We start from the raw sequence: 114,065 nt of genomic DNA on the forward strand, positions 1-114,065 counted from the left end.
ATCGACGAGTCCAGCCCGATGGTCGATGCGCGGCTGCCCGACGGTTCACGGGTCAACGCCGTCATCGCGCCGGTAGCGCTCGACGGGCCGATGATGTCGATCCGTCGCTTCGCAAAGATCCCGCTGCGCATGGCCAACCTGGTGGGCGATCTCAAGTCGCTCACGCCGCCGATGGCGCAGATGCTCGAGGGCCTGGCCCAGGCCAAGGTCAACATGCTGATTTCGGGCGGCACCGGGGCAGGGAAGACCACGCTGCTGAACATTCTCTCGGGCTTCATTCCGGAGACCGAACGCATCATCACCATCGAAGATGCGGCCGAACTCCAGCTGCAGCAGCCGCACGTCGCGCGCATGGAGACGCGGCCGATGAACATCGAAGGCAAGGGAGAGATCACGCAACGCGCGCTGGTGCGCAACGCGCTGCGCATGCGGCCCGACCGCATCGTGATCGGCGAGGTGCGCGGCGCCGAGGCGGTCGACATGCTGCAGGCCATGAACACGGGCCACGAAGGCTCGCTGACCACCATCCACGCCAATTCGCCGCGCGATGCGCTGGCGCGGTTGGAAAACATGATCGGCATGGCGAACCTGAACCTGCCGCACCGCACCGTGCGCCAGCAGATCGCCTCGGCGATCACGGTGGTGGTCCAGGTGTTGCGGCTGGTCGACGGGCGGCGCAAGGTCACGAGCATCCAGGAGATCACCGGCATGGAGGGCGAGATCGTCACCATGCAGGAGATCTTCACCTTCCACCAGACGGGCATGGGTCCCGACGGCCAGGTGCGCGGCCATTTCCACGCGACCGGCGTGCGGCCGAAGTTCATGGAGCGGCTGCATGCGTACGGCGTGGACCTGCCCGACAGCATCTTCGATCCTGAAAAGCACTACGAATAGGAGCTCGCCATGTTCGACAACCTGGGTGGTGACACGCTGATCACGGTCACGGTGCTGGTCTTCGTGACCGCGCTGCTCATGATCGAGGGGCTCTACCTGCTGTGGCGGTCCTACAAGGGGCCCGACGCGCGCAAGATCGAGAAGCGGCTGCAGGCGATGTCCGCCGCGGTCGACCGCACGCCGCAGGCCCATCTCGCCAAGGAACGCATGCTCAGCGACGTGCCCTGGATGCAGCGCCAGTTGCTGGCGCTGCCGCGGGCGCACCGGCTGGACCGCTTCATCCTGCAGGCAGGGCTGGACTGGACGGTGTCCAGCTTTTTGCTGGCCTGCGGTGCGCTCGGCGTGTTCGCGTTCTTCGCCGTGTGGCTCGCACACCAGCCCGTGTGGCTGGCGCTGCTGGCCGGGGCCGTGGCGGCGGTGCTTCCCGCCATGTACCTGCAGCATCAGCGCAGCCGCCGGCTGGAGCGCCTCGAGAAGCAGCTGCCGGACGCGCTGGATCTCGTGACGCGCGCGCTGCGCGCGGGCCATTCCTTTGCCAGCGGCGTGCAGATGATCGGCGAGGAAATGCCCGAGCCGATCGCCAGCGAGTTCCGCCTGGTGGCCGACGAGGTGAATTTCGGCGTCTCGCTGCAGCAGGCGCTGACCAACCTCAGCGAGCGCGTGCCGCTCACCGACCTGCGCTACTTCGTGGTGTCGGTGCTGATCCAGCGCGATTCGGGCGGCAACCTGACGGAGGTGCTGGGCAACCTGAGCCGGCTCATCCGCGCGCGCTTCAAGCTGCTCGCGCGGGTGCGGGTGCTGTCGTCCGAGGGGCGGCTGTCGGCCTGGATCCTGGGCCTCATGCCGTTCGCCCTGGCGGGGCTCATGAACATCTTCAATCCCGAATTCATGGCGCCGCTGTGGACCGACCCGATCGGCCAGACGGTGCTGCGCTACATGCTGGTGCTGATGCTGGTGGGCATCGTGCTGCTGCGCAAGATCGTGAAGATCCACGTCTGAAGGAGAAGCGCCATGGCCATGCTGTTTCCCATCCTGGTTTTTCTGTCCGTGTCGCTGGCGGTCATCGGCCTGGCGGCGTGGCTGTCCCCGACGCGCACCGCGCAGCGGCTGCAGGCGGTGGCGCCGTCGTCCGGCAAGTCGGCCTGGACCGAGACGGCCGTCAAGCTCGTAGGCCCGTTCGCGCAGTTGTCGTCCCCGACCGGCGACGCCGACCTGTCGCCGCTGCGCGTGCGCTTCCTGAACGCCGGCATCCGCCATCCGGATGCGTACCTCATGTACTTCGGCCTGAAGACGCTGCTGCCGCTGGGCTTTGCGGCCGTCGCGTTCCTCATGTTGCAAGCGACGGGGTCGGAGGGCGGCATGACGATGCTGCTGTGGCTTGCGCTGGCCGCGCTGGCCGGCTGCTACCTGCCCAACCTGGTGCTGCGCCTGCGCATCCGCGCTCGGCGCCGCGAGATCTTCGAGAACTTTCCCGACGCCGCCGACCTCATGCTGGTGTGTGTGGAGGCGGGGCTCGGGCTGGACGCCGGGCTGGCCAAGGTCACCGAGGAAATCAAGATCAAGAGCCAGGCGCTCGCGCAGGAACTGCACTGGACCAACCTGGAAATGCGCGCCGGCGGCACGCGCGAGAAGTCGCTGCGCAACCTGGCGCTGCGCACCGGCGTGGAAGAAATAGGCACCTTCGCCACCATGCTGACCCAGGCGGACCGCTTCGGCACCAGCATCGGAGAGTCGCTGCGCGTGTTTTCGGACGACCTGCGCCACAAGCGCCAGGTGCGCGCCGAGGAGCTGGCGGCGAAGGTGCCGACCAAGATGCTGCTGCCGCTGGTGCTGTGCATCTTCCCGTGCATCTCGCTCGTGATCCTCACGCCGGCGGTGATCCGCGTGGTCCGGATGATCGGGCCGATGCTGAGCGGCGGGCAGCTTTGAGAGGGCGCGCACGCGGCGCACCGCGTGCGCCGCTGCAGCGGATCAGGCCGCCAGCGTGTCGAGCTGGTGCTTGATCGCGTAGATGTACAGCTCGAGCCGGTTCGTGACGCCCAGCTTCTGGTAGATCGCGCACAGGTGATTGCGCAGCGTGTGCTCGGTGACGAAGGCGCGCTCGGCGAGCGCCTTGTTGGAGGCGCCGCAGCCCGTCGCGACGATCCGGATGATCTCGCGCTCCTTGTGCGTCAGCGTGGCCTGGCGCGCCGTGTCGGGGTCGGCCTTCGGCGGCTTCCTGGCCGACGTGAGTTCGGAGAAGACGCGGCCCATGGTCTGCGCGTCGACGCACAGCTCGCCACGGAACACGCGCTCGATGGCGTCGAGCAGCTGCTGCGCCGAGGCGTCCTTGCCCACCACGCCGCGCGCGCCGCGCAGTATGGCCAGGTCGAGCGTGCGCTGCTCTTTCTCGGCCGTCAGCACCATCACGCGCGACACCTCGTTGGTCAGCAGCCGGGGCAGGATGTCCAGCGCGCTGTGGCCGTCCAGGTCGAGGTCGAGCACGATGACATCGGGCGCGAGGCTTTGCGCCGTGGCCACCGCTTCGTCGCAACAGCTGGCCGTGCCGACCACCTTCATGCGCGGCTGTTCGCCGTCGATCAGCTTCGACAGGCCCCACAGCATGGTCTTGTGGTCGTCCACGAGCAGCACGGCAATGGGATGGTCGGGATGGTCGAGGGTTTGCATGACGGACTCCTTCCTGTGTCTGCGGCGGGCGGTCAGATCGGGATTTCGATCCGTACCGCCGTGCCGCCATTCGCGCATCGGTCGACATGCGCCTGGCCGCCCAGGGCCGCGGCGCGCTCGGTGAGAGAGCGGGGGTGGAAGGCGGTGAAGCTTTCCTGGCAGGCGTCGTTCTCGATGCACAACGCCAGCTGGCCGTTCTTGCAGTCGATGCGCACGCTGCCGTGGCGCGCATGGGTGTGCTTGCAGATGTTGTTCAGCCCTTCGCTCACCATCTGCAGCAGCTCCGCGGTCACGCGGTCGTCCAGGTGCAGCGGGCCGTCGACGGCCATCACGATGTCGATGTCGATGCCGTACAGGCCCTTGATCCGCGCGGCCTGGCGTTCCAGGTGGGGCCGCACGAGCCCACCGGGGTCGTCGTTCGCACCGTGCCTGACTTCGCCCGCGTAGCGGCGCAGGTCGGCGATCACGCCGTCGGCCACGTCCGCGAGCTTGTCCAGGTCTTCGCGCAGCGGGTTGTCGGCGGCGGCCCGCTTGCGCAGCGCGCACAGGCCCATGCGCAGGCCGATGTAGGGCTGGATGGCGGTGTCGTGCAGGTCGAGTGCGATCTTCAGGCGCTCCGTCGACGCGGCTTCGGAGGCCATGCGGTCGAGCACCTCGATGGTCTCGATGACCGGGAAGATCTGTTCCATGAGGTGGGCGAGGAACAGCGCGTCGGACTTGCCCAGCCGCCCGTCGCGCGACGAGATGAACACCCGGCCTTCGCCTAGGCGCATCGGCAGCGGCGCGCTGATGAAGGCCCGCGCCTCCAGCAGGGCGGCGATGGTGGTGCAGTGCGCCGCGCCGGCTTCGTCGGCGCTGCGCCAGGCGGTCGTGCCGGCTTCGAAGACACGGTGCTGCGCGCGCAGGTGGTTCAGCGGCCAGGGCAGGCGGCTGCTCAGCACGACGCTGTCGGGCGCCAGGGCCATGAGCGGCGATTCCGCGAGGCGGCCGATGGTCTCGATGCTCACCTGCTCGCAGGTGTCGTCCTCGCGCAGCGTGCGCAGCAGCCAGGTGCCGGTGGCGAGGTCGCGCGTCAGCAGGATGCAATGGCTGGCCCGGAAGAAGGCCAGCGTGCGCTCCATCGTGCGGGCGATGGTGCGTCCGGCGCCGAAGCGCGGGTTCGACAGCTGGCTCACGTCGCCCAAGAGCGCCAGGCGCCGTTGCAGCGCCAGCTTGGAGCCGCCCCAGTACACGATCATGTGCCCGAGCGCCAGCAGGAAGGCGGTGCGCATCAGCAGCTGCGACGTGTCGCCCGTGCACGTGGCCAGCCCGCAGGCGGTGAACGAGGCGACCGAGGCGATCGTCACGCGGGCGCCTTCCTCGAAGCCCCAGCGGAACGAGGAGGTGAGGATGGCGAAGAAGTAGAAAAGGAAGAACAGGCTGTGGGTGCCGTCGGTCACCGCCACGATCAGCGTGAACCACAGCACGTCGGACCAGTGGATGGTCCGGCCCTGGAAGTAAGGCCGTCCCACCGCCGTGCAGACGTGGATCAGCAGGCTGTGAAGGATGTAACCGAGGAAGGCCAGCCAGACCGTGGCGGGAACTTGGTTGTGGCTATCGGCGGCATCGACCGTGATCGCCAGCAGGGCCGAGATCGACAGCACGAGGCGCATGCGTCCCACCATGAGCGCATCCGCCGCCAGGCTGGCGTCGATGCTGGGGGCGGAGCCGCGCACTCGCATGGGGATGCATCCTGTGCATGGACCATGTCAGGCACCGCGAGAGATCGCGGTACGGACGGAAGCGCTTGGCAGTGACAGTTTGGAATACATTTTTCTTGCCAGAGACCACAACGTGTGACGAGTTCACATTACTACTTTGGTGTTCAGATGCAATTGAAATATTGTTCCATTAACATTTGGTAACTATATTTGCATTAGATTTCATGCGGATAAATGGGCCACTGCACGAGGGTGGCGAGAGGTCATGGCGCCGGCAGGGGAGGCCCCGGAGAGGGTGAGGTACCTCAACGGGGCGTCCGCCAGCCTGTGCGAAGGCGCAGCCCGCGGGGTAACCCCGTTGCGCGGCCTCAGGGCAGGAACAGCAGCATCCCGTACACCGCAAACAGCATCAGGTGCATGAGCCCCTGGATCGGCGAGGTGCGCTGCCCGTTGAAGCTCAGCAGGCTCAGCACCGCCGTCACCGCGAACAGCAGGGTTTCCGCGCCCGAGATGCCCATGAGCACCTGCTTGCCTGTGACCAGCCCGATGACCAGCACGGCCGGCACCGTGAGCCCGACGGTGGAGACGAAGGCGCCCAGGCACAGGTTGATGGCGCGCTGCATCTCGTTGTTCATCGCGGCGCGCACGGCGGTGATCGACTCGGGCGTGAACACGATGATGGCGATGAGCACACCGCCCACGGCCGCTGGCGCGCCGGCCGCGGCAATGCCGTAGTCGGTGACCACCGCGAGGTAGTGCGCGAGCAGCACGATGGGCAGGATCATCGCGAGCAACAGCAGCGAGCGAACGACCACGGCGCGTTTGTCCAGGCGGGCGTGATCGGCCTGCGCGGCAGGCGAGGGTGCGGTCGCCCGCACTGACATCCGCCCCGGCGCCGGCTGGATGAAGAAGCGCTGGTGGCTGCGCATCTGCATCCAGAGAAACGCGCCGTACAGCACGGCCGTGAGCACCGACATGCCGATCGCCTGCACCGGCGTGAACTCGCCCGCGCCCGAGCTGTGGTTGGGCAGTACCAGCGCCGTGCCGGTCAGCAGCACGATCATCGACAGGTAGGCGCCGGCGCCCTGCGCGTTGTATTCCTGGTCGCCGTGGCGGGCCGCGCCCGCGATCAGGCAGATGCCGATGACGAGGTTCAGGATGATCATCATCACGGCGAAGATCGAGTCGCGCCCGATGGTCGGAAACTCGCCCGGGCCCAGCAGCACCGAGGCGATGAGGATCACCTCGATCGACACGATCGAGAGCGTCAGGATCAGCGTGCCATACGGCTCGCCCAGCTGGTGCGCCAGGTGGTCCGCCTCGCGCACCACGCCGAACGAGGCGGCCAGGATGGTGACGAACAGCGCCAGGAAGACGCAGCCGGCCACCACGGGGCTGATCGGCGCGGCCAGCCAGCGGTCGCCGAAGGCCACGAAGAGCCCGACCACGAGCCAGGCGGCGGCGATCAGGGCCCAGGTGGCGGGCGGGACGAGGCGGGCGGGGGAGGGGGTTGTTGTCATGGGCGTTGTCACTCCGACATCAAGAGGGAAGCCAGGGCCAAGAGGCCGCTGCCGGCGAGGCTCAGCCCGCTGGCAGCCCACAGGGCCTTCACGTCGCGTAGCTCGCAGCCTTCGCGGCGCGCATGCCAGGCGGCATAGGCCAGGGCCACCGCCATGGTCAGCGCGGGCCAGTGCAGATCAAGACCGTTCATCGCGCGGCTCCCGATGCGGTGGGCGCGCGCGGGCATTCGGCGCGGTAGGACAGCCGCGTCGCGCCCGTACGCACGTGCAGGCGCACGGCGCCGAGCGTCAACCGGAAGGCATCCGGCACGGTGGCGCGAGCGCGAGGAAGGCGGAAACGGGAGAAGAAGCGTTGCGCGGCGAGGCGCCAGGAAGGGAGCAGTGTGGCCATGTCGAAACTTCGCGAGAAGTCAGGAAAGGGCCGTCCCTTGCAAGGTGAAGGTGCAAGGCCGAGGTCGTCCTCGGCCCGGTTCGCGCAGGGCGCACGAACGAAAAAATGATAGCAGGGAAATCGGAACCGACGCCCTCAGCCCCCGCGTGCGCGCACCTGGGCCGCATGCAGGAGGCGGGCGCTGTCTACCTTCTGCTTGGACAGGAGCCGCATCTTGCTGCAGCTTGAGCAGCGGTACAGGCGCAGCCAGGGCAGCAGGCGCATCCACCCTCTGCGCGGCTGGCGGTCCATGTCCTGAAGGTGGCAGGGGCAGGCGGAAACCGAATGAGTCGACGACATTTGTCAGAGTGACCATGCTGTCCAGATCCCACCCTGACCAAGCTCTGCGGCTCTTCGGCTACTGGGAATTGAAAGTATTCATTCTTACGACAAATGTAAACAAGCACACTCACCTGATTTAGGTATTCGCGCCCCGATTTCCTCGGTTTCGGTCACACCCCGTTTCACTTCTCCCGCGCTTCCTGTGCACCAGTTCACAGAGGGAAAGCCGCCAGTTGACCGGTGTAAACTGCCCGGTTTTCTCCCTCTCTCGCGGTATGGTGCAAGTGTCACGGCGCACAGGCTTCACCGGCTCGGCGCTCACTCGCTTGCTCGCTCAATTGAGCGACATCGACGTTCCCGAATCCAGGCAAGCCCTCGCGGATCGTTTGAGTCAGTGGTTCAGTTGGACCGACGCCATCTCCTTGTCTGCAGCTTTGGATTCCGATCTGGGCGTCGCCGTGTCCGGCGTCCGGGCGTCCGAGGGCGCCGAGGAGGCGCAGGAGTGCGCGCGCCTGAAGGCCGCACTGGCCAAGGGCAATGCCGACGGCGGCGTGGCCTCGGTGCTGCCGGGCGCGAACGACGACTTTCCGCCGTACCGCCGCCGCTACTTCGCGCGGCAGCAGGCCATGGAAACAGCCATCGAACCGCTGCGCGCCCGCCTGCGGGCCCGGCTCGCCACCCGCTCGCCCGAGCTGGCCCGGCTGGCCGCGGTGGACGCCATCCTGGAACAGGTGGTGGGCGCCCGCGAACGCAGCCTGCTGGCGACCGTGCCGACGCTGCTGGAGAAACACTTCAAGCGCCTGCGTGAGGCCAACCAGGCCGCGCAGGACGCCAATCCCGACACCCCCCAGCCGCCACCGACTGCCGCCGGCGGCTGGCTGAACGTGTTCGGCCGCGACATGCAAAGCGTGCTGCGGGCCGAGCTGGACATTCGCATGCAACCGGTCGAAGGCCTGCTCGAAGCCCTTCGCGACCGCTAGCCTGCAGCCCCACAAGAGACAACAAGCTTCCATGAACAGATTTTTCCATTACGCCGTCTTCCTCGTGGGCCTGGCCGTCGTGTGCTGGGTCGGTGCCAGCTACGTCGGCCACAACCCGCTGGCCCTGGTGATCACGGCGCTGATCGGCGCGTTCTACCTGATGGGTGCGCTGGAGCTGCACCGCTTCCACCAGGCCACCGGCACGCTGTCGCATGCGGTGAACGACCTGTCGGCGCCGCCGGCCAGCCTCGGCGACTGGCTCGCCGGCCTGCATCCCTCGCTGCGCAACGCGGTGCGCCTGCGCATTGAAGGCGAGCGCGTCGGCCTGCCGGGTCCGGCGCTCACGCCCTACCTCGCGGGCCTGCTGGTGCTGCTGGGCATGCTGGGCACCTTCCTGGGCATGGTGGTCACGCTCAACGGCACGGGGCTGGCGCTCGAAAGCGCGACCGACGTGCAGGCCATCCGCAACTCGCTGTCGGCACCCGTGCGCGGCCTGGGCCTGGCCTTCGGCACCTCGGTGGCGGGCGTGGCCGCATCGGCCATGCTGGGCTTGGCCTCGGCGCTGTGCCGGCGCGAACGCCTGCTGGCCGGGCAGTCGCTCGACACGCTCATTGCCACGTCGCTGCGCGGCCACTCGCTGGCCCACCGCCGCGAAGAGTCGTTCAAGCTCATGCAGCAGCAGGCCCACGCGATGCCCGCGCTGGTCGACCAGCTGCAGGCCATGGTGGCCGCGATGGACCGCCAGAGCCAGTCGATCAACGAACGCCTCGTCGCCAGCCAGGACACCTTCCACCAGAAGACCGAAGCCGCCTACACGGGGCTCGCCGCCTCGGTCGACCGCTCGCTCAAAGACAGCCTGGCCGACAGCGCCCGCATCGCCGGCGAAACCATCCAGCCCGTGGCGAAGGTGATGCCCGAACTGGTCGGCCAGCTGCAGACCATGATGGCCGCGATGGAGCGCCAGACCCAGGCGCAGAACGACCGCCTCGTCGCCAGCCAGGATAGCTTCCACCAGAAGGCCGAAGCCGCGTACACGGGGCTCGCCGCTTCGGTCGACCGCTCGCTGAAGGACAGCCTGGCCGACAGCGCCCGCATCGCCGGCGAGACCATCCAGCCCGTGGCGAAGGTGATGCCCGAGCTGGTCGGCCAGCTGCAGACGATGATGGCCGCGCTGGAACGCCAGGGCCAGGCGCAGAACGAGCGCCTCGTCGCCAGCCAGGACAGCTTCCACGAGAAGGCCGAAGCCGCCTACAGCGGGCTGGCTGCATCGGTCGATCGCTCGCTGAAAGACAGCCTCACCGACACCGCCCGCATCGCCGGCGCAACGATCCAGCCCGTGGTCGAGGCTGCCATGCTCGGCATCGCGCGCGAAGCGGCCTCGCTGCAGGGCGGCATGGCGCAGGCCGTGGAACGGCAGCTCGAAGGCCTCACGGGCCGTTTCGAGGCCTCGACCGCCGGCGTCGCCGACACCTGGAAGGCCGCGCTGGCCGAACACGAGCGCGCGAGCGGCGCGCTGTCGACCGACCTGCGCGGCACGCTCGAACGCTTTGCCGAAACCTTCGAGCAGCGCTCGGCCGCGCTGGTCGACGGCGTGTCCGCCCGCCTCGAAAGCACCGTGGGCAGCGTGTCCGACACCTGGGGCAGCGCGCTCGCGCAGCACCAGCGCGTCAGCGAAAAACTGTCGGGCGATTCGCACCAGGCGCTCGCCGCCGCGGCCGCCACCTTCGAACAGCATTCGGCGTCGCTGCTGCGCACCGTGGGCGAGGCGCACACCAGCCTGCAGACCGAACTGGCGGCGCGCGATGCGCAGCGCCTGTCGGCCTGGAGCCAGTCGCTCGAAGCCATGGCTGCGTCGCTGCAGAAGGAATGGCAGCAGGCCGGCGCGCACACGCTGAGCCAGCAACAGCAACTGAGTGACACGCTGGCGCAGGCCGCGCGCGACGTGTCGGCGCAGGCCGAGGCGCATGCCAAGCAGACCGTCGCCGAAGTCGCGCAGCTGCTGCAGGCCGCATCGGACGCACCCCGCGCCGCGGCCTCGCTGCTCGACACCGTGCGTGAGGCGCACGCCAACCTGCAGACCGAACTCGCCACGCGCGACGCGCAGCGCCTCGCGGCCTGGAGCGGCTCGCTCGAGACCATGGCCGCCTCGCTGCAGAAGGAATGGCAGCAGGCCGGCGCACACAGCCTGAGCCAGCAGCAGCAGATGAGCGAGACGCTGGCGCAGACCGTGCGCGACATGTCGGCGCAGGCCGAGGCCAACGCCAAGCAGACCGTGGCCGAAGTCGCGCAGCTGCTGCAGGTGGCGGCCGAAGCACCGAAGGCCGCGGCCGACGTGATCGCCGAGCTGCGCCAGAAGCTGTCGGACGGCATGGCGCGCGACAACGACATGCTCGAAGAGCGCAGCCGCATCCTTGGCACGCTCGAAACCTTGCTGGGCGCGGTGAACCACGCCTCGACCGAACAGCGCAGCGCCATCGACGCGCTCGTCACGGCCTCGGCCGACATGATGGAACGCGTGGGCAGCCGCTTCACCGAGAAGGTCGAGAGCGAGACCGAGAAGATGGCCGGCATCGCCGCGCAGATCACCGGCGGCGCGGTCGAGGTGGCGAGCCTGGGCGAGGCCTTCGGCTTTGCCGTGCAGCGCTTCGGCGAATCGAACGACAAGCTGGTGGCGCACCTGCAGCGCATCGAAGGCGCGCTGGGCAAGTCGCTGGCGCGCAGCGACGAGCAGCTGGCCTACTACGTGGCGCAGGCGCGCGAGGTGATCGACCTGAGCATCATGTCGCAAAAGCAGATCGTCGAAGACCTGCAGCAGTTCGCCAGCCGCCAGACCGCCGTGACCAGCGAGGCCTGAGATGGTGCGCGACGAGATCGACCTCGACGCCGGCCTGGAGCCGACCGTCCCCGTGTGGGCGGTGTTCGGCGACCTGATGGCGGGCATGCTGGGTGCGTTCGTGCTGATCCTGGTGTGCGTGCTCGGCATGCAGCTGGACCTGGCGAGCCGCCTCGAGACCGAGGTGCAGCAGCGCCGCGCCGAATCGCAGCGCCGCGAGGCACTCGAACAGGCGCTGGCCGGCCCGCTTGCGGCGGGCCGCGTGACGCTCAACAACGGCCGCATCGGCATCAGCGGCAGCGTGCTGTTCGCTTTCAACTCCGCCGACCTGCAACCCGGCGGGCGGCAACTGCTCAAGAGCCTGGCCGGCCCGCTGGGCGCCTACCTGAAGGCGCGCGACGAGATCCTGATGGTGAGCGGCTTCACCGACGACCGGCAGATGCGCGACGGCGCGCGCCTGTTCGCCGACAACTGGGAGCTGTCGGCCCAGCGCGCGCTCACCGTGACGCGCGCGCTGATCGAAGAGGGCGTGCCCTCGTCGTCGGTGTTCGCCGCCGCCTTCGGCGCCGAGCAGGCCGTGGCCTCGAACAGCGACGCCGAAGGCCGCGCGAAGAACCGCCGCGTGGAAATGGCGCCGACGCCCCGGCCCAAGAACGCCCCCGACGCTGCGAAGTCCCGTGAGTAACGACACCGCACCGGACGACCAGGTCGATCCCGTCGCGGCGCTCGACGCCTGGCGCGCGCGCGGCGACGACCGCTTCGACCCGGTGCGCTTCCGCTTCATCGAGGCGATGGCGCAGCGCGCGGCGGCGCACGAGGGCGAGGCACGGCGCCTGCTCGATGCGCGGCTGGCCAGCCTCATGGCGACCTACCGCGCCGATCTGGAGAAGGTCGAACCCGAGGCCGAAGCGCCGGCAGAGGCACCGCTGCACACCGCGCTCGCCGAGCTGATGAACCACATCGCCCAGCTCGCGCCGCTGCCGCCCCCGCCCGACGCGGAGGCGACCGACGGTGACACCGTGCCCAGCCTGTCCACGGCGCCCGAGCTCAAGACGCTGAGCTACTTCCGCGGCACCTGGTCCAGGCTCGCCGCCGACCAGCGCGTGACGCAGTCGCTCGCCAAGGTGCCGAAGAACGCGGGCCCGCTCAACACGCACCACCTCGTGCAGCGCGCGCTCACGCTGATGCGCGACCTGTCGCCGCAGTATCTGCAGCGCTTCATGGCGCACGTCGATGCGCTGCTGTGGATCGAGCAGGTGAACGCCGCCGCCGAGGCCGCACGCGTGGCGCGCACCGAGAGCCCGCGTAAGAGTTCGCGCAGCCGCGCGAGCTAGAAGCTCAGCCCGCCGCGTCGTGGCACACGACGCACAGCTTGTTGCCGTCCGGGTCGCGGAAGTACGCGCCGTAGTAGTCGGGGTGGTAGTGCGTGCGCAGCCCCGGCGGGCCTTCGCAGCTGCCGCCGTGCGCGAGCGCGATGCGGTGCACCGCATCGACCATCGCCCGCGTGCTGGCGGTGAACGCCGCCATCTGGCCGTTGCCCGCGTCGTGCGGCCGGCCGTCGTGGGGCTTGCAGATCACGAAGAACGGCCGTGCGCGTCCCGCGCTGTGCCAGCCCGCCCAGGGCTTCTCCGGCTCGCAGAAGCGGCGCTCCAGGCCGAGGCCGTCCATCACCGCGTCGTAGAAGGCCAGCGCGCGGTCGAAATCGGAGACGCTGAAGAAGACATGGGAAAACACGTCGGCTCCTTGTGAAGAGGATGAATGTCCAGCGGATTGTCGTCAGCGTGGCCAGAGCCACCATGCCAGCCCGGCCGCAACCAGTACCCAGATGCCGATGACCAGGGCCATGCCAGTCTTGCTCGTCGGCTTGCTGCCCGTGCGCGCCATCCATTCCTCGGCCCGCACGCGGCTGCGCACGATGACCTCGGGCGGCAGCAGGCGCACCGCGAGCCAGATCAGCGCGGGCAGCAGCAGCACGTCGTCGAGGTAGCCGAGCATGGGAATGAAGTCGGGAATCAGGTCGATGGGGCTCAGCGCATAGGCCACGGTGAACCAGCACAGCGCTTTCGGCAGCCATGGCGTGGCCGGGTCGCGGCAGGCGAACCAGAGGGTGACGGCGTCGCGCTTGATGCGGCGCGCCCAGTCGCGCAGGTTCATCGTGGCCACGCGCCTCAGGCCGCGCTGCGCGGCCCGAACATGATGATGCCCATGCCGACGAAGCACACGGCCACGCCGACCCAGTCGCTGGCGGAGGGCGTCACCTTGTCCACGGCCCAGAGCCACAGGATCGCCACGCCGATGTAGACCCCGCCATAAGCCGCATACACGCGGCCGGCGGCGGTCGGGTGCAGCGAGAGCAGCCACGCGAAGAGCGCCAGGCTCAGCGCCGCGGGCAGCAGCAGCCAGGCCGACTGGCCCTGCTTGAGCCACAGGTAGGGCAGGTAGCAGCCGACGATTTCCGCGAGCGCGGTCGCGACGAAGAGGCCGAGGGTCTTGAGCAGGTCCATGGCCGCCATTGTGGCGGTGGCCTGTCGATCTCAGGGCTGTCGTCCGGGGCCTGTGCCCGGCCGCGACGACGGCTCCCACACATCGGGCGTGGTGGCGACCAGCGACTTGAAGTCTTTCCACGGCCGCGCGCCCGGCACCGTGCGTCCGCCGACGATCACCACCTTGGCGTAGGCCACCATGCGCTCGCGCAGGTAGCGGCGCTCGGACTCGGGCCAGGTCTCGATGGCGTGCGGGCCGCGCGACAGCACGATCTCCTTCACGCCGCGGATGCGGTTGTAGGCGGCCACGGTGCCTTCGAGCGATTCGGCGCGGTCCCACAGGCCCTTGCCGAAGAAGGCGGCAGGCCAGCGGTCCATGCCCGCGAGCGTGGCGGAGTTCGGATAGAAGAGGATGTGGTGGTCCGCCGCCATGCCGCCCAGGAACAGGTTGCGGTCGGCCAGGTCGGGTGCATCGGGCAGGTAGCCCGCGCCGCTGGCGAACGACGACAGCAGGATGGCGCCGCGGATGTTGCGCCAGCCGCGCGCCGGCGTGCAGTTGGGCACGGGCATGTCGAAGCTGCAGGCGGCCACGTAGTTGCGCGTCATGGCCCAGGCGGTCGACATCGAGCCGCGCGAGTAGCCGCCCAGCACCAGCGGAATCTCGCTGGCCTTCTGGCCCGCCAGCAGCCGGCCGCGCGCGGCATTGCCTTCGAGCAGCTGGCCCGTGGGCGTGAGCACCCGCAGGCCCTGGCCGTGCTCGAGCTGCGCGAGCACGCGGAACACGTCCTCGCCTTGCTCCAGCGTGTTGGTGTCGCTCACGCCGCCCGACAGGCCTTCGCCGCGGCGGTCGTAGGCCAGCACGTCGAAGCCGGCCTGGTTCAGCGCATGCAGGTTCTCGCGCCACCAGCGCTGGCCCATGGCCTCGGTGGTGCCGTTGGGGAAAGACACCGGCACGGCCTTGCCGCTGGCGCCCTCGATGCGGTAGGCCACCTCGTCCGGGTGCTGGACGGCCGTGAGCTGCCCGCCGCCGCCCGCCGCCATGACGGCGAGGGCGCGCACCTTGCGGCCGCGCCCGTCGTCCACGCCCGCGCCTTCGAGGTACCAGCCGCGCAGCTTGATCGGATCGGTGAGCTTCAGGTCGAGCCGCTCGAAGGTGTCGCGCGGCACGGTGAACTCGACGATGTGGGTGCGCGCGTCGGCCTCGGCAATGCCTTCGCGGTAGGGCGCCTTCGCGAAGAAGGCGGGGCGGCGGATCTGCTTCAGATCGACCGTCGGGCTGTCGGCATCGATGCGCCCGGCCGGATCGACCGCGCCCGTCACGCGCGTGGCGCGCGCCTTGTTGGGCGGCAGCCAGCGCTGCATCTGCGCGTTCACGCGCTCGAAGCAGGCCGGCTCGGCCTTGCAGGTGCGCCAGCGCGCCTTGAGCTGGTCGTCGGTGAACGCGCCGACGTGGTAGTCGCCGCCCGCGTAGCCGGTGGGCACGGGGTAGGCGCTCATGAGCACCGGCACGCACACGCGCGGGCCGCCGGCGTTCACCGCGGTGCCGGCCTGCGGCAACAGGTAGCCGCCCACCCGCGCGTTGCGGTCGGCGCCGACCCAGGCCATGCAGTCGGTGGGCGGAGGCTTGCTGGCGGCGGCCTGGCGCTGTTCGGCGGTGGTGCCGGTGGTGCAGGCGGACAGGCCCAGCAGGGCACCGAGCAGGGCGAGCGGAAGGGTGGCGCGGGAAGAACGCATGGGGCGGGAAACGCTCGCGGAATGAAGAACCATGTGATTGGAACGCAGCCGGGGCGTCAAAAGGGACCGCACAGGACCAAGCGTGAACAAATGGATGCCGATACTGTTGCAGAAGGCATGCCAGCGCGGCGGGTGTGAACGCCGCGTTCTGGCGCAGGAGGGTTCCTACTGCTTGTGACCGGACACTGCCTCCCGAAGCATCGGCTGGCGCGCCAGCACGTCGTCGCGCGGGCCGTGGTCGCGCACGTGGCCGGCTTCCATGAGGATCACCGTGTCGAAGCGTTCGAGCAGGCTCAGCCGGTGCACCGAGGCGATCACGCAGGCCTGCGGAAACGCCGCCGCGATGCGCCCCAGCACGCGCGCCTCGGTGGCGGCGTCGAGCGCGCTGGTCGGCTCGTCGAGCAGCAGCAGCGAGCTGCCCTCGGCCGCGAGCACGCCGCGCGCCAGGCACAGCCGCTGGCGCTGTCCGCCCGACAGGTTGAAACCGCGTTCCGAGATCGCGCTGTCGAGGTCGCCGCGCGTGGCCTGCAGCACCTCGTCGAAGGTGCTCGTGTGCAGCGCGGCGCGCAGGCGCTCGTCGTCGCAGGGGCGGCCGAAGGCCAGGTTCTCGCGCACGCTGGCCTCGAACAGCTCGGTCTCCTGCGGGATCAGCGTGGCGAGCTGGCGCAGCCGCGCCCAGTCGGTCGGCACGCCGTCGAGCGCCAGCGTGCCGCCGTGCGGCGCATACAGGCCGGCCAGCACGCGCAGCAGCGTGCTCTTGCCGCCGCCGCTCGGGCCCACCAGCGCCACGCGCTGGCCCCGGTGCAACGAGAGCGCCACGTCGTGCAGGCCGCTGCGCGTCGGTGCCGCCGGGTCGTCGGCAATGGTGCCGCCGCCGCGCGGGGCGTGGCGCCATTGCAGCTGCTCGACCTGCAGCTGCGTCCACGGCGCTCCAGCGTCGATGCGTTCATGCGCCGGCACTTCTTCGGGCGGGGCCTCGAGCGTGGCGCTCGTCGGCGCGTGCCAGATCGGCTCGGCGCTGCTGTAGTCGGTGTGCATGCGCGCAAAGAAACTGAAGTTGGCCGCCACCGACGTGACCACGCCCGCTGCCTGCTGCGCGTACTGGTAGATCATGAACACCGCGCCCAGCATCACGGCCTGGCCCGGCGCGCGCGCCTGCCACACGTAGATCACCACCAGGCCCCAGGTCAGCGCCAGCCCCATCAGGTCGACCGCGAACCACTTGCCTTCGTTGAGCACCACGGTGCGTTTCAGCGGCAGCGAAACGGCCGCCATGCGACGGCGCAGCAACAGGCGCGACGCGCCCTGCAGCCGCAGGCCGATCACCGTGGAGGCGTTGCCCAGGAAGTCGAGCAGCGCGGCCACGTAGCGCCGGTCGGCGTCGTTCTCGGCGCGCGCGAGCTTCATGAGCGCGCGGTCGATGCGCACGATCAGCACGCCGATCAGCACATAGCCCGCGAGCGCCGTCACGCCGCTGGTGCGCGACAGCAGCGCCAGCGCCACCAGCGGCCCGACGAAGTTGACGGCGTTGGTGAGCCAGATGAACTGGTTCTGCGCGAAGTCGGCGAGCGCGCGGCTGGCCTGGTGCACGCGGTGCTGCAGCTCGCCCGAGTGGTGGCTGTCGTGCCAGGCGAGCGGTGCGGCGGCGATGCGCGCATAGAGCTGGTCGGCCAGCGTTTCGCGCACCTTCAGGCCCACGTTGCGCTCGAGGATGCGGCCCGGCCCGTGCAGCGCCCACGCGCCGACGTACACCCCCGCGAGCGTGGCGATCCAGCGGCCCGCCGCGGGCAGGTCGCCGCGTTGCAAGGCGTTGATGGCCTGGCCCGCGAGGTAGGGCAGCGTGAGGCGGATCAGCTGCGAGCTCGCGAGCAGCGCGGTGGCGGCCAGCAGCTGCGCACGCGCACCAGCGGCGAAGTGCCACAGCGCGGCGTAGAGCGCACGGATCGCGCGGCCGGGGGATTCGGTGGAGGAGGTGGTCGAACCCGTCATGCGCGCTTCACCCCGCCTTGCGGAAGGTGAGGTTGATGCGCTGCGCGCCGAGCCGTGCCTGCAGCGGATGCGGTGCGTCCTTGAGCGGCAGCACGCCATGAAAGCGCAGCCGGTCCACGCCGCCCCACACCACCACGTCGCCGTGCACCAGCGGAATGCGGGTGGTCTTGTCGGCGCGTGCGAGCCCGCCGAACTGGAACACCGCCGGCATGCCCAGCGACACCGACACGATCGGCGCGCCGTGGTCGCGCTCGTCGCGGTCCTGGTGCAGCGAGAGCCGGCTGCCCGGCTGGTAGCGGTTGACCAGGCAGGCGTCCGGCGCAAAGCCGTCGAAGCCCGCCAGCGCCGCCGCGTCGCGCGCGAGCAGTGCAAAGGCCTCGGGCATCGCGGGCCAGGGCGCGCCGCTGTCGGGGTCGACCGCGCTGTAGCGGTAGCCGCGCCGGTCGCTGGTCCAGCCGAGCGCGCCGCAGTTGGTGAGCGCGACCGACATGGTGAAGCCGCCCGGCGTGACCAGGTGGCGGAACGGCGCGCGTGTCGCCACGTCGTCGATGGCGTCGAGCAGCGCGTCGGCGCGCGGCAGCGCAAAGCCCGGCAGCACGAAGGCGGCCGGGCCGATCGGCTCGCGCGCGGCGCGCGGCGGGGCGTCGAAGAGATCGAACGTCATGGGAGCATTGTCGCCAGCGGCAGGGGTGCTTCGGACCGTGGGCGGCGCCTGCGATGCATTCAAGCTGTCACAAAGCGTCACTAGCATTCCGAGCACCAAAGCAGTACGCGGCACCGGCCCGGCGCCTGCGATTCCTCCTTCGTCACAGGACCCGGCATGTCTCGCGTTGCTCGGTCACGGTGGGTGTGTGTCTTGACCCTGATCCTCGGAATTCTGTCCCTCGCGGCCGTGTCGCATGCCGGCGAACCTGCGCCTTCGCCCGATGCGGCGGGGCGCATCGCCTTCGACCTGCCGGCCCAGCCGCTGGCCACCGCCGTGCAGGTCTACGCGCAGGCGACGGGGCAGTCCGTGTTCTTCGACGGGCAGCTCACCGCCGGCCTCGAATCCGCCGCGTTGCACGGCCTGTTCACCCCGCGCGAGGCGCTGCAGCGCCTGCTGGCCGGCACGCGGCTGGCCGCGCGCCACACCGACGCGCGCACCTTCACGCTGGTCGAGGCCGAGGCGGCGCCGCCCGTGGTTGCGACGGCACCGGCCGCGCCCGCCGCCCCCGCCATGTCCCCGCGCGATGCGCGCGTGGTGCAGCAGGCGCTGGAGCGCACGCTGTGCCGCTGGCCGCATGCGCGCCCCGGCACCTACCGCGCGCTCGTGCAGCTGTGGGTCGGGCCCGGCGGCCATGTGCGGCGCACGCGGCTGCTCAGTTCCTCCGGCCTGGCGCAGCGCGACGCCGCCCTCGAAGCCGCGATGAACACGCTGGTGCTCGAGCGCCCGCCCGAAGGCGAGGCCGACCAGCCGCTCACGGTGCTGCTGCTGCCGCGCACCGGCGACCGCCCCGACGTCTGCGACGCAGCGGTTTCTCCCTGAGCACGCCGTGGAACAGGACACCCCCGGCTTCCTGCGCAGCCTGCTGACCAGCCGCTACATCGACTTCCGCAATCGCCTGCGCCGCCGCCTGGGCTCGGAAGAGCAGGCCGACGACGTGCTGCACGAAACCTGGCTGCGCGTGCAGCGCATGAGCGACCCCGGCCCGGTGCAAAGCCCCATGGCCTACCTGCTGCGCATCGCGTCGAACGTGGCGGAAGACCGGCGCATCTCCCACGGTCGCCTGCTCGACTTCGTGGAGGTCGAGGAGCTGCTGCATTTCTCGGACGACAGCCACGACCCGGCCCGCGTCTCGGAAGCGCGCAGCGAGGTGCAGGCGCTGGAGCGCGCGCTCGAGGAGCTGCCGCGCCGCCGCCGCGACATCTTCATCGCCTCGCGCGTGGACGAGACGCCGCATGCCGACCTGGCGCGGCGCTACGGCGTGTCGGTGCGCATCGTCGAGCGCGAAGTGAAGGCCGCGCTGGTGCATTGCGCGGGTCGTTTGGGGCGCGATGTGATCCAGCGGTTCGGTCCCGGGGCCGGAAAACAGTCAGAGAAGGTGTGAACGAACCCGCCATGCCCGCTCATCCCGCCCAGACACGCCCCCTCCGCGTTGCAAATGCTCGCCATAGCCCTGGCTATGGCTGCGCTTTGCGCCTTGATGGGACGTGCCTGGACGGGCTGCTCGGCCACGGCGGATCCATTCACACCTTCTAAAGACATGATGGCCGCCCCCACCCCGACCGATCGCGAACGCGCCGCGCTGGAAACGCAGGCGCACGACTGGCTCGTGCGCCTGACCTCCGGCCGCGCCACCACCGGCGACGCGCAGGATTTCCGTCGCTGGTGCGCCCGCAGCCCGCAACATGCGCAGGCCATGGCCGAGGTGACGCGGCTGTGGGACCTGACCCGGCCCGCCGCCGAAGCGGTGGCACGGCGCATGCCCGCGATGGACACACCGCCGCGCGCGGCCATCGCCGCGTCGCGCCCGCCGATGTTCGGCCGCCGCCAGTTCCTCGGCGCCGCGCTCGCGGCCGGTGCCGCCGCTTTCGTCGTGGTGCGCCCGCCGGCCGGCCTGTGGCCCGCGCTGTCCGACATGACGGCCGACTACCGCACCGGCACCGGCGAGCAGCGCCGCGTGGTGCTGGCCGATGCGGCGGCCGTGGTCGAGATGAACACGCAGACCAGCCTCAACCTCGCGCGCGGCGCGGAGGGCGATCCGCCCCTGCTCGACATGCTCGGCGGCGAAGCGCAGGTGCAGCTCGATGCGGCGCGCCGCGCGCCCTTCACCATGACGGTGGGCGGCGCGCGCCTCGTGGCCGCGTCGGCCAGCCGCTTCAACGTGCGCGCCACCGGCGGCGAGGTGTGCGTGACCTGCTTCGCGGGCTCGGTCGAGCTGCGCGACGGCGAGCGCGTGCTGGTGGCGGGCGAGGCGCAGCAGATCCGCTACGGCGGCCGGCGCGAAGCCGAGGTGGCGCGTGCGCCCGACCTCGCGGCGGTGGCCGCCTGGCGCGAGCGCGTGCTGGTGTTCGACGACACGCCGCTGGCGGCCGTGGTCGACGAGATCAACCGCTACCGCCCGGGCCGCCTCATCGTCACGCGCGCCGAACTCGGCCGCCGCAAGGTGCAGGCACGGCTGCGTCTGGACGAGCTCTCGCGCGTCGAGACGCTGATCGCCGCGAGCTACGGCGCGAAGCTCACGAGCCTGCCCGCGGGCATCGTGCTGCTGGGCTAGCTGCGCTGTGTGACGCGGCTGTGAAAAAAGCGGCGCGTCGTCTTCGTTCGCAAATTCTCCCGAACTTTTGCAGCGCGCGTGTCGGTCGCATCCGGTGAGCCCGGTCTCTTCTCCAGAACGGTTTTTCTCTGGGGTATGACATGAGCAACAAGACATTCCGCCGCGCGCCGGTCGCGCACGCCGCCGCCCTCGCGCTGGCCATGGCGGGCCTGGCGGGCAATGCACAGGCGCAGCGCGCCTTCAGCGCCGCGTGGATGGCGCAGAAGAACGTGACGCAGGGCACGGCCGTGGTCACGGGCTACCTGCCCAACGGCACGCCGGCCTCGATGCTGACGAACCCGCTGGCGCAGCAGCAGAAGGCCAACGAGCAGCTGCGCCAGTCGCTCGGCAACCTGGGCCTCGCGGCGCAGGCGATTGCCGCGCAGCAGGCCGCGCAGGCCGCCGCACGCGCCGCGGCGCAGAACGACCCCTCGGTGCCCGACGGCCTGGCCGACGGCGGCCTGAAGGTCGACACGAATTCGCTCAGCGCCGGCTGGCTCAACGCCCGCGCGCTGAACCGCGATTCGCAGAAACAGGTCGACGGCCGCACCGTCGTCACCGTGGAGCAGACCGGCGACAAAGCCATCCTGAACTGGGAAACCTTCAACGTCGGGCGCAACACCACGGTCGATTTCAAGCAGCAGGCCGACTGGGCCGTGCTCAACCGCGTGAACGATCCGAAGGCGCGGCCGTCGCAGATCCAGGGCCAGATCAAGGCCGACGGCACGGTGCTCATCGCCAACCGCAACGGCATCGTGTTCAGCGGCACCAGCCAGACCGACACGCGCAACCTCGTGGCCGCTGCCGCCCACATCGGCGACGACCAGTTCAAGGCGCGCGGCATCTACTCGAACGACACCGCGCCGAGCTTCACCACGGCGAAGGAAGACCAGGGCAAGGTCGAGGTGCAGGCCGGCGCACGGCTGACCACCAAGGAGCCCGCCTCCGTCACGCAGGGCGGCGGCTACGTGCTGTTGCTGGGCAAGGAGGTGGCCAACGCCGGCGAGATCGCCGCGCGCAAGGGCCAGGTGCAGCTCGCGGCGGGCGACAGCTTCGTCATCCGCAAGGGCATGGGCACCGAGGCCAACGCCTTCTCGACCACGCGCGGCAACGAGATCGCGCCGCAGTTCGTGGCCGACAGCACGGCGGGCACGGTGCGCAACACCGGCCTCATCGTGGCGCGCGAAGGCGACATCACGCTCGCCGGCCGCGACGTGCGCCAGGACGGCGTGGCGCTGGCCACCTCCACCGTCGCCGTGCGTGGCACGGTGCACCTGCTGAACTCGGCCGCCGACACGCGCGGCAACGTGGCGCTGGGCAAGGGCGCGGTCACGGCCGTGCTGATCGAGGACGACGGCAAGGCCAGCGCGCTCGACAGCCAGCGCGATGCGCTCATCAAGGAATCGGCCGCGCAGGACGCCGCGCGCGCGCTCGTGCCGCCCGCGCTCTTCGACAACCTCTCGCGGCTGTCGGACCGGCGCGACCAGTCGCGCATCGAGATCGTCTCGGGCGGCGACATCCGCTTCGAGGGCGAGTCGCTCACGCTGGCCACCGGCGGGCAGATCGCGGCCAGTGCCACGCGCCGCAGCTTCGTGGCCGACAAGGCGCGCCTCGATGTGTCGGGCGCGGTGGGCGTGAACGTGACGATGGAATCGAACAACGTCAAGGTCAACGTGCAGGGCAACGAGATGCGCGACGCCCCGCGCAACCGCGAGAGCGGCAAGCTCTTCAACAATGACGTGTGGATCGACCGGCGCAAGCTCGTGCGCGTGGCGCCCGGCGTGGGCGGCTACGAGGGCGAGCGTTGGTACGCGGCGGGCGGCCTGCTGGAGGTCGGCGGCTACCTGGGCAACCAGGGCCACGGCATCGGCGAATGGGCCGCGCAGGGCGGCACGGTGGTGCTGGGCGGCAGCGAGGTGGTCACGCAGGCGGGCTCGACGGTCAACCTGTCGGGTGGCTCGCTCAACGTGCAGACCGGCAAGATCTACCAGACCTGGCTCAAGGGCAGTGACGGTCGGCTGTACAACCTGAACAGCGCGCCGTCGGACCTGCTGTACGACGGCGTCTACAAGGGCTTCGAGGCCGAGCACGTGCGCTGGGGCAAGGCGAACACCGACTATTTCTACAACCCGCTGATCGGGCCGCAGCGCAAGCTGGAGAACGGCTACACCGTCGGGCGCGACGCCGGCCGGCTGGTGGTGAGCGCGCCCACGGCGGTGCTCGAAGGCGACATCGTGGCCGAGGTGTTCAACGGCGCGCAGCAGACGCGCGCCCGCGACGCCGCGCTGGACGACGGCTACCGCCAGTCGCAGACGGCGGTGGCGCGCGGCGGCGTGCTGGCGGTGGGGCGCTACGGCGCGCTCGGCCGCATCGACCTGTTCGACACCGACGTGCGCTTCGGCGACGTGGCACCGGTCACGCAGCAGATGGCCGCGGCCGACGCACTGGCCGACGAGCGCATCGGCACGCTGTGGCTCGACGCGGCGCACCTGAATGCGCAGCACCTGTCGGTGCTGGACATCGGCACGCGCGGCAGCATCAACGTCGAGAAGGCGCTCACGCTGGTCGACGGCGGACGCATGGCCCTGCTCGGCGCGTTCATCGACATCGGCGCCGACGTCACGGTGCGCGGCGGCGCGCTGGAGGCTGGCAATGTCTTCATGTCGCCGGTGGCGGGGGCCCAGCCGCGCGCGCTGGTGAAGGAGGCGGCCTCGTCGGTCACCGTGCGCGACGGCGTCGTGCTCGACCTGCGCGGGCGCCGCGTCGACATCGGCACGGCACCTGAAGACTCGGCCACGCTCGCGGTCATCGACGGCGGCACGGTGCGCCTCGAATCGACGCACGGCGTGACGATCGGGCAGGGCAGCCTGATCGACGTGTCGTCGGGTGCGGCGCTGCTGGCCAAGGGCAAGCCAAAGGGCGGCAAGGGCGGCAACGTGACGCTGGTGGCCGACTCGGCCGCGTCGCCCACCGATGCGAAGGGGCGCCTGTCGCTCGGCGGCGAGATCCGCGGCCATGGCGTGAACGGCGGCGGCACGCTGAAGATCGAAACGGGCCACGCGCTGCTCATCGGTCCCGACCCGGCGCTGTCGGATGCGACGCAGCTCGTGCTCGACGCGTCGCGCCTGCAGTCGGGCTTTTCCACCTACGACTTCGACGGCCATGCGGGCCTCACGGTCGCGCCGGGCGCGCAGCTCGACGTGCTCATGCCGGTCTATCGCATCGCGCCCGGGGCCGGTGCCGACCATGAAGGCGGCATCGCATTGCAACTGTGGACGCCGCCGCTGCTGCAGCAGGACACGGTGAACCGCCAGGCCGTGCAGCGCCAGGGCGCCGACCTCGTGCTGCGTTCGCAGCGCCGCATCACCGAAGGCGGCAACATCGCCATCGGCGCGGGCGCGGTGGTGACGGTCGATCCGGGCCGCTCGATCCAGCTGCTCGGCGGCGGCCTGAGCAGCTTCGTGGTCGATGGCCGGCTCAACGCCTGGGGCGGGCGCATCGCCATCGACATCGAGGCGCCGGCCTTCAACTCGCCGCTGAGCACGTCGCTGCAGCCGCACAACCGCTCGGTGTGGATCGGCGAGGGCGCGGTGCTCGACGTGGCGGCGCGCGCGCAGACCGGCGTCGACGACGACGGCCGCCGCTACGGCACGGTGCGCAACGGCGGCACCATCTCCATCGGCGGCGGGCTCGACTGGGAAACCAAGGGCGCGGCCAACGCACCCGACCTCGCGATCGTCATCCGCCCCGGCGCGCTGCTCGATGCCTCCGGCAGCCATGCGCGCATCGACGTGCCGGCGGCCGGTGGCCTGTGGCGCGAACTCGACGTGGCCAGCGACGGCGGCAGCATCGTGCTCAAGTCGGCGCACAGCCTGTACCTCGATGGCTCGCTGCGCGCCCACGCGGGCGGCGCGAATGCGGCGGGCGGCACGCTCGCGGTGGCGCTCGAAGCGCCGGTGTTCTCGAAGATCTACACCGTCGACGACGCCGTGCGGCAGGCGCGCGAGCTGGTGATCTCGCAGGCGCAGCAGCCCAGCGGATTGCCGGCCACCCTCAAGCCGGGCCATGCCGATGCGGCACTGGCCTACGGCAAGGGACGCCTGAGCGCGGACCAGGTGCGGGACGGCGGCTTCGGCAACCTGTCGCTGCTGGTCAACGGCCTGCTGAGCTTCGACGGCCACGTCGACCTCACGACCGCGCAGAGCCTGCGCCTGTACGCCGGCAGCTTCGCGCTGGCCGACAGCGCGGCCACCGATTCGAGCGTGCGGCTCGCCTCGTCCTACCTGCGGCTGGCCGGCGTGACCGGTGCGCCCAAGCAGGACAACGAGGTGATCTACACCACCACCTGGCGCCACGGCGCATCGACCCGCGCGAGCGAGGCCGCCTTCACGGCCGAGGCTGACCTGATCGACATCCGCGACCGCGTGGGCTTCGGCGCGCACGGCGAGATCGCCATGAAGACCGGCCCCGCGCAGGTGGTGGACCGCCGCGGCTTCGACACCGTGAGCATGACCAGCCGCGGCGACTTGCGCCTGCTGGGCGGCACGCCCACGCTCGGCCTGCTGGGCGCGACCACGACCGAGCTGGCGACGCTGGGCGACCTCACGCTCACCGCCGCGCAGATCTATCCCGCCACCGGCGCCAACGCGCAGATCCGCGCGGGCTACGACGAGGGCCGCGTGCTCGACATCCGCCGCCAGGTCGAGGGCGACGTGGCGATGCCGCAGTCGGCATTCGGCACGCTCGCGCTCGGCGGCGGCACGGTGCGCCAGGGCGGCATCGTGCGCGCGCCGCTGGGCAACCTGATCGTGGGGCAGGACGGGCGCAGCACCTTCGAGGCGCGCGCCACCGTGGTCGACCTGCTGCCGGGCAGCATCACCTCGGTCAGCGGCGCCGGTCTGCTCATGCCTTATGGCGGCACGACCGACGGCATCGGCTACAGCGTGGCCGGCGCGCCCATCGACAAGCGCGCCATCGGCAGCAGCGGCATCCTGCTCACGGGCGACAGCGTGGTCGGGCACCAGGGCGCGCTGCTCGACCTGTCGGGCGGCGGCGAGCTCACGGGCGCGGGCTTCGTGAGCGGGCGTGGCGGTTCGGTGGACGTGCTGCGCACGCCGCTGGCCAACGCCAACCCGGCCAACACCTTCAGCAAGGCGGGCAACGGCGTGTACGCCATCGTGCCGGGCTTCCAGGGCGGCTACGCGCCGGTGTCGCCGGACGCGGGCGCGGGCGAGCCGGCCATCGGCCGGCAGGTCACGCTCGATCATGACGTGGGCGGGCTCAAGGCCGGCACCTACACGCTGCTGCCTTCGACCTACGCGCTGCTGCCCGGTGCCTTCCGCGTGGAAGTGGGGGCGCAAGGCGCGCTGCCCGCGACGCCGCTGCCGGCCGGCTACGGCTCGTACGTGGCGAGCGGCTACCTCGGCGTGGCGAACACGGCGGTGAAGTCGTCGCTGGCCAGCCAGCTGGTCGTCACGCCGGCGGCGCTGGTGAAGCAGCACGCCAGCTACAACGAGATGGGCTACGACGCCTTCGTGGTGGCCGACGCGGCACGCCGCGGCGGCGTGCGTGGCGAGATCGCGGCCGATGCCCGCAACCTGCTGCTGGACTACTTCTATTCCAAGCCGAAGGACGGCGTGTCGATGCTGCAGTTCGACGGCACGGCGCTGTTCAACCCGGCGGCCGGCAGCACGGGCTTCGGCGGCACGCTGTCGGCGAAGGGCATCGCCATCGAGGTGACGGCACCGGGCGCGCAGCGCACGGCCGGGTTCACAGGCGCGTCGCTGCAGGCCGACCAGCTCAACGCCTTCGGCGCACCACGGATGATCCTGGGCGGCCAGATCGATCTGCCGTATGCCGACAACTACGCGACCTTCAAGTCGAACACCGGCCATGTCGTCGTGCGCAGCGGCGCGACCTTGCGCGGCGCGGAAATCTTCCTCGTGGCCGGCGGCTACGGCGACGGCATCCAGGTGGAGCAGGGCGCGTCGCTGAACACGCTGGGCGCCGGTGCGCCGGCCTACGATTCCACCGATGGCGTGGTCTTCTCGGCGGGCTTGGGCGGGGTGCTGGGCCTGTCGAACGGCTGGATCAACCTGCTGCCGCCCGTCGCCGGAGGGATACCCGCCACGGTCCAGATCGGCGCGTGCCCCAGCGGCGCCTGCACCGGCCACACCACGCTGTACGGCGAGGGCACGCTGGCCGTGGCCACCAACCGCTCGTTCACGATGGCCGACAACGTGCGCTATGGCGCGAAGAACCTGCTGCTGGCGGTGTCCTCGGTCAACCTGGGCAGCGACGCGGCGCTGCAGCAGGCGGCGGCCAACGGCCAGCTGCCGTCGGGCCTGTCGATGAACCAGGTCATCCTGGCGAACCTGCTGGCCGGCAACAAGGGCGAAGGCGTGCCCGCGGTCGAGACGCTGGTGCTGAACGCGCGCGAGTCGGTGAACATCTACGGCGCGGTGTCGCTGGACACGCTCGACCCCGCCACCGGCGTGTCGTCCATCGAGCGGCTGGTGCTGGGCACGCCCGCCATCTACGGCTACGGCGGCGCGGGCGACACCGCGAAGATCACGACCGGCGAATTCATCTGGACCGGCCTCACGCCGCGCCCGCCCGGCAACGACGAGATCTTTCCCGGTGGGAACGCACCGGGCGGCGCCATCGGCAGCCTGCTGGGCCACGGCACGCTCGACGTGTCGGCCGCGCGCATCGTGCTGGGCCACGCGCCCAACACGCAACCCGACGCGGGCTACTCGGCGGACCGGCTCGCGCTGGGCTTCGGCACGGTCAACCTGAACGCGAGCGAGCGCATCACCGCCAACGGCAAAGGCACGCTGGGCGTGTACCACCAGCAGGGCGCGTACGTGACGGGCAAGGGTTACGACCACACGGGCGGCCAGCTGAACCTGCGCACCCCGCTGCTCACCGGCGAGGCCGGCTCGAACAACCGCATCACGGCGGGCGGCGACATCGTGGTGAGCGCACCGGCAGGCGCGCAGCCCGCCGGTGACGCAGCGCTGGGCGCGCAACTGGCGCTCACCGGTCGCAACATCACCATCGACGGCACGGTGGGCCTGCCCTCGGGCAAGCTGCAGCTCACGGCCAGCGGCGACGTGACGCTGGGCGCCAATTCGCGCATCGACCTGGCGGGCCGCGCCGTGCAGTTCTTCGAGCAGACGCGCTACAGCCGCGGCGGCGACCTGGAGGTGACGAGCACGGCCGGCAACATCGCGCAGGCGGCGGGTTCGGTGATCGACCTGTCGGCCACGCACAACCGCGGCGGCTCGCTGCAGGCGACGGCGCTGGGCGCCGGCGCGGGGCGCATCGACCTGGGCGGACGCATCCTCGGCACCGCGAGCGGCACGTACGACGCGGGCGGCACCATCGTGCCCTACGACGCGGCCGAGATCAGCGTGCGCGGCCAGACCGTGGCCGACTTCGCGGGCCTGAACACGCGCCTGAACGAAGGCGGCGTGACGGGCGCACGGCGCTTCCAGATCAAGCAGGGCGACCTCGCCATCGGCGACGAAGTGAAGGCGCGCGTGGTCGAGGTCACGCTCGACGGCGGCAGCCTCACGGTGAACGGCCGCATCGACGCCAGCGGCTTCCAGGTGGGCGCGATCCGCCTCGCGGCCAAGGGCGACCTCACGGTGAACGGAACGCTCGACGCGCACGCCACCGGCCTGCGCGTGGACAGCTACGGCAAGATCATCGACAGCCCGAACCGGGCCATCGTCGACCTCACGAGCACGCACGGCACGCTGACCCTGGGCGGCGGTGCGGCCATCGACCTGCGCGCGGGCACGGCCGTGAGCGCGGCGCAAGGCAACGACGGCGCATCGCGCGGCACGCTCGCGCTGAACGCGCCGCGGCGCGGCGACAACGACGTGGCGGTGAACGTCGCCGGCACGCCCGCGATCCAGGGCGCGAAGAGCATCGCGGTCAACGCCTTCCGCACCTACAGCGACGCACCGCTGGCGAGCGCGCCCGACGTCACGGGCCACGTGCCACAGCTCATCACGCAGAAGTACCTCGACGAGATCGACGGCCACAGCAGCGCCTTCATCGACAAGGCGCTGGCCAACACCTCGCTGTCGGCGCGCCTGGCGGGCCTGGGCAGCTACCACCTGCGCCCCGGCGTGGAGATCGTCAGCAGCACCGGCGAGGGCGACCTCAGCGTGGTCGGCGACATCGACCTCTCGGGCTACCGCTACGGCCCCGGCGCGAACCGCACCGACCCGGCGCGCCGCGGCTTCGGCGAGCCTGGCGTGCTGGTGATCCGCGCGGGCGGCAACCTCAACGTGTACGGCAGCATCAACGACGGCTTCGCGCCGCCGCCGGCCACGCCCGACGACAAGGGCTGGTACCTCACCGAGCAGCGCACGAAGTTCGGCACGCCGTTCACGCCCGACGGCGGCGACATCGTCGTGCCGATCGACGGCGTGGTGCTCGACAAGGGCACCGTGTTCCCGAAGGACGCGCTGCTCAACTACGACGTGCCCGCCGAAGCCATGGCGCTGCCGGCCGGCACGGTGCTGCCCGTGACCGTGACCTTGGGCGCGGCCTACACGCTGCCCGCCGGCACGGTGCTGCGCGCCAACGTCTACAACGCCGACGGCAGCGTGCGCCTGAAGGCCGGCACGGTGCTGGGCGAGGCCGTGGTGCTGGACAGCGGCATGAAGCTGGGCGCGGGCACCGCGCTGCGCGCCGAGGCCAGCGTGCAGGCGATGGTGTGGCCCAAGGGCGTGCGCCTGCCGGTCGCGATGAAGGCCGACGGCACCATCGCGCTGGCGCGCGGCGCGGTGATTCCGTCGCTGACCGATGTGCAGCTGCCGAACGACGCGGCCGTCAACCTGCGGCCCGAAGTCGACGGCGTGCAGGGCCGCAACTGGGCCGTGGCGCCGATGCTGGGGCAGGGCGCGACGAGCTGGAGCCTGCAGCTCACGGCCGGCGCCGACCTGGACTCGGCCGACCGCCGCGCGGTCGATCCGGCCAAGCACGGCGCGCTCATCCTGGCCGACAGCCACGCGATGTACAACGTCAAGCTCACGCCGGGCGGCAGCGGCTTCCTGTGGGGTCCGAACGGGCCCATGTGGGGCCACGACGAGGGAACGCCGATGGACCCGCTGGATTTCGAGGCGGGCTACTGCGACTGGGGCGGTGAGGGCACCTGCGTGGTCGACCCGGCGCGCCTTTCCTACTTCTGGGGCCCCAACGGCGACGACTGGGACCCGAGCTTCGTCGAGGGCACGCCGGTGCTGCCCGAATACGTCACGATCTGCGAGTGGGGGCCGGGCATCTGCACGACGGTCATCAACCCCGTCAAGGACGTCACCAAGTACACGCCGCTGTCGCCGATGTTCAGCGTGCTGCGCACCGGCACGGGCGACCTGGGCCTGGCGGCGGCCGGCAACTTCGTCATGGAGTCGCCGTTCGGCGTCTACACGGCCGGCACGCGCTCGGCGCCGCTGCTCGACGCCAACGGCCTCGACCCCTTCAACCTCGCACGCGGCAAGGCCGTCGGCGGCTCGGTGATCGGCCCGCAGACGGCGGACTACAGCGCCGCGCTCGCGGCCTACCAGGCCTGGTACCCCGAGCAGGGCGGCAACCTCGACATCACGGTGGGCGGCAACGTCGTCGGCGACGTCTGGGGCCACTTCTCGGGCGAGCGCGGACAGGCGCCGAGCGCCGCGGTGGGCAACTGGCTGTGGCGCCAGGGCTCGGGCACGGCCCTGGCTGGCAGCGACCGCATCGCGACGTCGTGGTGGATCAACTTCGGCACCTACGCGTTGCCGGCCAGTGCGCAGTTCAGCACCGACAGCAGCCCCGAGCCCTTCCTGGTGGGCTTCACCGGCATGGGCACGCTGGGCGGCGGCAACCTCACGCTGCGCGCGGGCGGCGACGCGGGCCTCACCACGCGGCTGGGCAACGGCCAGGTCTGGCAGCGCAGCGAGGCCATCGTGGCGGCGGTCGGCAGCACGGGCCGCGTCGACGCGAACGGGCAACTGACGCTCACCGGCGGCGGCGACCTGCAGCTGCGCATCGGCGGCGTGGTGAATCCGAACCTGGCCGCGGCGCAGTACGGCAGCTCTGGCACCAATACGCAGTACCAGGACCTCAACGGCGCCCTGGTCAACCTGCGCGGCGCGGCCACCGTGTCGGCCTCCGCCATCGGCGGCGTCGAGGTGCGCTACCGCAAGTACGCGTTCTCGCTGCCGGGCCAGGAGGGCGATGTGAAGGACACGCGCCCCATCGACCCCTTCACCCCGACCATCGGCGTCGGCAATGCCGGCATCGTGCTCGTGCCGGGCGATTCGGCGATGTACCTGGACACGCCGGGCGACCTGGTGCTCACCAGCGTGGCCGACGCGGGCCGCGCGCGGGTGCCGAACAGCTCGGCATTCAAGTTCGGCGGCACCGAGTACGGCATCGGCCAGGGCTGGTTCACGCTGTGGACCGAGCGCACCGCGATCAACCTGTTCAGCGCGGGCGGCAACCTCACGCCCGGCACCGACCTGGCGAACCGGGAGGCCGCCGGCCGGTACCTGGGCAGCATCAACATGAGCGACAACGTCACGGTCTACCCGTCGATCCTGCGCGCGACGGCGGCCTCGGGCAGCCTGTACTTCGGCTTCTCGGCCACGCCCGCCACGCAGGCGCCCGGCCGCGCGCTGGTGCTCGCGCCGTCGCCATCAGGGGCGCTCGAGTTCCTGGCGGGCAACTCGCTGTTCGGCGGCGGCTATCCGGTGGGGATGTCGGGCGCGGTCACGCCGCTGCCCACGCCCTGGGCGCCCGCCTTCGTGGGCTACAACTCGCGCCAGCAGCCGGTGGTCTACAACACCAGCCCGGAGGGCTCGATGGTCGGATCGCCCGGCGTGCCGAACTACGGGGTGGTCGACAACCACCCTCTGTTCGCCTTCGGACCAGACACGCTGGGCCCCCGCGCGCTGCACGCAGCCGATGCGCCGCCCTCGCTGTTCTATGCCGTGCGCGGCGACATCCTGGGCCTGGCCAGCGGCACGGCGCGCAAGGTGCAGGCCAGCGGCGAGCCCGCGCCCGAGACCTGGTACCGCTCGGCCGCGCCGGCGCGCATCCGCGCCGGGCGCGACATCGTCGGCACCGAAGCGCTGATCGTGAACAACGACCCGCGCGACGTGTCGCTGGTGCAGGCCGGGCGCGACATCCTGTATGCGAACCTGCAGGTGGCGGGCCCCGGCACGCTGGAGGTGTCGGCCGGCCGCCACATCACGCAGGACGACCGCGCCAGCGTAATCAGCCGCGGCGCATTGGCCGAGGGCGACACGCGCCCTGGCGCGAGCATCGCGATGATGGCCGGCATGGGCGCGATGGGCGTGGGCGGGCCGGACTTCTCGGCCATCGCCGACCGCTACCTCGACCCCGCGAAGCGCGCCGAGTCGGGCCCCGGCCAGTCGCTGGCGAGCCAGCCGGGCCGCGTGGTGAAGACCTATGACGCCGAACTGGCCGCATGGCTGAAGGAGCGCTACGGCTTCGTCGCCACCAGCGTCGACGTGAAGGACCCGGGCAGCGCGCTCGTGTACTTCAAGGCGCTGGCGCCCGAGCAGCAGCGCGTGTTCCTGCGCGGCGTGTACTTCGCCGAGCTGCGTGCGGGCGGGCGTGAGTACAACGACGTGGACGGCCCGCGCTACGGCAGCTACCTGCGCGGGCGCGGCATGATCGCCACGCTGTTCCCCGACCTCGACGCGGCGGGCCAGGAGATCGTGCGCACCGGCGACATCATCCTGTACGGCCCCTCGGGCGTGCACACCGACTTCGGCGGCGACATCCAGATGCTCGCGCCGGGCGGGCAGATCGTGGTGGGCGTGCAGGGCGCGGTGCCGCCGGGCAGCGCGGGCGTGATCACGCAGGGCATGGGCCACATCCAGCTGTTCAGCGAAGGCAGCCTGCTGCTGGGCCTGTCGCGCGTGATGACCACCTTCGGCGGCGACGTGCTGGCCTGGTCGGAGCAGGGCGACATCAACGCGGGCCGGGGCTCCAAGACCACGCTGGTCTACACGCCGCCCAAGCGCGTGTACGACAACATCGGCAACGTGAAGCTGTCGTCGCAGGTGCCCAGCTCGGGCGCCGGCCTGGCCACGCTGGCGCCCATCGCCGAAGTGCCGGCGGGCGACATGGACCTCATCGCGCCGCTGGGCACCATCGACGCGGGCGAGGCGGGCATCCGCGTGTCGGGCAACGTGAACCTCGCGGCCCTGCAGGTGGTGAACGCGGCCAACATCCAGGTCAAGGGCGAGTCGGCCGGCCTGCCGGTGGTGGCCTCGGTGAACGTGGGCGCGCTCACCAACGCCAGCGCGGCGGCCTCGCAGGCCGTGGGCGCGGCGCAGGAGGCGATGCAGCGCGAACGCGCGGCGGCGCGCCAGGCGCTGCCCTCGGTGTTCACGGTGCGCGTGCTGGGCTTCGGCAACGAGGCCGCCGACGGCACCGTCGCGCCGGCCGACGCGGGCCGCGCCACGGCGCGCCCGGTGGGCTACGACGCGCACAGCCCGGTGCAGGTGCTGGGGCGCGGGCCGCTGGGCGATGCGCAGAAGACGAAGCTCACGGCGCAGGAGCGGCGTCTGCTGGGGCAGTGAGAGGGAAGGGCGGCAGATGAAATTTTTGTGACAAACGACATTCCGGGGCGCGCAGTTCCGTCTTTGTCTCAGAGCTTTCGTGACTGTCCGATGCCCCCTCTGCTGTTGTCTTCTGCCGACCCGCGCCCGCGCCCGCGCCCGCGCCCGCGCCCGCGCCCGCGCCCGTGGGCGTCGTTCCTGCTGGCCACGGCGTTCGCCGTCCTGGCCGGTGCGGCGCATGGCGCGCCGCCCGAGGCCAACGCCAGCGGCGTGTTCCTCAACGCCGCCGGCGACGTGCTGACCGCGCGCCATGCGGTGTCGGACTGCCGTTCGCTGTTCGCCCTCAAGGACGCGCAGGTGGCGCAGGCCCGGGTGATCGCCGAGAGCGCCGAGCTCGACGTCGCGGTGCTGCGCACCACCCTCACGCCGTACCTGCACGCCACGCTCGCGGCGGACGCACGCACGCCGGCTCCGGGCAGCGTGGGCGTGTTCACCGAGGCCTACGCGGTGCTGCAGCGCATGCCCGACCGCGCGGCGTTGCTCAGCAACGCCATGACCGTGCCCGGCGTGGAAGGCCTGCAGCTGCTGTCGGGCGTGCAGCCCGGCGCCAGCGGCAGCGCGGTGCTGGGCGCCGACGGCCTGCTGCTCGGCGTGGTGGTCGAGCGTGTCGCCGCTGCGCCGCATGCGTCGGGCATGGTGCTCAGCCGCGCGGCCTCGGCCGCGGGCGTGGCGGGCGGCGTGACGCGGGTGCGCGCGGTGCCGGCGGCGCGCCTGCGCGACTTCCTGGACGCCCACGGCATCGCCTACACGCACAGCCGCGAACCGCAGCTCGGCCCGCAGCAGTCGCCCGCCGCGCGGGCCTCGACCCTGTCGGTCGGCGTGCTGTGCGGCTGAGCGTCCTTCTTCGACTTTTCATTGGAACTCCCATGACCTCTTCTTCCGGCAAGATCCGCGGCTGGCGCCGCCTGCGCCTGGCGCTCGGCGGGCTCGGCCTCGGGCTGTCCGCCGCCGCCGCGCCCCTGGCCGCATCGGCGCAGGCCCAGCCGCAGGTGCCGCAGCACTGGATCAGCTACGCCAACCTCGCCAGCAACCAGCTGCAGTCGTCGCTCAGCGATCCGGCCAGCGACACCGTGGTGCGGCTGCACACGTGGATGCAGGAACGCATGCTGAAAGAAGGCCAGCCCGTGCCGCCCGCGCCGGTGGTGGTGCGCGTGTGGGTCGCGGGCAGCGGCAAGGTCGAGCGCGTGGCCTTCGATTCGCTGGGCGATGCGCAGGCCGACACCGACCTGCGCGCGCTGCTCACCGCGCAGCCGCTGGCCGAGCCACCGCCGCGCGACATGCGCCAGCCGATGGTGCTGCAACTCACGCTCAGCTTTGTCGCGCGCACCTGACCGATCGCGCCGCCTTTGCGTGGCGCTGCTGGGCCTGGCGGCTTCAGTACCGCTGCACGCCGCCATGCCCTGGCCCGTGCCAGGGCTCGCGGCATTGGTGAAGGCCTTCGGGCCGGCCGTGGTCCACATCGGCGTGGAGCGGCCCTCGGTGCCGGCGCGCCGCTTCAGCGACCGCTGGCTGCTGCGCGCGCCGCCGGCCGAGGCCGACGAGAGCAGCCTGGGCAGCGGTTTCCTCGTGAGCGCCGACGGGCTCATCCTCACCAACGCGCACGTCGTCGCGCACGGCACGCAGATCCGCGTGAAGCTGCCCGATCGGCGCGAGTTCCGGGCGCGGCTTATCGGCCTGGACGCACTGGCCGACGTGGCCTTGCTGAAGATCGACGCGACCGGCTTGCCCACGGTGCGCATCGGCGACCCGGCGGACGTGGAGCCCGGCGACGGCGTGGCCGCCATCGGCTCGCCCTACGGCTTCGGCAACTCGGTGACGGCCGGCATCGTCAGCGCCAAGGGGCGGCTGCTGCCGGGCGCGGAGTCGATGCAGTTTTTGCAGACCGACGTGCCGATCAACCCCGGCAACTCGGGCGGGCCGCTGTTCAACCTGCGCGGCGAGGTGATCGGCATCAACTCGCGCATCTACAGCCGCAGCGGCGGCTACCAGGGGCTGTCGTTCGCCATTCCCATCGATGCCGCCATGCGCATCAAGGACCAGCTGCTGGCCACCGGCACCGTCACGCGCGGGCGCATCGGCGTGTCCGTGCAGGAGGTGGGGCAGGCGCTGGCCGACACCTTCCGCCTGCCGCGCCCGGCCGGCGCGCTGGTGACCGACGTCGAGCCGCGCGGCGCGGCGGCGCGGGGCGGGCTGAAGACCGGCGACGTGATCCTGTCGGTGCAGGGCCGCGAGGTGGTGCAGGCGGCCGACGCGCTGGGCTTCATCGCCGAGCAGGTGCCGGGGCAGCGCGCGCGCCTCATGGTGTGGCGCGACCGCGCCGAGCACGTGGTCGAGGTGAAGGTGGAGGGCTACGACACGCCGCGCCTGCAGGGTGATGCGGCGGCAGCGGCCTCGGTGCCTTCGCGCCTGGGCTTCGCGGTGCGCCCGCTGGCGCCGGCCGAGCGGCAGTTCCTGCGCGTGGAGGGCGGGCTGCTGGTGCAGCGCGTGAACGTCGCGGCGTCGCGCGCGGGCGTGCAGCCGGGCGACGTCATCCTGGCGCTCAACGGCCAGCCGATCGACAGCGCTGAAGCCCTGGCCCAGGCGCTGGAGGGGGCCGACGGCACGGCGGCGTTGCTGGTGCAGCGCGCGGGGGCGCGGATCTTCGTGCCGATCTGCGCGCAGGCCGGGTCGCCGAAGTGCTGAGAAGGCCTCGCGCTGACCGGCCAAGTCATCCGAACGTCATGCAGCGAACCTAGCATCCGCTTCGACATGCCCCCCGGGCCGTGGCTTTCGCCGGGCGTATCGAACTCATGCGGCATGCACCTCTTTCCTTTCCTCTCGTCTCCCTGGCCGGCATCGCGCTGGTTGCCTGCATGACCGGGCCGTGGATGAGCGCCCGCGCGCAGTCCGACGCGGCGCCGCTTCGGCCGCAGGCCGCGCGCATCGCCTTCGACATCGCGGCCCAGCCGCTGGCCGCGGCGCTGGAGCAGTACGGCCGCGCGACCGGGCTGCCCGTGTTCTTCGATGCCGAACGCGTGGCCGGACGTCACGCCGCGCCCGTGCACGGCCTGTTTGATGCGCAGGCCGCACTCGATGCGCTGCTCGCGGGCACGGGCCTGGTCGCCGACGACGCCGGCGTGGGGGCCACGACCGCCTTCGTGCTCCGGCTCGCGCCGGCTGTGCCCGCGCCGGCACGTCCGGCTGATGCGGTGCAGGTCGCGCCTGCGACCGTTCACCGCGGCTACGACGGGCTGGTCCAGACCCGCGTCTGGGAAGCCCTGTGCGCCCACCCGCGCGCAGCGCCGGGCGGCTACCGCGCGGCGATGCGTTTCGTGATCGACGGCACCGGCCGCATCGCCCATGCCTTCCTGCTGCACACCAGCGGCGAGCGCGCACGCGACGACGCCATCCTCGACACCCTGCGGCAGCTGCGCATCGACCGCGCGCCGCCGCCGGACATGGCGCAGCCGCTCACGATGCTGATCCTGCCGCGCTCGCAGACGCCGGGGCTCGAGTGCCCGGTGCGGCACTGACGCCACCGCCATGCCCGAGAACGCGCTGCCCGCGTTGCGCGACTTCCTGGTCGCGCGCTACGACGAGCTCAAGCAGCGGCTCGCGCGACGACTCGGCAATGCCGAGCGCGCCGGCGATGCGCTGCAGGACACCTGGCTGCGCCTGGAAAGCCGCGACGACATCGACGGCGTGCACGACCCCGCCGCCTACCTGCTGCGCGTGGCCGTCAACCTGGCCTACGACCAGGTCGCGAAGCAGGGGCGCCTGGCCACGTCCGACGAGATCGAGGCGCTGCTCGACGAAACGCCCGACCCCGCGCCGGGGCCCGCGCAGATCGCGCAGGACCGCGCGGAGCTGGCCACGCTGCGCGCGCTCATCGAGCGGCTGCCGCCACGGCGCCGGCAGGTGCTGGTGATGGTGCGCTGGCAGCACCTGCCGCAGCGCGAGGTGGCGGCGCGGCTGGGCATCTCGCTGCGCACGGTGGAGAAGGAACTCAAGGAAGCGCATGACCACATCGCCGCCCGCATGGGTCGAACGCCCGAAGCAAAGGAGCCGCATGAAAAATAAAGTGCGGTTCACCGCGTCGAGAGCCGTCTCATGGGTATGCGACATCTTTCAGCGCGCACGGGTTGAAGCCCCGATGACCCCGCCCGATGCACACGCCCAGGCCTTGCGCGAAGCGCAGGCCTGGCTGCGCCGGCTGTCGTCCGGTGCGGCCACGCAGCACGACGTCGAGGGCTTTCGCCGCTGGCGCGATGACAACCCCCAGCACCAGCCCGCGCTGGCGCAGGCCCGGCGCCTGTGGCAAGCGCTCGACCCGGCCATCGGCGGCATGCCGGCCGAGGTCCAGCGAGCTCCCATCCTGTCGGCGCGGCCGGTGGCTGCGCGCCGTGCGTTCCTTGGCGCGGCGGTGGGCGCGGCCGGCGCCGCGGGCGTGGCGGTGGTCTCTCCGCCGCTGGGCCTGTGGCCGTCGCTCGGCGAATGGAACGCCGACTACCGCACCGCCACCGGCGAGCAGCGCGCGGTGCAGGTGGCCGAGGGCGTCGACCTGGTGCTCAACACGCAGACCAGCGTGCAGCGCCGCAGCGTCGAGGGCCGCGTCGTCGGCATCGACCTGATCGCGGGCGAGGCGGCGGTCGACCTGGTGGCCGGGCCGCAGCCCTTCGGCATCGTGGCGGGCGCGGCCCGCAGTGAGGCGCAGGCCGGCCGCTTCGAGGTGCGCTACCTCGCGGGCCGGGGCTGCGTGACCTGCCTTGAAGGGCGCGTGCGCGTCACGCACGCAAGGGGCGCGCGCGACCTGCAGGCCGGCGAGCAGGTGCTGTACGACGCGGGTTCGCTCGGGCCGGTGGCCGCCGTGGCCACCCGCGAGGCCTCGGCCTGGCGCAGCGGCGTGCTCGTGTTCAGGCAGACGCCGCTGGCGCACGTGATCGAGGAGATCAACCGCTACCGGCCGGGCCGCGTGGTGTTGCTGGCGCAGCGCCTGGCCGGGCGCGAAGTCAGCGGGCGTTTCGCCATCGCTTCGCTCGACACGGTGCTGGTGCAGATCCAGCGCTCGTACGACCTCGAGGCGCGTGCACTGCCGGGCGGCGTGCTGCTCCTTAGCTGATGAATGTGACAGCCTGATTGGCCCTCGCGTGCACTCAGGATTGGTCCAGAAACTTAGCGGTTTTGTTTGCGTCTGTCGGTCTGTCCAGTAAGGGGCACGGATTCCGTGCCGGTGCATTTCATTCTTTACTGGGCGTCAGATGAACACACATGAGGGACACCGCAGCCGCCGCCAGGGCGCTGCCGTGCAGGCGAGGAGCTTCCGGATTTCGCCGCTGGCACAGGCCATGGCGCTGGCACTGGCCGCCGGTGCGGCCGCCGCACCGGCCCATGCGCAGCGCGCCTTCAGCCCGACCTGGTTCAACGCCAAGGGCGCGGCGCAGGCCACGGCCACGGCCACCGGCCTGATGCCCAACGGGCTGCCGGCGGCGAACCTCGCGGGGCCGCTCGCGCAGCAGCAGCGCGCCAGCGAGCAGCTGCAACAGTCCATCGGCAACCTGAACCTGGCGGCGCGCGGCATCGCAGCGCAGCAGGCGGCACAGGCGGCCGCGCGGCGCGCCGCGCAGAACGACCCCTCGGTGCCCGACGGCCTGGCCGAAGGCGGCCTGAAGGTCGACACGAATGCGTTGACCGCCGGCTGGTCGAATGCGCGCGCGCTGACCGGCGATTCGCAGCGGCAGGTGGACGGCCGCACGGTCGTCACCGTCGAGCAGACGGCCGACAAGGCGATCCTGAACTGGGAGACCTTCAACGTCGGGCGCAACACCACCGTGGCCTTCGCGCAGCGCAAGGACTGGGCGGTGCTCAACAAGGTGAACGACCCGCAGGCGCGGCCTTCGCAGATCCAGGGGCAGATCAGGGCCGACGGCACGGTGATGGTCGCCAACCGCAACGGCATCGTGTTCAGTGGCAGCAGCCAGGTCGACACGCGCAACCTCGTGGCCGCGGCGGCGCAGATCGACGACGCGCAGTTCCAGGCCCACGGCGTGTACGCCAACGGCAGCGCGCCCAACTTCAAAAACGCGCAAGGCCGTGTAGAGGTGCAGCCCGGCGCACGCCTTTCCACGCCCGCGCCGGGCTCGGCCACGCAGGGCGGCGGCTATGTGCTGCTGCTGGGCAGCGAAGTGCACAACGCCGGCGAGATCGCCACGCCCGGCGGGCAGACGCTGCTGGCGGCGGGCGACCACTTCACCATCCGCAAGGGCGTGGGCACCGACGGCAACCTGGGCTCGACCACGCGCGGCAACGTAGTCGCGGTCACGCTGGACACGAACAGCCCGGCGGGCACGGTGCGCAACACCGGGCTGATCCAGGCGACCACCGGCGACGTCACGCTGGCCGGGCGCGAAGTGGTGCAGGGCGGCGTCATCCTGTCCAGCACCTCGGTCAACACACGCGGCACGGTGCACCTGAACGCGACCGGCGCCACGGGCCAGGTCCGGTTCGGCGAAGGCAGCACCACGGCCATCGTGCTCGACACCGGCGGCGCGACAGCGCTCGACAGCCAGCGCGCCGGGCTCATGGCGCCGGCGGTCCAGCTGGGCACCGGCAGCATCGTGCTGGCGGGCAGCGACCGCCGCGACCTGTCGCGCGTCGAAGTCGCCAGCGGTGGCACGGTCGAGTTCCAGGCCGGCTCGCTCACGCTGGCCACCGGCGGCCAGGTGGTGGTCGACGCGAAGCAGCGCAGCCTCGTGCGCGAGGGTGCGCGCATCGACGTGTCGGGCGCGGTGGGCGTGAAGCTCGCGATGGAATCCAACAACATCAAGATCAACGTGCAGGGCAACGAGCAGCGCGATGCGCCGCTCAACCGCGACAGCAAGAACCTCAACAACAACGACCTGTGGATCGACCGGCGCTCGCTGGTCTTCGTGCCCGGCGGCACCGGCGGCTACCAGGGCGAACGCTGGTACACCGGCGGCGGCCTGCTCGAGGTGGGCGGCTACCTCGGCACGCAGGCGCACGGCGTGGGCGAGTGGATGGCGCAGGGCGGCGTGGTGGGCTTCAGCGGCGGCGAACTCGTCACGCAGCGCGGCGCGAGCATCAACATCTCGGGCGGTACGCTCGACGTGCTCACGGGCAAGCTCAACCAGAGCTGGCTCAAGGGCGCCGACGGGCGGCTCTACGAAGTGTCGAAGGCGCCGGGCGACCTGCGCTACACGGGCGTCTACAAGGGCTTCGAAGACGAACACGCGCGCTGGGGCAAGAAGACGACGGGCTTCTTCTACAACCCGCTGATCGGCCCGCAGACGCGGCTGGAAAGCGGCTACACCGTGGGCCGCGACGCCGGCCTGCTCATCGTCGGCACGCAGGCCGCGGTGCTCGAAGGCGCGATCGTCGGCGAGACCTTCCAGGGCGACCGGCAGACGCAGGCGCGGCAGGCTGGGCTCGACGGCTACCAGCAGTCGACCGGCGCGGTGGCGCAGCGCGGGCAGCTCGTCGTGGGCCGCTACGACGCCTACTACGACAAGACGGCCGGTGCGATCCACCGGCGGCTCGACAGCGCCGGCATTAAAAACGTGGTGCTCGGCGACACGGCCGAAGGCATTGCGGCCGGTCTCGACCTCGCGACGGCGTTGCCGGCCGAACGCCGCGACACGCTGGTGCTCGATGCGGCGCAGCTCAGCGGCTTTCGCCTGGGCGCGGTGCGCATCGCGGCCACCGACAGCATCGCGGTCGACAAGGCGCTGCAGGTCGGCGACGGCGGCCACCTCGTGCTGTACAGCCCGAACGTGAAGGTCAACGCCGACCTCGTCGCGCGCGGCGGCGGCATCCATCTGGGCAACGTGCTCGAACAGGTCAGCCTCAACTACCTGAAGGACACGAGCACGCTCACCGCGCCCGACGGCGGCACGACCTCGGTGGTGCTCGAAGGCGGTGCGACGCTCGACACCCGCGGCCTGTGGACCCATCTGCTGACGAACCCGGCCGACGCGGGCGGCGTGGCCTACCGCAACGGCGGCAGCGTGTCCGTGCGCAGCACCGGCGACGTGGTGCTGGGCACCGGCAGCGTCATCGACGTGTCGTCCGGCGCGGCGCTGTTGTCGAAGGCCAAACAGCAAGGCGGCAAGGGCGGCAGCGTCACGCTCGAGGCGGACGGCTTCAACACGGGCAGCGGCCATGTCGCGCTCGACGGCGCGGTGCTGCGCGGCCACGGCGTGGACGGCGGCGGCACGCTGAGCGTGCAGACGATGCGCGTCGCCATCGGCGACACCTCGGGCACGGCGCAGGCCGACACGTTGATGCTCGACGCCGGCTTCTTCGACAAGGGCTTCAGCCGCTATGCGCTCATCGGCAACCACGGTCTCACGGTGGCCGACGGTGCGCAGATCGACGTGACGATGCCGGTGTACCGCTTCGGCGCCCACGCGCAGGACGTCGCCACCGGCAGCCGTCCGTCCCAGGCGCTCGAGGTGTGGACGCCGCCGCTCTACCAGGAAGACGCGATCAAGGCCGTGCTCACGCAGCGCAAGGGCGCGAGCCTGTCGCTGCAGGCCGGCACGACGACCACGCTCGCCAAGGAGCTGCCGACGGTGCAGGCCGTGGTGGGCAAGGGCGCGGCGATCCATGTCGACCCGGGCCAGGCCATCGAGGTGCGCAGCGCCGGTCAGCTCACGGTGGACGGCACGCTGCGCGCGAACGGCGGGCGCATCGTGCTGAAGACGGTGGACATCACCGACCTCGAGGCCGACATTGCCAATGCAACGGCCCATGCCCGCTCGATCTGGATCGGCGGGCAGGCGGTGCTCGATGCGTCGGCGCATGCGGCCACCGCCACCGACACCACCGGCAAGCGCTACGGCCTGGTGCGCGACGGCGGCAGCATCGTGGTCGGCGGCGAGATCGATGCGGTGGGGAGCAAGGCCACCGCGTCGCAGAACTTCGTCGTCGTGCGCCCGGGCGCGCTGCTCGATGCCTCCGGCACGCATGCGGTGCTCGACGTGCCCGGCATGGGGGCGACCGATGTGAGCAGCAATGGCGGCAGCATCTCGCTCGCGTCGTACAACGGGCTGCAGCTGGACGGCACACTGCGCGCCGTCGCGGGCGGCGAGCGCGCGGCCGGCGGTACGCTGGCCGTGGTGCTCGGCACGCCGGGCCTGCGCCTGCACCTGGACCCGCTGCAGCAGGCGGAAGACCGCGTGCGCCGGCACCGCGTGCTGGTGCTGGGTGTGGCGCAAGGCGCACCGCTCGCGCCCGACACCCTGCAGGCCGGCGTCGACGACGGTGCGCTCGCATACGGTCAGGGCCGACTGGGCACCGACACGGTCCGGCGCGGCGGCTTCGACACCCTCTCGCTGTTTGCCGGCTCCACGCTCGCCTTCGAAGACCGCGTCGACCTGCGCATGCGGCAGGGCCTGCAGATCTATGCCGGCGGCCTTGCGCTCGCCAAGGATGCGCCCGACGACGCGCACGTGGCACTGTCGGCCGCGCACGTGCGGCTGGCTGGCGCGATGCCGTCGTTCACGCGTGAAGTCCTGAGGGCGCCCCTCGCCGAAGGCGGTGTGGTGCGCGTGCCGTCCGGCGCCCGCCTCGATGTGGCGGGCGACCTGATCGACATCCGCGACGGCATGGGTTTCGGCGTCAACGGCAAGGTCCCGGCGCTCGACGGCGCGAGCGAAGCGCCCACGGTCGACCTGGCCGCCTTCGGCCATGTCACGCTGGCCAGCAGCGGCGACCTGCGCTTTCTGCAAGGCCGGCAAGACGTCGGCGTTTCCACGAGCCTGGTCGTTCCCGGCAGCCTGACCCTGCGCGCCGCGCAGATCTATCCGGCCACGGGCGTGGTGGCGCTGGTGTCCGCGGGCCTGGCGCCGGACGGCACCTACCGGCCCGACACGGCGCTGCGCATCGAGGGCACGGGTGCGAGCCCGCAGGTGCCGTACTCGGCCTTCGGTGACCTGTCGCTGCGCGCCGGCGTCATCGAGCAGGGCGGCGTGGTGCGGGTGCCGCTCGGGCAGCTGACGCTCGGCGATGCGCTCACCACGCAGGTCAGGCTGCTGCCCGGCAGCCTCACGTCCGTGAGCGGCGAGGGGCTGGACATGCCCTATGGCGGCACGGTCGACGGCATCAACTACCTGTACGACGGCAAGCAGGTCAAGCTCACCGGCGTGGGCGCGGGCGACACCTACAAGCGCAACCAGACGATCGGCCTCACGTTCATGGGGGCCAGTGTGCAGGGCCATGAAGGCGCCACGCTGGACCTGTCGGGCGGCGGCAACCTCCGGGGCGCGGGCTTCGTGAGCGGACGCGGCGGCTCGACCGACGCGCGCTTCAGCCCGCTGATGCAGGTCGGCGCCCGCGGCGGCTTCACGCTGCCGGGGCTCGCGACCAACCCCGTGTATGCCATCGTGCCCGGCGTGCAGCCGGCAGTGGCACCCACCGGCGCGGAGAAGGGCGCGGTCGATCCGCTCGTGGGTCAGCACATCACCATCGGCGCCGGCGTGCCGGGTCTGCCCGCGGGCACCTACACGCTGATGCCCTCGACCTATGCGCTGCAGCAAGGCGCCTTCCGCGTGGAGCTGAACGGCGCGGCCGGCCTGGGCGCGCCCACCGGCACGCTGGCGATGCGCAACGGCTCGTGGCTCACGGCTGCGCAGCTGGGCGTGGGCCGCACCGGCATCGGCGACACGCTGTTCCGTCAGGCGATCGTGACTTCGGGCGAGGTGCTGCGCAGCTACTCGCAATACAACGAGATGGGCTACGGCGACTTCGTGCGCGCCGACGCGCTGCGCGTGGGCGTGCCGCGCGCCATGCTGCCGGCGGACGCGCGCAACCTGCACCTGAAGCTCGCGCCCGGCGCGGGCGCCGAGGCCTTGCGCTTCGACGGCACGGCGCGCTTCCAGGTGGGCGAGGGCGGGCGAGGCGGTTCCGTGGTGGCCACGAGCAGCGAGGAGCAATTGGGCCTCGAGATCGTCGCGGCCGGCGCGCCGGCGACGGCGGGCTTCCACGGGGTCACGCTCGACGCCGGCGCGCTCAGCGGCATGGGCGCGTCGCGCCTGGTCATCGGCGGGTTGCAGGGCGCCGACTATGGGCAGAGCGGCAACGTCATCCAGACCGGCGACGGCGGGCAGAGCGTGGTGCTTCGCCAGGGGGCGGTGCTGTCCGCACCCGAGGTGTTCCTGGCCGCGGTGGGCGCGACCGAGGGCACGCCGCTCAGTGTGGTGGTCGAGCAGGGCGCGCGCATCCACACCCTGGGCCGTGGCAAGGCCGCCTACGATGCCGGCGACGGCTTCGTCTACGCCGCGACCGGCCAGATGCTGATGGTCTCCAACGGCCGGGTGAGCACGCTGCCGGTGCCGCAGACCCAGGCCACGTCGGACAACCGCAGCCTGCAGATCGGCGTGTGTGCCAGCGCGTCGTGCAGCGGGCAGACCGAGCTGTATTCCGAAGGCACCATCGCCATGGTGACACCCGACCGCTTCGAGATGAACGAGGCGGTGCGCTACGGCACGCGCCACCTCACACTGGCGGTGCGCGGCATCAACGTGGGCGACAGCGCCGCGCTGGCCGCCGCCGCGCAGAACCACACGCTGCCGCCGGGACTGGCCATGAGCCAGGCCCTGCTCGACCGCCTGCTGCGCGGCGACCGGCAGTACGGCGCGCCCGCGCTCGAAACGCTGGAACTGAGCGCCAGCGGCGGCGTCAACTTCTTCGGCACCGCGGCGCTGGACACCATCGACCCAGCCACCGGCAAGGCGACGATGGCGCAGCTGGTGCTGGCCACGCCCGCCATCTACGGCCAGGGCGGCGCGGATGACGTGGCCACCATCCGCACCGGTCGCCTGGTGTGGCAGGGCGCGACCACGGCGCCTGCTGCCGTGGTGCGCGACGGCGCGGGCACCGGCAGCGGCACGCTGAACATCGAGGCCGAGCACATCGAGTTCGGCTACGGCCCCCACAGCCAGCCGAGCGGCCTGGAAGACGCGGGTCGCCTGGTGCTGGGCTTTGCCGACGTGAACCTCAAGGCCTCCGAGCGCGTGAGCGCCAACCACAAGGGCAGTCTCTCGGTCTACCAGTCGCAGGGCGCGTACGAAGCGGGCAAGGGCTACGCGTACAGCGGCGGCAACCTGCGCATCGTGGCGCCGCTGCTGACGGGCGAGGCAGGCTCGGTGAACCGTATCACGGCGGGCGGCACGCTGCGCGTGGCCGCGCCCGCGGGCGCGCCGGCGGCGGCCACCGGCGATTCCGCGCTGGGCGCCGAGCTGAGCCTGCGCGGGCGCGAGTTGACGCTGGACACCGCCGTGGCGCTGCCCAGCGGCAAGCTCACGCTGAGCGCCGAACGCGACCTCGTGCTGACCGACCGCGCGGTGCTCGATCTGTCGGGCCGCGAGGTGGTGTTCAACGACCTGAGCAGGTACAGCGCCGGCGGCGACGTGGTGCTCGAAAGCCTGCACGGCAACCTGCGGCAGGCGGCGGGGTCGGTGATCGACATCTCGGCGCAGAACAACCGCGCGGGCGCGCTGAAGGCGATGGCGCTCGACGATACCGCCGGCACGGTCGACCTGCAGGGCCGCATCCTCGGCGCGAGCAGCGGCCACTACGACGCGGGCGGCACGCGGGTGCCGTTCGCGGCGGGCAGCGTGGACGTGCGCGCGCGGCAGCTCGGCGATGCCGAGTTCGCGGCGCTCAACCAGCGGCTCAACGACGGCGGCGTGTTCGGCGCGCGCAGCTTCCAGTTGCGCCAAGGCGACCTCGCCATCGGCGACGGTTTGAAGGCCGGCGAGGTGAACGTGTCGCTCGACAACGGCAGCCTCACCGTGAACGGCACCATCGATGCGAGCGGCGAGCGCGTGGGCCGCATCAGCCTGGCCGCGAAGCACAACCTCACGCTGGCCGGCAGCGCGGTGCTCGATGCGCACGGCCGCACGCTGCGCGTGGACAGCCACGGCCAGATCATCGATTCGCCGAACCGCGCGATGGTCGAACTCACGTCGAACGACGGCCAGCTCACGTTGGCCTCGGGTTCGCGCATCGACCTGCGCCACGGCACCGACGCCAAGGTGGGCGGTGAACCGGGCCAGAACGACGGCAGGGCGCGCGGCACGCTGGAACTCAACGCGGGCCGCACCGGTGAGACCGTCGGCGACATCCGCATCGACGCCAGCGGCACCCTCGCCATCGAGGGCGCGCGCTCCATCGCCGTGAACGGCATGTGGCGCTACGACGATGCACGCTTCGGCACCGATGCGGCGGCCACCGGCCGGCCTTACCAGGTCATCGACCAGGCGTACCTCGACGCCAAGCACCTGCAGAGCACGGCCTTCATCGACAACGCGCTGGCCAACGGCGCGCTGATGAACGGCAAGCTCGCAGGCCTGAACAACGCGCGCTATGCCGATGCCTTCCACCTGCGCCCCGGCGTGCAGATCGTCAGCAAGACGCCCGACGGCGACATGGTGGTGCAGGGCGACATCGACCTGTCGGGCTACCGCTACGCCAGCGCCAATCCGCACACGCAAAAGACCGGCGTGTACGGCTCGGGCGAGGTGGGCACGTTGGCCCTTCGCGCGGGCGGCAACCTCGACATCTTCGGCAGCCTCAACGACGGCTTCGCGCCGCCGCCCGCCACGCAGGACGACGGCGGCTGGCTGCTGCTGCCGGGCGTCAACCTGCTGCGCGGCGACACCGTGCTGCCGCGCGGCGGCGTGGTGCTGGCCGACGGCACGACCTTCGAGGGAGGCGCCGGCACGCTCAACTACGACCTGCCGATCAAGTCGACGGCCTTCGGGGCCGGGCAGGTGATGCCGGTGGCCAGCGTGCTGGCCAAGGCGCTCGAACTGAAGGTGGGCACGGTGCTGAGCGCCGACGTGCGCGACGCCTCGGGCGCGCTGCTGTTCGCGGCGGGCAGCATCGTCAGCGGCGCCAAGGTGACGCTGCCGGTGGGCACGCGCCTGGGAGCCGGCATGCGCCTGCCGTCGGCAGCCACGCTGTCGGGCGTGGTGTGGCCCAAGGGCGTGCCGCTGCCCGGCGACGGCAAGAAGTTCGTGCTCAACGGCGCCCTCACGCTGCCGCTGGGCGCGCTGCTCCCGGCCGCGACCAACATCAAGCTGCCTGCCGGCGTGACCTCGGTGAACCTGCGCCCGGACGGCGCCGGCAGGCTGTGGGCCGCGGCGGCGATGCTGCCCGAGGGTTCGCAGTCGTGGTCGGTGCGGCTGGCCGCGGGTGCGGACCTGAGCGCGGCGGACAACCGCATCGTGCAGGTGCATCCGGCGGCGGGCCGGGGCGACCTGCGGCTGGCGGACAGCCACTACGGGATGTTCGGCAAGCTGAAGCCCGGCGGCGAGTTGTGGAGCGTGGAAGGGTCCATCAACTTCGTGGGCGACGAGAGCATGGCTGGCAAGCCCATCGATTTCGCGGACATCCAGTACCCGGAGCTTTGCGTGGACCTTCCCAGCTATTGCGTCATCGCCGCCCCGGAGTACAGCTACCTGCCGGGCAGCACGCGCTTCAGCGTGGTGCGCACCGGCGCGGCCGATCTCGACCTGCTGGCCGCCGGCAACCTGCGCATGGATTCGCTGTTCGGCGTGTACACCGCCGGCGCCTCGTCGCAGGCCACGCGGGCCGGCGACCCCTACAACCTGCCGCGCGCGGTGGGCGCCAAGGGCACGGTGCTCAACGACGCGAGCGGTGGCTACGAGAAGTTCGTCGATGGCGGCACGCAGAACCTGGCACGCGCCTGGTACCCCGCCTCCGGCGGCAACCTGACGCTGAAGGCCGGCGGCGACCTGACCGGCGACATGATGCTGGTCGCCGGGGGCAGCGGTGCGGGGCGGCCAAACCCCGCCGACAAGGGCTTCAGCAGCGGCGCCATCGGCAACTGGCTGTGGCGCCAGGGCACGGGCGACAGCTTCGGCGGCGCGCAGGACCAGCCCACGGCGTGGTGGATCAACTTCGGCTCCTATGTCGGCACGACCGGGGCGGCCGACAAGTTGCTCGGCTTCACCGGCTTCGGCACGCTGGGCGGCGGCGACCTGCGCGTGGACGTGGGCGGCAACGCGGGCCTGCAGGGACGGCGCGGCGCCAAGACAGATTCGTACGCCGACAGCCGGCGCAGCCAGGGCCTGGTGCTGGCGGTGGGCGGCACCGGCCGTGTGCTGGCCGACGGCAGCCTGAGCCTGACGGGCGGCGGCGACGTGCTCGTGCGCGTGGGCGGTGCCTTCAATCCGCTCCACAGGCCCTACGTCGAGGGTGCCGGTGGCGACACCGACGCCGGGCTGAACGGGGCGATCGTCAACCTCCGGGGCGACGTGCAGCTGCAGGCCGGCACCCTCGGCAGCCTGCCCCTGGTCTACGGCCTCACCGAACGGACGCAGTCGCCGCGCGAGACCCGCGCCTACGACCCCTACACCGCGACCCGCGGCATGGCGCAAGGCGGCATCGTGCTGGCGCCGGGCGATGCGAACTACACGCTCGCCACGCGTGGCGACCTGGTGGTCAAGGGCGTGATCGACCCCACGCGCGTGGACCTCGCCAATGCCACGCCGTTCAGCGCCAACGGCTTGGCGGGACAAGGCCAGAGCTGGTTCACCCTGTGGACGCCGCACACCGCCATTCGCCTCTTCGGGGCGGGCGGCGACCTGGTGCCGGTGACGGGCGGCGCGGGCATTCCCGTGACCGACTCGGCGTTCGTCTACCCCTCGATCCTGAGTGCGGTGGCCGCCAGCGGCAGCCTGTTCTATGGCGACGCGGCGACCTTCGACAACACCGGCACGGGCACGCCGCTGGTACTGGCACCCTCGGCCCACGGCACGCTGGAGTTCCTGGCCAGTGACTCGATCTATGCGGGAGGCAACACCGTCAGCCAGTCGGGCGCGGCGGCCTCTGCGCTGGCGACGCCGCGGCGTCCGGCGTTCCAGGGCACCACCAGCGACGGCACGGTGCTAGGCAACCTGTCGGGTGGCAACAACCTGGCCGGCGACGGCGTGCGTCCGCTGTTCGCCTTCGGCCCCAACACGGTGTCGGGTGAAGCGGTGGGCACGCAGCCGGCGCGGTTCTACGCCGTGCACGGCGACCTGGTCGGCGTGAGCAGCGGGCGCATCCTGCGCTTCGCGCCGGACGACGCGACGCGTGCCGGCCAGACCTGGTACGAGGGCGCGCAGCCGGTGTGGATGCGGGCCGGGCGCGACATCGTCGCGAGCGGCACGCCCGTCGGGCAGACCGAGGCTTCGAGCGGCGTGGCGCAGACCTACTTCGAGAGCAGCGGCAACCTGTTCGCGCACGCAAGGCCGGGCGACATCTCGGTGATCTCGGCGGGCCGCGACATCCTGTTCAGCACCTTCAACGTGGCCGGCCCCGGCACGCTGGAGATCACGGCCGGGCGCGACATCCGCATGGAGAACAGGGCCTCGGTCAGCAGCCTCGGCGCGGTGGTGCCGGGCGACAGCCGGCCCGGTGCGGGCATCGCGATGTTGGCCGGCGTGGGCGCCCACGGGCCCGACTACGCGGGCTTCGCGCAGCGCTACCTCGATCCGACCCACCTCATGCAGAGCGGCCAGCCGCTGGCCGACCAGGCCGGCAAGGTGGTGAAGAACTACAACCGCCAGCTCACGCTGGGCGACTGGCTGCGCGCCGAGCATGGCTACAGCGGCGACGACAACGACGCGGCGGCCTGGATGGCGCAGCAGCAAGCCCGCCTCGACGCGGACACCGGCACGCCGCGCCGCGTGCTCGCCAACGACTACAGGCAGGCAAGCCAGCTGTACCTGGTGAACTGGCTCGAAGCCTCGCAGGGCTACAGCGGCAAGGGCGGCGCACAGGAGGCGCTCGCCTTCTTCAACGCACTGCCGCCGGAACAGCAGCGCAGCTACCTGCGCGGCGTGTACTTCGCCGAGCTGAAGGAGGGCGGCCGCGAATACAACGACGAGGCCGGCGTGCGCTACGGCAGCTACCTGCGCGGGCGCAACGCCATCGCGTCGCTGTTCCCGGGCACCAGCTACAGGGGCGACATCACGATGTTCGGCGCGGCCGGCATCAACACGCTGTTCGGCGGCGACATCGCGCTGCTCACGCCAGGCGGACGCCAGGTGTTCGGCATCGAGGGCGCGGCGCCCAAGGCGGTGGGCACGCTGATTCCGGGTGTCATCACGCAGGGCGCGGGCGACATTTCCCTGTACGCGCTGGGCAGCATCCTGCTGGGCCAGAGCCGGATCATGACCACCTTCGGCGGCAGCGTGCTGGGCTGGTCGGCCGAGGGCGACATCAACGCCGGTCGCGGCTCGAAGACGACGGTGGTCTACACGCCGCCCAAGCGCGTGTACGACCGCTGGGGCAACGTGGTGCTGTCGTCGGACGTGCCGAGCACGGGCGCGGGCATTGCCACGCTGAACCCGATTCCGGAGGTGCCGGCCGGCGACATCGACCTGATCGCGCCGCTGGGCACCATCGACGCGGGCGAGGCGGGCATCCGCGTGTCGGGCAACGTGAACCTGGCGGCGCTGCAGATCGTGAACGCCGACAACATGGCGGTGCAGGGCAAGAGCACGGGGCTGCCGGTGGTGGCGTCGGTGAATGTCGGAGCCCTGACCAACGCCAGCGCCGCGGCGTCGCAGGCCACGGCGGCGGCGCAGGACGTGATGCAGCGCGAACGCGCGGCGGCGCGTCAGAGCCTGCCGTCGGTGTTCTCGGTGCGCGTGCTGGGCTTCGGCAACGAGCCCGCGTCCGGCGCGCCCGAGGCCCCCGAGGTGCGGCGCAGGCCGGCGGAGCAGGCGAGCTACGACCCGTCGGGCTTCGTCCAGATGGTGGGGCACGGTGCGCTCACCGACGCGCAACTGACGCGCCTGAACGAGCCCGAACGGCGCGGCCTGCCGCGCGGCCGCTAAGGCGACGCACCATGTCGCACGCCTGCCTGCTGCCCCGCGGCGACGCCGTGGGGACCGCCCCTGCGCCACCGGACGTCCAGCAACTGCTGGTGGCGCACTACGCGCAGTTGCACCGGCGGCTGTCGCTGCACCTGGGGTGTGCCGACGCCGCCACCGAAAGCCTGCACGACGCCTGGCTGCGCCTGGCCGAGGCCGCCTTCACGGATGCCTTGCACAACCCCGTGGCCTACATCTTCCGCGTGGCGTGCAATGCCGCGATGGACCGCCTGCGCGCCGAGCGCCCCTGGCAGTACACCGGCGAGGCGGACGACACGCTGGCCCAGGTGGCCGATCACGCACCGGGGCCCGAGCTGATCGCCGAGGCGCGCTCCGACCTGAAGGCGGTCGAGCGCGCGATGCAGGGCCTGCCGCACCGCCATCAGGACATCTTCGTGGCCTTGCGCGTGCACGAGCTGACGCGGCACGAGGTGGCGGTGCGGCACGGGCTCTCGCTGCGGCGGGTGGATTCCACGCTGCGCCAGGCGCTGCAGCGCCTGCCGACCGGTCGCCGCTCGGACATGCACGCCTGAGTCGTTGCTTTTGTATGCAATGTTTGCAAATGAAAACTAAAGGCCTATGATGAATTCATCATGGACTCCGCCCGACTCGACCTTCACGTGCCAGGTGGCTGGACGGGATGGTTCGAACTCACGCGCACCCCGAAGGGCACCTACGCCGGCATTGCGGCGCTGAGCCTGGACGGCATTCCGCGCTGCGCGCTGGTCATCACCCAGCAGCTGTCGTGGGACTCGGCCGTGGCGCGCGCGAACGTGCGCGCGGAGCACTTCGTGCGGCAGTGGTCCGAGCGCGCGCACTGACGAAGGCATTGGCTGCGCGCTCGCGCCGCGCGTGGTAGAAACCGCCACCCGTGGGCGCGGTCGTGCACCGCGCCGCGCGGCAGCGGCGTTTTTTCTCCTTCGCTCCCGTGCCCTTGCCCTCCCTCTTTTCTGTCGTTCATGCGCAACCTGTCCCCCCGGGCTGACGTGCCGCGCGCCCGGTGGTTCGCCTGGCTGCTGTGCAGCCTGGCGATGCTCGTGCTCGCCGGTTGCGCCGGCCTGCCGACCGAGGTGGTGCGCAAGCCCTCGAGTGCCATCACCGACGGCGCGGACACCGCGCTGGGCCGGCTCGTGCGTGCCGCCGCGCCGCCGGGCGAGCCGCTCAGCGGCTTTCGCCTGCTGCCGATGCCGCAGTTCTCGCTGCATGCCCGCATCGAGCTGGCGCGCCGCGCGCAGCGCTCCATCGACGTGCAGTACTACCTCGTGCAGAACGACGAGACCGGCCGCTACCTGCTGCGCACGCTGCGCGACGCGGCCGACCGCGGCGTGCGCGTGCGCCTGCTGGTGGACGACCTGTACACGGCGGGCGCCGACCCGCTGTTCACCAGCTTTGCGTCGCACCCGAACGTCGAGGTGCGCCTGTTCAACCCGTTCCCGGCCGGGCGTTCGCGCTTCGGCACGCGCTGGGCGTGGTCGATCCTGGACTTCGACCGCGTGCACCGGCGCATGCACAACAAGCTGTTCGTGGTCGACAACACGATGGCGGTCATGGGCGGGCGCAACATCGCCAACGAGTACTTCCTGCGCGACGGCGGCTCCAACTTCATCGACATCGACACGCTGGTGGCCGGCGCCGTGGTGCCCCGGCTGTCGTCGCTGTTCGACATGTACTGGAACAGCCAATACGTCTATCCCATCGAGTCGCTGGTGCCGCGCGGCGACGAGTCGGTGCAGGCGCTGCGCGAGCGCTTCGACCGGCTCACCACGGGCCCCGAGACGCTGCATCCCGAAGAGCCCGAATCGACGGACCTGCTGGGCCACAACCCGCTGGCCAAGGACCTCAACGCCGGCAAGCTCGCGCTGAGCTGGGCGCGCGCCGAGGCCTACGCCGACGCGCCCGCCAAGGCGCTGGCGCCCACCGACGAAGGGCGCGGGCTGCCGGCCGACCAGGCCGCCGACAGCGTGCTCTACAACGTGCAGCGCTACCTGCGCGGCGCACAGCACGGGGTGCTGCTGACCACGCCCTATCTGATCCCCGGGCGGGGCGGCATGGAGACGATGCAGATCGTGCGCGGCAACGGCGTGGGCTACACCATCGTCACCAACTCGCTGGCGGCCACCGACGAGTCGCTGGTGCACATCGGCTACCGCCGCTACCGCGCGCAGATGCTGCGGCTGGGCGTGGAGCTGTACGAACTGAGCCCCAAGCGCGTGGAGCAGACCAAGCGCTTCGGCATCTACGGCTCGGCCAGCGGGCGGCTGCACGGCAAGTCGGCCGTGATCGACGGGCAGGTGGTGTTCGTCGGGTCGATGAACTTCGATCCGCGCTCGGCGCTGCACAACACCGAGATCGGCCTGTTCATCTTCAGCCCGCAGATCGCGCAGCAGCTCACGAGCCTGATCGGTTTCATGCGCCTAGACGGCGCCTACCAGCTGCAGCTGGGGCCGCGCGGCGGCATCGAGTGGGTGAACCCGGCGTCGGGCGACGGGGCGGACACCATCCTGCACACCGAACCCGAGACCCATTTCTGGGCCCGCTGGCGGCTGGAGCTGCTGGCGCCCCTGGTGCCCGAAAGCCTGCTGTAACGGCTTTTACGTTTACTGCTGCAAACGGCCGTTGAGGTACGGCTCGGGATCGACGGCGGTGCCGTTCTTGCGGATCTCGAAATGCAGCTTCACGCGGTCGGATTCGCTGTTGCCCATTTCGGCGATCTTCTGGCCCTGGCGCACCACGGCGCCTTCCTTCACGAGGATGGTCTTCGCGTGGGCGTAGGCCGTGAGGAAGGTTTCGTTGTGTTTCACGATGACCATGTTGCCGTAGGAGCGCAACTCGCCCCCCACGTACACCACGCGGCCGTCGGCCGAGGCCACGATGGGGTCGCCCAGGTTGCCCGCGATGTCCAGGCCCTTGTTGCGCACGCCGTCGAAGCGGCCCACGGTGGTGCCGGCGGCAGGGCGGATGAAGAGCGCCTGGCGCGGTGGCGGCGGCGTGGCGCCTGGAACAGGCTGCTGCGGCGGCGTGGGGCCGGGCGTGGTGCAGGCGGCAATGCCCCCAGCCACGAGGAGCGTGGCGGCGGTTCGGAAAACAAAAGTCTGAAGGTGCATGACGCTGTTGGAACGGATTCGTTGCGGAGGGTTCCGTCGAAGGCCGACATCTCGGTGTCGGCCGCTCGGACGATGCTAGCAAACTCGCATCGCCGAGCCCTTCAGCAGCCCCTTCACTTGAGCGGAATCGGCGTGCCGCGATCGACCGGCACGGCCGTCACGCTGTTCTTGGGCGAGCCGTCGATCAGCAGGTCGGAGTAGGTCAGGTAGACCAGCGTGTTGCGCTTGGGATCGACCATGCGCACCACGCGCAGGCGCTTGAAGAGCACCGACAGGCGTTCGCTGTAGACCTCTTCGCGCTTGGGCAGCGGCTGCGTGATGCTCACCGGGCCGACCTGGCGGCAGGCGATGGAGGCCTCGGCCTTGTCCTCGGCCACGCCGAAGGCGCCGGCGATGCCGCCGGTTCGCGCGCGCGAGACATAGCAGGTGACGCCGCTGACTTTCGGGTCGTCGTAGGCCTCGACCACGATCTTGTGGTCCGGGCCGATGAGCTTGAAGGCGGTGTCGACCTCGCCGACCATGTCGGCCTTGGCCGCCGAAGCTGCGAGTGCGAAGCCGAGGCTGACGCCACAGAGGAGGGTGGCGCGCAGGGTCTTGAGCATGGGGAAATTTTTCAAACGATGCTGAGTTCGTGGACGCGGTCGAAGCTGCCGCGCTTGCGGTCTTCGAAGTAGTGTTCGAGCGCCTGGCGCACGGTGCGGAAGGCGATCTCGTCCCAGGGAATCTCGTCCTCGGTGAACAGGCGCGCCTCGATCGTCTCGTGGCCCGGGTCGAAGCGGTCGTCGAGCAGGCGGGCGCGGTAGAACATGTGGACCTGGCCTACGCGCACCACGCTGATCACGGCGAACAGGCCCTCGATCTCGAAGTTCGCGCCGGCCTCCTCGTCGGTCTCGCGGGCCGCGCCCTCGGCGGTGGTTTCCTCGAGCTCCATGAAGCCCGCGGGCAGCGTCCACTTGCCCCAGCGCGGCTCGATGTTGCGCTTGCACAGCAGCACCTTGTCGCCCAGCACGGGGATGGTGCCCACCACGTTCAGCGGGTTCTCGTAATGGATCGTGTGGCAGGCCGGGCACACCGCGCGCTGCTTGGTGTCGCCGTCGTCCGGCACGCGGTAGACCACCGCCGTGCCGCAGTTCTTGCAATGCTTGATGGGTACGCGAAGGAGCATGAAGCGGGACCGCGCGGGCGTCAGACGATCTTGACGGTCAGCGCGGGCAGGCCTGCGACCTGGCCCACCAGCGTGTCGCCGGCCACCACGGCCGCGACGCCCTCGGGCGTGCCCGTGAAGATCAGGTCGCCGGGCTGCAGCTCCCAGGCCGCCGACAGGTGCTCGATGGTCTCGGCCACGTTCCAGATCAGCTTGCTCACGGTGCTGCGCTGGCGGTCGGCGCCGTTCACCTGCAGCGAGATCTCGGCCTGCTCGGCGTTGCCGGCCTGCGCCACGGGCACGATCGGGCCGATGGGCGCGCTCTGCTCGAAGCTCTTGCCGATGTCCCAGGGGCGGCCCTGCTTCTTCATGTCGTTCTGCAGGTCGCGGCGCGTCATGTCCAGGCCCACGGCGTAGCCGTAGATGTGCTTGTGCGCGTCGGCCGCCAGGATGTTCTTGCCGCCGGTGCCGATGGCCACCACGAGTTCGATCTCGTGGTGCAGGTTCTTCGTGAGCGTGGGGTAGGCCATGGTGCCGGTCTGGCCCGCATCGACCGTCACCAGCGCATCGGCCGGCTTCATGAAGAAGAAGGGCGGCTCGCGGCCGGTGAAACCCATTTCCTTGGCGTGATCTTCGTAGTTGCGGCCCACGCAGTAGATGCGGTGCACCGGGAAGCGTGCGGGCTGACCGGCCACCGGCACCGAAACGGTGGCCGGCGGGGCGAAAACAAACTCGGAAGCCATGGGAAGGTGTCCTTTTTCAGCGAAGCGGGAGGGGAGACCGGCAGTGTGCCAGAGGCGGCACGGGCTTGCCGGCACGCCGGACTCGGGATTTTGCGGCGGCCCACAATAGGCGCTTCTGCGCGTTTCCCCGACCCCTTTCCCGACCTCTTCTCTCTCTCGCTCCACCATGCCCATCCGACTCGGCAAAGCCGGCAAGGCCACCGCCTTCAACGAACTCGGCCGCGAACGCGACGAGGCCGGCGACCAGGACGGCGCCCTGGCCGCCTATGCGCAGGCCAGCGCCATCCATCCGTACTGGTCGGCGCCCTGGTACAACGCCGGGCTCATCCACAAGTACCGCGGCGACTGGGCCGCGTCGTTGCAGGCCAACGCCCGCGCCGTGCAGTGCGAGCCGGGCAACGAAGGCGCGCTGTGGAACCTGGGCATCGCGGCCACCGCGCTGGGCGACTGGCCCACGGCGCGGCGCGCGTGGCGCCAGTACGGCATCGGCATCCCGGACGGTGAAGGGCCGGTCGACTATTTCGTCGGCCTCACGCCCATCCGCGTGCACGGCGACGAGGCCAGCGAGGTGGTCTGGGCCGACCGCATCGACCCGGCGCGCGCCATCCTGCGCAACGTGCCGACGCCCGCCAGCGGCCACCGCTACGGCGACCTGGTGCTGCACGACGGCGCCGCCAACGGCTACCGCCGCCGCGGCGAGCGCGAGGTGCCGGTGTTCGACGCGCTCGCGCTGATCGCGCCGTCGGACCACGCGACCTACGAAGTGTTCGTCGAAGAGGTGCAGGCCGAGGCGATCGATGCGCTGGTGCGCCGCTTCGAGGAAGCGGGCCTCAGCGCCGAGAACTGGACCTCGAGCATGCAGGTGCTGTGCAAGGCCTGCTCCGAAGGCCGCCCCGACGACCAGCACAACCACGCGCCCGGCGAGCCGCCCGCGGCCGAAGGGCCGTGGCACCTGGGCATCGCCGCGCGCGAAGAAGCCGTGGCGCGCGCGCTGCTCGACACGTGGCAGCAAGAACACCCCGAAGCCCGGCTGCGCGACTTTCGCTGCGCGCTCCCGGCCACACCACGCTCCTGAGGGTGAAATCCAAGGGCGCTATCCTCGAGAAATCATGAAGCTGCATAACTATTTCCGCTCCTCCGCCTCGTTCCGTGTCCGCATCGCCCTTCAGCTGAAGGGCCTGGACTACGACTACGTGCCCGTGCACATCGCGCGCGGCGAACACCGCACCGGCCCGTACTCGGCGATCTCGGCCGACATGCTCGTGCCGCTGCTCGAGGACGAGGGCGAGCGCTTCTCGCAGTCGATGGCCATCATCGAATACCTGGACGAAACGCACCCCGAGCCGGCACTGCTGCCCAGCGACCCGGTGGGCCGCGCCCATGTGCGCGCGCTGGCGCAGTCGATCGCCTGCGAGATCCACCCGCTGAACAACCTGCGCGTGCTCAAGTACCTCGTGAAGGAACTGAAGGTCGACGACGAAGCCAAGAACACCTGGTACCGCCACTGGGTGCGCGACGGCCTGCTGTCGTTCGAGCGCCAGCTCGCGCAGCACCCGGGCGGCACCTACTGCTGGGGCGACACGCCCACCATCGCCGACTGCTGCCTCGTGCCGCAGATCTTCAACGGCCGCCGCTTCGACTGCGACTTCAGCGGCCTGCCGCGCACCATGGCCGCCTTCGACGCCTGCATGAAGCTCGACGCCTTCCAGCGCGCGCAGCCCTCGCAGTCGCCCGACGCGGAACCCTGAGCCGGCACGTCGAGATGAATCCGCAATGGCTGGTGCCCGAGTGGCCCGCGCCGCCGAACGTGCGCGCGCTGTGCACCACGCGCGACGGCGGCGTGTCGACCGGGCGCTATGAGAGCCTGAACCTCGGCGACCACGTGGCCGACGACGCCGCGCACGTCGCCGAGAACCGGCGTCGCTTGCAGCAGGCGATCGGCACGCAGCCGGTGTTCCTGCAGCAGGTGCATGGCACGGGGCTCGTGTCGCTCGACGAGGCCGTGCACGACGGCACCGTCGCCGATGCCTGCACGGCCGCGACCTCCGCGCGCGCCTGCACGGTCATGGTGGCCGACTGCCTGCCCGTGCTCTTCACCGACGAACGCGGCCACCGCGTGGCCGCCGCGCATGCGGGCTGGCGCGGGCTGGCCGGCGGCGTGCTCGAGCAGACCGTGCGCGCCTTCGCGCAGGACGAAGGCGCGCCGCGCCTCATGGCCTGGCTCGGCCCCTGCATCGGCCCGAAGGCCTTCGAGGTGGGGGCGGAGGTCAAGGCCGCCTTCGAGGCGCAGTCGCCCGAGGCGGCGTCGTGCTTCACGCCAGCCGCAGGCGAAGGCAAGTGGCTGGCCGATTTGCCTGCGCTCGCGCGGCAGCGGCTGCGTGCGGTGGGTGTCGAGTCGCTCTATGGCAACGACAGCGGCGATGCGTGGTGCACCGTCGCGCAGCCGTCACGGTTCTTTTCGCACCGGCGCGACGGCGTCAGCGGGCGCTTCGCCGCGCTGGTCTGGAAGGTCTGAGCCCGCAGCTTCCGCGGCGGCGCGGCGCGCGGCCTCCTGGGCCTGTGCCTCGCGTTCCTTGATCGCCCGCCGGCGCGCCGGCGTGGCCATCAGGTAGATCACCAGCGCCACCGGCGCGAGGCCGTAAAGAAGAAATGTGAAGATGGCGCCCAGCACCGTGCCCGTGGTGTTGGTGGCTTCGGCCACCGCCATCATCACGGCCACATAGAGCCAGCCGATCACGATCAAATGGATGAACACAGGCGGAGACGTTTCGTTTCAAGGGATTAGTGAAAGCGCGGCGTTGTGAGTGCCTTGCGAATGCAGCATACTCAAAACACGCAAGCCATCCGTTCGTATCGACCCAGGCCACGGCCAGGAGACATGATGAAGCAACAAGACACGGGGGCCGATGCGTTCGCGCCCTTTCAAAAAGCCCTCACGCAGGGCTGGACCCAGGCCATGGAGGCTTTCCAGAAAGCTGCAGGTCCAGGAGGTCCCGCCGCTTTCGACGTCGGCGGCACGCCGCTATGGCAATTGCCACAAATGGCGCAATTCCCGGGCGCAGCCGCCATGCCCGAGCTGCCCAAGTTCTCCATCGATCCCGAGCAGCTGCAGTCCATCCAGCAGCAGTACCTGAGCGACGCCACCGACCTGTGGCGCCGCGGCTTCGGTGCCCGGCCCGAGGGCGACAAGCGCTTTGCCGCCGAGGCCTGGGGCAGCAACCCGCTGGCGGCCTTCTCGGCCGCCGTCTATCTGCTCAACGGCCGCACCATGATGCGCATGGCCGAGGCCATCGACGCCGACGACAAGACCAAGGCGCGCCTGCGCTTCGCGGTCGAGCAGTGGATGGCCGCGGCCTCGCCCAGCAACTCGCTCGCCTTCAATGCCGAGGCGCAGAAAAAGGCCATCGACACGCAGGGCGAGAGCATCGCCAAGGGCATCCAGAACTTGCTGCACGACATGAAGCAGGGCCACGTCAGCATGACCGACGAGAGCGCCTTCGAAGTGGGGCGCAACGTGGCCACCACCGAAGGTGCCGTGGTGTTCGAGAACGAGTATTTCCAGCTGCTCGAATACAAGCCGCTCACCGCCAAGGTGTACGAGCGGCCGTTCCTGCTGGTGCCGCCGTGCATCAACAAGTTCTACATCCTCGACCTGCAGCCCGACAACTCGCTCATCCGCTATGCGAACGAGCAGGGCCACCGCGTGTTCGTGGTGAGCTGGCGCAACCCCGACGAGTCGCTGGCCCAGGCCACCTGGGACGACTACATCGAGAACGCCGCCATCAAGGCGATACACACGGTGCAGGAGATCAGCGGCAGCAAGCAGATCAACACGCTGGGCTTCTGCGTGGGCGGCACCATCCTGAGCACCGCGCTGGCCGTGCTCGCGGCGCGCGGCGAGAAGCCGGCCGCATCGGTCACGCTGCTGACCACCTTCCTCGACTTCAGCGACACCGGCATCCTCGACATCTTCGTGGACGAGCCGATGGTGCAGTACCGCGAGATGCAGCTGGGCAAGGGCGGCCTGCTGCCCGGCGGCGACCTGGCCTCGACCTTCAGCTTCCTGCGCCCGAACGACCTGGTGTGGAACTACGTGGTCGGCAACTACCTCAAGGGCGAGACGCCGCCGGCCTTCGACCTGCTGTACTGGAACAGCGACGCGACCAACCTGCCGGGCCCGTTCTACGCCTGGTACCTGCGCAACACGTACCACGAGAACAAGCTGGCCAAGCCCGGCGCGCTCACGGTGTGCGGCGAGAAGGTCGACCTGGGCAAGATCGACATCCCGGCCTACATCTACGGCTCGCGCGAAGATCACATCGTGCCCATCGGCGGCGCCTACACCTCCACGCAACTGCTCACGGGCAAGAAGCGCTTCGTGATGGGCGCCTCGGGCCACATCGCCGGCGTGATCAACCCGCCCGCCAAGAACAAGCGCAGCCACTGGCTGCGCGAGGACGGCAAGTTTCCCAAGACCCAGCCCGAATGGCTGGCCGGCGCGCAGGAGCAGCCGGGCAGCTGGTGGACCGACTGGGCACAATGGCTCAAGGGCCACGCGGGCAAGCAGATCCCCGCGCCCAAGGGCTACGGCAACGGCAAGGCCTACAAGGCCATCGAACCGGCGCCGGGACGCTACGTGAAGGCCAAGGCCTGAACGGGCGCCAGCTCCCGCAAGATCGCAACCGATTTCAAATCACCTCAACGGAGAGAACCTCATGGAAGACATCGTCATCGTTTCGGCTGCGCGTACGGCGGTCGGCAAATTCGGCGGCTCGCTCGCCGGCATTCCCGCCACCGAGCTGGGCGCCCTCGTGATCAAGGAAGTGATCGCGCGCGCCAACCTCACGGCCGACCAGGTGGGCGAGGCCATCATGGGCCAGGTGCTCGCGGCCGGTGCCGGCCAGAACCCCGCGCGCCAGGCCTGGCTCAAGGGCGGCGGCACCAAGGAAACGCCGGCGCTCACCATCAACGCCGTGTGCGGCTCGGGCCTGAAGGCCGTGATGCTGGCGGCGCAGGCCGTGGCCACGGGTGACAGCGAAATCGTCATCGCCGGCGGCCAGGAAAACATGAGCATGGCGCCGCACGTGCTGCCCAACTCGCGCAACGGCCAGCGCATGGGCGACTGGAAGCTGGTCGACACCATGATCGTCGACGGCCTGTGGGACGTGTACAACCAGTACCACATGGGCATCACGGCCGAGAACGTGGCCAAGAAGTACAACATCGACCGCGCCTCGCAGGACGAACTGGCCCTGGCCAGCCAGACCAAGGCCGCCGCCGCGCAGGACGCCGGCAAGTTCAAGGACGAAATCGTCGGCGTGAGCATTCCGCAGAAGAAGGGCGACCCGCTCGTCTTCAACCAGGACGAGTTCATCAACCGCAAGACCAACGCCGAAGTGCTGGCCGGCCTGCGCCCCGCCTTCGACAAGGCCGGCGGCGTGACCGCGGGCAATGCCTCGGGCCTGAACGACGGCGCCGCCGCCGTGATGGTCATGACGGCCAAGAAGGCCGCGGCCCTGGGCCTGAAGCCGCTGGGCCGCATCGCCAGCTACGCCACCGCCGGCCTGGACCCGACCATCATGGGCATGGGCCCCGTGCCGGCATCGCAGAAGGCGCTGCAGCGCGCCGGCTGGAAGGCCGCCGACCTCGACCTGCTCGAGATCAACGAAGCCTTCGCTGCGCAAGCGTGCGCCGTGAACCGCGAAATGGGCTGGGACGTGAACAAGGTGAACGTGAACGGCGGCGCCATCGCCATCGGCCACCCCATCGGCGCGTCGGGCTGCCGCATCCTGGTGACGCTGCTGCACGAAATGCAACGCCAGAACGCCAAGAAGGGCATCGCCTCGCTGTGCATCGGCGGCGGCATGGGCGTGGCGCTGACGATCGAGCGCTGAGCCTGATCACCGGGTGAACCGGTACGGGGGAGGGGAGGCAGGGGCTCGCAAGGGCCGATGCCTCCCCTCCCTTTTTTGTGCGCGCTGTCGGGGCGCTCGCCTGCTGCTTACTTCGACCGGTCCGAGGCCACGAGGTCCCAGGCCAGGCCCGCGAGCCAGCCGATGCCCACCAGCCACGCGCCGGCGTGCACCGTGTCGATGTCGGCGGGTGCCAGCCAGTGAAGCAGCAAGGCAATCAGCAGCCCGGCGATGGCGCCGAGGCAGGACCAGGGGGAGCTGAGGGCTTCGAGCATGTCAGGGCGACTGTAGCGGCCCTCTTTCGCGCCTCGCATCGACCCGATTCGGCGTGCTGAGAACCTTTGGATTCATTTGAGCGACGGTCACCTGACTGGCTGACGCTCTTGTTCACCGCTCAAAAATTGAGCAAAGTGTGGAATCCCTTTGTAAAACAACAACTTGCATTCGTTTTACAAAGCTCCACCCGAGTTACCCCCAAAGTTGCCCACAGAAAGTGGGGATTGCAGCGGACTTCTTCACAACCCGCCGCAAGTCGTTGGTTTCAAAGGGCGGCCTAGCACAGGCAACCCCCCGTTTTTTCGCTTGACTTTCCTGTTTTCGAGCGATTTTCAGGCCCCTAGGTGGCCTGACTTGTGCACTGCAAAAATTTTAAGCAGACTAACTATTCCCTTTATAAAACAACAACTTGCATCCGCTTTACAACGCTGCCCCTGACTTACCCCCAAAGTTGTGCACAGAAAATGGGGAAGACATCGGGTTTCTCACAAGCCACCTGCAAGTGCCTGTTTTTGGCCGGGAATCGGGCCGTCAGCCGGTTTCGGCCTGCGCGTCGGCGTAGTGCTTGCACAAGGTCTCGACCAGCGCCTGGGCGTACACGGGCAGGGCGGCGCGGTCGCGCACGAGCAGGTAGCGCTCGCGCACGCACCACGGGTCGCTGAGCTCGACCAGCGCGAGCCCCATGCTCTCCTGGTTGCGCCGCGCGGCCGACTCCGGCACCACGCCGATGCCCACGCCGCTGCCGATCATCCGGCACATGGCGTCGAAGCTGCCGAGCTGGATGCGCAGCTTCTGGCGCTTGCCCAGGTGGTCGGTGATCTGCCCCAGGAAGGCCTGCAGCGTGCTGCCCTGCTGCATGCCGATGGCGTCTTCGTCGAGCGTTTCGGCAAACGAGATGCGGCGGCGCCGCGCAAAGCGGTGCTGGCGCGAGGTGACGAGCACCAGCCGGTCGGTGCTGAAGTGGATGGTGTCCAGGCCCAGCGTGTCCATCTGGCCCGCGACGATGCCGATGTCGGCGCGCCCGTCGCGCACGCCGCGCGGGATCTGAGCATTCGGTTTTTCCTGAAGGTCGACGTTGATGCGCGGGTTGGCGGCCAGGAAGCCGGGCAGGATCTCCGGCAGGAAATCGGTCACCGCCGTGGTGTTGGCGAACACGCGCAGATGGCCGCGCAGCCCGCCGCCGTACTCGAGCAGGTCGGCGCGCAACTGGTCGGCCTGGTGCAGCACCAGCCGGGCGTGGTGCAGGAAGGCTTCGCCCGGCGGCAGCAGGCGCACGCCGCGGGCCTCGCGCTGCAGCAGCTGCAGGCCGGCCTGGGTCTCGAGCGCCTTGATGCGCGCGCTGGCCGCGGCCAGCGACAGGTGCTGGCGCTCGGCCGCCCGCGTGAGGTTGCCGAGTTCGGCCGTGGCCACGAACAGGCGCAGGTCGGTGAGGTCGAAGAGCATGGGGCGATGGTAGTCAAGCCTTCGGAATTTCAGAAGCCTGGCTTCCGAAATCGCAGATTGCGCCGACGGGGCGGGCAGAAGACCATGCGGCCATGGAGACACACGACACCACCCCCGCCTTGCGGCTTCGCGCCAAGGCGCTGATCGCCTTCGGCCTCGCCGCCACCACCTTGCTGGCCACCAGCGCCGCCACCGCCCAGACCTACCCCTCGCGCCCCATCACGCTCGTCGTGCCCCAGGCCGCGGGCGGCACCAACGACATCGTCGGCCGTCTCGTGGGCCAGAAGCTCGGCGAGGTGCTGAACAACGCCAGCGTCGTGGTCGACAACCGCCCCGGCGCGGGCGGCAACATCGGCACGCAGCTGGTCGCCAAGGGTCCGAAGGACGGCTACACGCTGCTCATGACGATCAGCAGCAGCCAGGCCATCAACCCCGCGCTGTACAAGAACCCGGGCTTCGACCCCGAGAAAGACTTCAAGCCCGTCGGCCTGGTCGGCGCCGTGCCCAACGTGCTGCTGGTGAACCCGTCGTTCCCCGCGAAGAACTTCGCCGAATTCTTGAAGCTGGCGCGCGAGAAGGGCGCCAACTACCAGTACGCCTCGGCCGGCAACGGCACGCTCAACCACCTGCTGGGCGAAATGCTCAACAGCATGGGCGGCATCTCGCTGCAGCACGTGCCGTACAAGGGCGTGGCGCCTGCCATCAACGACGTGCTGGGCGGGCAGTTGCCGATCGTGTTCGCGAGCCTGCCTTCGGCGCTGGCGCACATCAAGGCCGGCAAGCTGCGCGCGCTGGCCGTGAGTGGTGAGAAGCGCTCGCCCGTGCTGCCCGACGTGCCCGCCATCGCCGAGCAGGTGCCGGGCTACAACGGCACGCTGTGGATCGGCCTGTTCGCCCCCGCGGGCGTGCCGGCCGACGTGCTCGCCACCCTGCAGGACGCCACGCGCAAGGCGCTCGCGGCCAAAGACCTGCGCGACAAGCTCGACCAGCAGGGCGTCGAGATCGCTGCGGCCACTTCGCCCGAACAGTTCTCGGCGCTGCTGCGCACCGACCTCGCCAAGTGGGCGCGCATCGTCAAGGCCTCGGGCGCCGCGGTCGACTGACCTCGCCACTCATCTTTCTTCCCGACACACACGACATGACTTCTCCCCTGATCGACGCCGAAGCCCTCGCGCGCCTGCAGGCCTGGCAGGGCCGCACCGAAACGCTGCGCGACGACCTCACGGCCGCGCCCGTGCGCGGCCTGTCCGCCACGCTCGACCGCGACGACCCGCTGCCCGAGGCGGGCACGCGCCTGCCCGCGCTGTGGCACTGGCTCTACTTCCTGCCGCACCACCGCCAGTCGGAGATCGGCGAAGACGGCCACGCGAAGCGCGGCGGCTTCCTGCCGCCCGTGCCGCTGCCGCGCCGCATGTGGGCCGGCGGCCGGCTGACCTGGGAGCCGGGCAATCCGCTGCAGGTGGGCGATGCGGTCGAGCGCACGTCGACCATCGCCTCGGTCACGCACAAGGCCGGCCGCACGGGCGAGCTGGTGTTCGTGCTGGTGCGCCATGAGGTGCGCAATGCGCGCGGACTCGCGCTGACCGAAGAGCACGACATCGTCTACCGCGCCGCCGCCGCACCAGGCGAAGCCACGCCGCCGCCCACGCCCGCACCGAAGGACGCCGCCTTCAGCCGCGACCTCGTGCCCGACGACGTGCTGCTGTTCCGCTACTCGGCGCTGACCTTCAACGGCCACCGCATCCACTACGACCGCCGCTACGTGACGCAGGTCGAGGGCTACCCGGGCCTCATCGTGCACGGGCCGCTGATCGCGACGCTGCTGGTCGACCTGCTGCGCCGCAACGCGCCGGCCGATGCGCAGCTCGCACGCTTCGAGTTCCGCGCCGTGCGCCCGACCTTCGACATCGCGCCGTTCCGCGTGCACGGCAAGCCCGCCGAAGGCAGCACCGACGGCAAGACCTTCAGCCTGTGGGGCGAAGACGCCGACGGCTGGCTCACGATGCAGGCCACGGCCGTGCTCGCCTGACGCAAGGAAAGAAAGAAGAAGCCCATGACCAGACCCCTGGACGGCATCACCGTCATCTCGCTCGAACACGCCATCGCGGCGCCGTTCTGCACCCGCCAGCTCGCCGACCTCGGCGCGCGCGTCATCAAGGTCGAGCGCCCCGGCGGCGGCGACTTTGCGCGCGCCTACGACGAACGCGTGAACGGCGAGGCTTCGCACTTCGTGTGGGTTAACCGCTCGAAGGAAAGCCTCACGCTCGACCTGAAGCAGCCCGCCGCGCTCGCCGTGCTGCAGGAGCTGGTGGCCGGCGCCGACGTGCTGGTGCAGAACCTCGCGCCCGGCGCCGCCGCGCGCATGGGCCTGGGCGCGCAGGTGCTGCAGGAGAAGCACCCCGCGCTCATCGTCTGCGACATCTCGGGTTACGGCGAAGACGGCCCGTACCGCGACAAGAAGGCCTACGACCTGCTCATTCAGAGCGAGGCCGGTTTTCTTTCGGTGACGGGCACGCCCGACGACCCGTGCAAGTCGGGCAACTCCATCGCCGACATTGCGGCGGGCATGTACGCCTACACCGGCATCCTGGCGGCGCTGATGCAGCGCGGCAAGACGGGCAAGGGCTCGCACATCGACGTGTCGATGCTCGAATCGCTCGCCGAGTGGATGGGCTACCCCATGTACTACGCCTACGACGGCGCGCCGCCGCCGCCGCGCAGCGCCGCCTCGCACGCGACCATCTATCCCTACGGCCCGTTCCCCGCCGGCGACGGCGGCACCGTGATGCTCGGCCTGCAGAACGAGCGCGAGTGGCGCGCCTTCTGCGACAAGGTGCTGCTGCGCCCCGAGCTCGCGAGCGACCCGCGCTTCGACAGCAACGCGCGGCGCAACGAGCACCGCGAAGCGCTGCGCACGCTCATCGTCGACACCTTCGGCGCGCTCAGCGCGGCGCAGGTGCTCGAACGGCTCGACACCGCGCAGATCGCCAATGCGCGCATGAACGACATGGCCGGGCTGTGGGCGCATCCGCAGCTGCAGGCACGCGAGCGCTGGCGCCAGGTGGGCTCGCCGGCCGGCGACATCCCGGCGCTGCTGCCCGCCGGTCGCCAGAGCGCCTTCGACTACCGCATGGACCCGGTGCCCGCGGTCGGCCAGCACACCGACGCCATCCTGCGCAGCCTGGGCCGCGGCGACGACGCGATCGCGACGCTGCGCGCGGCCGGCGCGGTATGAGCGGGCCCGCGAACGCCGCGCTCGCCCTGGCGCGCGCCTTTCTCTTCGTGCCCGCTGACCGGCCCGAGCGCCATGCGCGGGCATTGGCCACGGGCGCGGGCGGCGTGATCATCGACCTCGAAGACGCCGTGGCCCCCGCGCGCAAGGCCGAGTCGCGCGATGCGCTCGGCGCCTCGCTGGCGGCGTTGCCCGCCGAAGGGCGAGGGCGGCTGCTCGTGCGCGTGAACGCCAGCGGCACGCCGTGGCATGACGACGACTGCGCGCGCGCGGCCGGCTGGATCGCCGAGGGCCTCATCGCCGGCATCGTGCTGCCCAAGGCCGAGCATGCCGATGAACTGCATCGGCTGGCCGCCACGGCCGGACCGAAGGCCGTGCTGGTGCCGCTCATCGAATCGGCCGCGGGGCTCGCGGCGCTCGATGCCATCGCGGGTGCGCCGCAGGTGCTGCGGCTGGCCTTCGGCCATCTCGATTTCCAGGCCGACCTCGGCATGGCCTGCGATGCCGACGAGGCCGAGCTGGTGCCCGTGCGCCTCGCGCTCGTGCTGGCCTCGCGCCGCGCCGGGCTGGCCACGCCCATCGACGGCGTGTCGCCCGACTGGCGCGACGCGCAGCGGCTGGCCGCCGACACCGCGCGCGCCCGGCGCGGGGGCTTCGGCGCCAAGCTGTGCATCCATCCCGAACAGGTCGCGCCCGTGCAGGCCGCGCTTGGGCCCACGGCCGACGAGGTGGCCTGGGCGCACCGCGTCACCGAGGCCGTGCGCGCGGCCGGCGGCGGCGTCGTGAGCCTCGACGGCCGCATGGTCGACGGGCCCGTGGTGCGGCTGGCCGAGCGCTGGCTCGCGTTGGCCCCGCAGCACGGCCCGGGCGATTCATCCGTGACGCACTGATCCACAGACAAACCACAAGGAGACAAAGAAGTGAACGCAACGAAGACCTGGAAACTGAAAGCCCTCATCGCGGCTTCGGCGGGCGCCTGCCTGCTCGCCGCCGCATCGCCCGCCGCCGCGCAGGCCGCGTGGCCCGACAAGCCCATCGTGATGGTCGTGCCGTACTCGGCCGGCGGCCCCACCGACGTGGTGGCGCGCATGCTCGCGGTGCCCATGGGCAAGTCGCTGGGGCAGACCGTGGTGGTCGAGAACACCGTGGGCGCGGGCGGCACCATCGCGCCGACCCGCGTGGCCAAGGCCGCGCCCAACGGCTACACCATCCTCATCCATCACATGGGCATGGCCACCGCACCCGCGCTGTACAAGAAGCTCAACTACGACCCGCTGAAAGACTTCGAGTACGTCGGCCAGGTCATGGACGTGCCGATGACCCTGCTGTCGCGCAAGGACTTCCCGGCCAACAACTTCAAGGAACTGCTGGCCTACGTGAAGGCCAACAAGGAGAAGGTCTCGCTCGCCAACGCCGGCATCGGCGCCGTCTCGCAGCTGTGCGGCATGCTCTTCGCGCACCAGATCGGCGTGCAGCTCACGACCGTGCCCTACAAGGGCGCAGGCCCGGCGCTCAACGACCTCATGGGCGGGCAGGTCGACCTGCTGTGCGACCAGACCACGCAGACCGCGCCCGTCATCAAGGACGGCCAGCGTGTGAAGGTCTTCGGCGTGACCACGCCCAAGCGCCTGTCGAGCATGCCCGACATTCCCACGCTCGACGAGCAGGGCCTCAAGGGCTTCGACGTGAAGGTGTGGCACGGCGTGTATGCGCCCAAGGGCACGCCGCCGGCGGTGATCGAGAAGCTCAACGTGGCCCTGCGCGCCGCGCTGCAGGACGACAACGTGAAGAAGCGCTTCGCCGAGCTGAGCACCGAGGCCGTGCCGATGGACAAGGTCACGCCCGAGGCGCTGCGCAGCCACCTGGCGGCGGAGATCGAGAAGTGGGGGAAGGTGATCCGGGCTGCGGGGGTGCAGGCGGATTGAGCGCGACAGCTTGAGAGGTTCGGGGTCGGGGGCCGCAATGCCCCGGGCTCAGAGCTTCTTCTTCATGTAGGCGAGGTAGTTGCCGCGCGCGTAGTTGTCGATGCGGGCGAACTCTTCGTAGCCCTGCTTCAGGTAGAAGCCTCGTGCCTGCCACTCGAAGGTTTCGAGCGCGGCATTCCCGGCGCCCAGCGCCTTGCCGCGCGCTTCCGCCTCCGCGAGCAGGCGGCGGCCCAGGCCGGTGCCCCGGGCTTCCTCCTCGACGAACAGCACGTCGATGCGCAGCCATTCGAGGAACACGAAGCCACGCAGCCCGCCCATCAGGCGGCCTTGCGCATCCTTCGCGTTCAGCCACACGGGTTGCGTATCGGGGTACTCGCCGACGAAGCCGTAGTTGAACTCGCGCAACCGGCGGCCCAGGACGCCGGAGCGGACCTCCTCTTCGGAGGCGGTCGAAATCACGGCCTCGGTCATGCGTCGCCGTTCGCCAGCAAGGTCTCTTCGAACAATTTCAGCAACAGCCGCGCGAACACATCCATGTTCCATGGCCGGTCGGTCGCGCCGGTTTCGATCGTGCGGCTGACCACGAGGCCGTCCGCGCCGGTCACGGCGATGCAGACATGCCCGGGCGCGTCGCCGTACGGACTGCCCGACGGTCCCGCCGCGCCGCTCTCGCAGATGCCCCACTTCGAACGGTGGGCATCACGGATGCGGCCCGAGATGAAGCGCGCATAGGGCTCGGTCTCGCCGCGCATGTCGCCCATGTCCTCGGGCGTGAGGCCGAGCAGGGCCTTGCCGGCGCGGCGCGAGTAGATGACCGCGCCGCCCAGGAAGTAGGCCGAGGCGCCCGGCAGCGCGAGCAGGGCGGCCGAGACCAGGCCGCCGGCCGACGATTCGGCCACCGCCACCGTCTGGCGCCGCTCGCGCAGCGTCGCCCCCACGCGGGCGGCGAGCACGGAAAGCGGTTCGAGGTCGGTGAGGTCGGGCGTGGGCATGGAGGTCGAAAGAAGTAAGAAAGAAGAAATGACCGACCGTTCGATCGATCAAGGGAACGCGTGAGCGAATGAACGAACGGTCAGGCGATGCCCGCGCGCGAGCCCGGCCGCCGCACATACGACGGCGCTCGCTCATGGCTCGATGTGTGGCCGTACACCGTGTCGGCCGGGTAGTACTCGGCCTGCAGCTGCACCTTGGCCGCGGCTTCCTCGCCCGCCACATGGGCGATGAAGGCCAGCATCAGGTCGGTGCCGGCCGACACGCCGGCCGAGGTCCAGACATGGCCGTCCTGCACGAAGCGCTGCTCCACCACCTTCACGTCGCCGAGCGCGCGCAGGCGGTCGAGCGATCCCCAGTGCGTGGTCGCGGTGCGGCCCGAGAGCAGGCCGGCCGCATGCAGCACGAAGGCGCCGGTGCACACCGACAGCAGCGCCTTGCAGCCGGGCGCCTGCGCGGCCAGGAACTGCACCATGGCGGGGTTGTCGACCTCGCGCCGCGTGCCCATGCCGCCGGGCACCAGCACGAAGTCCAACGGCGGGCAGTCGGCGAACGAGACATGCGGGTTGATCGACAGCCCCTTGGCGCAGACGACCGGGCCATGCGTTTGCGCCACGACCAGACAGTTGGCGGGGCCGCCGGCCAGCTTGCTCCACATGGTGAGCATTTCCCAGGGACCGACGAAATCGAGCTCCTCGACCTCGGGGAAGACGACGATTGCGAAATTCATGCGTGCGAACTCCTGGTGGGGTGGCCGGCAGGGGCCGTGTCACGGGCGCGAAGCCGCAAGCATATAGAGTGCCGCCGAGGTGATGTCCGTGACAGCTGGTTGCAAGCTTGGCTCAGTGTTCTCCCTCAGAGTTGTGTGGCCTGAAAATGGCTAGAGTGAAGGCGGCCGTTCAGGCTTTTTGCTAGCTTCAATCAAGGAAATCTCATGAGCAAGAAAGTTGCATATGTCACCGGAGGCATGGGTGGCATCGGAACAGCCATCTGCCAGCGTCTCTACAAAGACGGGTTCACCGTGGTCGCAGGTTGCGGCCCCACGCGGGACTACGCCAAGTGGCTGGCCGAACAGAAAGCCGAAGGCTTCGAGTTCCACGCGTCGGTCGGCAATGTCGGCGACTGGCAATCCACCGTCGAGGCCTTCTCCGCCGCCAAGGCGGCCCACGGGGCGATTGACGTGCTCGTCAACAACGCCGGCATCACGCGGGACCGCATGTTCCTCAAGATGACGCCAGAGGACTGGAGCGCGGTGATCGAAACCAACCTCAACAGCATGTTCAACGTCACCAAGCAGGTGGTGGGCGACATGGTCGAAAAGGGCTGGGGCCGCATCATCAACATCAGCTCGGTCAACGGCGCCAAGGGCCAGGCCGGCCAGACCAACTACTCGGCGGCCAAGGCCGGCATGCACGGCTTCACGATGGCGCTGGCGCAGGAGCTGGCCAACAAGGGCGTCACCGTGAACACGGTGAGCCCGGGCTACATCGGCACCGACATGGTCAAGGCCATCCGCCAGGAAGTGCTCGACAAGATCGTGGCCACGATCCCGGTCAAGCGCCTGGGCGAGCCGAGCGAAATCGCTTCCATCATCGCGTGGCTCGCCACCGACGAAGGCGGCTACAGCACCGGGGCCGACTTCTCGGTCAACGGCGGCCTCCACATGCACTGAGCATGCGCGCCACGCCCTGAAAACAAAAACCCGCTTCGGCGGGTTTTTTCATTTGGGCCGGAACCACACCCACAGGACACACGGCTTCAACCATCGAAAGCAACCCGGCACGAACCCTTTCTTCTGCGTTTTCCTTCATCTTTTCAGGAGGCAGTCATGGCACATACAACAAGCACAGTACCCAGGAAGCTCCCCCTTTACCGTTCCCTGTACGTGCAGGTGATCACCGCGGTGATCGTCGGCGTGCTGCTGGGGTACTTCTACCCCTCGCTCGGTGAGTCGATGAAGCCCTTGGGCGACGGCTTCATCAAGCTCATCAAGATGATCATCGCGCCGATCATCTTCTGCACCGTGGTGGTCGGCATCGCCGGCATGGAAGACATGAAGAAGGTCGGCAAGACCGGCGGGCTGGCGCTCCTGTACTTCGAGATCGTGAGCAGCATCGCGCTGGTGGTCGGCCTCGTGCTGGTGAACCTGCTCAAGCCCGGCGCGGGCATGAACATCGACGCGTCCACGCTCGACACCAAGGCCATCGCGGCCTACACCGGCCCCGGCAAGATGACCGGCACGGTCGACTTTTTGCTCAACGTGATTCCCTCCACCGTGGTCGATGCCTTCGCCAAGGGCGAGATCCTGCAGGTGCTGCTCATCGCGGTGCTGTTCGGCTTTGCGCTGCACCGCTTCGGCGGGCGCGGCACGCTGGTGTTCGACGTGATCGAGAAGGGCTCGCACGTGCTGTTCGTGATCGTCAACTACATCATGAAGCTCGCGCCCATCGGCGCCTTCGGTGCGATGGCCTTCACCATCGGCAAGTACGGGCTGGGCAGCCTGCTGTCGCTGGGCAAGCTCATGGGCACCTTCTACCTGACCTGCCTGCTGTTCATCTTCGTGGTGCTGGGGCTCATTGCGCGCTTTCACGGCTTCAGCATCTGGAAGTTCATCAAGTACATCAAGGAAGAGCTGCTGATCGTGCTGGGCACCTCGTCCAGCGAATCGGTGCTGCCGCGCATGATGGAGAAGATGGAGAACCTGGGCGCCCACAAGACCTGCGTGGGGCTGGTGATTCCCACGGGCTACTCGTTCAACCTGGACGGCACCTCGATCTACCTGACGATGGCGGCGGTGTTTATCGCACAGGCCACCAACACGCCCATGACGCTCACGCAGGAGATCACGCTGCTGGCCGTGCTGCTGCTCACCTCGAAGGGGGCGGCCGGCGTCACGGGCAGCGGGTTCATCGTGCTGGCGGCCACGCTGTCGGCGGTGGGGCATGTGCCGGTGGCGGGGCTGGCGCTCATCCTGGGCATCGACCGCTTCATGTCGGAAGCCCGCGCGCTCACCAACCTGATCGGCAACGGCGTGGCCACCATCGTGGTCGCCAAGTGGACCAACGAACTGGACACCGAGCGGCTGCAGGCCGGGCTCAACAACGAGAGCTGGGTCGAGTCGCAGGAGCCCGAGGAGCTGGTGAACGCGCGCGAATCGAAGATGGCGCAGTAGCTGGCAGGCGGCGCCCCGCGCGTTTGGGTGCGGGGCGGCGCGTTTCGGTGCGCTTCTGTGCGCGTCAGTGCACCAGGGCCACCGCGAGCAGCGGCTGCGCCCTGGCGTCGAGCTCGCGTTCGTACAGCGGGGCGGCCTTGGCGTAGGCGCCCTGGGCGCGATGGGCCGCGGCCAGGTTTTGCCGGCTGTACAGCACCGCGTGTGCGTCGGGGCGCTGCTGCTTCTCGTGGATCGCCAGGGCGCGTTCGTACAGCGCAATGGCCTGGTCGAAGGCCTCGCGGCGGTAGTGCAGGCCGGCCAGCGCGCTCAGCGTGAACGCCACCATCGGGCTGTCGGGTCCGGCGGTCTTTTCCTGGATGGCGAGCGCGGCCGTGTACGACTGCGCGGCCCGGGTCAGCTGCCCCTGTCGCTGGTGGACGTGGGCCAGCAGCACGAGGCTGAGGGCCGCGTCAGCGGACTCGGCCCCGCCCGTGCGCTGCGCCGTCTGCAGCACCTGCTGCGCCAACTCGAGCGTGCCGACGTCGTAGCGGTTGGCGTTGATGCGTTGCACGAGTTCCTGGCGCAGCGCGCGCCATTCGGGGTTGCCGTCCTGCGCGTACAGCGCGCCGAACTGCGAGGCCGCCAGGACGACGCCGGCGGCAAGCCATGCCTTCGCGAATTTCATGGGGCCGAATCTAGTGCCCCGGCCTGAAAACCGAATACCTCGTTCATGGGAGTCCGCGCCCGCGGGGGACTGAACCCCGGGGCGCGGACGGCACAGGCACCCGCAGGCACCCCGCCTCAGGCGAGATCGAACCGGTCCAGGTTCATCACCTTGGTCCAGGCGGCCACGAAGTCGTCGATGAACTTCTGCTGGCTGTCGGAAGCGCCGTAGACCTCGGCGATGGCCCGCAGCTGCGCGTTGGAGCCGAACACCAGGTCGACGCGTGTGCCGGTCCACTTGAGGGTGCCGGTCTTGCGGTCGCGGCCTTCGTATTCCTCCTTGGCGTCCGACACGGCCTTCCACTCCGTGCCCATGTCGAGCAGGTTCACGAAGTAGTCGTTGCTCAGCGTGCCGGGCGTCTTCGTGAAGACGCCGTGGCGCGTCTGGCCGACGTTGGTGTCGAGCACGCGCAGGCCGCCGACCAGCACCGTCATCTCGGGCGCCGTGAGCGTGAGCAGCTGCGCCTTGTCGATCAGCAGCGCCTCGCCGGACACGCTGTAGCGGCCTTTCAGGTAGTTGCGGAAGCCGTCGGCCGCGGGCTCCAGCGGCTCGAACGAGGGCACGTCGGTCTGTTCCTGCGAGGCGTCGGCACGGCCCGGCGAGAAGGGCACCTTCACTTCACGCCCGCCGTTGCGCGCGGCCTGTTCCACGCCCGCGCCGCCGGCCAGCACGATCAGGTCGGCCAGCGAGATCTTCTTGCCGCCGGTCTGCGCCGCGTTGAACTCGCTCTGGATGCCTTCGAGCACCTTCAGCACCTGGGCCAGCTGCGCGGGCTGGTTGACGGCCCAGTCCTTCTGCGGTGCCAGCCGCACGCGGGCGCCGTTGGCACCGCCGCGCATGTCGGAGCCGCGGAAGGTGGAGGCCGAGGCCCACGCCGTCGACACCAGCTGCGCAGGCGTGAGGCCCGAGGCCAGCACCTTCTTCGTCAGCGCCGCGACGTCGCTGGCGTCTACCAGCGGATGGTCGACGGCCGGGATCGGGTCTTGCCAGATCAGCTCCTCGGCCGGCACCTCGGGTCCGAGGTAGCGGGCGCGCGGGCCCATGTCGCGGTGCGTGAGCTTGAACCAGGCGCGCGCGAAGGCGTCGGCGAGCTGGTCGGGGTTGGCCAGGAAGCGGCGCGAGATCTTTTCGTAGGCCGGGTCCAGGCGCAGCGACAGGTCGGTCGTGAGCATGGTCGGCGCGTGACGCTTGGAGGCGTCGTGCGCGTCGGGGATGGTGCCGGCACCGGCGCCGCCCTTGGCCACCCACTGGTGCGCGCCGGCGGGGCTCTTGGTCAGCTCCCATTCGTAGCCGAACAGGTTCTCGAAGAAGTTGTTGCTCCACTTCGTGGGCGTGGTGGTCCACGTCACTTCGAGGCCGCTGGTGATGGTGTCGCCGCCCTTGCCGGTGCCGAAGCTGTTCTTCCAGCCGAAGCCCTGGTCCTCGAGGCCGGCGGCCTCGGGTTCCTTGCCGACGTTCGAGGCTGGCCCCGCGCCGTGCGTCTTGCCGAAGGTGTGGCCGCCGGCGATGAGCGCCACGGTTTCCTCGTCGTTCATGGCCATGCGGGCGAAGGTGTCGCGGATGTCGTGGGCCGCGGCGATCGGGTCGGGGTTGCCGTCCGGGCCCTCGGGGTTCACGTAGATCAGGCCCATCTGCACGGCGCCCAGCGGGTTCTCGAGGTTGCGGCTGTGCGGCACCTTGCTGTCGTCGTCCTTCACGAGCACGCCGCGGTCTTTCTCGACGCCGGGCGAGCCCTGTGCGTAGCGCACGTCACCGCCCAGCCAGGTCTTCTCGCGGCCCCAGTACACGTCCTGGTCGGGCTCCCACACGTCGGGGCGGCCGCCGCCGAAGCCGAAGGTCTTGAAGCCCATGGTCTCGAGCGCGACGTTGCCGGTGAGGATCAACAGGTCGGCCCAGGAAATCTTCTGGCCGTACTTCTGCTTGATCGGCCACAGCAGGCGGCGCGCCTTGTCCAGGCTCACGTTGTCGGGCCAGCTGTTGAGCGGCGCAAAGCGCTGCTGGCCGCGGCCCGCGCCGCCGCGGCCGTCGCCGATGCGGTAGGTGCCGGCGCTGTGCCAGGCCATGCGGATGAAGAGCGGGCCGTAGTGGCCGAAGTCGGCCGGCCACCAGTCCTGCGAGTCGGTCATCAGCGCGGCGAGGTCTTTCTTCACCGCGGCGAGGTCCAGGCTCTGGAAGGCCTTGGCGTAGTCGAAACCGGCGCCCAGGGGATCGGATTTGGAGGAGTGCTGGTGCAGCAGGTCCAGGCGCAGCTGCTCGGGCCACCAGTCGCGGTTCGTGGTGCCGGCGCCGGTGGCCTGGCTGAACGGGCACTTCGCTTCGGTTTTCTCGTTGCTCATGGGGAGGCTCCTGTTGTTGGGGGGACGGGGGGACCGCTCAAATTCTGGATGAGAAAGGTGTCGATGCGAATAGAAGTGCTTTATGCCTACGATAGTTCGCGTCGCTTCCGTAGGGGTGTAGACGCAGGCCCGTAGAAGCCTGCGGGCTTCAAAGGTTGGGGGCCGTTCCTGCAAAATGGACCGATGCCCCACAGCGTCTCCCTCATCAATACGATTGCCGCCGGCCTGGGGTTGGCGCTGGTGTTCGGCTTTCTCGCGGCGCGGCTGCGATTGCCGGCGCTGGTGGGGTACCTCCTGGCGGGCGTGATCATCGGCCCGTTCACGCCGGGCTTCGTGGCCGACGCGGGCATTGCCGCGCAGCTGGCCGAGATCGGCGTGATGCTGCTGATGTTCGGCGTGGGCCTGCATTTTTCGCTGGCCGACCTGCTCGCAGTGCGCAAGATCGCGCTGCCCGGCGCCATCGCGCAGATCGCGGTCGCCACGCTGCTCGGCGGCGGGCTGGCCATGTGGTGGGGCTGGAGCTGGGGTACGGCGCTGGTGTTCGGGCTGGCGCTGTCGGTGGCGAGCACGGTGGTGCTGCTGCGCGCGCTCGAGAGCCTGGGCATCCTCGATTCCTTCACCGGCCGCATCGCGGTGGGCTGGCTGGTGGTCGAAGACCTCGCGATGGTGCTGGTGCTCGTGCTGCTGCCGCCGCTGGCGGGCGCGCTGGGCAGCACCAAGGTCGACACCAGCGGCGACCCCGTCTGGCAGACGCTGGGCCTCACCTTGCTGCAGGTCGGCGGCTTCGTGGTGCTGATGCTGGTGGTGGGGCGGCGCGTGTTCCCGTGGATCCTCTGGCAGGTCACGCGCACCGGTTCGCGCGAGCTGTTCACGCTGTGCGTGGTGGCGGCGGCCGTGAGCATCGCGTTTGCCTCGGCGGCGCTGTTCGGCGTGTCGTTCGCGCTGGGTGCGTTCTTCGCCGGCATGGTGATGCGCGAGTCGCAGTTCAGCCACCGCGCGGCGCAGGAGTCGCTGCCGCTGCGCGATGCCTTTGCCGTGCTGTTCTTCGTGTCGGTCGGCATGCTGTTCGACCCCTCGGTGCTGCTGGAGCGCCCGCTGCAGGTGCTGGCCGTGGTGCTGGTGATCGTGCTGGGCAAGTCGCTCGCGGCCTGTGCGCTGGTGCTGGTGTTCCGCTACCCGCTGGCCACCGCGCTCACGGTGAGCGCGAGCCTGGCGCAGATCGGCGAGTTCTCGTTCATCCTGGCCGGGCTGGGCGTGTCGCTCGGCCTGCTGCCGGTGGAAGGGCAGAGCCTGGTGCTGGCGGGCGCGCTGATCTCCATCGCCACCAACCCGCTGTGGTTCAGCCTGATCGCGCCGCTGCAGAAATGGCTGCATGCGCATTCGAAGTTCGCGCGCGAACTCGACGCGCGCAGCGACCCGCTGGCCGAGCTGCCCATGACCACCGAGGCCAAGTACCTGTCGCGCCAGGTGGTGCTGGTCGGCTACGGCCGGGTGGGCCGGCGCATCGCCGCCGAGCTCGAGACCAACGACATCCCCTACGTGGTGGCCGAGCAGAACCGCGAGCTGGTCGAGAAGCTGCGCGAGGCCGGCATCCCGGCCGTGTGGGGCGACGCGGCCGATCCGGCGGTGCTGATCCAGGCGCACGTGGCGCGCGCCCGCGTGCTCGTGGTGGCCACGCCCGACGCCATGAACGTGCGCCAGATGATCGAAACCGCGCGCACGCTGAACCCCACCATCCAGACCGTGGTGCGCAGCCACAACGAGCAGGAAGCCCGCCTGCTGGCCGCCGAAACCGACGCGAAGGTGTTCCTGGGCGAACAGGAACTCGCCCAGGCCATGGCCCGCGATGTGGTGCAGCGCGCCGCCGCGATGGCGGTGCCGGCCTGAGGGCCGGTCGATTCCTCCTGTTGCAGGTCGCGTCGGCCGAGGAGCCCGTTCCTCGGCCAAGGCATGCGCCCGCACATTTCATCGATTTCTCCTTTTTCTGATCCCATGTCACTGAAAGCCCGATGGCATTCGTTGCTCGGCGCGGTGCGCGAGTCCCTGGTCTGCCTCGCGCTGGCCTTCCGCTCCAGCCTGCGCCCCGGCATCGCGCTGCGTTCCGCGGGCCTGTGCCTGCTGGTCTTCACGGTGTGGAGCTGGGTGCTCTACCGCCACTTCCAGCCGATCGGAACGGCGGCCGGGGTGGTGTCGGTCTTCATCGTGATGGGCGGGGCGGTGCTCGGCCTGCTGCCCGGCACGGGAGGCAGTGGAGGGAGCATCGCGGGCATGGCGGGCATCGCCCCTGCGCTGGCGATGATGCTGCTCTATGCGGCGCTGCTCACGGTCGCGGTGCTGGTGGTGATGTACGTCGGCGTCATCGTCGCCACCATCCGGCTGGCGTTGCGCTGGGTGGTGTTGGGCCCGGTGCGCGAGCGCGTGCAGGCGCGCTACCCGGCGCTGCTGCAGTCACGGCCCGAGTCCTCGGGCGTGTGGGTCGGCGTGCGCGGATGGCTGGGGCCCTGGCTGGGCGCGAGCCTGGGGATGCTGCTGTGCCTGCTGGTGCCGGTGATCAACGGCGTGCTGCTGTTCCTGCTGCTCGCCTATCTCAACGTGCGCTTCCTGCTGGCGCCCGCGCTCGCCGGCATTGCGAACGGCGAGGAGCGCATGCAGGTCGTGCGTCGCCAGCGCGGTGCGATGGTGGCGTTCGGCGTTCTGATCCTGCTGCTGGCGCTCGTGCCGGTGGTGAATCTGCTGCTGCCCGCCTTGCTGGGCGCAGGCACCTGCCACCTCGGCTGCCGAGGTATGGAGGCACAGCGCCGGGCTGACACCGACGCCTTGACCGACGCTTCGGCCGGCGTTCAAAGGTCCTCGATCACCAGCGTGCGATAGCGCTCGGCGATCGAGTAGGGCACGGTACGCACCAGTTCCATCACGCGCTCGGTGATGGCGCCGTCCTTGGTGCGGATCAGCAGGCCCGTGTGGCCTTCGTGGGCCAGCTGGATGAAGGCGCGCACCGTGTCGCCGTCGGTGCCGGCGGAGGGCAGGGGACTGTGCGAGGCATGCACGGTCGGCGCGATTTCCGCCAGGACGGTTTCGGCCGGTATCAGGTAGACCTCGTCGCCGCTCACGATGCCTTTCGCGATCAGCCCGTGGCCGATGCGGCTGGCATCTTCGACGCTCGGAAACATCACCAGGGAGTAACCGGTCGGGTAGAACGCGCCACCGAAGGCGGCGCGCATGTTGGGTTCAAGCGTGAAATGTTTCATGCTGACTCCTTGTTCTGATGCAACTCCCCACCCCTAACATTAGGCCGCGCGGCGTCCATGCACTGTAGGAGAAGCCCTAGTACTGACAACCGCGCCGGCCCCTTGCCCGTTCAGAGGCGAGTTCATTCCCTGTTTCATTTTTGACCGTCATGCCTTCGCCGAGAGACATCGCACTCACCGTCCACGAACTGGAAGAAGGGGAGTTCTACTGGGTGCTGATGGAGGCCGTGGACGGCTCGCCCGGCGACTCCACCCATGTGTACGTGCCGCTCGAAGCCGCCCACGAGCCCTACGCCACGTATTCGAATGCGCTGGTGGCCGGCGTGGCGGTGCTGCGGCGGCTGTTCGGGCCCGACGGCAAGCCCGTCTGACGGGGCCCGCAAGGGCGCCGCCGCAGGGCGCTCCCTATAATCCCGGCGGTTGGAAACATTGGTTCACACCGGTGTCGTCCAACACCCCACGGTTCGAAGGTGCCCTGCACGACCAGTCACAGGACTGGCGGCGGGGTTAAACGGGAAGCAGGTGCGAGGCGTCGTTTTTTCGAACGACCCTTCCATTCCTGCGCTGCCCCCGCAACGGTCAGCGGACATCGACACCCTCAGGCCCCGGCGATCTTTCGCTGGGGCAGCCACTGCGCTTCGGCGTGGGAAGGCGAGGGCTTCGGCGCCGAGGTGCATGCATTGCATCCCGACGCACTCCGCGAGCCCGGATACCGGCCTTCGCAACCGCCTTCGGATGCTGCGGGAGTGCGTGTCCGGGCCTGCCGCTTTTCCCTCGCGCGAAACGGCACCGCCCCTCGTCTCTTCTCCCTCGGCGTCCGCGATCGGTCAGGAGCCTGCGGGGACGCGGGCCGGAGGAGAAGTCGGATGAATCGCATTGCATCGCCGCCGCGCGATCGCTCGGGCCCGCCCCTGCAACGGGCGCGCCTTTCGGGTCTTTCAGGTCTTTCACTGGGGCTCGGCCTCGCTTGCGGGCCAGTTCTCGCCCAGTCGGGCGACACGGCCGGTCGCCCCAGCCTCACCCCCGTGCAGGTCGAAGCCAGCCGCCACACGCCGCTGGCCCTGGACGAGCCCACGCAGACCGGCAGCCGTCTGGGCCTCACGCCGCTCGAAACGCCGGCCAGCATCGAGGTGCTCACCGGCGACACGATCCGCGCGCGCGGCGACGTGTCGGTGGTCGAGGCCGCGAGCCGCGCCACCGGCATCACGGGCTCGCCCGCGCCGGGCAACGGCGGCTCGTCGCTGTCGGCGCGCGGCTTCAACGGCCACGGCTCGGTGATGCAGCTGTACGACGGCACGCGCCTGTACGTGGGCGCGGGCACCGTCACCTTCCCGTTCGACACCTGGTCGACCGACCGCATCGAGGTGCTGCGCGGCGCCGCTTCGGTGATGTTCGGCGAAGGCGCCATCGGCGGCGCAATCAACGTGGTGCCCAAGAAGCCCACGCGCGGCCCGATTCGCAACGAGGCGCTCGTGAGCGTCGGCTCCGACGCCACGCGCCAGGTCGCCTTCGGCAGCGGCGGGGCGATCAACGACATGCTCTCGTACCGCTTCGACATCAGCCACCGGAAAACCGACGGCTTCATGCGGCGCGGCGAGGCCGAGAGCCTGGCTGTGGGCGGCGCGGTGCGGCTGGACGTGTCGCCGCGGCTGCAGTTCACGCTCTCGCACGACGAGGGCCGCCAGACGCCGCAGCGCTATTTCGGCGTGCCGCTCATCAACGGCCGCCTGAGCAGCCTGAACCGCGAACAGAACTACAACCTCGACGACGCCGAGGTCAAGTACCGCGACCGCTGGACCCGCCTCGATGCGCAGTGGACGCCCAACGACGCCGTCACCGTGCGCAACCAGCTCTATCGCCTGGACAGCAAGCGCCACTGGCGCGACAGCGAAACCTACACCTACAGCGCCACCACGAACCGCGTGACGCGCGGCGACTACCTGGAGATCGGCCACGACCAGGAACAGATCGGCAACCGCACCGACGCCACCTTCAAGCACGCGCTGTTCGGCCTGAAGAACCAGGTGCTGGTGGGCTTCGATGTGAACCGCATCGACTTCCTGAACTCGAGCGACACGCCCTACGGCGGGCGCTCGGTGGTCGATGCCTTCGTGTTCAACCCCGGCTACTACGCTTCGCCCACGCCCTACCTGCCGCGCTACAAGACCAAGACCAGCACCTACGCCTTCTTCGCCGAAGACAAGCTGGCCTTCAACGAACACTGGTCGGTGGTCGGCAGCCTGCGCTGGGACCACGCGAAGATCGTGCGCACCGACCCGCAGAACCGCGCCCCGCGCCTGGACAAGACCTTCGAGTACGCCACCGGCCGCCTCGGCGTGGTCTACGCGCCCGACGCCGCGCAGTCGTTCTATGCGCAGGTGGCGCGCGCGGCCGATCCGCTCACGGGGCTCATCAGCACCTCGGCCACGCAGGTGCCGTTCGAGCTCAGCGTCGGCAAGCAGGTCGAGGTCGGCTACAAGCGCCAGCTGGCCGAGGGCCGCGGCGCCTGGAGCGTGGCCGCCTACCGCATCGAGAAGACCAAGCTGCTGTCGCGCGACGCGAACGATCCGACCGTCGTGCAGCAGATCGGCAAGCAGTCGTCCGAAGGCATCGAGGCCACGCTCGACCTGGCGCTCACTTCCACGCTGCGTCTCGAAGCCAACGCCGCGCGGCTGCGCGCGCGCTACGACGACTTCAACGAGGCGGTCGGCAAGTCGCTGGTCTCGCGTGCGGGCAACACACCGGCCGGCGTGCCCGAGGTGGCGGCCAACCTGTGGCTGCACTGGCGCTTCCTGCCGCAGTGGGAGGCCGAGCTGGGCGTGCGCCACGTCGGCGCGCGGCAGGTCGATGCGGCTAACACGCGGCGGATCGGCTCCTACACCGTGGCCGATGCGGGCGTGAGCTGGCAGGCGAACCCGTCGCTCAAGCTCGCGCTGCGTGCCTACAACCTGGCCGACCGCAGGTACCCGGTCTCGTTCTCGAACGGCGGTAACCAGTGGCTGCTGGGCCGTCCGCGCTCGTTCGAGCTGTCGGCGTTCGTGACTTTCTGAGCATGGCCGCATGAGCACCGCATGGCAACGCACATGGCCCCCGCTGCGGCGGGCGCTGTACTGGACGCACCGATGGCTGGGCATCGGCGGCTGCCTGCTGTTCGTCATGTGGTTTGTCTCGGGTGTGGTCATGATGTACGTGGGGTACCCGAACCTCACGGACGAAGAGCGGCTCGCGGGGCTCGCCCCGGTGCGCTTCGAACAGGCGGTGGTCACGCCGTCTGCCGCGCTCGAGGCGCTGCCGCCCGCGGTGCGCACGCAGCCGCCCCGGCGCATGGCGCTGGAGATGCAGGCCGGCACCGACGCGCAGCCCGTGTGGCGCATCGTCGATGCGCGCGGCGGGCGGCATGCCGTGTCCGCGCGCGACGCCCGTGTGCTCGGATCGGTCGATGCGGCGCAGGCCGAGGCCATCGCCCGCGACTTCTCCGCACAGCCTGGCGCACGCTGGGCCGAGACGTTGGAGCGCGACCAGTGGACCGTGCCGCAGGGCCTGAACCCGCTGCGCCCGCTGCACCGCATCGAAGTCGGCGACGCGGCGGGCACCGAGCTGTACGTGTCCTCGCGCACCGGCGAGGTGGTGCGCGACACCACGCGCGCCGAGCGCTTCTGGAACTGGCTGGGCGCCGTGCCGCACTGGATCTACTTCACGCCGCTGCGCGCCGACCCGCCGCTGTGGCACGACGTGGTCGTGTGGCTGTCGGCCGCCTGCATCGTCTCGGCCGTGACGGGCATCGTCATCGGCATCCTGCGCATCCGGCTGCGGCGGCGCTTTCGCAGCGGCGCTGTCACGCCGTACACCGGATGGATGGCCTGGCATCACATCGCGGGGCTCATCGGCGGCTTCTTCGTGCTGACCTGGATCGTGAGCGGCTGGCTGTCGATGAATCCCAATGGCTGGTTCCAGCGCGCACCCGCCGATGCGGCCGCGATGGCGCGCTACACGGGCACCGGCGCCTCGCCGTTCCCCTGGCCGCCGGCCGTGGCGCCGGCAGGCGAGGGCGCCGGCGCACCGCGTGAGGCGCTGCTGATGGGGTTCGATGGCAAGCCGCTGCTGCAACTGCGCGATGCGCAGGCCCGCGTGCGTGTGATCGATGCCGCCACCGGTGCCCCGGCCGTTATCGCCCGCGAGGACATCGTGCGCGCCGCCGCCCGCCTGCGCCCCGGCGCAACGATCACGCAGGCCACGCTGCAGACGCAGGAAGACTTCCACTGGTACGGCCACCACCGCACGCGCGTGCTGCCCGTGTGGCGGCTCGAGTTCGACGACGCCGCGCGCAGCTGGCTCTACATCGACCCGACGAGCGGCCAGGTGGCCGGCAGCAACGACCGCAACGCGCGGCTGCGCCGCTGGCTCTTCAACGCCGCGCACAGCCTCGACTTTCCCTGGCTCATCCAGTACCGGCCCGTCTGGGACCTGGTGGTGTGGTTCCTGTCGGTCATCGGCGTCGTCGCTTCGGCGAGCGGCGTGGTGATCGGCTGGCGACGGCTGCGGCGCAAGCCACAGCCTTCGCCTGTTCAGCGGGGGCTGCAAGGCTCCCGGGTTTCATGACGGGGACTTGCGCAAGCCAGTCCATCCCCCAACAATCAACTTTCGCACTTCGGTGCATTTCAGGAGGTGCGCGATGCACATCGAACCCGGACTCGTCGACGGATCCAAGATCTTCCTCAGCTATGCCACGGGGGCGGCTGCACTGGCTTACACAGGCAAGGTCGCCTTCGACACCTTGCTGAAGGACGGCCCCGTGGGCCTGTTGCTGCGCTCCGCCTTCACGATCATGCTCGTGTTCTGCTTCTTCGAGGTGTTCCCGCACCATCCCGTGGGCGTGTCCGAGGTGCACCTGATTCTGGGCACCACGCTGATGCTGCTCTTCGGGCTTGCGCCCGCGGCCATCGGTCTGGCGGGCGGGTTGCTCATCCAGAGCCTGTTCTTCGCACCGCCCGACCTGCCGCAGTACGGCATGAACGTCACGACCTTGCTCGTGCCGCTGTTCGCGACCGCCGCGCTGGCACGCCGCATCATTCCCGCGAACATGGCCTATGTGGACATCAGCTACCAGCAGGCCTTCAAGCTGTCGGTGGCCTACCAGGGCGGCATCGTGGTGTGGGTGGGCTTCTGGGCCCTCTACGGCCGTGGCACGGGCCTGGAGAACCTCAGCCAGATCGCCAGCTTCGGCGCGGCCTACATGACGGTCGTGCTGGTCGAGCCGCTGGTCGACCTGGGCGTGCTGGCCGCGGCCAAGGCCTGGCGCCGCCTGCAGGGCACGGCCCTGGTCGAGCGCCGCCTGTACAGCGCCGTCTGATTCGCGCCGGCAGCCCCTCCTGAAGAGGGCGTGCCGTTCGCCGGCGCGTGCGCCACGCACGCGCCGCGCGCCCGATTCCCCGTGCGCCATCGCGCCTGAAAGCATTCACTCCATGACACAAAGCAACGCCAAGATCCCCGTCACCATCGTCACGGGCTTCCTCGGCAGCGGCAAGACCACGCTGCTGCGCCACATCCTCGGCAATGCCGAGGGCCGCCGCATCGCGGTGGTGGTCAACGAGTTCGGCGAACTCGGCATCGACGGCGACATCCTGCGCGGTTGCGGCATCGGCTGCGACGATGAAGGCAACGAGCGTGAAGGTGCGCTGTACGAACTCGCCAACGGCTGTGTCTGCTGCACCGTGCAGGAAGAGTTCCTGCCCGTGATGCTGCAGCTGGCCGAGCGGCGCGACCAGATCGACGCCGTGCTCATCGAGACCTCGGGCCTGGCGCTGCCCAAGCCGCTGGTGCAGGCCTTCCAGTGGCCCGACATCGCGAACATCTTCACCGTCGATTCGGTGGTCACCGTGGTCGACGGCCCCGCCGCCGCGGCGGGCCAGTTCGCCGCGAACCCCGCGCAGGTCGACGTGCAGCGCCGCGCCGACCCCAACCTGGACCACGAATCGCCGCTGCACGAGCTGTTCGAAGACCAGCTCTCGGCCGCCGACCTCGTGGTGCTCAACAAGACCGACCTCATGGACGCCGCCGCGCGCGCGCAGGTCGAGGCGTTGGTGCGCGAAGAACTGCCGCCCGAGGTGAAGATCGTCGGCGCCACCGAAGGCAAGTTGCCGCTCGCGCTGCTGCTGGGCCAGGGCCGCGCCGCCGAAAGCACCATCCACCTGCGCGAGAGCCACCACGACCACGAGGAAGACCACGACCACGACGAGTTCGATTCGCTCGTGATCGAGCTGCCGCCCGTGGACCGCGACGGTCTCATCGCCGTGCTGGCCGCACTGGTCGAGCAGCACACCATCTACCGCGTGAAGGGCTTCGTCGCCGTGCCGCACAAGCCGATGCGCCTGCTGGTGCAGGGCGTGGGCCGTCGCTTCGACCACCACTTCGACCGCCGCTGGCGCGACGGCGAGGCGCAGCGCACGCGCCTCGTGTTCATCGGCGAAGACCTGGACGAAGGCGCGCTGCGCAAGGCACTGGAAGGCGTGGCGGCCGTTCCCGCCTGACCGCATGCACCTGCTGAGCACCCAGCCCGGCCGCTTCGTCGAGGACGACCCGAGCGTCGTCACCCGGCTCGACCAGACGCCGGGCGACATCGTGGTGCTCAGCTCGGCCGACACCACGCTCGCGCTGCTCGCCGCCGCGCGCACGGCGCTGGCGGCCACCGACCCCGGCTACCCCTCGCTGCGGCTGGCCAACCTCATGCACCTGCGCCAGCCCGCGTCGCTCGACCTGTACGTCGACGAGGTGCTGCGGCATGCGCGCGTGGTGGTGGTCGATCACCTGGGGGCCGAATCGGCCTGGGCCTACGGACTGCAGCAGCTCGAGAAGCTCGCGAAGCGCCAGGGCCAGCAGCTCGCGATGTTCTCGGGCGACCTGCAGGAAGACGAGGACCTGCTCGCGCGCGGCACCGCGGCGCGCGGCCTGAGCCGGCAGCTGTGGCAGTACCTGCGCTCGGGCGGCGCGGGCAACGCGGCGCAGTTCCTGCGCGCGGTGGCCTTCCACGGCCTGGGCCATGGCGAGGCGCCCTTGCCGCCGCGCAGCCTGCCGCAGGTGGCGCTGCATGTGCCGGGCGGCATGGACGCGACGCACACGGTCGCGGGCATCGACGACCTGCGCGCCGGCTGGCATGCGAATGCCCCCGTGGTCGCGCTGGTGTTCTATCGCTCGCACCTGCTGTCGGGCAACACCGAGGCCTTCGATGCGCTGGCCGCCGCGCTGCATGCGCAAGGACTGAACCCGCTGCCTGTGGCGCTCGATTCGCTGAAAGACCCGCTGTGCCTGTCCGCACTGCGCGCGCTGTGCACCGAGCACGACGTGCAGCTGGTGCTCAACACCACCGCCTTCGCCGCGCTGGGGCAGGGCGTTTCGGATGAAAGCGGTGAGCCTCTGGCACTCGCGGGCGACGCCCCCGTGCTGCAGGTGATCGTGAGCGGCGGCAACCGCGAAGACTGGCTGGCCGACAGCCAGGGCCTGCGCCCACGCGACATCGCGATGCAGATCGCGCTGCCCGAGATGGACGGGCGCATCGTCACGCGCGCCGTGAGCTTCAAGGGCCTGTCGCACCGCTGCGAGTTCACGCAGACCGAGGTGGTCGGCTACCGGCCCGAGCCCGACCGCATCGCCTTCGTGGCCGAACTCGCGCGCCGCTGGTGCAGCCTGCGCCGCCTGCGCGCCGACGAGAAGCGCGTCGCGCTCATCCTCGCGAACTATCCCGGCAGCGAAGGCCGCATCGGCAGCGGCGTGGGGTTGGACACGCCGGCCTCGGTGATGGCCATCCTGCGCACGATGCAGGCCGAGGGCTACACGCTCGATGCGCTGCCCGCGGACGGCGACGCGCTGATGCGCACGCTGCAGGAGGGCATCGCCAACGATCCCGCGCAATGGGCCGCGCGGCCCGCGTGGCAGAGCTACGCGCTCGCCGACTACCGCGCACGCCTCGCGGCGCTGCCCGAGGGCATGGCCGCCGCCATCGACGCGCAATGGGGCCCGCCCGAGCACGACCCGATGCTGCGCCAGGGCCGCTTCATGATCGCCGGGCTGCGGCTGGGCCGTGTGTTCGTCGGCATCCAGCCGGCGCGCGCACTGGGCCCGCTGGGCCTGGCCGATTACGCGAGCTACCACGACGCCGAGCTGGTGCCGCCGCACAGCTACCTCGCGTTCTATTTCTGGCTGCGCGATGTGTTCGCCATCGACGCGGTCGTCCACGTCGGCAAGCACGGCAACCTCGAATGGCTGCCGGGCAAGAGCCTGGCGCTCGCAGCCACCTGCTGGCCCGATGCCATCCTCGGGCCGCTGCCCAACGTGTATCCCTTCATCGTCAACGACCCCGGCGAGGGCGCGCAGGCCAAGCGCCGCACGCAGGCCGTGATCGTCGACCACCTGATGCCGCCGCTCACGCGCGCCGAGAACCACGGCCCGCTGCAGGACCTGGAGCGGCAGGTCGACGAGTACTACGACGCGCTGCTGGTCGACGCACGCCGCGCCAAGGTGCTGCGTGCGCAGATCCTCGCGACCGTGCGCGCCCAGCACCTGGTCGAAGAGCTGGGTCTGCCGGGCGCGGAAGACGATGCCGTGCTGGCGCGCGTCGATGCGTACCTGTGCGAGCTGAAAGAAACCCAGATCCGCGACGGCCTGCATGTGTTCGGCGATTCGCCGCGCGATCGGCTGCGGCGCGACACACTGCTCGCGCTCGCGCGCTACCCGGCCGCCGATGGCGCGGGCGAGAACGCCGGGCTGCTCGGCGCGCTCGCAGCCGACCTGCTGCCGGGCGAGGCCTTCGACCCGCTCGACATCGACGCGGCAAAGCCCTGGCAGGGCGCGCGGCCGGCATTGCTGGCGGCCGTGAGCGACGAGGCCTGGCGCCACCAGGGCGACACGCGCGAGCGGCTGGAGCTGTTGGCGCAGCAGCTGCTCGAAGCGGACGCTTGTCCGCCCGATCTGCCGCATACCGCCGCCGTGATGGGCCGCATCGCGCACCGTCTCGCGCCCGCGCTCGATGCGTGCGGCGCAGAAGAGCTGCGCCAGCTGTCGCGCGCACTGCAAGGCCGCTTCGTGCCACCGGGCCCCAGCGGCTCGCCTTCGCGCGGCCGGCCCGACGTGCTGCCGACCGGGCGCAACTTCTACGCGGTCGACACGCGCGCCATCCCCACGCCCACGGCCTGGATGCTCGGGCTCAAGTCGGCTGCGCAGCTGGTCGAACGCCACCTGCAGGAGCATGGCGACTACCCCGTGGCGCTGGGCCTGTCGGTCTGGGGCACGGCCACCATGCGCACCGGCGGCGACGACCTGGCGCAGGCCTTCGCGCTCATCGGCGTGCGGCCCAAGTGGGCGCCGGGCAGCCAGCGCGTGGTCGATTTCGAGGTGCTGCCCACCGTGGGCCTCGGGCGTCCGCGCATCGATGTCACGCTGCGCATCTCGGGCTTCTTCCGCGACGCCTTTCCGAATGCCGTGCAGATGTTCGACGCCGCCGTGCAGGCCGTGGCCGCGCAGGAAGACGAAGACGCCGAGCGCAACCCGATCCGCGCCCGCATCCTGCGCGAGGCCGCGGCGCTCGAAGCGCAGGGCGTGGCGCCCGGCGAGGCGCGCACGCAGGCCGGCTGGCGCGTGTTCGGTTCCGCGCCCGGCAGCTACGGCTCGGGCCTGCAGCCGCTGTTCGACCATGGCGACTGGCAGAGCGACGACGACCTGTCGAAGGCCTACGTCGGCGGCAGCGCCCATGCCTACGGCCAGGGCAGCGACGGCGTGCCGGCGGGCGATGCGCTGGTGCGCCGGCTGCGCGCCATGAACGTCGTGCTGCAGAACCAGGACAGCCGCGAGCACGACCTGCTCGACTCCAACGACTACTACCAGTTCCAGGGCGGCATGGCCGCCGCTGTGCGCCATCTGAGCGGGCAGCAGCCGGCGATGTACCACGGCGACCACGGCAACCCGCAGGCCCCGCGCGTGCGCACGCTGAAGGAAGAAATCAGCCGCGTGATCCGCGCGCGCGTGGTCAACCCCAAGTGGATCGACGGCGTGAAGCGCCACGGCTACAAGGGCGCCTTCGAGATGGCCGCCACGGTCGACTATCTGTTCGGCTTCGACGCCACCGCGCGCGTGGTGGGCGACCACCAGTACGCGATGGTGGCCGACGCCTACGTGCTCGACGCCGCCACCCGCGACTTCGTGAACGCGCACAATCCGCGCGCGCTGCAGGACATGCTCAACCGCCTGCTCGAAGCCATGCAGCGCGGTCTCTGGCAGTCGCCCGGCGACTACCGGGACCAATTGGAAAACCTGCTGCTCGACCACGAGCAGCAGATGGAAGGAAGCCCCCGATGACCACAGCCGCCCCGATGCCGGTGCCGTTCCCCTTTGCCGCGATCGCCGGCCAGCCGCAACTGCGCCGGGCGCTCTTGCTGGCCGCGGTCGATCCCGCGCTGGGCGGCGTGCTCATCGAAGGCCCGCGCGGCACCGCCAAGACCACGGCCGCGCGCGCGCTCGCCGAGCTGCTGCCCGGCGCGCCCTTCGTCACGCTGCCGCTCGGCGCGAGCCTCGAAAGCCTCGTGGGCACGCTCGACCTCGGGCAGGCACTGGCTGGCCACGAACTGAAGTTTGCGCCCGGCCTGCTGGCGCGCGCGCACGGCGGCGTGCTGTACGTCGACGAGATCAACCTGCTGCCCGACGCGCTCATCGACTCGCTGCTCGACGCGGCGGCCAGCGGCGTCAACGTGGTGGAGCGCGACGGCATCTCGCACCGGCATGCCGCGCGCTTCGTGCTCGTGGGCACCATGAACCCGGAAGAGGGCACGCTGCGCCCGCAGCTGCTCGACCGCTTCGGTCTGTGCGTGCGGCTGCGCAACCTGCAGGACGCGGCCGAGCGCCAGGCCATCGTGCGTGCACGGCTGGCCTTCGATGCCGATCCGCAAGGCTTTCGTGCGGCGCATGCGAAGGAGGAAGCCGAACTCGCGGCGGCGCTGGTGCGTGCGCGCGCGCGCGTGGCGGACGCGGCGGCCTTGCCGTATGGCGATGCGGTGCACGACGCCGTCGGCGCGCTGTGCATCGCGGCCGGCGTGGACGGCCTGCGCGCCGACCTCGTGATGCTGCGCTCGGCGCGTGCGCTCGCGGCGTGGGAAGGCGCGGCGTCGATCACCGGCGACCATGTGCAGCGCGTGGCCGAGGCGGTGCTGCTGCACCGGCGTCATCCAGCGGCCGAAGCAGCCGTGACGCCCCCCATGACGTCACCCGCACCTCAACGCAACCCGGGCGATGCGCCCGCGCGCGATGCCGGCGACAGCGACTGGGGCGCGATGCCGCCCGAGCCCGTCGGCATCGAGCGCGTGAAGCCGCTGCGCCCGCTGATCTCCGCGTCCCAGGCCGCCCCAAAAAAAGCCTGAGCCTCCGGGACGCCGCACCCGCTGGCGCACGCCAGGGTGACCGGAGGCAGGGCACGCAACGGGACGCCTGGCACGGTGCCGCCGCGTCCGGCACGGCGTTCGACTGGCCGCGCACGCTCGTCGCCCGTGGCGCGGACCGGCTGCAGGCCGCGCACCTGCGCCACCGCCCGCAGGAGGCGCGCAGCGGTGCGCTGCATTGCTTCCTGCTCGACTGCTCGGCTTCGATGCGCCACGACGGCCAGTTGGCGCGCGCCAAGGGCCAGCTGCTCGCGCTGATGCAGGAGGCCTACCAGCGGCGCGACCATGTGGCGCTGCTGTGCTTTGCCGGCGACGTGGTCGAGCTGCGCCTGCCACCGCGCCGCGCCAGCGCCTGGAACGACGACTGGGTTGCGCCCATCGCCGCCGGCGGTGGCACGCCATTGGCACTCGGCGTGCAGCGCGCGCAGCAGCTGCTGGCGAAGCACGAGGCCCGCCAGCGCTGGCTGTGGCTGCTGACGGACGGCCGCAGCAACGAAAGCCCTGCGCGCCCCGCCGCGGCGGACGTCGCCTGCGTGATGGACTTCGAGCGCGCCCGCACACCGCTGCACCGGGCCCGGCAACTGGCGGCGCAGTGGGACGCGCGCTACCTGAGCGCCTGAATCACAGGATCGCGGGGCGCGCCTCGGCGCTCGTGGATCGACTTGGGGCGAGAAGGGGCATCCGCCGCGTGGCGCACCGCTGCAGGTGGCACCTTCGATACTGCGGCGCTCCCAACGAAACCCAGGAAACCCCATGTCCGTCACTCCCCGCCGCGTGGTGCGCGAAGGCGCGTTCAAGCACATCATTGCCGACGGTGTGCAGGTCGGCGACACGATCTATCTCTCGGGCCAGGTGAGCGTGGACGGCGAGGGCCGCACCGTCGGCGCCGGCGACATCGCGGCGCAGGTGCGGCAGGCCTACGCCAACGTGCGCAGCGTGCTCGCATCCTTCGGCGCCTCGATGGCCGAGGTGGTGGACGAAACCCTGTTCGTGACCGACATCGACGGCTTCCTCGGCCAGGCCGACGCGCTCTTCGCCCTGCGCGCCGAGATGTTCGGCGGCGAGCCGCAGATCTCGCAGACGCTGGTGCAGGTGGCGCGGCTGGGCAGCCCGGACTGGCTGATCGAGATCAAGTGCATTGCCAGAACAGCTGCAGCCTGAAGGGCTGAAGGCCTGTTCCGCCAGGCAGTTCGGGTACCGTATGGCATGCGTCCGAAACCCCGTCTCCTGGCCCTTGCGTTGACCCTGGCCATGCCTGCCGCCTTTGCCCAAACCGAGCCGGCCGCGCAGCCCTTGAGTGCCGAAGAGTGCAAGGCGCAGGAAGCCGTGCTGGAGCGCGACATGGCCCTGGCCCGTTCGCGCGGCCAGATGCTGCGCCGGCGCGAGCTGGCCGACACCCTGAGCGCGCTGCAGCTGCGCTGCCAGGCGCTGGCGCCGATGAGCCGCGAAGCACGCATCGAGAAACTGGAACGCGAGATCCGCGCGCTGCGCACCGAGCTCGAACGCGCGGAGGCGCAACTGCGCAGCGTGAAGAGCGAGTCGCCCTGAGCCTTGGCGGCTCGCAGCTACCTCACCAGGGCAGGTCGCTGAGTTGCCTGCGCGGGTCCGACGCAGCCGGCGCCACGTCGGCCGCCGTGGCCGGCCCGTCTTTCTCCGCCACGGCCTCCACCGGCGCCAACATCGTCCCGCGGCAGTTCGGCGAGCCGCAATGGCAGGGGTACTTCGAGGGCGGCGAGCCGTCGTCGGCCGTGAGCGAGTAGTCGATGAAGAGCTCGTCGCCGGCTTCCACCGCCTCCATCGTCTGGAAGCGCAGCACCATCTCGCCTGCTTCGTCGTACTCCTCGACCGCCTCGCAGTTCGGCTCGCACGAATGGTTCAGGTGGCGCGTGGCGTTGCCGCCCTTGGCGCCGTCGATGGTCTCGCCGGTCGTCAGCGTGAACAGGTAGGTGAGCTGGTCGTCCCAGAGCTTGGAGGCGACTTCCTGCCTGGTGTAGCGGCGGCCTTCGTACAGGCCGAGGAAGGCTTCGGCCGGCAGGTCGCGCGTGGCGAAGGCGCCCAGGCCATGCACGCCGCTGGGGCCCACGCGGATGGAGGGGGTGGACGAGGTTCGCTTGGGGGACTTCATGAACGGACGGGGCGCGAGGAATCGGAAGAAAAGGTGGGCTGGGGCTGGAGTGTCGCGGTCATCTCGATCTGGCGTATGACAACGGTGGCGCCGCGTGCGGCCATCGCGCGGTGCAGCGCGCTGCCCTCGGGCTCGTCGACCAGCCGCCAGCGCGCGCCGGGGCGTGCCTGCGCGAGCGCGTCGAGCAAGGCATGGGCCGAGGCTTCGTCGGGCGCGGCGGCGTCGAGCAGCATGTGCAGCGGCAAGGCCGGCGGCAGGAGGATGGCGTAGCCGCCTGTTGCCGCGCCGAGGGCCACGGCGCCGTCGTGCGCGAGCGCACCTTGCACGGTCGGCCACTCGCGGCGCCAGGTGGGGCGCGAGACGGCCGCGCAGGCCGCATGCAGGGCGGCGAGCGCGTCGGTATCGGGCGCTGTCGAAGCTGTATCGGCACCAGGCTCGAAGCTGCCTTCGAGCACCTCGAGCGCGCGGGTTTCGACGAAGCCCGCCTGCCGGTACAGCTGCCGCGCTGGGTTCTGTTCGATGACTTCGAGCTGCACTTGCGCGATGCCGGCCGCCGACAGGTCGCGCAGCTGCGCCTCGATGAGCTGTTTCGCCAGCCCCCGGCGGCGCTGCGCGCTCGCGATGCCGAAGCCCGCGAGGTAGGCGCGCGGCCCGCGCCGGCCGACGAGCGAGAGGCCGCAGGCCTCGCCGCCGGCGACGATCACGCGCGAGAGGTCCAGGTCGGCCTGGGCGCGCCGCACGTGCCGCTCGAACATCGCGCGGTCGAACGCGATCGGCACGAAGTAGTCCTCGTAGGCGCGATTCCAGAGCGCGGTGAGTTCGTCGGTGCCGAAGTTCGCGGCGGGAACGATGTCGAAGTTCATGGCGTGCCGAAGATCAGTTGCGCGGCGCATCCAGCGACGCAAGGCAATTCACGATGGCGTCGGCCGCCTCGTCGAGCCGGGGGCCGGGCCGCATCATCAGGTCGAAGCGCGCCGAGGCAAAGCTGCAGACGCGCCCGCGCTGGATGGCCGACATGGCCGACCAGCCGGGGCGCCCCGCCATGGCCGAGATTTCGCCGAGGGCCGAGACCATCAGCACGTCGGGGTTGGCGCGCACCACGAACTCGGGGTTCATCCTGGGGAAGGGGCCGAGCGAGCCCGGCACCGCATTGGCCAGGCCCAGGCGCGCCAGGGTTTCGCCGATGAAGGAGCTTTCGCTTGCCGCCGCCACGCCGCCGTGCACCTCGAAGTACACGCGCCGCCCCTGCCAGTTCAGCGGCACGCGGGCGCGGGCCGCGTTCAGCCGGGCATCGAGGCTGCGCCAGAAGGCCTCGCCCGCGCCCGGCTTGCCGGTGGCGCGGGCCACGGTTTCCATCACGCGGCGCATGTCGGCATGGGTCTTGGCGTCGAGCGCCAGCACCTTGATGCCCAGGCGCTCCAGCGCTTCGGCGGCGCGGCTGCGCGGGCGCAGCAACACGAGGTCGGGCTTGAGCGCGACGATGCGCTCGATGTTCGCGTCGTCCATGCCGCCCACCTGCGGCAGGCCTTTCACCGCCGCCGGCCAGTTGGCGTGGCGGTCGATGCCCACGAGCCGGTCGCAGGCGTCGAGCGCGCAGACCGTCTCGGTGAGCGAGGGCATCAGCGACACGATGCGCCTGGCGGGCGCCTGCAGCTCGAGCACCCGGCCCCGGTCGTCTTCCAGCCGGATGGCGCCGGCGTGCGCGGCCGGGCCGATTCCCAGTGCCACGAAGGCCGCGGCCCGGGCGATGTGGCGGAAGGCGGTTGAAAAGGGTGGGCGCTGGGGCAGGGCGTTGGAAGTCATCGGGGCGGGCGGAGTCAGCCCGCTATTGTCGCGGCGCTTGCATCCGCAGCTGGCGCGCCGCTTCTTCCGCCCGCGCGTCGTCCACTTCGCGCAGCACGTTGCTGAGATCGACCGGGCCGGTCTCGCGCACGAAGGTGCCCGTGAGCTCGGTCTCGGGCCGCAGCAGGCCGCGCTCGTACAGCTGCCAGATCTCGTCGCCGTAGTGCGTCTGCAGCAGCGCGGGCGCGTACTGCCCGAAGAAGTTGCGCAGGTTCTCCACGTCGCGCAGCAGCATGCGCTTGGCGTGGTTGTTGCCGGCCGCGTCCACGGCCTGCGGCAGGTCGATGATCACCGGGCCGTCTTCGGCCAGCAGCACGTTGAACTCCGACAGGTCGCCGTGCACGATGCCCGCGCAGAGCATGCGCATCACTTCCTTGAGCAGGCTCGCGTGGTGGCGCAGCGCGTCGTCGGGCGAGAAGGCCACGTCGTTCAGGCGCGGGGCGGCGTCGCCGTGGGCGTCGGTCACCAGGTCCATGAGCAGCACGCCTTCGAGGAAGTTGTGCGGCGTGGGCACGCGCACGCCCGCAGCGGCCAGGCGGTAGAGCGCATCGACCTCGGCGCTTTGCCAGATGGCCTCGGTCACCTTGCGGCCGAAGCGCGTGCCCTTGGCCATGGCGCGCGCCTCGCGGGTGTTCTTTACGCGCCGGTTCTCGGTGTAGTCGACGGCCTGGCGAAAGCTGCGCTTGTCGGCTTCCTTGTAGATCTTGGCGCAGCGCGTTTCTTCGCCGCAGCGCACGACGTAGACCATGGCTTCCTTGCCGCTCATGAGCTGGCGCACGACGCTGTCGATCAGCCCTTCGTCGACGAGGGATTGCAGTCTGGGGGGTGTCTTCATGCGCGCGCCTCCGGCACAGCCAGGGGGCGGGTCGAGAGGAAGGCCCTCAGGCTTTCCGTGCCGATCTGGTAGGCGCCATCATGCCTGTGCGGGGCAAAGCCCAGCTGGTGGTTGATGGCGAGCATGGGCGCATTGACCTCGGCGTTGTGCGTGACGGCGATCGCCACCTCGGGATGCCGTTCGCGCACGAGCTGCAACATGATCGCCTTCACGCCCTTGGCCAGTCCCTTGCCGCGCCAATGGCGGGCAACCCCGGTGAGGCGCTGGAACATGCGGTCGGGGTACAGCTGGTTCCAGCTGGCGTCGCACACGGCGGCCACGTCGTCGTTGGCATCGCGCAGCAGCACGAGAAAGTGCTCGCCGCCGCGCCGGTCGATTTCGGCGTACCAGGCGTGGAAGCCTTCCAGCTCGAAGCGCAGGGGCGCGCGTTCCAGCGCGCTGGTGGGCGCGTCTTCGAGCAGCGCGGACAGCGGCGCCATCAGCGTGGCCAGCCGATCGAAGGGCACGCGGCCCGCGTGGATCTCCAGGCGCAGCCCGTGCGTGGGCGCGAGGGCGTCGGCGCGCCAGCGCGCGAGCGCCGCCCAGTCGAGGCCGGCGAAGGCCATGCGGTTCTCGATGCTGCGGTGCTTTTCGGTCGCACCGATGGCCGCGAGGAACGCCCGGCCTTCTGGCAGGTGGGCCTTGAAGGTCGCGGTGGTGGGGGCGCGAGTCTCCATCAGCGCCAGAAGCCGGTGCAGCAAGGTGCTGGCCACGCCCTGGCGCTGGTGCGATCGCAGCACGCCGCCCCACACGTCGATGAAAGGCGCGAAGGTCGCGTAGTCGGGCGAGCCTTCGCGGCGCACGCCCATGTTGAGGCTGCCGACGATGCGCCCCTGTGCGTCCCGCGCGAAGGCGCGGTGCACCACATGCAGCGGCGTGTGCTGGCGCACGTCCTGCTGGGTGTGGGCGTCGTCGGGCTGCGGCTCGCCCGGAAAGTCTTCGTCGTGGCGCTGGCGCCAGTAGGCCAGGGCCTGCGCCCATTCTTCAGCGGACGCCCGCTGCGGATCGAAAAGGGAAGTCACGAACTGCCGCGCATCGGCGGCACGGGTTTCAAGCATGGTGAGCCTTGATTCGAAAAGGGAACGGACCGCGCGCGGCACTCGTGTGCCGGCGTGGCGTTGTCTGAATCGGACGGCGTGTCGCGGCAGGACACCGCGAGGGTCGAACGGGCTGGCTGGTGGTGCCTTCAGCGGCACCTGGAGCGTGGAAAGCGCTTCAGCAGCAGTTCGGATGCGACCCGACGAACCGTACGTGGGAGGGAGAGTGAATAGCAGTGTCTTCCATCGCGCACCTCCAGTCCGGTTTGTTGATCGAGGCGTCGAATGTAGCGAGGTTCGCGCGGTCTGTGAAGTGCAAGGCGCCTGCGGCAGAATCCAAAAACCAACAGGGAGATGCCATGAATCCGAAGAAGATCTTCGACGCGGCGGGCGAAGCCGATGTCGACACGGTGCGCGCCTGCATCGCGGCCGGGGCCGACCTGGCCGCCGTGAACAAGCAGGGCTTCACCGCGTTGCAATGTGCCGCGGCGGGTACGAACGAAGCCGAGCTCGAACCGATCCTCGCCGTGCTGCAACTGCTGCTCGACGCCGGCAGCCCGCTCGAATACACCGGTACCGGCGGCCGCACCGCGCTGTACCTCGCGGCCGAGTTCTCGCCGACCACGGAGCCGGTGCAACTGCTCATCGACGCGGGCGCCAACCCCGACGTGCACGACAGCCACGGCAACCACATCACGGAGAACGCGATGGAGGAAGAGGTCGCCGAGTTGCTCTCGCGCATCACCGGCCACGCGCTGCCCGAACCGCCGCCGCCCGAGCCCGACCCGGTGAAGATGAGCGCCGCGCAATGGCGCGCCGCCGAAGCACGCATCGCCGACGTGTTCGCCGCGCTGACGCAGGCGGGCCTGGTCGCGCTGCAGGACGCGGGCGACACGCAGTCCGACGGCTTCTCCGATTGCTCCGAAGCGTTCCGCGAACGCGGCGGCAAGAAGGCCGGCGTGCACGGCTTCTGCTTCTACACGCGGCAGGACCAGAACCGCGCCAAGCGCACCAGCCAGCTCTCGCTCGCGTTCTGGGGCGCGCCCGAGGGCGGCGATGCGGACATGCAGCGCGTCGGCGAACTGGTGGTCGGCCAGTTTCGCGGCGCGGGCTTCGAGGTGCGCTGGAACGGCGCGTCGTCGATGCGGCCTGAAGTCGATCTGCGCGCCTGAGCCTCAGCCCAACGCCGCGCGCAGCCGGGTCGCGAGCTGTCGCGCCTGGGTGGGCGAGGCGACGTTGGTGAAGCCCATCAGCAGCCCCTGGCTTTCAACGGCCGTGGTGCCCCGGGCTGTCAGTGGCTGGCAGTTCAGGCCGGCCGCCTGCGCGCGACGGGCCAGCACCACGTCGCTGTCGCGGTGCCCTTCGAAGCGCGCGATCAGGTGCATGCCGCCGGCCTGCAGGTCGATGCGCACGCCGTCGCCGAAGGCTTTGTGCAAGGCCTCGACCAGCAGGGTGCGGCGGCGCGCGTAGAGCAGGCGCATCTTCTTCAGGTGGCGCGAGAAATGGCCGTCGCGCATGAAGTCGGCCACCGTGGCCTGCGTGATCTGCGGGCAGCCGTTGGACGCGGTGCGCGACGCGTCCTCGAAGCGTGCGCGCAGCGATTCCGGCACCACCAGGTAGCCCAGCGCGAGGCCCGGGTAGAGCACTTTCGAGAAGCTGCCCGCGTACAGCACGCGGTCGTGCCCGTCGAGGCTCTTGAGCGCGGGCAGCGGCGCACCGGCGTAGCGGTACTCGCCGTCGTAGTCGTCCTCGACGATCCAGGCCTTCGCACGCGAGGCCCAGTCGAGCAGCTGCAGCCGGCGCGCCAGCGACATCGACACGCCCAGCGGCGCCTGGTGCGAGGGCGTGACGACCGCCATGCGCGCCTTCGGCGAGCGGCGCACGCCGCGCGCGACCATCAGGCCCTCGTCGTCCACCGGCACGGGCACCACGCGGTGGCCGGCGCTGTGCAGCACGTCGCGCGTGGGGGCGTAGCCAGGGTCTTCGATCCACACGCGGTCGTCCCTGGCGAGCAGCGTGCGCGCCACCAGCGCCAGCGACGCGCGGTAGCCGCCGGTGACGAAGACCTGCGCCGGCTGGCAGGCCACGCCACGCGACACCCGCAGGTAGGCCGCGATGGCCTCGCGCAGCGGCGCATGGCCCGCGGGGTCGCCGTAGAACAGGTCGGCCGCGCCCATGGCGCGCGCACGGCGGGCCATCAGCCGTGCCCAGAGCTTGCGCGGAAAGGCATCGAGTGCCGGGATGCCGAGCTGCAGCGGCGGTGGGGCGGCGGGGCCCGCCAGTGCAGGCGTATCCGCGACGGGGCGCGAACCGGCGCGCACCGGCCGCTGCATCGGCAGCGACGGCGACACCACCGTGCCCGCCTGTCCCTGCGCGCAGAAATAGCCTTCGCCCGCGAGCTGGCTGTAGGCCGCTTCCACCGTGCCGCGCGCCACGCCCAGCTCGCTGGCCAGGCTGCGCGCCGACGCCACGCGGTCGCCGGGGCGCAGCACGCCGTGTTCGATGGCCGTGCGAAAGCGCTCGTAGACCTGGCGATGCAGCGGGGTCGCCGTGGAGCGGTCGATGCCGGGGAGGGCGTTGTCTGGCGGTTCGGTCATGGCCCAGTCATTTTGACGATTCTTGGTTCTTTCGTCTGGTGCATCACGATCCTAAGCTCGAGCCTTCGAACAGCCAGCAGGAAAGAAGGACACGCAATGGGCGAGAAGGTATTCGTGGCGGGCGCGACCGGGGCCGTGGGCTCGGTGCTGATCCCGCTGCTGGTCGAGGCCGGCCACACGGTGCATGGCGGCACCCGCCGGGCCGAGCGTGCGGCGGCGCTGGAGGCACGCGGTGCCACGCCGGTCGTCGTCGATGTGTTCGACGCGCAGGCCTTGCGCGACGCGCTGGTGCGCATCGCGCCCACGGTCGTCATCCACCAGCTCACCGATCTGCCCCGGGACCTGGACCCGGCGCTGATGGCCGAGGCGGTGGTACGCAATGCGCGCGTGCGCATCGAGGGCACGCGGCACCTCGTGGCGGCGACGCTGGCGGCCGGTGCGAAGCAGCTGATTGCGCAAAGCATCGCCTGGGCCTACGCGCCCGGGCCGACGCCGCACGCCGAGGACGAGCCGCTCGACCTCGGGGCCGAAGGCGGTCGCCGCATCAGCATCGACGGCGTGGCGGCGCTGGAGCGCAGCGTGCTGGGTGCCGTCGGTCTCACGGGCACCGTGCTGCGCTATGGGCAGCTGCATGGGCCGGGCACTTCGAACGCGGCACCGAAGGGCGTGAGCCCGGTGCATGTCGAGGCCGCGGCCTGGGCGGCGTTGCTCGCGATGCGGCATGCGCGCGGCGGCATCTTCAACATCGCGGAGGACAGCGCCGAGGTCAGCAGCGAGAAGGCAAGGCGCGAACTGGGGTGGCATGCGGCATTCCGGCTGTCACAGGAGGTCGCGTCATGAAGGCCGCACGCTGGCATCGCGCGCCCTCCATCGGCGCGGGCCTCGCGGGGCTGTCGCTGGTGCTCGCCGCCGGCTGGGCGCTGATGCCGCGCGCCGGCCAGCAGGAGGCCGTGCAGTGGTTCGCCGACGTGTGCAGTTCGGTGGCGCGGCCGATGTTCGCGTCTGCGCCCGTGCCCGCAGGCTCGGAGGCCACGGCGCGGCCCGCGACGCAGGTCAAGGTGCTGTCGTGCGAGGCGCTGCCGCATGTGCCCGGCAAGTCGGTGACGACAGTGCTGGTCGACTTTCCGCCGCTGGCCTATTCGCCCGCGCACCGGCACCCGGGCTCGGTGACCGCGATCATTGTCGAGGGCACCATCCGCTCGCAGCTGGGCGGCGGTCCCGTGGGCACTTTCAAGAGCGGCGAGACCTTCTTCGAGCCGCCGAACACGCTGCACATGTTCGCGGAGAACCCCGACCCGGTGAAGCCCGCGAAGCTGATGGCAGTGTTCGTCACCGATACCAACTGCGGACCGTTGTTGCTGCCGCCCTGAAGCTTCTGGTGCTGTGCGCACAGCTTCGAGAGAGCGTCAAACGCACGCGCCTTCGGCCCCGGATCGCGCAAGGCCACCGGGGCCGCACGGACTGCGCGCGTTTAGAGTCCGGCGATGACCCTGACCTATGCATACCTCGCTGTCGCGATCGTCGTCGAAGTGCTCGCGACCAGCTTCCTCAAGGCCTCGGACAGCTTCACCCAGCTCTGGCCCAGCGTGGCCACGGTGGTGGGCTACGCCGTGTCGTTCTACTTTCTCTCGCTCGCGCTGCGCGTGCTGCCTACTGGCATCGCCTACGCGATCTGGTCGGGCGTGGGCATCGTGCTGATCTCGGTCGTGAGCTGGCTCTGGTTCGGCCAGACGCTCGATGCGCCGGCCATCGTCGGGCTCGGGCTGATCATCGCGGGCGTGGTGGTGGTCAACGTGTTCTCGAAGTCGGTGGGGCACTGAGGCATGGGCACGATCGAACAGCTGCTGCCCCGCTTGCCCGCCGGCACGACGTGGACGCCGGCCAGCGAGGGCGAGTCGGGCGATGCGGTGTTCCGCCGCAGCGATGGCGCGGCCTTCGCGAAGGTGTCGCTCGGCGCGAGCGCCACGCAGCTCGACGAAGAGCGTCGCCGCACCGAATGGCTCGCGCCGTACGGCGTCGGCTCCGCGCGCGTGCTCGACTGGCGCGTGACACCCGAAGGCGCCTGCCTGGTCACGGCCGCGGTGCCGGGCGTGCCGGCCAGCGACCTGCCGGCGGCGGATCTGCTGCGTGCCTGGCCGTCGATGGCGCGGCGCCTGCGCGCGCTGCACGAGATCCCGGCGGGCGAGTGCCCCTTCGCGCGCCCGCTGTCGGCGATGTTCGACCGCGCCGCCGATGTCGTCGCGCGCGGCGCGGTGAACCCGGAGTTCCTCGACCCTGACCAGCAGGACGTGCCGCCGCCATTGCTGCTGGCGCGGCTGCACGCCGACCTGCCGCACCGGCTGGCACAGGAGGCGCAAGACCGCGTCGTGTGCCACGGCGATGCCTGCCTGCCGAACTTCCTTGTCGATCCGCAGACGCTGCAATGCACGGGCCTCATCGACGTGGGGCGGCTCGGCACGGCGGACCGGTATGTCGACCTGTCGCTGCTGCTGGGCAATGCGCGCGAGAGCTGGCGCGATGCGGCCGACGCGCGCGCCGCGCATGCCCTGCTGTTCGCGCAGCTGGGCATCGACGCGCCCGACGGCGGCCGGCTCGAGTTCTATCTTCGGCTCGACCCGCTGACCTGGGGCTGATGGCGGCGCCGGCGCGCCGCATTGTTTCCTTTTCGGGAACGCCGTGGTTCTTTTTGCTGCGGGTTTTTACCTAGATCACGCCGCACAATTCATCTCACGGACCGGCCCCCAAAACCGATCCGGATGAACAGGCCCCGAGCGAGTTGGCCGCCCTTCAAGAAGAGGGACGGTGACCCACCCAAGACCGGTTCAAACCATCCAAGCAAACACTTGTACTACTGAACTGAATTGAAGAAGGAAACCGCCATGAACGCCTCGAAGATCCTCTCCGCCGTTGCTGTTGCCCTGATGGCCGTCGCCGGTGCCGCCCACGCTGAAACCTACGAAGGCGTGCATCGCCTGACCTCGGCCGCCAGCCGCGCCGATGTCGCCGCACAAGCTGTCGTGGCCGCGCACAGCGCCGACCCCTATGCCACCGGCGCCGAGGCAGGCCCCGCCCAGGTGTTCGTGTCGACCGTGAGCCGTGACGCCGTGCGCGCCCAGGCCGTGGTGGCCGCCCGCAGCGAGAACCCCTACAGCGAGGCCGTGACCTCCCGCGTGGCCCCGGTGCTGGCCAGCGGCCTGGACCGCGCCAGCGTGCGCGCCGAGGCCCGTGCCGCCGCTCGCGGCGAGGCACTGCCGCTGTAATCGATCGGTCTGACAGGCAAGCACGCGCACTCGGCCCCACGGGGCGGGTGTGGGCGGGCCAGGGAAAGAAAAACCGGCCTTGCGAAAGCAAGGGCCGGTTTTTTCACGAACGGGGCGGGGCGGTTGTCAGAAGCAGCGTTCTTCGATCGTGCCCACGCGGTCCGGATAGAAGGCCACGTAGTCCTTGATCGGTGCGACCGATTCATAGGGTGACTCGTAGGTCCACACGGCATTCACCGAGCGTTCGCCGCCGGCTGGAATGCTGTAGTAGGCGCACTCGCCCTTGTACGGGCAGTAGGTCGCATGCGTGGTGCGCTCCAGCAGCGACATGCGCACGTCCTTGCGCGGAAGGTAATGCACCGTACCGAAATGCGATTCACGCAAGGTCAGCGCCTCGCGCGAGCTGGCAATGACATGGCCTCCCACCGACACCACCACGCGCAACGGATTCGGCGTGATGGTGATCGCATGGTCGGGGCCCGGAATCTTGACGGTGCGTTCTGGCGTGGCGAACATGGACAAGCTCCTTCGGACGAATCGGCGGATGCGCATCTTGCTGCGTTGTCGCGACGATTTGAAGTCTCCCGCGAATCCACCTGTTCCCGGCGTGGTTAAAGGCGGCCGGGCTCGAAAACCAAAGTTTCAGATTCGCTGTTTTTGCGGTGCACACCGAAGCCCGAGCGGCCCGGCGCGATGTGTTCGCGCAGCGTGAGCGCCGGAATTTCGTAGTCGCCGCCGTTCTGCGGGCGGAACGCAATCGGGTCGGTGGTCCACAGCGTGTCGAGCCGCTCGCCGAGCTCGCCGGTGATGCGCGCATAGGCGGCGGCATCGACCTTGCCCGTGCGGTGCACCACGAAGGGCGGCAGCACGTCGAAGCCGGGGTAGTAGAGGATGCCGTGGTGAATGGGGAACAGCAGGTCGTCCATCGGCCCGTTGATGCCGCGCGGGGCGTAGTGCGAGGCCCAGCCGCCGGTCGTCACCACCAGCATCGCGCGCTTGCCGGCCAGCGTGCCTTCGCCGAAGCGGTCGCCCCAGTGTGTATCGGAATGTTCGCCCACGCCGTAGGCAAAGCCGTAGGCGTAGATGCGCTCGATCCAGCCCTTGAGGATGGCGGGCATCGAGTACCACCACAGCGGGAATTGCAGGATCACCGCGTCGGCCCACAGCAGCTTCTCCTGCTCGGCGGCGATGTCGGCGGTCTGCGTGCCGCCCTCGAAGGCGCGCAGCGAGTCGAGCACGGGGTCGAAGGGCGCGGCGGTGTCGCGCGCCGGAAAGTCGTCGGCGTCGAGCGCGGGCTTCCAGCGCATCGCGTACAGGTCGGACACGCGCACGGAATGGCCCGCGCTCGTGAGGCGTTCGACCATGAAGCGATGGAGCGAGCCGTTCAGTGAGGCGGCTTCGGGATGGGCAATAACCAGCAGGATGTTCACGGTGTCAAAGGGTTCGAGTGAAGATGCCCTCAGGTTAGGGATTGCCAAGCTATATTGGAAATGAATAGTTTGAATGCCAGGTATCGCCATGAACAATTTCAGCCGCATCGACCTCAACCTGCTGGTCACGCTCGACACCCTGCTGGCCGAGCGCAACGTGACCCGCGCGGCCGAGCGCCTGAACCTCTCGCAGCCCTCGGTGAGCGTGCAGCTCGCCAAGCTGCGCGAGCTCTTCGACGACCCGCTGCTCGTGCCCGCGCAGCGCGGCATGCGGCCCACCGCACGCGCCGACGAACTGCGCGAGCCGCTGCGCGAAGCGCTCGCATCGCTGGGCCGCGCGGTGGCGCCCAGCCAGCCCTTCGACCCGGCCAAGGCGACCACCACCTGGCGCGTGGCCGCGGCCGACTACGCCGAGTCGGCCATCCTGCTGCCCGCGCTGGCCGGCCTGCGCGCGGCCGCGCCGAACACGCGGCTGGCCGTGGTCGAGGCCGTGCCTACGCGCATGGCGCGTCAGCTCGAGCAGGCGGAGATCGACCTGTTCTTCCACACCAGCGTGGGCGCGCCGCCGGGCCTGCACCGGCGCGTGCTGTTCCACGAGCGCTACGTGCTGGCCGGACGGGCAGGGCACCCGCGCCTGAAGCGCCGCCCCACGCTCGCGCAGTTCTGCGCGCTGGAGCATGTGGTGGTGTCGCTCAGCGGCGGCGGCTTTGCCGGCCCCACCGACGAGGCGCTGGCGGCGCAGGGCCTCACGCGGCGCGTGGCGCTGTCGGTGCCGCACTTTCTTTTCATGATGTCGGTGCTGGTCAGCACCGACATGGTCGCCATGCTGCCCGAGCGCCTGGCGCGCGGCGCGCCAGGGCTGCGCGTGGTGGAGGCGCCGCTGGAGGTGCCGGGCTACGAGATGGCGATGCTGTGGCACGAGCGCCGGCATCGCGACCCGGGGCATCGGTGGCTGCGCGAGCAGATCGCCCGCAGCTTGTAGCGCCGGCTGGCGCGCCCGCCCCCTTCGCCGGCATCGGCTTTCCGCCATGACGACGGGGAACTTGCCGCTGCGGGCGTACAGTCGAAGCGTGGGCCTGTCGGGGCTCTCTCTGCACGAATGGAGGTCGAAGATGGCCCAGCACGCAATTACCGCGGTTCACTTCAAGGACGGAAAGGTGGACCTCGTCGCCATTCACCCGGTCGTGGAGAAGGAGTTCGGTTCGACGGAATTTGCCCTTGGCACGGCACAGCGCGTCAGCGTCGGCGAATGCGTCAAGCTCCTTGCGGCCGGCGAGGAGGTGTGCCTGGCCCGGCGCACTGAAAGCCACGGCTGGGAAGTCATTTGCGACGCCCGGCTCTTGCCGGGCGGGACCGCTTTCGCTGGCGTCGACATCCTGGACCGTCCCACCGATGCCTTGCTGCAGCTTCCTGCGTGGGACTAGGTCACCGGGCGCCCGCGCTGAATGCACCTTTGAAGGGCCGCCAACAAGTCGCCGACGATCGGTTCAGCCGGAGACACTCTTTGTGTGACGGAAGAAGTTCCCGGGGTCGTACCTGCGCTTGAGCGCCGCGAGTTTGTCCAGGTTGGCCCGGCCGTACGCGGCTTCGATGCGGTCCTGACCCTCTTCCTCCGTCAGGAAGTTGATGTAGGCCCCGCCTGTCGAGCAGGCGCGCGTCGCTTCGAAGCAGTCCCGCGCCCACTGGATGTGGATGTGGTCGTCGCCCGGCTTCTCCCAGGAGCCCGCGATGTTCAGCACATAGGCCGCGTCCCGATTGCCCGCCGGCGAATGCCCGGCAGGCAGCTCGCCCAGCGCACCCTGTATCTGGAACAGGAGGATGGCCGAATGGGGCGACTGAATCCGGCCCGCATGCGTCACGGCGAGGTCGATGGTCCGCTGATCGATGCCTGGCAGGTAGTGCGACTTCCAGTAGTAGCGCCGTCCCTTGGGCTGCGTGGCGTCGAGCAGGCTCTGCATCTGCGTGTAGGGCCGGCGCGTCACGATGTCGGCCACCGGCTGGCCAAGCCTGCGCAGCGGTGCGATCAATGCTTCTCCCTCTTCGACCTTGCCGGTGTAGCAGACGAAGATGGCCACGATCGGCTTGCCGTGCACTTCCTTCGGGAGCCAGGGGGCCGGCGGCGCGATCCGCAGGACCGCCACGCTGGTCAGTTCGCGCGGGGCCTCTGCGCTGAACGCACGGTAGGCGTCGAGAACCTGCCGGGCGTCATCGCCGCTCCATGCGATCGCACCGCCCAGGATTTCGGGGCCGACGGGAAAGAGCCGGTACTCGAAGGAGGTGACGATGCCGAAGTTGCCGCTGCCACCACGCAGCGCCCAGAACAGGTCCTCGTTCTCGTCCGCAGACGCACGCACGACTTCGCCGCTGGCCGTCACGACTTCCATCGAGACCACGTTGTCGCAGGTCCAGCCGTGGCGACGCGTGAGGTAGCCGAATCCGCCGCCGACGGTGAGGCCCGCGATCCCGGTGGCAGACACAAAACCGAGCACGGCGGCGAGCCCGTGCAGCTGTGTCTCGCGATCGACGTCGCCCAGCGTGCAGCCCGCTTGCGCGCGCGCCGTGCGACGCGCTGGATCGACCCAGACACCTCTGAGCAGCGACATGTCTATCATGAGGCCGCCCTCGCAGACCGCAAGCCCGGCGATGTTGTGGCCGCCGCCGCGCACGGAACTCAGAAGCCCGTGCTGGCGTGCGAACCGGACGGCCTGCACGACATCGACCGTGCCGGTGCAGCGCGCCACCAGGCCCGGGCGACGGTCGATCATCGCGTTCCAGACCTTGCGCGACTCTTCGTAGGCCGGGTCATCCGCGGTCAGCACCTGGCCTTTGAACGTGGCCTTGAACGACTGCAGGATCTCCGGCGAAAGGTCCACGGTCCCGCCGTCCATGCGTGTGAGTTGGATCGTCATGAGTGGTCTCCGAAAAGAGTGAGGAAGTCGGGGGCAGCTTGCGCGTGACCAGGCGAGCGAACAAGTCCAGAATCTGAAGCGTTGCCGCTCTGGAGACGAGGCGATGGAAAATACCTACGGTCAGTTCTGCACCGTCGCCAGGGGGGCCGAGGTGTTGTGCGAGCGATGGACGCCGCTGGTCGTGCGCGAGTTGCTGTGCGGCAGCAAGCGCTTCAACGACCTGCATCGCGGCGTCCCGCGAATGTCCACCAGCCTGCTGGCGCAGCGGCTTCACCGCCTCGAGGAGTTCGGTGTCGTGCGCCGCAACACCGTCGGCAAGGTGTGGGAATACAGCCTCACGGAGGCTGGCGAGGAACTTCGACCCATCGTCATGGCGCTGGGCCATTGGGGTGCGCAGTGGATCGGCAGCCGCCTGCGCGACGATGAACTGGATGCGGGCCTGCTCATGTGGGACATGCGCCGGTTCGCGTGCATTCAGGAGTTCCCGCCCCGACCGGTGATCATCCACTTCCAGCTTCGCGACGCACGGACGCGCGAGCGCGCGTGGTGGCTCGTGGTGGAGGACGGCGTGGCCGATCTGTGCCGCGACGACCCGGGGCGCGAGCTGACGCTCGTGGTGGATGCCTCCGTGCGCGCCTTGACCGAAGTGTGGACGGGCGATCGCACGCCTGCGCAGGCGCTTCAGTCGCGCGAGATCCGTGTCGATGGGGCGAGGTGCGACGCGCAAGACCTGTGGCGGTGGCTGGGCACCAGCGTGTTCGCCTCGACGCGTCGCGCCGCGGGACGGAAGTTGCCGGACGGCCAATCTCTGGCGCCGTAGCTGCTCACGGCGAGCCAGTTACGTCGGCGCAAGGTCCTCGTGGATGCACAGGAAGTTGCCTTCCGTGTCCTTGAACCAGGCCGCTTTTTCCGAACCGAGGACGCAGACATGGTCGACCGTCTTCAGGTCGGGAAAGTCGTAGTCCTCGAACACCACGCCGGCGCGCTTCAGCTTGTCGATGCTGGCGGCGATGTCCGGCACCTGGAAGCTGATCGCTGTGTGGTCGGCCTTGGTGCCTTCGGGTTTGGGGAACAGCGCGAGCGTGCTGCCGCCCACCGTGTAGACGAACTTGCCGTCGGGCCGCAAGCCACCCGCCTTCAGGCCCAGGCAGCCCTCGTAGAAGGCACGCGCGCGGTCCATGTCCTTCACGGGAAGCATGGTCGTGACAGACGAGTCGGACAGCATGGTGGGTCCTTTCGCACAGTTCGGCGCAGCGGGTGCCGCTTGGCGGCATGGCCTTGGCTGGCCGGGTGGTGGTCAGCTTACGCCTGAGGCGGGTGCGATGCCAGTGCGGTGGGTAACCTGTTTGGTGATGCGAGGCCCTTCGTGAACTCGCCTCAGGTGTTCAGGAAGCAGCGCGTCGTCGCCATCATCCGCACGTTCTTCGTCGAGTTGACGGAGGGCGTGTGCAAGAGGCGCAGGTCCATCAGGAAGACGTCACCGGCGCGTCCTGACATCTCGACGAGGCCGAGGCCCAGTGGGTGAAGGCTTTGCGCCAGGTCGCCGGTCGTCTTCAGAAGCTGCCTCAGCTCGGAGGCCGCAACCCGCCCCGGCGTGCCGACGCGATGCGATCCGGCCAACGCCAAGGTCGCGCCGCCGCCGGGTGCCACGTCGTGGATCAGGAAGAAGGCCTGGATTCCCGGCAGCGGATCTTGCGGTCGGGTCGAGACGTCGACATGCCAGTTCAAACCAGTGAGGGTCGAGGCGCCTTGAAGGGGCGGGGACAGCAGCAGCTGCGTGTCCTGGATGGCGGTCGGAGCGCGCCCGCCCAGGCGGGTGACGCAGTCGATCAGCGCCGGCGTCACCAGCGCTTCGTGCACGCCGGGCACCTTGACGAGCGCCGACAGCTTGCCGATCTGCTGGAAGACGGGGAGTTTGTGCAGCGCGCCGGGCAGGCTCCTTCCACCGGACAAGGCTTTCAGGCGCTTGATCTCATCGAGCAGCTTCTGCCGCAGGCCCGCGATCTGCTTGTGCGGATGGAAGCCTTTCAACCGCACATAGCCCTTGTCGGTGAAGAAGTCAGTGTGAGAGGGGGTCATGGCTTGAGGCGGCCGCGCAGTCGGTCAATGAACGCGGCGCGGCGTGGAAGCAAGAATACAAGAGCTGCTGCACATGGCGGACGTGGCTAACATCGGCCGACAGCAGATCAGGGAGGGCACAGGATGACGGTGGTGGCAGAGACTTTGCGGGTGGCGACACTGCAGCGGCTCGGCGCGTCCGCGCCCTTGGTGCAATTGGCGATGGGCGGGTGCCTCCATGAAGTGTTCCGCACGGTCTGCCTGGGGCCGTCGTTCCTGGCGTACCACGGCGCCCGCGCACCCGAGGGGCCACCATGGGTTCCGCTGTGGGATCGCAGCAGCCGGGTCACGGGTGTGCGCGCGCATCCGGGCGGCCTGGAGTTCGTCGAGTTCAGCGTGGAAGACCCTCGCGCGTTCGAGCGGATCGCGTTGACCGAGCAAGGCTTCTGGGTGACCCGGTTCGACGTGCTGTATGAAAACGATGTGCCCGAGGGCGTTCTGCACGAGGCCGCACGGCGGGTCGGGTTCCGGTATCTGGATCAGCACCTGGCTGCGAGGGCAGAGGCCGAGGAGCGACTGAGCACTTTCAGTGATCACCGCCTGTGGCTGCAAGGCCTCGTGGCGGACATCGATCGACAGGCCAGCGAGGCCTGACCGCAGTGTTCACACGAAACCCATCCTTTCATTGGTGCATCGCCTTCGCATCAGCTCTCATGCTCCACATGCCAGCGCACCCGGCCGAGGCCGAACCCGCTCGCGACACGACGTCCGCGCAAGCGCAGATCGCGTTCTTCGATGCCGTGGAGCGCGGTCGCCTGCGCGAGGTCGAGGCATTTCTTGCGCAGGGCTTTGGTGCCAACGATGTGCAGGGCTACGGCTTCAACGTGGGCGACTCGCCGCTGATGAAGGCCGCGCAGCAAGGCAACGCGCAGATGGTGAAGTTCCTGCTGCGTCGCCATGCCGATGTGAACTACCGCAACGCCAACGACGGCGAGACGGCGCTGTTGCGCGCAGCCAAGTTCGCGGGCTCCGGCGGCATCAGCGACACGCACGCGATCGACTACCGCCAGACCCTGGTGCTGCTGCTGAAGGCAGGCGCGAACCCCGACACCCCCGATCGCAACGGCGGCCTTCCGTTGTTCTTCGCACCCACGACCTGGGCCATCCAGGCGCTGCTGGCCGCCGGTGCCGACCCCAACGCCGCGAGTTCGAACCCGCCGCTGATCGAGCATGCGCACGACCCGGCGCGTGTGCGGCTGTTGCTCGCCGCGGGCGCTCGTCCTGATGTGCGCGATGCGCAGGGCGTGTCGGCGCTGGCGATGGCGGCGGAGAAGGGGAGCCTGGAGAGCGTTCGGCAGCTCCTGGCGGTCATGGAGCCGGACGCAGTGCGGGGCACCGATGCCGATGGGCACAACGCGCTCGATGCGGCGGCCAGGGGTGGCGATGCGGGGGTCGTTCGCCTGCTCCTGGCGCAGGGCCTGCCGGCGACCGAACGCGCTGTGCGTGCAGTAGCGACGCAGGGGCATCTGCAGGCTGCCCTCCTGCTGCAACGGGCCATGGACCCGCCGCAGTGGCCGTCCCTCGAAGCGGGGGCTCCGGCCGAGGCGCGGGTCTACCTGCTGATCCTGCAGAAGAGGCCGCAAGAAGCGTTGGCCGCCTACCGCGCCTTCGAGACGATCGCTTGCGGACGCATGACGCCGTTGGCGTCGGCGGTCGATGCCGGCAACGTGGAGGCCGTGCGCGCCTTGCTGGCCCTGGGTGTCGACGTGAACCACCAGACCCCCGCGCCGCTGCGCAGCGAGCTGGTGCCGCAGCCGCAGACCTCGTCGGGGCTGCCCCGCCTGGTCCATGTGCTGCCGCCTCCTTGCAAAGACGTTTCGCTCGCGTCGCAGGCAGGTTCACCGACGTTGCTGCAGGCCGCGTTGCCTGTCGGCCGGTTGCCGTTCGCACCCGCGCCCGGCACTGAAAGCGCCTTGCCGCAAGCGGGGTTCTGGACGGACAACGCCCTGATGCGCGCCGTGGCGCGCAACCACCTCGAGATCGCGCGGCTGCTGGTGGCGGCAGGTGCCGATCCGGCGCTGCGAAGCCACTACCCGCCGCACGCATCGGCGCAGGCATGGCTGCAGGCGCGCCCGCCATCGCATGGCGCGTCGCTGGCCGCATGGAGGAAATTGCTGAAGCTGAGTCGGCCCTGAGATACAAACCCTGTCGCTCGATATCCGAGGTTGGCTTTGGTAGATTCCGCCACTCCGATCTCCACCGACAGGAGCGCTTCATGAGTACACAAAAAGAACTGCATCGCGGCCGCCTGATCGACCACATCGGACTGGTCGTTCGCGATCTGGCGGCCAGCAAGGTCTTCTACAGCGCCGTCTTCGAGGCGCTGAAGATCCCGATGGGCGGCTCCGACGCGCGCAACTTCTGGGCCGACGAACTGTTCGTGTCGACGCGCGACAGCGACGAAGTGCAGGGCGAACTCACCGGGCGGCACCACATCGCATTCCAGGCGCAGGACCGGGCCATGGTGGACGCCTTCTACCAGGCCGCATTGGCGCACGGAGGCCGGGACAACGGCCCGCCGGGTGAACGCGCCTACCACCCGGGCTACTACGCGGCGTTCGTGCTGGACCCGGATGGCAACAACATCGAGGCCGTGTTCCACGGCGAGGCCGATCGGAGCGCGGCTTCGGTGCGGATCAGGTTCTGATCCGTTCGACGTGCGGTCGTGAAGGCGAGGGCGGCCGTCAGGCCCAGGGGTACTTTCCCTGCAGCAACGCCAGCTCGTCCTGTTTCGCCTGCGTGAGCAGGGCGCCGAGCCGCAGCTTTCGCTTGAGGCTGCGCAGGCGCTTCAGGTCGTGTCGGAGCCAGAAAACCGTGCCGCCCAGCAGGACCAGGAGGCCGATGGCACCCCCTACGAAGTTCAGTTTTTCACTCATGCATGACGCGTCCAGCGTTCGCCCGTACCCACGCAGTCGTTTCGGGGTTACTCATCATCAGGAGGCGTTCGTTGTTTCTCTCGCTTCGGGGTCATGCACTGATCAAAGAGCCTGCGCGGAGCGAGGACGAGCCTTCTTGAACAGCACTGTCATTTCTTCGCTCGGGCTGCGATAGCCGCATGCCTCGAAGAATCGCTTCGCATTGCCCAGCGCCTTGACATAGACAGGGACACCAGGAAACTCCGCTTCAACGGCGCTCAGTAGCGCCCGGCCGATGCCCGAGCCCTGGGCGTCCGGGTGGACAACCAGTTCACCGAGCATTGTCGTGAATGCCCCGTCGCTGAAGGCTGAGACATAGCCGAGAAGCGCGCCGCTGTCTGCACGTGCGTGGACGACGAGCGGGTAGGCCCGGTGGGAGCGTTCGAACGATGCTTCGTCGTACCCGCTGCCCCAACTGACCAACGCCATCAGATGGCCAAACTCCTGCCAGGTGACGGTTCGTTCGTTCGAAATCGTGTAGTTCATGCCGAGGCGATTTTCCGCGCTTTGGCAGCGAGAGAACGAAAAAGGGCCACGCCACCCACGTGCCCCTTCTCCACAACTCACAGCTTCGGCGTGTACTTCACCGTGAACAGCACGTTGCGCGGATCGCCGTAGTTGTTGTTCCCGTTGGCCTCGCTGTAGGCCGGGATGTAGTAGCGCTTGTCGAAGACGTTGTTGATGTTGACGGCCAGCGCCACCTCCGGCGTCAGCTGGTAGGCCAGGCGCGCGCTCCACACGGCGAAGCCGGGCACCTTGTACGTGCGGTCGTAGCCCAGCGTGTGGCTCTGGATGCTGAATCCACCGCCCACGCTGAGCCGGCTCCAGTCGCCCGGTAGCTGGTAGTTGGTCCACACGCGCAGCATGTGCTTGGGCGTCCACTGGCTGAAGATCTTGCCCTTGTTGTCCGGGTCTTCGAGGAATCGGGTGGTGTTGTAGGTGTAGCCCGCCGTGAGTTGCAGCCGCGGCGCGACCTCGCCGTTGACCTCGGCCTCGAAGCCCTGGCTGCGCACCTTGCCCGACGACTTGGAGCAATACCAGCCATCGCAGGCAAAGCCGCCGTCGCGGTCGGTCACGGCGCGGTTGGTGTGGTTGTAGCGGAACACGGCCAGCGAGGTGTTCAGGCGGCCGTCCATCAGCTCGCCCTTCAGGCCCACCTCGTAGTTGCTGCCGATGATGGGCTTGAGCCCGTCGCCCGAGACGGTGCGCTCGGTCTGCGGCTCGAACACGTCGGTGTAGCTCGCGTAGGCCGACCATTGCTTGTTGAGCGCGAACACGAGGCCGACATAGGGCGTCACTTCGCCCGACGTGCTGACGGTGCTCGTGAAGCCCGCGGACTGGCTCGAGTAGAGGTAGTCGTACCAGCTCAGGCGCGCGCCGACGATGGCCGTGAGCGGCTCGGCCAGCTGGGCCCGCCAGCTGCCGTAGATGCCCTTTTGCCGCACGTCGTAGTGCGTGTGGCTCTTTCCGCCACCGGCGGCCATGATGGTGTCGTAGTTCTGCGCGGGGCGGTTGTGGTCGATGGCGAAGATGTTGCCGCCGCCGCTGAACCGGCGCGCATACCGGTCGGTCGACTCGAACTTCGAGTAGTTGGCGCCGATGGTCAGGTCGTGCTGCATCGACAGCGCGTCGAAGCGACCGCGCAGGTAGACGTCGAAGCCGAGCTTGCGCGAATCGAAGCGGGTGTCCCAGTCGGCGAAGTTCAGCCCGCTGCCGTCGGCCGCGACGTCGCCGTGCATGCGCTGGTGCTGCGCGCTGTTCTTCTCGTTCATGCCGAGCGCGGAGAACTTCAGCTTCCACTTGTCGTTGAAGCGGTGCTCGGCGTCGACATACACCGTGGTCTGCTCGATGTCGCTGTGGTTCCACAGGGCGCCCGTGAACACGGAGCGCGGCAGGCCGATGTCGGTGCCGTCCGGGTAGCGCGGAAAACCGCGCAGCATCGGACGCCCCTTGGCGTGCGAGTGGCTCAC

Annotated in this window: 95 protein-coding genes and 1 riboswitch (2 of these 96 cut by a window edge); of the genes, 57 read left to right on the forward strand and 38 right to left on the reverse strand. The window is 70.2% G+C overall.

What is annotated here, in order from left to right; translation table 11 throughout:
• The 3 genes in view from AC57B8_RS02420 to AC57B8_RS02430 are tightly spaced (at most 12 nt apart) and all read left to right on the forward strand, a layout consistent with a single transcriptional unit that may run on beyond the window.
• On the forward strand, nucleotides 1-894 hold the 3' portion of the coding sequence (locus AC57B8_RS02420; RefSeq protein WP_496478553.1) for a TadA family conjugal transfer-associated ATPase. Its footprint begins 486 nt before the window's first position; 894 of the gene's 1,380 nt are visible here — the last part of the coding sequence; its start codon lies beyond the left edge, outside the window; it ends in the stop codon at nucleotides 892-894.
• A 9-nt stretch (nucleotides 895-903) separates the two neighbouring features.
• The gene (locus AC57B8_RS02425; RefSeq protein ID WP_496478554.1) at nucleotides 904-1,893 is read left to right on the forward strand and encodes a type II secretion system F family protein; all 990 of its coding nucleotides are present in this window, start codon (nucleotides 904-906) and stop codon (nucleotides 1,891-1,893) included.
• 12 nt (nucleotides 1,894-1,905) lie between these two features.
• Nucleotides 1,906-2,823 carry a type II secretion system F family protein gene (locus tag AC57B8_RS02430; RefSeq protein ID WP_495263502.1) on the forward strand — a complete coding sequence of 306 codons (918 nt, stop codon included), beginning with the start codon at nucleotides 1,906-1,908 and terminating at the stop codon, nucleotides 2,821-2,823.
• A 42-nt stretch (nucleotides 2,824-2,865) separates the two neighbouring features.
• On the opposite strand, the gene AC57B8_RS02435 is transcribed toward AC57B8_RS02430, so the two are convergent.
• From AC57B8_RS02435 to AC57B8_RS02455, 5 genes are all read right to left on the reverse strand, one after another.
• Complete coding sequence (locus AC57B8_RS02435; RefSeq protein WP_095745836.1) at nucleotides 2,866-3,561, reverse strand: response regulator; 696 nt, start codon at nucleotides 3,559-3,561, stop codon at nucleotides 2,866-2,868.
• Nucleotides 3,562-3,593: 32 nt separating this feature from the next.
• A complete protein-coding gene (locus tag AC57B8_RS02440; RefSeq protein WP_369646582.1) occupies nucleotides 3,594-5,282 on the reverse strand; it encodes a sensor histidine kinase in 1,689 nt (562 codons plus the stop codon).
• Between the two features lie 347 nt (nucleotides 5,283-5,629).
• Entirely contained in the window at nucleotides 5,630-6,781 is a 1,152-nt protein-coding gene (locus AC57B8_RS02445; RefSeq protein WP_496478555.1) for a calcium:cation antiporter, read from the reverse strand.
• Nucleotides 6,782-6,789: 8 nt separating this feature from the next.
• Nucleotides 6,790-6,972, reverse strand: a complete 183-nt coding sequence (locus tag AC57B8_RS02450) for a hypothetical protein (protein ID WP_139140231.1) — start codon at nucleotides 6,970-6,972, stop codon at nucleotides 6,790-6,792.
• Nucleotides 6,969-7,172, reverse strand: coding sequence for a hypothetical protein (locus AC57B8_RS02455; RefSeq protein ID WP_496478556.1), 204 nt, complete (start codon nucleotides 7,170-7,172; stop codon nucleotides 6,969-6,971). Before AC57B8_RS02455 ends, AC57B8_RS02450 begins: the two co-directional genes overlap by 4 nt.
• Before the next feature lie 596 nt (nucleotides 7,173-7,768).
• Between AC57B8_RS02455 and AC57B8_RS02460 the strand changes: the two genes are divergently transcribed.
• From AC57B8_RS02460 to AC57B8_RS02475, 4 genes are read left to right on the forward strand one after another with little or no spacing between them, the layout of a single operon-like run.
• Nucleotides 7,769-8,473: a DUF3348 domain-containing protein gene (locus AC57B8_RS02460; RefSeq protein WP_496478738.1), complete on the forward strand. Its 705-nt coding sequence runs from the start codon at nucleotides 7,769-7,771 to the stop codon at nucleotides 8,471-8,473.
• A 31-nt stretch (nucleotides 8,474-8,504) separates the two neighbouring features.
• On the forward strand, nucleotides 8,505-11,327 hold the full coding sequence (locus AC57B8_RS02465; protein ID WP_496478557.1) for a DUF802 domain-containing protein: 2,823 nt from the start codon (nucleotides 8,505-8,507) through the stop codon (nucleotides 11,325-11,327).
• A 1-nt stretch (nucleotide 11,328) separates the two neighbouring features.
• Nucleotides 11,329-11,991, forward strand: a complete 663-nt coding sequence (locus tag AC57B8_RS02470; protein WP_139706701.1) for an OmpA family protein — start codon at nucleotides 11,329-11,331, stop codon at nucleotides 11,989-11,991.
• Nucleotides 11,984-12,640, forward strand: coding sequence for a DUF2894 domain-containing protein (locus tag AC57B8_RS02475; RefSeq protein WP_496478558.1), 657 nt, complete (start codon nucleotides 11,984-11,986; stop codon nucleotides 12,638-12,640). The genes AC57B8_RS02470 and AC57B8_RS02475 overlap by 8 nt, the downstream gene beginning before the upstream one ends.
• A gap of 4 nt (nucleotides 12,641-12,644) precedes the next feature.
• Here AC57B8_RS02475 and AC57B8_RS02480 read toward each other — a convergent pair whose 3' ends face one another.
• The 6 genes from AC57B8_RS02480 to alkB all read right to left on the reverse strand — a co-directional run bounded on the left by AC57B8_RS02480 (nucleotide 12,645) and on the right by alkB (nucleotide 18,176).
• Nucleotides 12,645-13,040, reverse strand: coding sequence for a VOC family protein (locus AC57B8_RS02480; RefSeq protein WP_496478559.1), 396 nt, complete (start codon nucleotides 13,038-13,040; stop codon nucleotides 12,645-12,647).
• 42 nt (nucleotides 13,041-13,082) lie between these two features.
• Nucleotides 13,083-13,460 (reverse strand): YkvA family protein, encoded by a 378-nt coding sequence (locus AC57B8_RS02485; RefSeq protein ID WP_496478739.1) that lies wholly within the window; start codon nucleotides 13,458-13,460, stop codon nucleotides 13,083-13,085.
• 14 nt (nucleotides 13,461-13,474) lie between these two features.
• Nucleotides 13,475-13,810, reverse strand: coding sequence for a YnfA family protein (locus AC57B8_RS02490; protein WP_095947269.1), 336 nt, complete (start codon nucleotides 13,808-13,810; stop codon nucleotides 13,475-13,477).
• A 30-nt stretch (nucleotides 13,811-13,840) separates the two neighbouring features.
• Nucleotides 13,841-15,523, reverse strand: coding sequence for an alpha/beta fold hydrolase (locus AC57B8_RS02495; protein WP_496478560.1), 1,683 nt, complete (start codon nucleotides 15,521-15,523; stop codon nucleotides 13,841-13,843).
• Nucleotides 15,524-15,688: 165 nt separating this feature from the next.
• Nucleotides 15,689-17,512, reverse strand: a complete 1,824-nt coding sequence (locus AC57B8_RS02500; RefSeq protein ID WP_496478561.1) for an ABC transporter ATP-binding protein — start codon at nucleotides 17,510-17,512, stop codon at nucleotides 15,689-15,691.
• Nucleotides 17,513-17,519: 7 nt separating this feature from the next.
• Complete coding sequence (gene alkB / locus AC57B8_RS02505) at nucleotides 17,520-18,176, reverse strand: DNA oxidative demethylase AlkB (RefSeq protein ID WP_496478562.1); 657 nt, start codon at nucleotides 18,174-18,176, stop codon at nucleotides 17,520-17,522.
• 192 nt (nucleotides 18,177-18,368) lie between these two features.
• On the opposite strand from alkB, the gene AC57B8_RS02510 reads away from it, so the two are divergent.
• The 14 genes from AC57B8_RS02510 (at nucleotide 18,369) to AC57B8_RS02575 (ending at nucleotide 53,928) form a co-directional block, all read left to right on the forward strand.
• Nucleotides 18,369-19,037, forward strand: a complete 669-nt coding sequence (locus tag AC57B8_RS02510) for an STN domain-containing protein (protein WP_496478563.1) — start codon at nucleotides 18,369-18,371, stop codon at nucleotides 19,035-19,037.
• 7 nt (nucleotides 19,038-19,044) lie between these two features.
• Complete coding sequence (locus tag AC57B8_RS02515) at nucleotides 19,045-19,599, forward strand: RNA polymerase sigma factor (RefSeq protein ID WP_062482809.1); 555 nt, start codon at nucleotides 19,045-19,047, stop codon at nucleotides 19,597-19,599.
• Nucleotides 19,600-19,758: 159 nt separating this feature from the next.
• Nucleotides 19,759-20,769, forward strand: coding sequence for a FecR family protein (locus tag AC57B8_RS02520; RefSeq protein WP_496478564.1), 1,011 nt, complete (start codon nucleotides 19,759-19,761; stop codon nucleotides 20,767-20,769).
• A gap of 140 nt (nucleotides 20,770-20,909) precedes the next feature.
• Nucleotides 20,910-33,419 (forward strand): filamentous hemagglutinin family protein, encoded by a 12,510-nt coding sequence (locus tag AC57B8_RS02525; RefSeq protein WP_496478565.1) that lies wholly within the window; start codon nucleotides 20,910-20,912, stop codon nucleotides 33,417-33,419.
• A 90-nt stretch (nucleotides 33,420-33,509) separates the two neighbouring features.
• Nucleotides 33,510-34,292, forward strand: coding sequence for a S1 family peptidase (locus AC57B8_RS02530; protein WP_496478566.1), 783 nt, complete (start codon nucleotides 33,510-33,512; stop codon nucleotides 34,290-34,292).
• Between the two features lie 32 nt (nucleotides 34,293-34,324).
• Nucleotides 34,325-34,789, forward strand: coding sequence for a YbaB/EbfC family DNA-binding protein (locus tag AC57B8_RS02535; protein WP_223301342.1), 465 nt, complete (start codon nucleotides 34,325-34,327; stop codon nucleotides 34,787-34,789).
• A gap of 64 nt (nucleotides 34,790-34,853) precedes the next feature.
• Entirely contained in the window at nucleotides 34,854-36,140 is a 1,287-nt protein-coding gene (locus tag AC57B8_RS02540) for a trypsin-like peptidase domain-containing protein (protein WP_095747650.1), read from the forward strand.
• Nucleotides 36,141-36,247: 107 nt separating this feature from the next.
• Nucleotides 36,248-36,970, forward strand: a complete 723-nt coding sequence (locus AC57B8_RS02545) for a TonB C-terminal domain-containing protein (RefSeq protein ID WP_496478567.1) — start codon at nucleotides 36,248-36,250, stop codon at nucleotides 36,968-36,970.
• 10 nt (nucleotides 36,971-36,980) lie between these two features.
• Nucleotides 36,981-37,517, forward strand: a complete 537-nt coding sequence (locus tag AC57B8_RS02550) for an RNA polymerase sigma factor (protein WP_062483065.1) — start codon at nucleotides 36,981-36,983, stop codon at nucleotides 37,515-37,517.
• A gap of 73 nt (nucleotides 37,518-37,590) precedes the next feature.
• Nucleotides 37,591-38,556: a FecR family protein gene (locus AC57B8_RS02555; protein ID WP_496478568.1), complete on the forward strand. Its 966-nt coding sequence runs from the start codon at nucleotides 37,591-37,593 to the stop codon at nucleotides 38,554-38,556.
• Between the two features lie 139 nt (nucleotides 38,557-38,695).
• Nucleotides 38,696-51,307 carry a filamentous hemagglutinin family protein gene (locus AC57B8_RS02560; protein ID WP_496478569.1) on the forward strand — a complete coding sequence of 4,204 codons (12,612 nt, stop codon included), beginning with the start codon at nucleotides 38,696-38,698 and terminating at the stop codon, nucleotides 51,305-51,307.
• 11 nt (nucleotides 51,308-51,318) lie between these two features.
• Nucleotides 51,319-51,876 carry an RNA polymerase sigma factor gene (locus AC57B8_RS02565; protein ID WP_062480289.1) on the forward strand — a complete coding sequence of 186 codons (558 nt, stop codon included), beginning with the start codon at nucleotides 51,319-51,321 and terminating at the stop codon, nucleotides 51,874-51,876.
• Between the two features lie 60 nt (nucleotides 51,877-51,936).
• A complete protein-coding gene (locus AC57B8_RS02570; RefSeq protein WP_070061133.1) occupies nucleotides 51,937-52,164 on the forward strand; it encodes a hypothetical protein in 228 nt (75 codons plus the stop codon).
• A gap of 138 nt (nucleotides 52,165-52,302) precedes the next feature.
• Entirely contained in the window at nucleotides 52,303-53,928 is a 1,626-nt protein-coding gene (locus AC57B8_RS02575) for a phospholipase D family protein (protein WP_496478570.1), read from the forward strand.
• 12 nt (nucleotides 53,929-53,940) lie between these two features.
• On the opposite strand, the gene AC57B8_RS02580 is transcribed toward AC57B8_RS02575, so the two are convergent.
• The 4 genes from AC57B8_RS02580 to AC57B8_RS02595 all read right to left on the reverse strand — a co-directional run bounded on the left by AC57B8_RS02580 (nucleotide 53,941) and on the right by AC57B8_RS02595 (nucleotide 56,334).
• Nucleotides 53,941-54,447, reverse strand: a complete 507-nt coding sequence (locus tag AC57B8_RS02580) for a murein hydrolase activator EnvC family protein (protein ID WP_062480281.1) — start codon at nucleotides 54,445-54,447, stop codon at nucleotides 53,941-53,943.
• A gap of 113 nt (nucleotides 54,448-54,560) precedes the next feature.
• Nucleotides 54,561-55,049: a CreA family protein gene (locus AC57B8_RS02585; RefSeq protein WP_496478571.1), complete on the reverse strand. Its 489-nt coding sequence runs from the start codon at nucleotides 55,047-55,049 to the stop codon at nucleotides 54,561-54,563.
• Nucleotides 55,050-55,060: 11 nt separating this feature from the next.
• Nucleotides 55,061-55,612: an NUDIX hydrolase gene (locus AC57B8_RS02590; protein WP_062480276.1), complete on the reverse strand. Its 552-nt coding sequence runs from the start codon at nucleotides 55,610-55,612 to the stop codon at nucleotides 55,061-55,063.
• Between the two features lie 20 nt (nucleotides 55,613-55,632).
• A complete protein-coding gene (locus AC57B8_RS02595) occupies nucleotides 55,633-56,334 on the reverse strand; it encodes a fumarylacetoacetate hydrolase family protein (RefSeq protein WP_496478572.1) in 702 nt (233 codons plus the stop codon).
• Between the two features lie 166 nt (nucleotides 56,335-56,500).
• Between AC57B8_RS02595 and AC57B8_RS02600 the strand changes: the two genes are divergently transcribed.
• From AC57B8_RS02600 to pgeF, 3 genes are read left to right on the forward strand one after another with little or no spacing between them, the layout of a single operon-like run.
• Nucleotides 56,501-57,409 (forward strand): tetratricopeptide repeat protein, encoded by a 909-nt coding sequence (locus AC57B8_RS02600; protein WP_496478573.1) that lies wholly within the window; start codon nucleotides 56,501-56,503, stop codon nucleotides 57,407-57,409.
• 34 nt (nucleotides 57,410-57,443) lie between these two features.
• Nucleotides 57,444-58,082 carry a maleylacetoacetate isomerase gene (maiA, locus tag AC57B8_RS02605; RefSeq protein WP_070061130.1) on the forward strand — a complete coding sequence of 213 codons (639 nt, stop codon included), beginning with the start codon at nucleotides 57,444-57,446 and terminating at the stop codon, nucleotides 58,080-58,082.
• Nucleotides 58,083-58,096: 14 nt separating this feature from the next.
• Nucleotides 58,097-58,849 carry a peptidoglycan editing factor PgeF gene (pgeF, locus tag AC57B8_RS02610; protein WP_496478574.1) on the forward strand — a complete coding sequence of 251 codons (753 nt, stop codon included), beginning with the start codon at nucleotides 58,097-58,099 and terminating at the stop codon, nucleotides 58,847-58,849.
• On the opposite strand, the gene AC57B8_RS02615 is transcribed toward pgeF, so the two are convergent.
• Complete coding sequence (locus AC57B8_RS02615) at nucleotides 58,781-59,089, reverse strand: hypothetical protein (RefSeq protein WP_083259164.1); 309 nt, start codon at nucleotides 59,087-59,089, stop codon at nucleotides 58,781-58,783. The genes pgeF and AC57B8_RS02615 overlap by 69 nt on opposite strands.
• Nucleotides 59,090-59,215: 126 nt before the next feature.
• Here AC57B8_RS02615 and phaC point away from each other — a divergent pair, with 126 nt between their 5' ends.
• Together phaC and AC57B8_RS02625 are read left to right on the forward strand one after the other, a co-directional pair.
• Complete coding sequence (phaC, locus tag AC57B8_RS02620) at nucleotides 59,216-60,988, forward strand: class I poly(R)-hydroxyalkanoic acid synthase (protein WP_496478575.1); 1,773 nt, start codon at nucleotides 59,216-59,218, stop codon at nucleotides 60,986-60,988.
• 61 nt (nucleotides 60,989-61,049) lie between these two features.
• Entirely contained in the window at nucleotides 61,050-62,228 is a 1,179-nt protein-coding gene (locus tag AC57B8_RS02625; RefSeq protein ID WP_095745805.1) for an acetyl-CoA C-acetyltransferase, read from the forward strand.
• 107 nt (nucleotides 62,229-62,335) lie between these two features.
• Here AC57B8_RS02625 and AC57B8_RS02630 read toward each other — a convergent pair whose 3' ends face one another.
• Together AC57B8_RS02630 and AC57B8_RS02635 are read right to left on the reverse strand one after the other, a co-directional pair.
• Nucleotides 62,336-62,521, reverse strand: a complete 186-nt coding sequence (locus tag AC57B8_RS02630) for a hypothetical protein (protein ID WP_496478576.1) — start codon at nucleotides 62,519-62,521, stop codon at nucleotides 62,336-62,338.
• 532 nt (nucleotides 62,522-63,053) lie between these two features.
• Complete coding sequence (locus AC57B8_RS02635; protein ID WP_159271438.1) at nucleotides 63,054-63,965, reverse strand: LysR family transcriptional regulator; 912 nt, start codon at nucleotides 63,963-63,965, stop codon at nucleotides 63,054-63,056.
• A gap of 92 nt (nucleotides 63,966-64,057) precedes the next feature.
• Here AC57B8_RS02635 and AC57B8_RS02640 point away from each other — a divergent pair, with 92 nt between their 5' ends.
• The 5 genes from AC57B8_RS02640 to AC57B8_RS02660 are packed head-to-tail and all read left to right on the forward strand — an operon-like array spanning nucleotide 64,058 to nucleotide 69,122.
• A complete protein-coding gene (locus tag AC57B8_RS02640) occupies nucleotides 64,058-65,068 on the forward strand; it encodes a tripartite tricarboxylate transporter substrate-binding protein (protein ID WP_492734986.1) in 1,011 nt (336 codons plus the stop codon).
• A gap of 35 nt (nucleotides 65,069-65,103) precedes the next feature.
• Nucleotides 65,104-65,994 (forward strand): FAS1-like dehydratase domain-containing protein, encoded by an 891-nt coding sequence (locus AC57B8_RS02645; protein WP_495259921.1) that lies wholly within the window; start codon nucleotides 65,104-65,106, stop codon nucleotides 65,992-65,994.
• A gap of 24 nt (nucleotides 65,995-66,018) precedes the next feature.
• Nucleotides 66,019-67,200 (forward strand): CaiB/BaiF CoA transferase family protein, encoded by a 1,182-nt coding sequence (locus AC57B8_RS02650; protein WP_369629234.1) that lies wholly within the window; start codon nucleotides 66,019-66,021, stop codon nucleotides 67,198-67,200.
• Nucleotides 67,197-68,087: an HpcH/HpaI aldolase/citrate lyase family protein gene (locus tag AC57B8_RS02655; protein ID WP_496478577.1), complete on the forward strand. Its 891-nt coding sequence runs from the start codon at nucleotides 67,197-67,199 to the stop codon at nucleotides 68,085-68,087. Before AC57B8_RS02650 ends, AC57B8_RS02655 begins: the two co-directional genes overlap by 4 nt.
• 30 nt (nucleotides 68,088-68,117) lie before the next feature.
• Complete coding sequence (locus AC57B8_RS02660; RefSeq protein ID WP_139703091.1) at nucleotides 68,118-69,122, forward strand: tripartite tricarboxylate transporter substrate binding protein BugD; 1,005 nt, start codon at nucleotides 68,118-68,120, stop codon at nucleotides 69,120-69,122.
• A gap of 48 nt (nucleotides 69,123-69,170) precedes the next feature.
• Here the strand turns inward: AC57B8_RS02660 and AC57B8_RS02665 are convergent, their stop codons facing one another.
• The 3 genes from AC57B8_RS02665 to AC57B8_RS02675 all read right to left on the reverse strand — a co-directional run bounded on the left by AC57B8_RS02665 (nucleotide 69,171) and on the right by AC57B8_RS02675 (nucleotide 70,842).
• Nucleotides 69,171-69,593 (reverse strand): GNAT family N-acetyltransferase, encoded by a 423-nt coding sequence (locus tag AC57B8_RS02665; RefSeq protein WP_307585127.1) that lies wholly within the window; start codon nucleotides 69,591-69,593, stop codon nucleotides 69,171-69,173.
• A complete protein-coding gene (locus tag AC57B8_RS02670) occupies nucleotides 69,590-70,114 on the reverse strand; it encodes a CinA family protein (protein WP_496478578.1) in 525 nt (174 codons plus the stop codon). Before AC57B8_RS02670 ends, AC57B8_RS02665 begins: the two co-directional genes overlap by 4 nt.
• An 80-nt stretch (nucleotides 70,115-70,194) precedes the next feature.
• Nucleotides 70,195-70,842: a DJ-1/PfpI family protein gene (locus tag AC57B8_RS02675; RefSeq protein WP_492740857.1), complete on the reverse strand. Its 648-nt coding sequence runs from the start codon at nucleotides 70,840-70,842 to the stop codon at nucleotides 70,195-70,197.
• Between the two features lie 204 nt (nucleotides 70,843-71,046).
• On the opposite strand from AC57B8_RS02675, the gene phbB reads away from it, so the two are divergent.
• Together phbB and AC57B8_RS02685 are read left to right on the forward strand one after the other, a co-directional pair.
• Nucleotides 71,047-71,784: an acetoacetyl-CoA reductase gene (gene phbB / locus AC57B8_RS02680; RefSeq protein ID WP_062480872.1), complete on the forward strand. Its 738-nt coding sequence runs from the start codon at nucleotides 71,047-71,049 to the stop codon at nucleotides 71,782-71,784.
• A 156-nt stretch (nucleotides 71,785-71,940) separates the two neighbouring features.
• A complete protein-coding gene (locus AC57B8_RS02685) occupies nucleotides 71,941-73,284 on the forward strand; it encodes a dicarboxylate/amino acid:cation symporter (protein ID WP_062480874.1) in 1,344 nt (447 codons plus the stop codon).
• 64 nt (nucleotides 73,285-73,348) lie between these two features.
• Here the strand turns inward: AC57B8_RS02685 and AC57B8_RS02690 are convergent, their stop codons facing one another.
• Together AC57B8_RS02690 and katG are read right to left on the reverse strand one after the other, a co-directional pair.
• Nucleotides 73,349-73,948, reverse strand: a complete 600-nt coding sequence (locus AC57B8_RS02690) for a tetratricopeptide repeat protein (RefSeq protein WP_496478579.1) — start codon at nucleotides 73,946-73,948, stop codon at nucleotides 73,349-73,351.
• 116 nt (nucleotides 73,949-74,064) lie between these two features.
• A complete protein-coding gene (katG, locus tag AC57B8_RS02695; protein ID WP_496478580.1) occupies nucleotides 74,065-76,323 on the reverse strand; it encodes a catalase/peroxidase HPI in 2,259 nt (752 codons plus the stop codon).
• A gap of 183 nt (nucleotides 76,324-76,506) precedes the next feature.
• Between katG and AC57B8_RS02700 the strand changes: the two genes are divergently transcribed.
• Together AC57B8_RS02700 and AC57B8_RS02705 are read left to right on the forward strand one after the other, a co-directional pair.
• A complete protein-coding gene (locus AC57B8_RS02700; RefSeq protein ID WP_095745794.1) occupies nucleotides 76,507-78,210 on the forward strand; it encodes a cation:proton antiporter domain-containing protein in 1,704 nt (567 codons plus the stop codon).
• 105 nt (nucleotides 78,211-78,315) lie between these two features.
• Entirely contained in the window at nucleotides 78,316-79,194 is an 879-nt protein-coding gene (locus AC57B8_RS02705) for an EI24 domain-containing protein (RefSeq protein WP_496478581.1), read from the forward strand.
• Here AC57B8_RS02705 and AC57B8_RS02710 read toward each other — a convergent pair.
• Nucleotides 79,164-79,571 carry a hypothetical protein gene (locus AC57B8_RS02710; RefSeq protein WP_062480884.1) on the reverse strand — a complete coding sequence of 136 codons (408 nt, stop codon included), beginning with the start codon at nucleotides 79,569-79,571 and terminating at the stop codon, nucleotides 79,164-79,166. The two genes, AC57B8_RS02705 and AC57B8_RS02710, sit on opposite strands and share 31 nt — an antisense overlap.
• Before the next feature lie 149 nt (nucleotides 79,572-79,720).
• Here AC57B8_RS02710 and AC57B8_RS02715 point away from each other — a divergent pair, with 149 nt between their 5' ends.
• The 10 genes from AC57B8_RS02715 (at nucleotide 79,721) to AC57B8_RS02760 (ending at nucleotide 92,536) form a co-directional block, all read left to right on the forward strand.
• On the forward strand, nucleotides 79,721-79,942 hold the full coding sequence (locus tag AC57B8_RS02715; protein WP_062480886.1) for a hypothetical protein: 222 nt from the start codon (nucleotides 79,721-79,723) through the stop codon (nucleotides 79,940-79,942).
• A gap of 81 nt (nucleotides 79,943-80,023) precedes the next feature.
• A riboswitch (cobalamin riboswitch) is annotated at nucleotides 80,024-80,306 on the forward strand.
• A 290-nt stretch (nucleotides 80,307-80,596) separates the two neighbouring features.
• Nucleotides 80,597-82,621, forward strand: a complete 2,025-nt coding sequence (locus AC57B8_RS02720) for a TonB-dependent siderophore receptor (RefSeq protein ID WP_492740853.1) — start codon at nucleotides 80,597-80,599, stop codon at nucleotides 82,619-82,621.
• A 10-nt stretch (nucleotides 82,622-82,631) separates the two neighbouring features.
• Complete coding sequence (locus tag AC57B8_RS02725; protein ID WP_492740852.1) at nucleotides 82,632-84,170, forward strand: PepSY domain-containing protein; 1,539 nt, start codon at nucleotides 82,632-82,634, stop codon at nucleotides 84,168-84,170.
• A 73-nt stretch (nucleotides 84,171-84,243) separates the two neighbouring features.
• Entirely contained in the window at nucleotides 84,244-84,921 is a 678-nt protein-coding gene (locus AC57B8_RS02730) for an energy-coupling factor ABC transporter permease (RefSeq protein ID WP_390343232.1), read from the forward strand.
• Nucleotides 84,922-85,033: 112 nt separating this feature from the next.
• The gene (gene cobW, locus AC57B8_RS02735; protein WP_390343234.1) at nucleotides 85,034-86,098 is read left to right on the forward strand and encodes a cobalamin biosynthesis protein CobW; all 1,065 of its coding nucleotides are present in this window, start codon (nucleotides 85,034-85,036) and stop codon (nucleotides 86,096-86,098) included.
• Between the two features lie 4 nt (nucleotides 86,099-86,102).
• Nucleotides 86,103-89,915 (forward strand): cobaltochelatase subunit CobN, encoded by a 3,813-nt coding sequence (gene cobN / locus AC57B8_RS02740; protein ID WP_496478582.1) that lies wholly within the window; start codon nucleotides 86,103-86,105, stop codon nucleotides 89,913-89,915.
• Nucleotides 89,912-90,970: a magnesium chelatase ATPase subunit I gene (locus tag AC57B8_RS02745; RefSeq protein WP_496478583.1), complete on the forward strand. Its 1,059-nt coding sequence runs from the start codon at nucleotides 89,912-89,914 to the stop codon at nucleotides 90,968-90,970. Before cobN ends, AC57B8_RS02745 begins: the two co-directional genes overlap by 4 nt.
• A gap of 203 nt (nucleotides 90,971-91,173) precedes the next feature.
• Nucleotides 91,174-91,608 (forward strand): vWA domain-containing protein, encoded by a 435-nt coding sequence (locus AC57B8_RS02750; RefSeq protein WP_496478740.1) that lies wholly within the window; start codon nucleotides 91,174-91,176, stop codon nucleotides 91,606-91,608.
• A gap of 133 nt (nucleotides 91,609-91,741) precedes the next feature.
• The gene (locus tag AC57B8_RS02755) at nucleotides 91,742-92,149 is read left to right on the forward strand and encodes a RidA family protein (protein WP_496478584.1); all 408 of its coding nucleotides are present in this window, start codon (nucleotides 91,742-91,744) and stop codon (nucleotides 92,147-92,149) included.
• 90 nt (nucleotides 92,150-92,239) lie between these two features.
• Nucleotides 92,240-92,536 (forward strand): DUF1090 family protein, encoded by a 297-nt coding sequence (locus AC57B8_RS02760; RefSeq protein ID WP_487863337.1) that lies wholly within the window; start codon nucleotides 92,240-92,242, stop codon nucleotides 92,534-92,536.
• A 22-nt stretch (nucleotides 92,537-92,558) separates the two neighbouring features.
• Here AC57B8_RS02760 and AC57B8_RS02765 read toward each other — a convergent pair whose 3' ends face one another.
• From AC57B8_RS02765 to AC57B8_RS02785, 5 genes are read right to left on the reverse strand one after another with little or no spacing between them, the layout of a single operon-like run.
• Nucleotides 92,559-93,113, reverse strand: a complete 555-nt coding sequence (locus AC57B8_RS02765; RefSeq protein ID WP_496478585.1) for an SET domain-containing protein — start codon at nucleotides 93,111-93,113, stop codon at nucleotides 92,559-92,561.
• On the reverse strand, nucleotides 93,110-93,976 hold the full coding sequence (locus AC57B8_RS02770) for a GNAT family N-acetyltransferase (protein WP_496478586.1): 867 nt from the start codon (nucleotides 93,974-93,976) through the stop codon (nucleotides 93,110-93,112). Before AC57B8_RS02770 ends, AC57B8_RS02765 begins: the two co-directional genes overlap by 4 nt.
• A 13-nt stretch (nucleotides 93,977-93,989) precedes the next feature.
• Nucleotides 93,990-94,916 (reverse strand): ABC transporter substrate-binding protein, encoded by a 927-nt coding sequence (locus tag AC57B8_RS02775; RefSeq protein WP_307693204.1) that lies wholly within the window; start codon nucleotides 94,914-94,916, stop codon nucleotides 93,990-93,992.
• A 22-nt stretch (nucleotides 94,917-94,938) separates the two neighbouring features.
• Nucleotides 94,939-95,790: a PA4780 family RIO1-like protein kinase gene (locus AC57B8_RS02780; protein ID WP_496478587.1), complete on the reverse strand. Its 852-nt coding sequence runs from the start codon at nucleotides 95,788-95,790 to the stop codon at nucleotides 94,939-94,941.
• Nucleotides 95,787-96,887 carry a GNAT family N-acetyltransferase gene (locus tag AC57B8_RS02785; protein ID WP_496478588.1) on the reverse strand — a complete coding sequence of 367 codons (1,101 nt, stop codon included), beginning with the start codon at nucleotides 96,885-96,887 and terminating at the stop codon, nucleotides 95,787-95,789. The genes AC57B8_RS02780 and AC57B8_RS02785 overlap by 4 nt, the downstream gene beginning before the upstream one ends.
• A gap of 338 nt (nucleotides 96,888-97,225) precedes the next feature.
• On the opposite strand from AC57B8_RS02785, the gene AC57B8_RS02790 reads away from it, so the two are divergent.
• On the forward strand, nucleotides 97,226-98,038 hold the full coding sequence (locus AC57B8_RS02790; RefSeq protein WP_496478589.1) for an ankyrin repeat domain-containing protein: 813 nt from the start codon (nucleotides 97,226-97,228) through the stop codon (nucleotides 98,036-98,038).
• Between the two features lie 3 nt (nucleotides 98,039-98,041).
• On the opposite strand, the gene pdxR is transcribed toward AC57B8_RS02790, so the two are convergent.
• Nucleotides 98,042-99,463: a MocR-like pyridoxine biosynthesis transcription factor PdxR gene (pdxR, locus tag AC57B8_RS02795; protein WP_492740846.1), complete on the reverse strand. Its 1,422-nt coding sequence runs from the start codon at nucleotides 99,461-99,463 to the stop codon at nucleotides 98,042-98,044.
• Between the two features lie 96 nt (nucleotides 99,464-99,559).
• On the opposite strand from pdxR, the gene AC57B8_RS02800 reads away from it, so the two are divergent.
• The 5 genes from AC57B8_RS02800 to AC57B8_RS02820 all read left to right on the forward strand — a co-directional run bounded on the left by AC57B8_RS02800 (nucleotide 99,560) and on the right by AC57B8_RS02820 (nucleotide 102,723).
• Entirely contained in the window at nucleotides 99,560-100,303 is a 744-nt protein-coding gene (locus tag AC57B8_RS02800; RefSeq protein ID WP_492740845.1) for an NAD-dependent epimerase/dehydratase family protein, read from the forward strand.
• On the forward strand, nucleotides 100,300-100,833 hold the full coding sequence (locus AC57B8_RS02805; protein WP_492740844.1) for a cupin domain-containing protein: 534 nt from the start codon (nucleotides 100,300-100,302) through the stop codon (nucleotides 100,831-100,833). The genes AC57B8_RS02800 and AC57B8_RS02805 overlap by 4 nt, the downstream gene beginning before the upstream one ends.
• A gap of 114 nt (nucleotides 100,834-100,947) precedes the next feature.
• Entirely contained in the window at nucleotides 100,948-101,283 is a 336-nt protein-coding gene (locus AC57B8_RS02810; protein WP_062481473.1) for an SMR family transporter, read from the forward strand.
• Between the two features lie 3 nt (nucleotides 101,284-101,286).
• Complete coding sequence (locus AC57B8_RS02815; RefSeq protein ID WP_496478590.1) at nucleotides 101,287-102,096, forward strand: APH(3'') family aminoglycoside O-phosphotransferase; 810 nt, start codon at nucleotides 101,287-101,289, stop codon at nucleotides 102,094-102,096.
• A 246-nt stretch (nucleotides 102,097-102,342) separates the two neighbouring features.
• Complete coding sequence (locus AC57B8_RS02820) at nucleotides 102,343-102,723, forward strand: helicase SNF2 (RefSeq protein WP_095947133.1); 381 nt, start codon at nucleotides 102,343-102,345, stop codon at nucleotides 102,721-102,723.
• A gap of 126 nt (nucleotides 102,724-102,849) precedes the next feature.
• Here AC57B8_RS02820 and AC57B8_RS02825 read toward each other — a convergent pair whose 3' ends face one another.
• Together AC57B8_RS02825 and AC57B8_RS02830 are read right to left on the reverse strand one after the other, a co-directional pair.
• Nucleotides 102,850-103,239, reverse strand: coding sequence for a DUF427 domain-containing protein (locus AC57B8_RS02825; RefSeq protein WP_062481469.1), 390 nt, complete (start codon nucleotides 103,237-103,239; stop codon nucleotides 102,850-102,852).
• A gap of 95 nt (nucleotides 103,240-103,334) precedes the next feature.
• Nucleotides 103,335-104,153, reverse strand: a complete 819-nt coding sequence (locus tag AC57B8_RS02830; RefSeq protein ID WP_496478591.1) for an NAD(P)H-dependent oxidoreductase — start codon at nucleotides 104,151-104,153, stop codon at nucleotides 103,335-103,337.
• Between the two features lie 88 nt (nucleotides 104,154-104,241).
• On the opposite strand from AC57B8_RS02830, the gene AC57B8_RS02835 reads away from it, so the two are divergent.
• The gene (locus AC57B8_RS02835) at nucleotides 104,242-105,135 is read left to right on the forward strand and encodes a LysR family transcriptional regulator (RefSeq protein WP_447745114.1); all 894 of its coding nucleotides are present in this window, start codon (nucleotides 104,242-104,244) and stop codon (nucleotides 105,133-105,135) included.
• 130 nt (nucleotides 105,136-105,265) lie between these two features.
• A complete protein-coding gene (locus tag AC57B8_RS02840) occupies nucleotides 105,266-105,577 on the forward strand; it encodes a hypothetical protein (protein WP_369646643.1) in 312 nt (103 codons plus the stop codon).
• 63 nt (nucleotides 105,578-105,640) lie between these two features.
• Here AC57B8_RS02840 and AC57B8_RS02845 read toward each other — a convergent pair whose 3' ends face one another.
• The gene (locus AC57B8_RS02845) at nucleotides 105,641-107,062 is read right to left on the reverse strand and encodes an FAD-binding oxidoreductase (RefSeq protein ID WP_496478592.1); all 1,422 of its coding nucleotides are present in this window, start codon (nucleotides 107,060-107,062) and stop codon (nucleotides 105,641-105,643) included.
• 103 nt (nucleotides 107,063-107,165) lie between these two features.
• Here AC57B8_RS02845 and AC57B8_RS02850 point away from each other — a divergent pair, with 103 nt between their 5' ends.
• A complete protein-coding gene (locus AC57B8_RS02850) occupies nucleotides 107,166-107,882 on the forward strand; it encodes a winged helix-turn-helix transcriptional regulator (RefSeq protein WP_070061093.1) in 717 nt (238 codons plus the stop codon).
• Nucleotides 107,883-107,900: 18 nt separating this feature from the next.
• On the opposite strand, the gene AC57B8_RS02855 is transcribed toward AC57B8_RS02850, so the two are convergent.
• Both AC57B8_RS02855 and AC57B8_RS02860 read right to left on the reverse strand, forming a co-directional pair.
• Nucleotides 107,901-108,287 (reverse strand): VOC family protein, encoded by a 387-nt coding sequence (locus AC57B8_RS02855; RefSeq protein ID WP_307693193.1) that lies wholly within the window; start codon nucleotides 108,285-108,287, stop codon nucleotides 107,901-107,903.
• Between the two features lie 152 nt (nucleotides 108,288-108,439).
• Nucleotides 108,440-109,141 (reverse strand): phytanoyl-CoA dioxygenase family protein, encoded by a 702-nt coding sequence (locus AC57B8_RS02860; protein ID WP_496478593.1) that lies wholly within the window; start codon nucleotides 109,139-109,141, stop codon nucleotides 108,440-108,442.
• A 123-nt stretch (nucleotides 109,142-109,264) separates the two neighbouring features.
• On the opposite strand from AC57B8_RS02860, the gene AC57B8_RS02865 reads away from it, so the two are divergent.
• The 3 genes from AC57B8_RS02865 (at nucleotide 109,265) to AC57B8_RS02875 (ending at nucleotide 111,827) form a co-directional block, all read left to right on the forward strand.
• A complete protein-coding gene (locus tag AC57B8_RS02865) occupies nucleotides 109,265-109,774 on the forward strand; it encodes a hypothetical protein (RefSeq protein ID WP_496478594.1) in 510 nt (169 codons plus the stop codon).
• Between the two features lie 59 nt (nucleotides 109,775-109,833).
• Nucleotides 109,834-111,315 carry an ankyrin repeat domain-containing protein gene (locus AC57B8_RS02870; protein WP_496478595.1) on the forward strand — a complete coding sequence of 494 codons (1,482 nt, stop codon included), beginning with the start codon at nucleotides 109,834-109,836 and terminating at the stop codon, nucleotides 111,313-111,315.
• An 80-nt stretch (nucleotides 111,316-111,395) separates the two neighbouring features.
• A complete protein-coding gene (locus tag AC57B8_RS02875; protein WP_496478596.1) occupies nucleotides 111,396-111,827 on the forward strand; it encodes a VOC family protein in 432 nt (143 codons plus the stop codon).
• Nucleotides 111,828-111,864: 37 nt separating this feature from the next.
• On the opposite strand, the gene AC57B8_RS02880 is transcribed toward AC57B8_RS02875, so the two are convergent.
• The 3 genes from AC57B8_RS02880 to AC57B8_RS02890 all read right to left on the reverse strand — a co-directional run.
• Nucleotides 111,865-112,056, reverse strand: coding sequence for a hypothetical protein (locus AC57B8_RS02880; RefSeq protein WP_496478597.1), 192 nt, complete (start codon nucleotides 112,054-112,056; stop codon nucleotides 111,865-111,867).
• Between the two features lie 102 nt (nucleotides 112,057-112,158).
• Nucleotides 112,159-112,581, reverse strand: a complete 423-nt coding sequence (locus AC57B8_RS02885; protein ID WP_496478598.1) for a GNAT family N-acetyltransferase — start codon at nucleotides 112,579-112,581, stop codon at nucleotides 112,159-112,161.
• Between the two features lie 77 nt (nucleotides 112,582-112,658).
• Nucleotides 112,659-114,065, reverse strand: the 3' portion of a protein-coding gene (locus AC57B8_RS02890; protein WP_496478599.1) for a TonB-dependent siderophore receptor. It continues 1,101 nt past the right edge of the window; only the last 1,407 of its 2,508 coding nucleotides appear in the window; the start codon falls outside the window, past its right edge; its stop codon occupies nucleotides 112,659-112,661.

Source organism: Variovorax sp. BGA-UO-ETr-C22 (assembly GCF_059567965.1).

Coding starts and splice junctions, on each gene's coding strand:
- AC57B8_RS02425 (WP_496478554.1), top strand. CDS start 904: ATGTTCGACAACCTGGGTGGTGACACGCTGATCACGGTCACGGTGCTG.
- AC57B8_RS02430 (WP_495263502.1), top strand. CDS start 1,906: ATGGCCATGCTGTTTCCCATCCTGGTTTTTCTGTCCGTGTCGCTGGCG.
- AC57B8_RS02435 (WP_095745836.1), bottom strand. CDS start 3,561: ATGCAAACCCTCGACCATCCCGACCATCCCATTGCCGTGCTGCTCGTG.
- AC57B8_RS02440 (WP_369646582.1), bottom strand. CDS start 5,282: ATGCGAGTGCGCGGCTCCGCCCCCAGCATCGACGCCAGCCTGGCGGCG.
- AC57B8_RS02445 (WP_496478555.1), bottom strand. CDS start 6,781: ATGACAACAACCCCCTCCCCCGCCCGCCTCGTCCCGCCCGCCACCTGG.
- AC57B8_RS02450 (WP_139140231.1), bottom strand. CDS start 6,972: ATGAACGGTCTTGATCTGCACTGGCCCGCGCTGACCATGGCGGTGGCC.
- AC57B8_RS02455 (WP_496478556.1), bottom strand. CDS start 7,172: ATGGCCACACTGCTCCCTTCCTGGCGCCTCGCCGCGCAACGCTTCTTC.
- AC57B8_RS02460 (WP_496478738.1), top strand. CDS start 7,769: ATGGTGCAAGTGTCACGGCGCACAGGCTTCACCGGCTCGGCGCTCACT.
- AC57B8_RS02465 (WP_496478557.1), top strand. CDS start 8,505: ATGAACAGATTTTTCCATTACGCCGTCTTCCTCGTGGGCCTGGCCGTC.
- AC57B8_RS02470 (WP_139706701.1), top strand. CDS start 11,329: ATGGTGCGCGACGAGATCGACCTCGACGCCGGCCTGGAGCCGACCGTC.
- AC57B8_RS02485 (WP_496478739.1), bottom strand. CDS start 13,460: ATGAACCTGCGCGACTGGGCGCGCCGCATCAAGCGCGACGCCGTCACC.
- AC57B8_RS02490 (WP_095947269.1), bottom strand. CDS start 13,810: ATGGACCTGCTCAAGACCCTCGGCCTCTTCGTCGCGACCGCGCTCGCG.
- AC57B8_RS02495 (WP_496478560.1), bottom strand. CDS start 15,523: ATGCGTTCTTCCCGCGCCACCCTTCCGCTCGCCCTGCTCGGTGCCCTG.
- AC57B8_RS02500 (WP_496478561.1), bottom strand. CDS start 17,512: ATGACGGGTTCGACCACCTCCTCCACCGAATCCCCCGGCCGCGCGATC.
- alkB (WP_496478562.1), bottom strand. CDS start 18,176: ATGACGTTCGATCTCTTCGACGCCCCGCCGCGCGCCGCGCGCGAGCCG.
- AC57B8_RS02520 (WP_496478564.1), top strand. CDS start 19,759: ATGGCCGCCCCCACCCCGACCGATCGCGAACGCGCCGCGCTGGAAACG.
- AC57B8_RS02525 (WP_496478565.1), top strand. CDS start 20,910: ATGAGCAACAAGACATTCCGCCGCGCGCCGGTCGCGCACGCCGCCGCC.
- AC57B8_RS02530 (WP_496478566.1), top strand. CDS start 33,510: ATGCCCCCTCTGCTGTTGTCTTCTGCCGACCCGCGCCCGCGCCCGCGC.
- AC57B8_RS02535 (WP_223301342.1), top strand. CDS start 34,325: ATGACCTCTTCTTCCGGCAAGATCCGCGGCTGGCGCCGCCTGCGCCTG.
- AC57B8_RS02540 (WP_095747650.1), top strand. CDS start 34,854: ATGCCCTGGCCCGTGCCAGGGCTCGCGGCATTGGTGAAGGCCTTCGGG.
- AC57B8_RS02545 (WP_496478567.1), top strand. CDS start 36,248: ATGCGGCATGCACCTCTTTCCTTTCCTCTCGTCTCCCTGGCCGGCATC.
- AC57B8_RS02550 (WP_062483065.1), top strand. CDS start 36,981: ATGCCCGAGAACGCGCTGCCCGCGTTGCGCGACTTCCTGGTCGCGCGC.
- AC57B8_RS02555 (WP_496478568.1), top strand. CDS start 37,591: ATGACCCCGCCCGATGCACACGCCCAGGCCTTGCGCGAAGCGCAGGCC.
- AC57B8_RS02560 (WP_496478569.1), top strand. CDS start 38,696: ATGAACACACATGAGGGACACCGCAGCCGCCGCCAGGGCGCTGCCGTG.
- AC57B8_RS02565 (WP_062480289.1), top strand. CDS start 51,319: ATGTCGCACGCCTGCCTGCTGCCCCGCGGCGACGCCGTGGGGACCGCC.
- AC57B8_RS02570 (WP_070061133.1), top strand. CDS start 51,937: ATGGACTCCGCCCGACTCGACCTTCACGTGCCAGGTGGCTGGACGGGA.
- AC57B8_RS02575 (WP_496478570.1), top strand. CDS start 52,303: ATGCGCAACCTGTCCCCCCGGGCTGACGTGCCGCGCGCCCGGTGGTTC.
- AC57B8_RS02580 (WP_062480281.1), bottom strand. CDS start 54,447: ATGCACCTTCAGACTTTTGTTTTCCGAACCGCCGCCACGCTCCTCGTG.
- AC57B8_RS02585 (WP_496478571.1), bottom strand. CDS start 55,049: ATGCTCAAGACCCTGCGCGCCACCCTCCTCTGTGGCGTCAGCCTCGGC.
- AC57B8_RS02590 (WP_062480276.1), bottom strand. CDS start 55,612: ATGCTCCTTCGCGTACCCATCAAGCATTGCAAGAACTGCGGCACGGCG.
- AC57B8_RS02595 (WP_496478572.1), bottom strand. CDS start 56,334: ATGGCTTCCGAGTTTGTTTTCGCCCCGCCGGCCACCGTTTCGGTGCCG.
- AC57B8_RS02600 (WP_496478573.1), top strand. CDS start 56,501: ATGCCCATCCGACTCGGCAAAGCCGGCAAGGCCACCGCCTTCAACGAA.
- maiA (WP_070061130.1), top strand. CDS start 57,444: ATGAAGCTGCATAACTATTTCCGCTCCTCCGCCTCGTTCCGTGTCCGC.
- pgeF (WP_496478574.1), top strand. CDS start 58,097: ATGAATCCGCAATGGCTGGTGCCCGAGTGGCCCGCGCCGCCGAACGTG.
- phaC (WP_496478575.1), top strand. CDS start 59,216: ATGAAGCAACAAGACACGGGGGCCGATGCGTTCGCGCCCTTTCAAAAA.
- AC57B8_RS02625 (WP_095745805.1), top strand. CDS start 61,050: ATGGAAGACATCGTCATCGTTTCGGCTGCGCGTACGGCGGTCGGCAAA.
- AC57B8_RS02630 (WP_496478576.1), bottom strand. CDS start 62,521: ATGCTCGAAGCCCTCAGCTCCCCCTGGTCCTGCCTCGGCGCCATCGCC.
- AC57B8_RS02635 (WP_159271438.1), bottom strand. CDS start 63,965: ATGCTCTTCGACCTCACCGACCTGCGCCTGTTCGTGGCCACGGCCGAA.
- AC57B8_RS02640 (WP_492734986.1), top strand. CDS start 64,058: ATGGAGACACACGACACCACCCCCGCCTTGCGGCTTCGCGCCAAGGCG.
- AC57B8_RS02645 (WP_495259921.1), top strand. CDS start 65,104: ATGACTTCTCCCCTGATCGACGCCGAAGCCCTCGCGCGCCTGCAGGCC.
- AC57B8_RS02650 (WP_369629234.1), top strand. CDS start 66,019: ATGACCAGACCCCTGGACGGCATCACCGTCATCTCGCTCGAACACGCC.
- AC57B8_RS02655 (WP_496478577.1), top strand. CDS start 67,197: ATGAGCGGGCCCGCGAACGCCGCGCTCGCCCTGGCGCGCGCCTTTCTC.
- AC57B8_RS02665 (WP_307585127.1), bottom strand. CDS start 69,593: ATGACCGAGGCCGTGATTTCGACCGCCTCCGAAGAGGAGGTCCGCTCC.
- AC57B8_RS02670 (WP_496478578.1), bottom strand. CDS start 70,114: ATGCCCACGCCCGACCTCACCGACCTCGAACCGCTTTCCGTGCTCGCC.
- AC57B8_RS02675 (WP_492740857.1), bottom strand. CDS start 70,842: ATGAATTTCGCAATCGTCGTCTTCCCCGAGGTCGAGGAGCTCGATTTC.
- phbB (WP_062480872.1), top strand. CDS start 71,047: ATGAGCAAGAAAGTTGCATATGTCACCGGAGGCATGGGTGGCATCGGA.
- AC57B8_RS02685 (WP_062480874.1), top strand. CDS start 71,941: ATGGCACATACAACAAGCACAGTACCCAGGAAGCTCCCCCTTTACCGT.
- AC57B8_RS02690 (WP_496478579.1), bottom strand. CDS start 73,948: ATGAAATTCGCGAAGGCATGGCTTGCCGCCGGCGTCGTCCTGGCGGCC.
- katG (WP_496478580.1), bottom strand. CDS start 76,323: ATGAGCAACGAGAAAACCGAAGCGAAGTGCCCGTTCAGCCAGGCCACC.
- AC57B8_RS02700 (WP_095745794.1), top strand. CDS start 76,507: ATGCCCCACAGCGTCTCCCTCATCAATACGATTGCCGCCGGCCTGGGG.
- AC57B8_RS02705 (WP_496478581.1), top strand. CDS start 78,316: ATGTCACTGAAAGCCCGATGGCATTCGTTGCTCGGCGCGGTGCGCGAG.
- AC57B8_RS02710 (WP_062480884.1), bottom strand. CDS start 79,571: ATGAAACATTTCACGCTTGAACCCAACATGCGCGCCGCCTTCGGTGGC.
- AC57B8_RS02715 (WP_062480886.1), top strand. CDS start 79,721: ATGCCTTCGCCGAGAGACATCGCACTCACCGTCCACGAACTGGAAGAA.
- AC57B8_RS02725 (WP_492740852.1), top strand. CDS start 82,632: ATGAGCACCGCATGGCAACGCACATGGCCCCCGCTGCGGCGGGCGCTG.
- AC57B8_RS02730 (WP_390343232.1), top strand. CDS start 84,244: ATGCACATCGAACCCGGACTCGTCGACGGATCCAAGATCTTCCTCAGC.
- cobW (WP_390343234.1), top strand. CDS start 85,034: ATGACACAAAGCAACGCCAAGATCCCCGTCACCATCGTCACGGGCTTC.
- cobN (WP_496478582.1), top strand. CDS start 86,103: ATGCACCTGCTGAGCACCCAGCCCGGCCGCTTCGTCGAGGACGACCCG.
- AC57B8_RS02745 (WP_496478583.1), top strand. CDS start 89,912: ATGACCACAGCCGCCCCGATGCCGGTGCCGTTCCCCTTTGCCGCGATC.
- AC57B8_RS02755 (WP_496478584.1), top strand. CDS start 91,742: ATGTCCGTCACTCCCCGCCGCGTGGTGCGCGAAGGCGCGTTCAAGCAC.
- AC57B8_RS02760 (WP_487863337.1), top strand. CDS start 92,240: ATGCCTGCCGCCTTTGCCCAAACCGAGCCGGCCGCGCAGCCCTTGAGT.
- AC57B8_RS02765 (WP_496478585.1), bottom strand. CDS start 93,113: ATGAAGTCCCCCAAGCGAACCTCGTCCACCCCCTCCATCCGCGTGGGC.
- AC57B8_RS02770 (WP_496478586.1), bottom strand. CDS start 93,976: ATGAACTTCGACATCGTTCCCGCCGCGAACTTCGGCACCGACGAACTC.
- AC57B8_RS02775 (WP_307693204.1), bottom strand. CDS start 94,916: ATGACTTCCAACGCCCTGCCCCAGCGCCCACCCTTTTCAACCGCCTTC.
- AC57B8_RS02780 (WP_496478587.1), bottom strand. CDS start 95,790: ATGAAGACACCCCCCAGACTGCAATCCCTCGTCGACGAAGGGCTGATC.
- AC57B8_RS02785 (WP_496478588.1), bottom strand. CDS start 96,887: ATGCTTGAAACCCGTGCCGCCGATGCGCGGCAGTTCGTGACTTCCCTT.
- AC57B8_RS02790 (WP_496478589.1), top strand. CDS start 97,226: ATGAATCCGAAGAAGATCTTCGACGCGGCGGGCGAAGCCGATGTCGAC.
- pdxR (WP_492740846.1), bottom strand. CDS start 99,463: ATGACCGAACCGCCAGACAACGCCCTCCCCGGCATCGACCGCTCCACG.
- AC57B8_RS02800 (WP_492740845.1), top strand. CDS start 99,560: ATGGGCGAGAAGGTATTCGTGGCGGGCGCGACCGGGGCCGTGGGCTCG.
- AC57B8_RS02805 (WP_492740844.1), top strand. CDS start 100,300: ATGAAGGCCGCACGCTGGCATCGCGCGCCCTCCATCGGCGCGGGCCTC.
- AC57B8_RS02810 (WP_062481473.1), top strand. CDS start 100,948: ATGACCCTGACCTATGCATACCTCGCTGTCGCGATCGTCGTCGAAGTG.
- AC57B8_RS02815 (WP_496478590.1), top strand. CDS start 101,287: ATGGGCACGATCGAACAGCTGCTGCCCCGCTTGCCCGCCGGCACGACG.
- AC57B8_RS02820 (WP_095947133.1), top strand. CDS start 102,343: ATGAACGCCTCGAAGATCCTCTCCGCCGTTGCTGTTGCCCTGATGGCC.
- AC57B8_RS02825 (WP_062481469.1), bottom strand. CDS start 103,239: ATGTTCGCCACGCCAGAACGCACCGTCAAGATTCCGGGCCCCGACCAT.
- AC57B8_RS02835 (WP_447745114.1), top strand. CDS start 104,242: ATGAACAATTTCAGCCGCATCGACCTCAACCTGCTGGTCACGCTCGAC.
- AC57B8_RS02840 (WP_369646643.1), top strand. CDS start 105,266: ATGGCCCAGCACGCAATTACCGCGGTTCACTTCAAGGACGGAAAGGTG.
- AC57B8_RS02845 (WP_496478592.1), bottom strand. CDS start 107,062: ATGACGATCCAACTCACACGCATGGACGGCGGGACCGTGGACCTTTCG.
- AC57B8_RS02850 (WP_070061093.1), top strand. CDS start 107,166: ATGGAAAATACCTACGGTCAGTTCTGCACCGTCGCCAGGGGGGCCGAG.
- AC57B8_RS02855 (WP_307693193.1), bottom strand. CDS start 108,287: ATGCTGTCCGACTCGTCTGTCACGACCATGCTTCCCGTGAAGGACATG.
- AC57B8_RS02860 (WP_496478593.1), bottom strand. CDS start 109,141: ATGACCCCCTCTCACACTGACTTCTTCACCGACAAGGGCTATGTGCGG.
- AC57B8_RS02865 (WP_496478594.1), top strand. CDS start 109,265: ATGACGGTGGTGGCAGAGACTTTGCGGGTGGCGACACTGCAGCGGCTC.
- AC57B8_RS02870 (WP_496478595.1), top strand. CDS start 109,834: ATGCTCCACATGCCAGCGCACCCGGCCGAGGCCGAACCCGCTCGCGAC.
- AC57B8_RS02875 (WP_496478596.1), top strand. CDS start 111,396: ATGAGTACACAAAAAGAACTGCATCGCGGCCGCCTGATCGACCACATC.
- AC57B8_RS02880 (WP_496478597.1), bottom strand. CDS start 112,056: ATGAGTGAAAAACTGAACTTCGTAGGGGGTGCCATCGGCCTCCTGGTC.
- AC57B8_RS02885 (WP_496478598.1), bottom strand. CDS start 112,581: ATGAACTACACGATTTCGAACGAACGAACCGTCACCTGGCAGGAGTTT.